Source organism: Bacillus sp. ISL-57 (assembly GCF_018613135.1).
GTDB lineage: Bacteria > Bacillota > Bacilli > Bacillales > DSM-1321 > Peribacillus > Peribacillus frigoritolerans.
In genome coordinates this window covers 70,313-185,655 of record NZ_JAGGQV010000004.1, presented here as the reverse complement: position 1 = coordinate 185,655, position 115,343 = coordinate 70,313, and the positions used below count along the sequence as shown (strand labels likewise).

Annotated in this window: 122 protein-coding genes, 5 pseudogenes, 4 riboswitches and 1 other annotated feature (2 of these 132 running past the window's edge); of the genes and pseudogenes, 33 read left to right on the top strand and 94 right to left on the bottom strand. The window is 41.3% G+C overall.

Annotated features, from left to right (window positions below; translation table 11 throughout):
* From J7I90_RS09325 to J7I90_RS09305, 5 genes are all read right to left on the bottom strand, one after another.
* On the bottom strand, window positions 1-180 hold the 5' portion of the coding sequence (locus tag J7I90_RS09325; RefSeq protein ID WP_214770839.1) for a tartrate dehydrogenase. Its footprint begins 903 nt before the window's first position; only the first 180 of its 1,083 coding nucleotides appear in the window; the start codon lies at window positions 178-180; its stop codon lies beyond the left edge, outside the window.
* 257 nt (window positions 181-437) lie between these two features.
* The gene (locus J7I90_RS09320) at window positions 438-749 is read right to left on the bottom strand and encodes a rhodanese-like domain-containing protein (RefSeq protein ID WP_034309364.1); all 312 of its coding nucleotides are present in this window, start codon (window positions 747-749) and stop codon (window positions 438-440) included.
* A 157-nt stretch (window positions 750-906) separates the two neighbouring features.
* Complete coding sequence (locus J7I90_RS09315; RefSeq protein ID WP_214771331.1) at window positions 907-1,935, bottom strand: NADH:flavin oxidoreductase/NADH oxidase; 1,029 nt, start codon at window positions 1,933-1,935, stop codon at window positions 907-909.
* A 163-nt stretch (window positions 1,936-2,098) separates the two neighbouring features.
* Window positions 2,099-2,941 carry an aldo/keto reductase gene (locus tag J7I90_RS09310; RefSeq protein ID WP_214770836.1) on the bottom strand — a complete coding sequence of 281 codons (843 nt, stop codon included), beginning with the start codon at window positions 2,939-2,941 and terminating at the stop codon, window positions 2,099-2,101.
* 179 nt (window positions 2,942-3,120) lie between these two features.
* Window positions 3,121-4,326: an MFS transporter gene (locus J7I90_RS09305; protein WP_053535995.1), complete on the bottom strand. Its 1,206-nt coding sequence runs from the start codon at window positions 4,324-4,326 to the stop codon at window positions 3,121-3,123.
* A gap of 187 nt (window positions 4,327-4,513) precedes the next feature.
* On the opposite strand from J7I90_RS09305, the gene J7I90_RS09300 reads away from it, so the two are divergent.
* The 3 genes from J7I90_RS09300 to J7I90_RS09290 all read left to right on the top strand — a co-directional run bounded on the left by J7I90_RS09300 (window position 4,514) and on the right by J7I90_RS09290 (window position 6,556).
* Complete coding sequence (locus tag J7I90_RS09300) at window positions 4,514-4,885, top strand: winged helix-turn-helix transcriptional regulator (RefSeq protein ID WP_106026053.1); 372 nt, start codon at window positions 4,514-4,516, stop codon at window positions 4,883-4,885.
* Window positions 4,886-5,068: 183 nt separating this feature from the next.
* On the top strand, window positions 5,069-5,374 hold the full coding sequence (locus J7I90_RS09295; protein ID WP_214770833.1) for a hypothetical protein: 306 nt from the start codon (window positions 5,069-5,071) through the stop codon (window positions 5,372-5,374).
* Between the two features lie 30 nt (window positions 5,375-5,404).
* Window positions 5,405-6,556 (top strand): CAP domain-containing protein, encoded by a 1,152-nt coding sequence (locus J7I90_RS09290; RefSeq protein WP_483861561.1) that lies wholly within the window; start codon window positions 5,405-5,407, stop codon window positions 6,554-6,556.
* Window positions 6,557-6,611: 55 nt separating this feature from the next.
* On the opposite strand, the gene J7I90_RS09285 is transcribed toward J7I90_RS09290, so the two are convergent.
* Window positions 6,612-7,805, bottom strand: a complete 1,194-nt coding sequence (locus tag J7I90_RS09285; protein WP_214771328.1) for a nucleoside transporter C-terminal domain-containing protein — start codon at window positions 7,803-7,805, stop codon at window positions 6,612-6,614.
* Window positions 7,806-7,981: 176 nt separating this feature from the next.
* Window positions 7,982-8,082: riboswitch (purine riboswitch) on the bottom strand.
* Window positions 8,083-8,295: 213 nt separating this feature from the next.
* Here J7I90_RS09285 and J7I90_RS09280 point away from each other — a divergent pair.
* Window positions 8,296-9,000: a DUF421 domain-containing protein gene (locus J7I90_RS09280; protein ID WP_214770825.1), complete on the top strand. Its 705-nt coding sequence runs from the start codon at window positions 8,296-8,298 to the stop codon at window positions 8,998-9,000.
* 98 nt (window positions 9,001-9,098) lie between these two features.
* Here the strand turns inward: J7I90_RS09280 and J7I90_RS09275 are convergent, their stop codons facing one another.
* The gene (locus tag J7I90_RS09275) at window positions 9,099-9,845 is read right to left on the bottom strand and encodes an alpha/beta hydrolase (RefSeq protein ID WP_202311598.1); all 747 of its coding nucleotides are present in this window, start codon (window positions 9,843-9,845) and stop codon (window positions 9,099-9,101) included.
* A gap of 310 nt (window positions 9,846-10,155) precedes the next feature.
* On the opposite strand from J7I90_RS09275, the gene J7I90_RS09270 reads away from it, so the two are divergent.
* Window positions 10,156-10,476, top strand: a complete 321-nt coding sequence (locus J7I90_RS09270) for a PadR family transcriptional regulator (RefSeq protein ID WP_214770824.1) — start codon at window positions 10,156-10,158, stop codon at window positions 10,474-10,476.
* A gap of 445 nt (window positions 10,477-10,921) precedes the next feature.
* On the opposite strand, the gene J7I90_RS09265 is transcribed toward J7I90_RS09270, so the two are convergent.
* On the bottom strand, window positions 10,922-11,068 hold the full coding sequence (locus J7I90_RS09265) for a hypothetical protein (protein WP_153246159.1): 147 nt from the start codon (window positions 11,066-11,068) through the stop codon (window positions 10,922-10,924).
* A gap of 21 nt (window positions 11,069-11,089) precedes the next feature.
* Window positions 11,090-11,632 (bottom strand): VUT family protein, encoded by a 543-nt coding sequence (locus J7I90_RS09260; protein WP_214770822.1) that lies wholly within the window; start codon window positions 11,630-11,632, stop codon window positions 11,090-11,092.
* 50 nt (window positions 11,633-11,682) lie between these two features.
* A riboswitch (PreQ1 riboswitch) is annotated at window positions 11,683-11,725 on the bottom strand.
* Window positions 11,726-11,760: 35 nt separating this feature from the next.
* Here J7I90_RS09260 and J7I90_RS09255 point away from each other — a divergent pair.
* The 5 genes from J7I90_RS09255 to J7I90_RS09235 all read left to right on the top strand — a co-directional run bounded on the left by J7I90_RS09255 (window position 11,761) and on the right by J7I90_RS09235 (window position 14,054).
* Entirely contained in the window at window positions 11,761-11,919 is a 159-nt protein-coding gene (locus J7I90_RS09255; protein ID WP_214770820.1) for a hypothetical protein, read from the top strand.
* 33 nt (window positions 11,920-11,952) lie between these two features.
* Window positions 11,953-12,438: an SRPBCC family protein gene (locus J7I90_RS09250; protein WP_214770818.1), complete on the top strand. Its 486-nt coding sequence runs from the start codon at window positions 11,953-11,955 to the stop codon at window positions 12,436-12,438.
* Window positions 12,439-12,466: 28 nt separating this feature from the next.
* Complete coding sequence (locus J7I90_RS09245; protein ID WP_214770816.1) at window positions 12,467-12,907, top strand: SRPBCC family protein; 441 nt, start codon at window positions 12,467-12,469, stop codon at window positions 12,905-12,907.
* A 178-nt stretch (window positions 12,908-13,085) separates the two neighbouring features.
* On the top strand, window positions 13,086-13,655 hold the full coding sequence (locus J7I90_RS09240) for a TetR/AcrR family transcriptional regulator (protein WP_214770814.1): 570 nt from the start codon (window positions 13,086-13,088) through the stop codon (window positions 13,653-13,655).
* Between the two features lie 51 nt (window positions 13,656-13,706).
* Complete coding sequence (locus tag J7I90_RS09235; RefSeq protein WP_214770812.1) at window positions 13,707-14,054, top strand: DUF4260 domain-containing protein; 348 nt, start codon at window positions 13,707-13,709, stop codon at window positions 14,052-14,054.
* 44 nt (window positions 14,055-14,098) lie between these two features.
* On the opposite strand, the gene queE is transcribed toward J7I90_RS09235, so the two are convergent.
* The 3 genes from queE to queC are packed head-to-tail and all read right to left on the bottom strand — an operon-like array spanning window position 14,099 to window position 15,958.
* Window positions 14,099-14,827 carry a 7-carboxy-7-deazaguanine synthase QueE gene (gene queE, locus J7I90_RS09230; RefSeq protein WP_095394246.1) on the bottom strand — a complete coding sequence of 243 codons (729 nt, stop codon included), beginning with the start codon at window positions 14,825-14,827 and terminating at the stop codon, window positions 14,099-14,101.
* Window positions 14,820-15,290, bottom strand: a complete 471-nt coding sequence (gene queD, locus J7I90_RS09225) for a 6-carboxytetrahydropterin synthase QueD (RefSeq protein WP_214770809.1) — start codon at window positions 15,288-15,290, stop codon at window positions 14,820-14,822. The genes queE and queD overlap by 8 nt, the downstream gene beginning before the upstream one ends.
* Window positions 15,290-15,958, bottom strand: coding sequence for a 7-cyano-7-deazaguanine synthase QueC (gene queC, locus J7I90_RS09220; protein WP_214770806.1), 669 nt, complete (start codon window positions 15,956-15,958; stop codon window positions 15,290-15,292). The genes queD and queC overlap by 1 nt, the downstream gene beginning before the upstream one ends.
* 55 nt (window positions 15,959-16,013) lie before the next feature.
* Window positions 16,014-16,056: riboswitch (PreQ1 riboswitch) on the bottom strand.
* Window positions 16,057-16,586: 530 nt separating this feature from the next.
* Here queC and J7I90_RS28125 point away from each other — a divergent pair.
* From J7I90_RS28125 to J7I90_RS09180, 9 genes and pseudogenes are all read left to right on the top strand, one after another.
* Window positions 16,587-16,982 (top strand): annotated as a pseudogene (locus J7I90_RS28125) (HAMP domain-containing protein); the annotation flags it as partial.
* The gene (locus J7I90_RS28120; protein ID WP_396020423.1) at window positions 16,974-17,921 is read left to right on the top strand and encodes a methyl-accepting chemotaxis protein; all 948 of its coding nucleotides are present in this window, start codon (window positions 16,974-16,976) and stop codon (window positions 17,919-17,921) included. The pseudogene J7I90_RS28125 and the gene J7I90_RS28120, both read left to right, overlap by 9 nt.
* Window positions 17,922-18,371: 450 nt before the next feature.
* Window positions 18,372-18,587, top strand: coding sequence for a hypothetical protein (locus J7I90_RS09210; RefSeq protein ID WP_214770800.1), 216 nt, complete (start codon window positions 18,372-18,374; stop codon window positions 18,585-18,587).
* 780 nt (window positions 18,588-19,367) lie between these two features.
* Window positions 19,368-20,549 (top strand): poly-gamma-glutamate synthase PgsB, encoded by a 1,182-nt coding sequence (gene pgsB, locus J7I90_RS09205; protein ID WP_034309408.1) that lies wholly within the window; start codon window positions 19,368-19,370, stop codon window positions 20,547-20,549.
* A 15-nt stretch (window positions 20,550-20,564) separates the two neighbouring features.
* Window positions 20,565-21,014, top strand: coding sequence for a poly-gamma-glutamate biosynthesis protein PgsC (gene pgsC / locus J7I90_RS09200; RefSeq protein ID WP_034309410.1), 450 nt, complete (start codon window positions 20,565-20,567; stop codon window positions 21,012-21,014).
* A gap of 10 nt (window positions 21,015-21,024) precedes the next feature.
* Window positions 21,025-22,308: a CapA family protein gene (locus J7I90_RS09195; RefSeq protein ID WP_214770797.1), complete on the top strand. Its 1,284-nt coding sequence runs from the start codon at window positions 21,025-21,027 to the stop codon at window positions 22,306-22,308.
* Between the two features lie 74 nt (window positions 22,309-22,382).
* A complete protein-coding gene (locus tag J7I90_RS09190; protein ID WP_214770795.1) occupies window positions 22,383-23,966 on the top strand; it encodes a gamma-glutamyltransferase family protein in 1,584 nt (527 codons plus the stop codon).
* Between the two features lie 69 nt (window positions 23,967-24,035).
* The gene (locus tag J7I90_RS09185; protein ID WP_214771367.1) at window positions 24,036-24,185 is read left to right on the top strand and encodes a CapE family protein; all 150 of its coding nucleotides are present in this window, start codon (window positions 24,036-24,038) and stop codon (window positions 24,183-24,185) included.
* Between the two features lie 84 nt (window positions 24,186-24,269).
* Window positions 24,270-24,899, top strand: coding sequence for a poly-gamma-glutamate hydrolase family protein (locus tag J7I90_RS09180; protein ID WP_214770793.1), 630 nt, complete (start codon window positions 24,270-24,272; stop codon window positions 24,897-24,899).
* 5 nt (window positions 24,900-24,904) lie between these two features.
* On the opposite strand, the gene J7I90_RS09175 is transcribed toward J7I90_RS09180, so the two are convergent.
* The 4 genes and pseudogenes from J7I90_RS09175 to J7I90_RS09165 all read right to left on the bottom strand — a co-directional run bounded on the left by J7I90_RS09175 (window position 24,905) and on the right by J7I90_RS09165 (window position 29,793).
* Window positions 24,905-26,107: a C40 family peptidase gene (locus J7I90_RS09175; protein WP_214770791.1), complete on the bottom strand. Its 1,203-nt coding sequence runs from the start codon at window positions 26,105-26,107 to the stop codon at window positions 24,905-24,907.
* A gap of 810 nt (window positions 26,108-26,917) precedes the next feature.
* A pseudogene (locus J7I90_RS28115) lies at window positions 26,918-27,547 on the bottom strand (methyl-accepting chemotaxis protein); the annotation flags it as partial.
* A 318-nt stretch (window positions 27,548-27,865) separates the two neighbouring features.
* Window positions 27,866-28,786: pseudogene (locus J7I90_RS28110) on the bottom strand (PDC sensor domain-containing protein); the annotation flags it as partial.
* 488 nt (window positions 28,787-29,274) lie between these two features.
* Window positions 29,275-29,793 carry a DJ-1/PfpI family protein gene (locus tag J7I90_RS09165; RefSeq protein ID WP_214770787.1) on the bottom strand — a complete coding sequence of 173 codons (519 nt, stop codon included), beginning with the start codon at window positions 29,791-29,793 and terminating at the stop codon, window positions 29,275-29,277.
* A 135-nt stretch (window positions 29,794-29,928) separates the two neighbouring features.
* Here J7I90_RS09165 and J7I90_RS09160 point away from each other — a divergent pair, with 135 nt between their 5' ends.
* On the top strand, window positions 29,929-30,324 hold the full coding sequence (locus J7I90_RS09160; RefSeq protein ID WP_214770785.1) for a winged helix-turn-helix transcriptional regulator: 396 nt from the start codon (window positions 29,929-29,931) through the stop codon (window positions 30,322-30,324).
* 534 nt (window positions 30,325-30,858) lie between these two features.
* Here the strand turns inward: J7I90_RS09160 and J7I90_RS09155 are convergent.
* From J7I90_RS09155 to J7I90_RS09130, 6 genes are all read right to left on the bottom strand, one after another.
* The gene (locus J7I90_RS09155; RefSeq protein ID WP_251025191.1) at window positions 30,859-31,092 is read right to left on the bottom strand and encodes a hypothetical protein; all 234 of its coding nucleotides are present in this window, start codon (window positions 31,090-31,092) and stop codon (window positions 30,859-30,861) included.
* Between the two features lie 76 nt (window positions 31,093-31,168).
* Complete coding sequence (locus tag J7I90_RS09150) at window positions 31,169-32,419, bottom strand: MFS transporter (RefSeq protein ID WP_214770783.1); 1,251 nt, start codon at window positions 32,417-32,419, stop codon at window positions 31,169-31,171.
* A 592-nt stretch (window positions 32,420-33,011) separates the two neighbouring features.
* Window positions 33,012-33,497, bottom strand: coding sequence for an SRPBCC family protein (locus tag J7I90_RS09145; RefSeq protein WP_214770781.1), 486 nt, complete (start codon window positions 33,495-33,497; stop codon window positions 33,012-33,014).
* Between the two features lie 22 nt (window positions 33,498-33,519).
* Complete coding sequence (locus J7I90_RS09140) at window positions 33,520-34,032, bottom strand: GNAT family N-acetyltransferase (protein WP_214770779.1); 513 nt, start codon at window positions 34,030-34,032, stop codon at window positions 33,520-33,522.
* A gap of 25 nt (window positions 34,033-34,057) precedes the next feature.
* Window positions 34,058-34,576: a YfiT family bacillithiol transferase gene (locus J7I90_RS09135; RefSeq protein ID WP_396020124.1), complete on the bottom strand. Its 519-nt coding sequence runs from the start codon at window positions 34,574-34,576 to the stop codon at window positions 34,058-34,060.
* Between the two features lie 91 nt (window positions 34,577-34,667).
* Window positions 34,668-34,832, bottom strand: a complete 165-nt coding sequence (locus J7I90_RS09130) for a hypothetical protein (protein WP_214770775.1) — start codon at window positions 34,830-34,832, stop codon at window positions 34,668-34,670.
* 312 nt (window positions 34,833-35,144) lie between these two features.
* On the opposite strand from J7I90_RS09130, the gene J7I90_RS09125 reads away from it, so the two are divergent.
* Complete coding sequence (locus tag J7I90_RS09125) at window positions 35,145-35,582, top strand: GNAT family N-acetyltransferase (RefSeq protein WP_214770773.1); 438 nt, start codon at window positions 35,145-35,147, stop codon at window positions 35,580-35,582.
* Between the two features lie 60 nt (window positions 35,583-35,642).
* Here J7I90_RS09125 and J7I90_RS09120 read toward each other — a convergent pair whose 3' ends face one another.
* Window positions 35,643-35,927, bottom strand: coding sequence for a transition state genes transcriptional regulator AbrB (locus tag J7I90_RS09120; protein ID WP_053536026.1), 285 nt, complete (start codon window positions 35,925-35,927; stop codon window positions 35,643-35,645).
* 491 nt (window positions 35,928-36,418) lie between these two features.
* Between J7I90_RS09120 and J7I90_RS09115 the strand changes: the two genes are divergently transcribed.
* Entirely contained in the window at window positions 36,419-37,390 is a 972-nt protein-coding gene (locus tag J7I90_RS09115) for a DMT family transporter (protein WP_063594489.1), read from the top strand.
* 65 nt (window positions 37,391-37,455) lie between these two features.
* On the opposite strand, the gene J7I90_RS27745 is transcribed toward J7I90_RS09115, so the two are convergent.
* Window positions 37,456-37,848, bottom strand: coding sequence for a response regulator transcription factor (locus tag J7I90_RS27745; RefSeq protein ID WP_311380994.1), 393 nt, complete (start codon window positions 37,846-37,848; stop codon window positions 37,456-37,458).
* Between the two features lie 495 nt (window positions 37,849-38,343).
* Window positions 38,344-38,444, top strand: a riboswitch (guanidine-I (ykkC/yxkD leader).
* A 72-nt stretch (window positions 38,445-38,516) separates the two neighbouring features.
* Here J7I90_RS27745 and J7I90_RS09105 point away from each other — a divergent pair.
* Both J7I90_RS09105 and J7I90_RS09100 read left to right on the top strand, forming a co-directional pair.
* Window positions 38,517-38,858, top strand: coding sequence for a DMT family transporter (locus tag J7I90_RS09105; RefSeq protein ID WP_063594494.1), 342 nt, complete (start codon window positions 38,517-38,519; stop codon window positions 38,856-38,858).
* Window positions 38,858-39,172, top strand: a complete 315-nt coding sequence (locus J7I90_RS09100) for a DMT family transporter (RefSeq protein WP_034309447.1) — start codon at window positions 38,858-38,860, stop codon at window positions 39,170-39,172. Before J7I90_RS09105 ends, J7I90_RS09100 begins: the two co-directional genes overlap by 1 nt.
* Before the next feature lie 80 nt (window positions 39,173-39,252).
* On the opposite strand, the gene J7I90_RS09095 is transcribed toward J7I90_RS09100, so the two are convergent.
* The 18 genes and pseudogenes from J7I90_RS09095 to pruA form a co-directional block, all read right to left on the bottom strand.
* On the bottom strand, window positions 39,253-40,044 hold the full coding sequence (locus tag J7I90_RS09095) for a DUF817 domain-containing protein (RefSeq protein ID WP_214771322.1): 792 nt from the start codon (window positions 40,042-40,044) through the stop codon (window positions 39,253-39,255).
* Between the two features lie 55 nt (window positions 40,045-40,099).
* On the bottom strand, window positions 40,100-40,321 hold the full coding sequence (locus J7I90_RS09090) for a helix-turn-helix domain-containing protein (RefSeq protein ID WP_034309451.1): 222 nt from the start codon (window positions 40,319-40,321) through the stop codon (window positions 40,100-40,102).
* 10 nt (window positions 40,322-40,331) lie between these two features.
* Window positions 40,332-40,814 carry a DUF2975 domain-containing protein gene (locus tag J7I90_RS09085; protein ID WP_214770768.1) on the bottom strand — a complete coding sequence of 161 codons (483 nt, stop codon included), beginning with the start codon at window positions 40,812-40,814 and terminating at the stop codon, window positions 40,332-40,334.
* 409 nt (window positions 40,815-41,223) lie between these two features.
* The gene (locus J7I90_RS09080; RefSeq protein WP_214770766.1) at window positions 41,224-44,433 is read right to left on the bottom strand and encodes a DEAD/DEAH box helicase; all 3,210 of its coding nucleotides are present in this window, start codon (window positions 44,431-44,433) and stop codon (window positions 41,224-41,226) included.
* Window positions 44,434-44,603: 170 nt separating this feature from the next.
* Window positions 44,604-44,837 carry a YczF family membrane protein gene (locus J7I90_RS09075; protein WP_057276811.1) on the bottom strand — a complete coding sequence of 78 codons (234 nt, stop codon included), beginning with the start codon at window positions 44,835-44,837 and terminating at the stop codon, window positions 44,604-44,606.
* 19 nt (window positions 44,838-44,856) lie between these two features.
* Window positions 44,857-45,975, bottom strand: coding sequence for a GerAB/ArcD/ProY family transporter (locus J7I90_RS09070; RefSeq protein WP_214770764.1), 1,119 nt, complete (start codon window positions 45,973-45,975; stop codon window positions 44,857-44,859).
* A gap of 21 nt (window positions 45,976-45,996) precedes the next feature.
* The gene (locus J7I90_RS09065) at window positions 45,997-47,220 is read right to left on the bottom strand and encodes a Ger(x)C family spore germination protein (protein WP_214770762.1); all 1,224 of its coding nucleotides are present in this window, start codon (window positions 47,218-47,220) and stop codon (window positions 45,997-45,999) included.
* Entirely contained in the window at window positions 47,210-48,847 is a 1,638-nt protein-coding gene (locus J7I90_RS09060; RefSeq protein WP_214770760.1) for a spore germination protein, read from the bottom strand. Before J7I90_RS09060 ends, J7I90_RS09065 begins: the two co-directional genes overlap by 11 nt.
* 177 nt (window positions 48,848-49,024) lie before the next feature.
* The gene (locus J7I90_RS09055) at window positions 49,025-49,636 is read right to left on the bottom strand and encodes a DedA family protein (protein ID WP_214770758.1); all 612 of its coding nucleotides are present in this window, start codon (window positions 49,634-49,636) and stop codon (window positions 49,025-49,027) included.
* Window positions 49,637-49,719: 83 nt separating this feature from the next.
* Window positions 49,720-50,370: a phosphatase PAP2 family protein gene (locus J7I90_RS09050; RefSeq protein ID WP_214770756.1), complete on the bottom strand. Its 651-nt coding sequence runs from the start codon at window positions 50,368-50,370 to the stop codon at window positions 49,720-49,722.
* A gap of 272 nt (window positions 50,371-50,642) precedes the next feature.
* Window positions 50,643-51,878, bottom strand: coding sequence for a cytochrome P450 (locus tag J7I90_RS09045; RefSeq protein ID WP_214771319.1), 1,236 nt, complete (start codon window positions 51,876-51,878; stop codon window positions 50,643-50,645).
* A gap of 754 nt (window positions 51,879-52,632) precedes the next feature.
* Window positions 52,633-52,812: a hypothetical protein gene (locus tag J7I90_RS09040; RefSeq protein ID WP_034309467.1), complete on the bottom strand. Its 180-nt coding sequence runs from the start codon at window positions 52,810-52,812 to the stop codon at window positions 52,633-52,635.
* Window positions 52,813-53,204: 392 nt separating this feature from the next.
* On the bottom strand, window positions 53,205-53,885 hold the full coding sequence (locus J7I90_RS09035; RefSeq protein ID WP_214770753.1) for a DUF975 family protein: 681 nt from the start codon (window positions 53,883-53,885) through the stop codon (window positions 53,205-53,207).
* 439 nt (window positions 53,886-54,324) lie between these two features.
* Window positions 54,325-54,482 (bottom strand): annotated as a pseudogene (locus J7I90_RS27310) (amidohydrolase); the annotation flags it as partial.
* A 109-nt stretch (window positions 54,483-54,591) separates the two neighbouring features.
* Window positions 54,592-54,846, bottom strand: coding sequence for a biotin/lipoyl attachment domain-containing protein (locus J7I90_RS09030; protein WP_095393313.1), 255 nt, complete (start codon window positions 54,844-54,846; stop codon window positions 54,592-54,594).
* A 37-nt stretch (window positions 54,847-54,883) separates the two neighbouring features.
* On the bottom strand, window positions 54,884-56,149 hold the full coding sequence (locus tag J7I90_RS09025; protein WP_251025189.1) for a Glu/Leu/Phe/Val family dehydrogenase: 1,266 nt from the start codon (window positions 56,147-56,149) through the stop codon (window positions 54,884-54,886).
* Window positions 56,150-56,171: 22 nt separating this feature from the next.
* Window positions 56,172-57,365, bottom strand: a complete 1,194-nt coding sequence (locus tag J7I90_RS09020) for an ornithine--oxo-acid transaminase (protein ID WP_034309472.1) — start codon at window positions 57,363-57,365, stop codon at window positions 56,172-56,174.
* A gap of 18 nt (window positions 57,366-57,383) precedes the next feature.
* Entirely contained in the window at window positions 57,384-58,931 is a 1,548-nt protein-coding gene (pruA, locus tag J7I90_RS09015; RefSeq protein WP_214770751.1) for an L-glutamate gamma-semialdehyde dehydrogenase, read from the bottom strand.
* A 381-nt stretch (window positions 58,932-59,312) separates the two neighbouring features.
* On the opposite strand from pruA, the gene J7I90_RS09010 reads away from it, so the two are divergent.
* Window positions 59,313-60,725, top strand: coding sequence for a sigma-54 interaction domain-containing protein (locus J7I90_RS09010; RefSeq protein WP_214770749.1), 1,413 nt, complete (start codon window positions 59,313-59,315; stop codon window positions 60,723-60,725).
* A 76-nt stretch (window positions 60,726-60,801) separates the two neighbouring features.
* Here J7I90_RS09010 and J7I90_RS09005 read toward each other — a convergent pair whose 3' ends face one another.
* The 25 genes and pseudogenes from J7I90_RS09005 to J7I90_RS08895 all read right to left on the bottom strand — a co-directional run bounded on the left by J7I90_RS09005 (window position 60,802) and on the right by J7I90_RS08895 (window position 85,430).
* Window positions 60,802-61,488: an FMN-dependent NADH-azoreductase gene (locus J7I90_RS09005; RefSeq protein WP_214770747.1), complete on the bottom strand. Its 687-nt coding sequence runs from the start codon at window positions 61,486-61,488 to the stop codon at window positions 60,802-60,804.
* A gap of 35 nt (window positions 61,489-61,523) precedes the next feature.
* Window positions 61,524-62,372, bottom strand: coding sequence for a VOC family protein (locus J7I90_RS09000; RefSeq protein WP_214770745.1), 849 nt, complete (start codon window positions 62,370-62,372; stop codon window positions 61,524-61,526).
* Between the two features lie 4 nt (window positions 62,373-62,376).
* Window positions 62,377-62,781, bottom strand: coding sequence for a DoxX family protein (locus tag J7I90_RS08995; RefSeq protein WP_214770743.1), 405 nt, complete (start codon window positions 62,779-62,781; stop codon window positions 62,377-62,379).
* 137 nt (window positions 62,782-62,918) lie between these two features.
* Window positions 62,919-63,737 (bottom strand): nicotianamine synthase family protein, encoded by an 819-nt coding sequence (locus J7I90_RS08990; protein WP_214770740.1) that lies wholly within the window; start codon window positions 63,735-63,737, stop codon window positions 62,919-62,921.
* Complete coding sequence (locus J7I90_RS27740; RefSeq protein WP_285289422.1) at window positions 63,715-63,837, bottom strand: hypothetical protein; 123 nt, start codon at window positions 63,835-63,837, stop codon at window positions 63,715-63,717. Before J7I90_RS27740 ends, J7I90_RS08990 begins: the two co-directional genes overlap by 23 nt.
* 77 nt (window positions 63,838-63,914) lie before the next feature.
* Entirely contained in the window at window positions 63,915-64,679 is a 765-nt protein-coding gene (locus J7I90_RS08985; RefSeq protein ID WP_214770737.1) for an ABC transporter ATP-binding protein, read from the bottom strand.
* Window positions 64,676-65,473, bottom strand: coding sequence for an ABC transporter ATP-binding protein (locus J7I90_RS08980; RefSeq protein ID WP_214770735.1), 798 nt, complete (start codon window positions 65,471-65,473; stop codon window positions 64,676-64,678). The genes J7I90_RS08985 and J7I90_RS08980 overlap by 4 nt, the downstream gene beginning before the upstream one ends.
* Window positions 65,470-66,309 carry a nickel transporter permease gene (gene nikC / locus J7I90_RS08975; RefSeq protein WP_214770733.1) on the bottom strand — a complete coding sequence of 280 codons (840 nt, stop codon included), beginning with the start codon at window positions 66,307-66,309 and terminating at the stop codon, window positions 65,470-65,472. Before nikC ends, J7I90_RS08980 begins: the two co-directional genes overlap by 4 nt.
* Window positions 66,300-67,253: a nickel ABC transporter permease gene (gene nikB, locus J7I90_RS08970; RefSeq protein WP_214770731.1), complete on the bottom strand. Its 954-nt coding sequence runs from the start codon at window positions 67,251-67,253 to the stop codon at window positions 66,300-66,302. The genes nikC and nikB overlap by 10 nt, the downstream gene beginning before the upstream one ends.
* Window position 67,254: 1 nt before the next feature.
* Window positions 67,255-68,784: a nickel ABC transporter substrate-binding protein gene (gene nikA, locus J7I90_RS08965; protein ID WP_214770729.1), complete on the bottom strand. Its 1,530-nt coding sequence runs from the start codon at window positions 68,782-68,784 to the stop codon at window positions 67,255-67,257.
* A gap of 790 nt (window positions 68,785-69,574) precedes the next feature.
* Complete coding sequence (locus J7I90_RS08960) at window positions 69,575-70,021, bottom strand: OsmC family protein (protein WP_214770727.1); 447 nt, start codon at window positions 70,019-70,021, stop codon at window positions 69,575-69,577.
* Window positions 70,022-70,050: 29 nt separating this feature from the next.
* On the bottom strand, window positions 70,051-70,788 hold the full coding sequence (locus J7I90_RS08955; RefSeq protein ID WP_214770725.1) for an amino acid ABC transporter ATP-binding protein: 738 nt from the start codon (window positions 70,786-70,788) through the stop codon (window positions 70,051-70,053).
* Window positions 70,789-70,803: 15 nt separating this feature from the next.
* On the bottom strand, window positions 70,804-71,448 hold the full coding sequence (locus tag J7I90_RS08950) for an amino acid ABC transporter permease (protein ID WP_214770723.1): 645 nt from the start codon (window positions 71,446-71,448) through the stop codon (window positions 70,804-70,806).
* A 33-nt stretch (window positions 71,449-71,481) separates the two neighbouring features.
* The gene (locus J7I90_RS08945) at window positions 71,482-72,312 is read right to left on the bottom strand and encodes a transporter substrate-binding domain-containing protein (protein ID WP_214770720.1); all 831 of its coding nucleotides are present in this window, start codon (window positions 72,310-72,312) and stop codon (window positions 71,482-71,484) included.
* Between the two features lie 17 nt (window positions 72,313-72,329).
* Window positions 72,330-72,632 (bottom strand): hypothetical protein, encoded by a 303-nt coding sequence (locus J7I90_RS27305; protein WP_251025188.1) that lies wholly within the window; start codon window positions 72,630-72,632, stop codon window positions 72,330-72,332.
* A gap of 150 nt (window positions 72,633-72,782) precedes the next feature.
* A pseudogene (locus tag J7I90_RS27735) lies at window positions 72,783-72,902 on the bottom strand (TetR/AcrR family transcriptional regulator); the annotation flags it as partial.
* A 266-nt stretch (window positions 72,903-73,168) separates the two neighbouring features.
* Window positions 73,169-74,314: a mannitol-1-phosphate 5-dehydrogenase gene (locus tag J7I90_RS08935; protein WP_214770717.1), complete on the bottom strand. Its 1,146-nt coding sequence runs from the start codon at window positions 74,312-74,314 to the stop codon at window positions 73,169-73,171.
* A gap of 5 nt (window positions 74,315-74,319) precedes the next feature.
* Window positions 74,320-76,410 (bottom strand): BglG family transcription antiterminator, encoded by a 2,091-nt coding sequence (locus J7I90_RS08930; RefSeq protein WP_214770713.1) that lies wholly within the window; start codon window positions 76,408-76,410, stop codon window positions 74,320-74,322.
* Between the two features lie 86 nt (window positions 76,411-76,496).
* Window positions 76,497-78,440, bottom strand: coding sequence for a PTS mannitol transporter subunit IICBA (locus J7I90_RS08925; protein WP_214770711.1), 1,944 nt, complete (start codon window positions 78,438-78,440; stop codon window positions 76,497-76,499).
* 202 nt (window positions 78,441-78,642) lie between these two features.
* Window positions 78,643-79,935, bottom strand: a complete 1,293-nt coding sequence (locus J7I90_RS08920; protein WP_214770708.1) for a CitMHS family transporter — start codon at window positions 79,933-79,935, stop codon at window positions 78,643-78,645.
* A 204-nt stretch (window positions 79,936-80,139) separates the two neighbouring features.
* Window positions 80,140-81,021 carry a helix-turn-helix transcriptional regulator gene (locus J7I90_RS08915; RefSeq protein WP_214770704.1) on the bottom strand — a complete coding sequence of 294 codons (882 nt, stop codon included), beginning with the start codon at window positions 81,019-81,021 and terminating at the stop codon, window positions 80,140-80,142.
* A 360-nt stretch (window positions 81,022-81,381) separates the two neighbouring features.
* Window positions 81,382-82,071: a response regulator gene (locus J7I90_RS08910; RefSeq protein WP_214770702.1), complete on the bottom strand. Its 690-nt coding sequence runs from the start codon at window positions 82,069-82,071 to the stop codon at window positions 81,382-81,384.
* Complete coding sequence (locus J7I90_RS08905; RefSeq protein WP_214770700.1) at window positions 82,065-83,660, bottom strand: ATP-binding protein; 1,596 nt, start codon at window positions 83,658-83,660, stop codon at window positions 82,065-82,067. The genes J7I90_RS08910 and J7I90_RS08905 overlap by 7 nt, the downstream gene beginning before the upstream one ends.
* A 282-nt stretch (window positions 83,661-83,942) precedes the next feature.
* On the bottom strand, window positions 83,943-84,356 hold the full coding sequence (locus J7I90_RS08900) for a collagen-like protein (protein ID WP_214770698.1): 414 nt from the start codon (window positions 84,354-84,356) through the stop codon (window positions 83,943-83,945).
* A 147-nt stretch (window positions 84,357-84,503) separates the two neighbouring features.
* A complete protein-coding gene (locus J7I90_RS08895; RefSeq protein WP_285289421.1) occupies window positions 84,504-85,430 on the bottom strand; it encodes a DNA-3-methyladenine glycosylase family protein in 927 nt (308 codons plus the stop codon).
* A 174-nt stretch (window positions 85,431-85,604) separates the two neighbouring features.
* Here J7I90_RS08895 and J7I90_RS08890 point away from each other — a divergent pair, with 174 nt between their 5' ends.
* Both J7I90_RS08890 and J7I90_RS08885 read left to right on the top strand, forming a co-directional pair.
* A complete protein-coding gene (locus tag J7I90_RS08890; RefSeq protein WP_214770697.1) occupies window positions 85,605-86,201 on the top strand; it encodes a bifunctional transcriptional activator/DNA repair enzyme AdaA in 597 nt (198 codons plus the stop codon).
* Window positions 86,191-86,733, top strand: a complete 543-nt coding sequence (locus J7I90_RS08885) for a methylated-DNA--[protein]-cysteine S-methyltransferase (RefSeq protein ID WP_214770694.1) — start codon at window positions 86,191-86,193, stop codon at window positions 86,731-86,733. The genes J7I90_RS08890 and J7I90_RS08885 overlap by 11 nt, the downstream gene beginning before the upstream one ends.
* Window positions 86,734-86,758: 25 nt before the next feature.
* Here J7I90_RS08885 and J7I90_RS08880 read toward each other — a convergent pair whose 3' ends face one another.
* Both J7I90_RS08880 and J7I90_RS08875 read right to left on the bottom strand, forming a co-directional pair.
* Window positions 86,759-87,202, bottom strand: coding sequence for a DUF2690 domain-containing protein (locus J7I90_RS08880; RefSeq protein WP_214771306.1), 444 nt, complete (start codon window positions 87,200-87,202; stop codon window positions 86,759-86,761).
* Window positions 87,203-87,286: 84 nt separating this feature from the next.
* Window positions 87,287-87,748 (bottom strand): DUF2690 domain-containing protein, encoded by a 462-nt coding sequence (locus J7I90_RS08875; protein ID WP_396020419.1) that lies wholly within the window; start codon window positions 87,746-87,748, stop codon window positions 87,287-87,289.
* 86 nt (window positions 87,749-87,834) lie between these two features.
* Here J7I90_RS08875 and J7I90_RS27730 point away from each other — a divergent pair, with 86 nt between their 5' ends.
* A complete protein-coding gene (locus J7I90_RS27730) occupies window positions 87,835-87,969 on the top strand; it encodes a hypothetical protein (RefSeq protein WP_285289420.1) in 135 nt (44 codons plus the stop codon).
* 151 nt (window positions 87,970-88,120) lie between these two features.
* On the opposite strand, the gene J7I90_RS08870 is transcribed toward J7I90_RS27730, so the two are convergent.
* Together J7I90_RS08870 and J7I90_RS08865 are read right to left on the bottom strand one after the other, a co-directional pair.
* Window positions 88,121-88,747 (bottom strand): NUDIX hydrolase, encoded by a 627-nt coding sequence (locus J7I90_RS08870; protein WP_214770691.1) that lies wholly within the window; start codon window positions 88,745-88,747, stop codon window positions 88,121-88,123.
* Window positions 88,748-88,786: 39 nt separating this feature from the next.
* Window positions 88,787-89,053, bottom strand: coding sequence for a transporter suffix domain-containing protein (locus tag J7I90_RS08865; protein ID WP_311315237.1), 267 nt, complete (start codon window positions 89,051-89,053; stop codon window positions 88,787-88,789).
* Window positions 89,054-89,257: 204 nt separating this feature from the next.
* On the opposite strand from J7I90_RS08865, the gene J7I90_RS08860 reads away from it, so the two are divergent.
* Window positions 89,258-89,962, top strand: coding sequence for a copper homeostasis protein CutC (locus tag J7I90_RS08860; RefSeq protein ID WP_251025187.1), 705 nt, complete (start codon window positions 89,258-89,260; stop codon window positions 89,960-89,962).
* 31 nt (window positions 89,963-89,993) lie between these two features.
* Here the strand turns inward: J7I90_RS08860 and J7I90_RS08855 are convergent, their stop codons facing one another.
* From J7I90_RS08855 to J7I90_RS08840, 4 genes are all read right to left on the bottom strand, one after another.
* On the bottom strand, window positions 89,994-90,416 hold the full coding sequence (locus tag J7I90_RS08855; RefSeq protein WP_214770688.1) for a UPF0715 family protein: 423 nt from the start codon (window positions 90,414-90,416) through the stop codon (window positions 89,994-89,996).
* Between the two features lie 128 nt (window positions 90,417-90,544).
* Window positions 90,545-91,339: a putative protein N(5)-glutamine methyltransferase gene (locus J7I90_RS08850; protein ID WP_396020422.1), complete on the bottom strand. Its 795-nt coding sequence runs from the start codon at window positions 91,337-91,339 to the stop codon at window positions 90,545-90,547.
* A gap of 199 nt (window positions 91,340-91,538) precedes the next feature.
* Window positions 91,539-92,276: a MerR family transcriptional regulator gene (locus J7I90_RS08845; RefSeq protein ID WP_214770685.1), complete on the bottom strand. Its 738-nt coding sequence runs from the start codon at window positions 92,274-92,276 to the stop codon at window positions 91,539-91,541.
* A 326-nt stretch (window positions 92,277-92,602) separates the two neighbouring features.
* On the bottom strand, window positions 92,603-93,445 hold the full coding sequence (locus J7I90_RS08840; protein ID WP_214770682.1) for a pentapeptide repeat-containing protein: 843 nt from the start codon (window positions 93,443-93,445) through the stop codon (window positions 92,603-92,605).
* 242 nt (window positions 93,446-93,687) lie between these two features.
* On the opposite strand from J7I90_RS08840, the gene yyaC reads away from it, so the two are divergent.
* Complete coding sequence (gene yyaC, locus J7I90_RS08835) at window positions 93,688-94,257, top strand: spore protease YyaC (RefSeq protein ID WP_214770680.1); 570 nt, start codon at window positions 93,688-93,690, stop codon at window positions 94,255-94,257.
* A gap of 75 nt (window positions 94,258-94,332) precedes the next feature.
* On the opposite strand, the gene J7I90_RS08830 is transcribed toward yyaC, so the two are convergent.
* The 6 genes from J7I90_RS08830 to J7I90_RS08805 all read right to left on the bottom strand — a co-directional run bounded on the left by J7I90_RS08830 (window position 94,333) and on the right by J7I90_RS08805 (window position 99,768).
* Window positions 94,333-94,479 carry a hypothetical protein gene (locus tag J7I90_RS08830; RefSeq protein ID WP_176474374.1) on the bottom strand — a complete coding sequence of 49 codons (147 nt, stop codon included), beginning with the start codon at window positions 94,477-94,479 and terminating at the stop codon, window positions 94,333-94,335.
* 65 nt (window positions 94,480-94,544) lie between these two features.
* A complete protein-coding gene (locus J7I90_RS08825) occupies window positions 94,545-95,855 on the bottom strand; it encodes a CitMHS family transporter (protein WP_214770678.1) in 1,311 nt (436 codons plus the stop codon).
* A gap of 342 nt (window positions 95,856-96,197) precedes the next feature.
* Entirely contained in the window at window positions 96,198-96,902 is a 705-nt protein-coding gene (locus J7I90_RS08820; protein ID WP_214770676.1) for a response regulator, read from the bottom strand.
* Between the two features lie 2 nt (window positions 96,903-96,904).
* Window positions 96,905-98,476, bottom strand: a complete 1,572-nt coding sequence (locus tag J7I90_RS08815; protein ID WP_251025186.1) for an ATP-binding protein — start codon at window positions 98,474-98,476, stop codon at window positions 96,905-96,907.
* Window positions 98,477-98,604: 128 nt separating this feature from the next.
* Window positions 98,605-99,063, bottom strand: coding sequence for a VOC family protein (locus J7I90_RS08810; RefSeq protein WP_214770673.1), 459 nt, complete (start codon window positions 99,061-99,063; stop codon window positions 98,605-98,607).
* Between the two features lie 195 nt (window positions 99,064-99,258).
* Window positions 99,259-99,768, bottom strand: coding sequence for a GNAT family N-acetyltransferase (locus J7I90_RS08805; protein ID WP_214770671.1), 510 nt, complete (start codon window positions 99,766-99,768; stop codon window positions 99,259-99,261).
* A 333-nt stretch (window positions 99,769-100,101) separates the two neighbouring features.
* Between J7I90_RS08805 and J7I90_RS08800 the strand changes: the two genes are divergently transcribed.
* The 3 genes from J7I90_RS08800 to J7I90_RS08790 all read left to right on the top strand — a co-directional run bounded on the left by J7I90_RS08800 (window position 100,102) and on the right by J7I90_RS08790 (window position 103,426).
* A complete protein-coding gene (locus tag J7I90_RS08800) occupies window positions 100,102-100,668 on the top strand; it encodes a sigma-70 family RNA polymerase sigma factor (protein ID WP_214770668.1) in 567 nt (188 codons plus the stop codon).
* The gene (locus J7I90_RS08795) at window positions 100,665-101,804 is read left to right on the top strand and encodes a DUF4179 domain-containing protein (protein WP_214770666.1); all 1,140 of its coding nucleotides are present in this window, start codon (window positions 100,665-100,667) and stop codon (window positions 101,802-101,804) included. The genes J7I90_RS08800 and J7I90_RS08795 overlap by 4 nt, the downstream gene beginning before the upstream one ends.
* A gap of 233 nt (window positions 101,805-102,037) precedes the next feature.
* Window positions 102,038-103,426, top strand: a complete 1,389-nt coding sequence (locus J7I90_RS08790; protein ID WP_214770664.1) for an L-cystine transporter — start codon at window positions 102,038-102,040, stop codon at window positions 103,424-103,426.
* 84 nt (window positions 103,427-103,510) lie between these two features.
* Here J7I90_RS08790 and J7I90_RS08785 read toward each other — a convergent pair whose 3' ends face one another.
* The 13 genes from J7I90_RS08785 to J7I90_RS08725 all read right to left on the bottom strand — a co-directional run.
* Window positions 103,511-104,272, bottom strand: a complete 762-nt coding sequence (locus tag J7I90_RS08785; protein WP_214770661.1) for an HAAS domain-containing protein — start codon at window positions 104,270-104,272, stop codon at window positions 103,511-103,513.
* 2 nt (window positions 104,273-104,274) lie between these two features.
* Window positions 104,275-104,604, bottom strand: a complete 330-nt coding sequence (locus J7I90_RS08780) for a PadR family transcriptional regulator (protein ID WP_214770658.1) — start codon at window positions 104,602-104,604, stop codon at window positions 104,275-104,277.
* A gap of 254 nt (window positions 104,605-104,858) precedes the next feature.
* On the bottom strand, window positions 104,859-106,064 hold the full coding sequence (locus J7I90_RS08775) for a hypothetical protein (protein WP_214770656.1): 1,206 nt from the start codon (window positions 106,062-106,064) through the stop codon (window positions 104,859-104,861).
* A 153-nt stretch (window positions 106,065-106,217) separates the two neighbouring features.
* A complete protein-coding gene (locus J7I90_RS08770; protein ID WP_214770654.1) occupies window positions 106,218-106,874 on the bottom strand; it encodes a phosphatase PAP2 family protein in 657 nt (218 codons plus the stop codon).
* Window positions 106,875-107,103: 229 nt separating this feature from the next.
* Entirely contained in the window at window positions 107,104-108,453 is a 1,350-nt protein-coding gene (locus tag J7I90_RS08765) for an amino acid permease (RefSeq protein WP_214770652.1), read from the bottom strand.
* A gap of 59 nt (window positions 108,454-108,512) precedes the next feature.
* Window positions 108,513-108,749 (bottom strand) — a binding site (T-box leader).
* 348 nt (window positions 108,750-109,097) lie between these two features.
* A complete protein-coding gene (locus J7I90_RS08760) occupies window positions 109,098-109,634 on the bottom strand; it encodes a hypothetical protein (protein WP_214770650.1) in 537 nt (178 codons plus the stop codon).
* A gap of 110 nt (window positions 109,635-109,744) precedes the next feature.
* Window positions 109,745-109,978, bottom strand: a complete 234-nt coding sequence (locus tag J7I90_RS08755; protein ID WP_214770649.1) for a hypothetical protein — start codon at window positions 109,976-109,978, stop codon at window positions 109,745-109,747.
* Between the two features lie 384 nt (window positions 109,979-110,362).
* A complete protein-coding gene (locus tag J7I90_RS08750; RefSeq protein WP_214770647.1) occupies window positions 110,363-111,058 on the bottom strand; it encodes a cupin-like domain-containing protein in 696 nt (231 codons plus the stop codon).
* Window positions 111,059-111,071: 13 nt separating this feature from the next.
* On the bottom strand, window positions 111,072-112,145 hold the full coding sequence (locus tag J7I90_RS08745; protein WP_214770644.1) for a TldD/PmbA family protein: 1,074 nt from the start codon (window positions 112,143-112,145) through the stop codon (window positions 111,072-111,074).
* On the bottom strand, window positions 112,142-113,380 hold the full coding sequence (locus J7I90_RS08740; RefSeq protein ID WP_214770641.1) for a peptide arginase family protein: 1,239 nt from the start codon (window positions 113,378-113,380) through the stop codon (window positions 112,142-112,144). The genes J7I90_RS08745 and J7I90_RS08740 overlap by 4 nt, the downstream gene beginning before the upstream one ends.
* On the bottom strand, window positions 113,370-114,164 hold the full coding sequence (locus J7I90_RS08735) for a hypothetical protein (RefSeq protein ID WP_214770638.1): 795 nt from the start codon (window positions 114,162-114,164) through the stop codon (window positions 113,370-113,372). The genes J7I90_RS08740 and J7I90_RS08735 overlap by 11 nt, the downstream gene beginning before the upstream one ends.
* Window positions 114,149-115,114 (bottom strand): multinuclear nonheme iron-dependent oxidase, encoded by a 966-nt coding sequence (locus J7I90_RS08730; protein WP_095393037.1) that lies wholly within the window; start codon window positions 115,112-115,114, stop codon window positions 114,149-114,151. Before J7I90_RS08730 ends, J7I90_RS08735 begins: the two co-directional genes overlap by 16 nt.
* A 26-nt stretch (window positions 115,115-115,140) precedes the next feature.
* Window positions 115,141-115,343, bottom strand: partial view of a B12-binding domain-containing radical SAM protein gene (locus J7I90_RS08725; RefSeq protein WP_214770635.1) — the 3' end only. 1,684 nt of this gene lie beyond the right edge of the window; 203 of the gene's 1,887 nt are visible here — the last part of the coding sequence; the start codon falls outside the window, past its right edge; the stop codon is at window positions 115,141-115,143.

Here is a 115,343-nt window from a genome sequence, read left to right as displayed (position 1 = left end):
ATCGTCGGGCAGCATTCTGCCGTGCTCAAGGTAATATTCACACCCCCATGGAAAATAGGTGAACTGGAAAGAAAAATCACCGGCAATGGCCGCCACCTCTTTAAGGACCTTTACACCCTCATTAATCACCTCAGGGCCAATTCCGTCACCCGCAATGACCGCAATTTTATGAACATTCATTTTTCAACTCTCCTTTTTCTGTATCTTCTGACTTCGGCACCCTAATTTTAACATATAACGTTTGCACCCCCGTAAGTGAGATTCATATAGAAAAAAGAGTCCTTTCATGATGAAAGGACTCTTTGTTTTCACGCCTTCAAATATGCACGACTTTCCGCATATTCACGGCATTGTGAACAAACCATAATCTTTTTTCTTATAAGCCGTCACATTCTTGGATTTACGCTTACAAAAGTAACAGGCCTTTTTGAAGAACTTCACTTAACGATGACTTCGCCGTCCCATTCAAGCATTCCGCCAACCATGTTTGCCACTTTATATCCTTGTTCCTGAAGATAATGGCATACATTTTCACTGCGGCGTCCTGAACGGCAGATAAAGATATATTCTTTTTCTTTATCAAAATAGTCAAGGTTGGCCGGGATATCATTCATGCGAATATGTTTCGCGCCTTCGATCATTCCCTCTTGCACTTCTTCGTCTTCACGAACATCGACAAGTTCCATCGCTTCTCCTGCCTCAAGCTTAGCTTCCACTTCTTCCGTTGTAATGATTTTGATTTCTTCCATAATTAGCACCTCGAATTATCGTTTGATTTATCTTTTTCATTATAGCAAAATTTCCAGTCAAACATCACGTAATGGATTCGCGTTTGCAAATCCCCTCATGCACTGAATGAAAAAACGCCGGCGAATATAATATTCGCTGGCGTTTTAAAAATCCGTATCAATGCTTGAATCCCAGTTGATATTGTTTAGGGATCTCCGTTTTTATATTCAAAGCTTTAGATGCTTCAAGTGCCCAATAAGGGTTTCGCAGCATTCCTCTGCCGACAGCGACCAAATCGGCTTCTTCATTGCCAATGATTGAATTTGCTAGAATCGGATCATCTAAACGACCTACAGCAATCACCGGAATATCCAATGCTTTTTTGATTTCCCTGGCCAACGGAGTTTGATAGCTGGCATGGGTACCAGGCCTTCCGTCCGCTCCAATCGGGCCTTCTCCTCCAGAGCTTACATGGAACATATCGACGCCTGCTTCTTTAAAGACTTGTGAAAATGCAATGCTTTCTTCAATGCCATATCCGCCTTCAACGTATTCTTTTGCAGAAATGCGCATGATTAAAGGCATGTCGGCAGGCATTTCGCTTTTCACTGCTTTAATGACTTCCACTCCGAATTTAGTCAGGTCTCTTCCATATTCGTCATCACGTTTATTCGTAAGCGGTGATGTGAATTGGTGGATTAAATACCCGTGTGCACCATGTAATTCGATTACATCAAATCCTGCTTGAACTGCCCTTCTGGCCGATGCCCGGAATTTATCGACCATTTCCTTCACTTCTTCGGTTTCTAAAGCTCTTGGTGTTTTGTACGTTTCATCAAATGCAATGGCTGAAGGTGCCACCGGCGGTTCCGCATCCTCCGCTTTACGGCCTGCATGGGCAATTTGTATCCCGATTTTTGCACCGTATTGATGAACTTCCTTAACGATGTTGGAGAAAGCCTCAATTTGATCGTCGGACCATAATCCAAGATCGCGATTAGAAATGCGCCCATCAGGCTCCACATCGGTCATTTCCACTATAATTAACCCCGTGCCGCCAACTGCCCTGCTTACATAATGCTGCTGGTGCCAGTTCGTTGGTATACCATCTTCCGCTTCGACGGAGTATTGGCACATCGGCGGCATGACGATCCTATTTTTAAGTTCAAGTTCTTTTATGCGATAAGGTGAAAATAAATCATTCATCATTCTTCATCTCCTTTTATATAATGCATGCACATGCATTTATATCATCCTGGTATTACTGTGTCAACTAATCGGATTCCCGAAGCTGTCAGTGTAAATTCCGATGCGAAATTCATAAAAAAAAGAGAAAGACGGATATCCCGTCCCTCTCCTTCATACTTAATTAAAAGTCGAAATTATCAGGATCTGGACCAACACGGTGATTCTGATTCAATCCATCAATTTCGTTCATTTCCTCTGCCGTCAATTCGAAATCGAATACAGTTGAGTTTTCGACAATACGATGTTCTTTAGTTGATTTTGGAATCGTTACAATCCCATTTTGTAAATCCCAGCGTAAAATGACTTGTGCAACTGATTTGCCATGCTTGGTTGCAATAGCTTGCAATACGTCATTATCAAGAAGTTCACCTTGCATCAAAGGAGACCATGCTTCAAGTTGTATTCCTTGTTCCTTGCAGAATGCCTGAATTTCTTTTTGAGTTAAACGCGGATGGCATTCCACTTGATTGACCATCGGCTTCACTTCTGCATCTTCCATCAAATCTTTTAGATGGTGAATCTGGAAATTGCTCACACCGATCGCCTTCACTTTTCCTTCTTTATATAGAGTTTCCAGCGCTCTCCAGGCCTCTTTATATTTTCCTTCCACTGGCCAATGGATAAGATATAAATCCAGGTACTCCAAGCCAAGTTTCTTTAAGCTTTCTTCGTAAGCTGCAATGGCCGATTCATAGCCTAAATCGGCATTCCAGACTTTGGATGTTACGAATAAGTCTTCCCTTGAGATTCCAGCTTCTTTCAATCCCTCACGGATCCCTTGTCCAACCCCTTCTTCGTTTTCATAAATGGCAGCCGTATCGATGCTGCGATAACCATGTTTAATGGCCACTTTAACTGCATTTACCAGCTCCGGTCCTTCTTCCACCTTAAATACGCCCAATCCGAACCATGGCATTTCAACGCCGTTATGCAATGTAGTTGTATCTTGTAAGTTTTTCACCATAATACTCTACCTCCAAATGATTGTTTTTATAGATTGTAATGCGCTATTAGTATCATTATCAGTATCATTACATCCCTTCAATGAACCTTCCATCATTCACTGAAGGGATGCAATGATACTTTTCATTGATACCCTATACGCATTGCATGCTTTTTCTAAGATGCATCACTTTTTTAATCCTATGCTATTTTGTCCGTTCCCTTGGTACGGTCCCTACTTTCCAGGGCCCGGCTCCAGCCTGTTAAAATCACTGCTGCAAACACCATGACTCCACCTATCCACGCTGTATGGATCAAGCCGATCGAATCCGTTATCACCCCTCCTAAGTAGGCACCAATGGCGATACCCGCATTGAAGGCGGCAATATTGATGGCTGACGCCACGTCCACTGCACTCGGCACGAAACGCTCCGCTAACATGACGACATACACTTGAAGCCCGGGAACATTCATGAATGCAAACAATCCCATTAAAATGATCGTGATTAAACCAGCTACCTTGAACGGTGCCGTGAAAGTCAATACCACAAGTACAATGGCCTGAATAAGAAACATATAGAATAGGGCATTAATAGGATTGCGATTGGCGAATTTCCCGCCAAGGGTATTTCCTATCGCTATGGCTACTCCATATATTAACAAAATCAAGGCCACAGTTCCTTCTTTAAACCCTGTCACTTCCTGAAGTAATGGCGACAGGTACGTGAAAACAACGAATGTACCGCCATACCCTAACGCTGTAATGATGAATACCAGCAGCAAACGCCCATTCGTCACCAATTTGATTTGGTCACGGAAAGTGGTCCGTGCCGCTTTTCTTAAATCTGATGGGACTAGGATTCCGTTTCCGATGAAAGCGATCAAGCCGATTGCCACAATGATGATGAAAGCGAATCTCCAGCCGAATTGCTGACCGATGAATGTTCCAAAAGGAACTCCGGTCACCGTTGCCACCGTCAGACCTGTAAACATGATGGCGATGGCACTCGCCCTGCGGTTTTCAGGGACCAAATCAGCGGCAATCGTAGCGCCGATCGACATGAAGATACCATGTGCAAGCGCTGAAATGACACGCGCGATCAATAATACACCGACCGTGGTCGCAGAAGCCGCTAATGCATTTCCGATAATGAACACGACCATTATCCAAAGCAATAAAGTCTTACGCGACATATTCGATGTCAGTGATGTCAGGATAGGTGCCCCGAACATGACCCCCAAGGCGTATAAGGACACCGTCAATCCCGCCGTCGTCACTGTAATGTGTAAATCTTTAGAAATGAGTGGTAATAATCCCACGCTGATGAACTCAGTTGTTCCAATCGCAAAGGCACTGATCGCTAAAGCCAGCAATGCCCATGTACTTCTATTTTTATTTGAAATCATATCCTCTTCTCCTTCTTGTCATTTTGTACTATCATTGAAATTGCCTGAGCAACTTTTTTTATAGTGGTACAGTGGAATTCGGTGTACAAATGTTATTATGAGATATAATACAAATAAAAAACAGTACGTACTTTAAAGTGATATAGGCACCTTTTAGTACCTATAAAAAAAGGAGAGTATGCAAATCATGCAAAAAAAGAAATACAATATATCCGTAGAAGCGACACTTGAAGTAATGGGCGGAAAATGGAAATGCGTGATCCTCTGCCATCTGACCCACGGGAAAAAGCGGACTAGTGAATTGAAGCGCCTTATGCCGAACATCACCCAAAAAATGTTGACCCAACAGTTGAGGGAGTTGGAAAAGGACGAAGTCATCAACCGGATCGTTTACAACCAAGTCCCCCCAAAAGTGGAATATGAACTTAGTGAGTATGGAAAAAGCCTGGAAAGCATCCTATCCGCACTATGTACATGGGGGGAAAACCACATAACAAGGGTGTATGGTGATAAGTTTTCCGTTCTCGAGGAAAGTGTCTTGAATGATCAATTAAAGTAACCCCCAATGAAAAAGATTAGCCCAATGGCTAATCTTTTTTGTTTATAAAGATCAATACTGAAAATTTCACCTTCGTAAGGTGTTTTATTCCCCTCTTTATTTTTGGTATAATATGTATGCCAAATCATTTTAATTTTTTATTTTGTAATCGACAAAGTATAATGGTCTAACCAAGGAGTGAATATGAAAGTTTTATTAGAATTGATACGCATCATATTAATGTTCGGGATAGCCGGAACAATCGTTTCGGCCATTGTAAACGGCATATATATAAACATAGGAGTGACTCAGTATGGCTGGCTAGGCTCGATTGCGATACTGCTTTTATTATTCGTCTGGTATAGAAATAAACTTCAGTTCAGTGGCTGGTATTCGGGAAAAGGGAAGGAAAAGCTTCCAAAAATGGTCTCGCAAATACTCATTATGTGTTCACTATTTTTGTTAGGTGCCCCACCTGTTTTAAGTGTGCTGCAGATGATCTTTCATTAATCGGGATTCTATATCCTGGATAGAGCAGGAGTGAACGATTTGGGTAAATTGTTTAATATTGTGGTCCTCATACTCCTACTCTCTGGATTATGGTATGGATATGGTAAAGATATTCAGGAGTCTGGATTCAAAGCGGGGGTTAGTGCCTTTGCTTCAGATGTTCGTTCATTTATAAACGGGCCCGAGGTTACGACAGCCTTGGAAAAACTGAGTACTGGAGTCAGCAGCCTGATTGGCTCGCTGACGGAAACATTGGATACCGCTTCTGAAAAAGAATCTCAGGAAACGGAAAAAGTGAAAAAACCGGCACTGGAAGCACCTGCTGATGCATCCTTTTCAGTCCGTAATATCGAAATCGGCGACACGAAGGATGATGTAGAAAAAATGGCTGGTGAAGCTAAGCGGAATACGCGGAATGAATATGGCGTGGACTGGTTTGCCTATCACGAAAATTATCAAAACTTCTTCATGGTTGCCTACGATAACAACAATAAAGTTGTTGGTTTATATACGAACCAAGATTTGATTTCCTCAAAGGAAGGCATTAAACGAGGTACACCCAAAGAAACCGTGACGGCGAAAATGGCGGAGCCTGTAACAAAATTGCTTAAAGGAAACGTCTATTACCAGATTCGAAGTGATGGCGGCGAATACGATATGTTCGAAATGGATAATAGCTATGTGACCATTTTTTATGACAAACATGAGAAAAATACAGTCACGGCAATCCAAATCATCGACGCAAAACTCGAAAAGCAAAAGAGCGCCTATTTTGCAGAAGCCGGCCCCGGATTAAAGAAGGGCTTTGAATATCAATTATTCGATTTGACCAATGCATCACGGGTCAATCATGATCTCTCCGTGCTAACATGGGATAAACGAGTGAAGGTCACCGCACAGGATCATAGTGCGGATATGGCCGTGAATCAATACTTCAACCATACAAACCTTGAAGGGGAATCACCTTTCGACCGGATGGAAGATGACAAAATCAATTTTCGAATGGCGGGGGAAAACCTGGCTGCCGGTCAAAATAGCAGTATCTTTGCCCATGAAGGCCTAATGAATTCCATTGGACACAGGGAAAACAAATTACAGAAAGATTTTGAATCCCTCGGTGTCGGAGTTGCCTTCGATAAAGAAAATAAACCATATTATACAGAGAACTATTTGGCGAAATAAGAAAAAGCTGTGCATGGAAAATCCTGCACAGCTTTTTTCAGATGCCCATTTTAAATCACCAAACGAATAATCCAACGACCATGGCACTTAACAGGGAAACAGCCATCCCGCTAACCAACAGCTTCCAAACATTCCTTCCGATAATGTTCGATTTCTCATCATTGAGGATGGAATTGAATGTTCCGTAGATCATGCCCACTGTACTGAAGTTGGCAAATGACGTCAAATAAGTGACAGCCACGGCGACTGTATGCGGAGGCAATGTACTGACTTTATCCTTTAAATCGAGCAAGGCAACGAACTCATTCGTGGCAAGCTTGATTCCCATCAATTGAGCGACATACATGGCATCATGTCCAGTTAATCCTAGCAGGAATGCAAATGGACTAAAAATGACAGAGAAAATCTTTTGAATGGTCAATCCATCCACGAAGAAGCCGAAAATGCCGTTTACGCTGGCCGTCAACGCCACATAGCCGATAACCATTGCCATGATGACGAAGACCATTTTGGCCCCAACCAACATACTGTTGGAAATGGTGGAAAAGAAATCTTTACGTTCCTCTTTAGAAGGTACATAAACGACGTCTTCTTCTTTACTGACATCGACGGGATTCAGCATATTAGCTATCAGCAAGGCATTTAAGCAGTTCAAAGGTATCGCTACAAAAACATAGGTTGCCGGCACCATGGACAGGTAGGCTCCAATGATTGAACCGCTGATGCTGCTCATGCTCATGATTCCAAATGTCAATAGACGCTGATCCTTAATTGCACTGAGTTGAACACGGAGTACGGCAAGTGCCTCGGTATTTCCGAGGAACATCATCTGAATCGAAAAGAAACTCTCAAGTTTCGGCAAACCGGATACTTTTGAGATGAGCCATCCCACTTTATCAATGATCCACGTAAGTATACCGAAATACGATAAAACATCAAAAAACGTGATAATGAAGATAATCGGCATCAATGCGCTGAAAAAGAAATCCACTTGTTCATTTGCCATAAGCGAAGGAAAGACAAAAGAAATCCCTTCATTCGCACATTCAATCAACCAGGTGAAGAATGAAGCGATCAGATTGATGACCCACGCCCCTATTTTTGTCGATAACATGAACCATGTGATAAGCAATTCAAGAACCAGCAAGGTAAGAATGGCTTTCCACTTAACGTTCCTTTTATTAGGTGAACAAAGGTAAACGATGCCCATTACAACTAGTACACCTAGTATATTCAATAAGAAATACATGCTTTCATCCCCTTTAGCTATATCATTTCCCATTCGTTTTTTTTATATAAAAAGCCCTCACCTTTTTACACCTTCAGCCGCAGCAAGAAAGTGTGAAAAAGTAAGAGCTTTCATCGAAGCATGTTTTTTAGGATCAAGCTTTTTTCAAGCGAACCAACATTAACCTGTTCATCTCTTCTATTTTCATACTTCCTTGTAGTCCGGCATTACGGCTGCCAGGTAGAAACTATCAGACCATTGTCACTGATATTATACAAGGATATTTTTTAAATAAATTTCTCAGGAAAGATATCATTTTAAATCAGTTTATTTTTAATTACAATACGTTTTAAAGTTGTTATATTAATATAAATTTTTCGAAAACAGTCTATAAAGTCTCCAAAGGGCCAATGTTGGGTAATACTTATGAAGGAGTTGGCTAAAACTATAAACTGTTCCTCTAAAGAGGCTCATTACATCTCCTTTATTGGAAATTGGGACGTGAATTTTTGTGGATTTTTTTAATAGCCAGGAAACTCTTACTGCAATCCAGTGGATCTTAAGAGCCATTATTTCCTACTTCTTTTTGCTTCTATCGGTTAAATTGATGGGGCAACGGTCCATTTCGCAATTAAGATTACTTGATTTCATAATGGCTTTAATTATCGGAAACATTCTTGCCCACCCTTTATCTGATGAACAATTAGGTTTGAAGGGCTCCATGATAACAACCAGTGTATTGGTCATTTTATACATAATTAGTGTGTTTGCAGGCCTTAAGTGGGGAAAACTCCGGAGGTTTTTTGACTCAGACCCCTTACCGCTTATCGAAAATGGACAAATCATTTACAAAAGCTTAACAAGGGCCAGAATCTCCATCGATGTTTTATTATCTGAATTAAGAAAGGAAAAAGTCGAAGATATTCAAAAAGTATCCCTCGCGCTCTGGGAACCGGATGGTACCATTTCATTGTTTTTAGTTCCCCAATATAAAGCAGTAACCCCAGCAGATATGCACCTGGCAACAAATGCCTTCACTTTTCCTAAAACCATTATTAAAGAGGGAAGGATTGATTATAAAGAATTGAACCGTGGCGGTAAAGACGAAGCATGGCTGAAAAACAGAATCAAAATAACATATAATGCCGACGTGAACGATATTTTATTGGCAACTCTTGATAATAACGATACCTTAAAGGTCTTTTTCTACAAATAGATTTGCAGCCAAAATAAAATCCCCTCAAGTATTGTGTAAAGCCTATTTACACTGTAGGCTTTTACACGTTCAACTTAAAGGGGATCAAATATCGCTTATTACTCCGACCAATTCAGTGTATTCAAGAACTTATACACATCTTCATACACCTGTTCACGTTCCTTGCCCAATGTGATAATATGGCCAGATTTTTCATACCATATCAAGTGTTTATGCTGCGTATCGACTTCATTGAAAATCGCTGTAGCACTCTCCGTATAGTCGGGATCATCCAAACGTCCTTGCAGAACAAGAGTTGGTGATGTGATTAAATCTAAATTTTCACCTGTCTCATTTATAATGTTCAACACATCTTTTAGTTGAGGCATAGGCTCTTCTTCAAGAAGCTTCACTTCTGCAGCAATTTGGTCTGCATCTTTGCCCTCAAACTTCTTATAAGCCTGTGCATAATTGAGCAAGCGGTTCTTTTGTCGATCGATACTTTTTCCTTGCGTCGGAGCGCACATTGAAACTACCCCTTTTACAGGCAATTCAATTCCCACTTTTAATGAGAACACTCCCCCTAAAGAAATTCCTACAACTGCAATTTCCTCATAGCCTTCTTCTTTCAGGAAATTATAGCCATTAACTACATCTTGCCACCATTCCTTTGGACCTGTTTTAGCAAGTTCCTCGGCTGATACCCCGTGCCCACTATAAAGAGGTCCGTGGCAAGTATAGTCGAGATCATTCAAGTACTTCCCTAATTTCTTCATATCTCCTGTACTTCCGGTAAACCCGTGAAGCAGAAGAACTGCTCTCTTTCCACCTATATATGTGAATGACTCAGGTGCTTTCACTTTCATCTATCTAGGACCTTCTTTCTATGCTCTTGTTGATAAATAGAATCTAAATGATTTTCGAAAAAAAATCAATTAATACCCCTTGAGTAGGGATTCTTCTATCCTATTCCGTATTTTCATCAAAACAATTAAATCATGTATATAGTATCCTTACCACACTCTTCACAACTCATCCGTTCCGAAGCACATTTTACTATGATTAAATTTATTTAGCAATCGTCATTTAACCATTTTTTTTAAGAAAAGTAAAATGCACCTTGTGATACGATGTACAACGTATTACACTTTAAAAATGAAAAGGAGGAGATTTTATATGGATAAAGAATTAATGAAGGGAAGCATTGACCTCCTTTTGCTTTCACTTCTTTCACAAAAACAGCTATACGGCTATGAAATCACGAAGATCCTAAAGCAAATGAGCATGGGCAACTATGAAATAAGTGAAGGCACCCTCTACCCCGCCCTTAAACGATTAGAAAAAAAAGAATTCATCAAAGGACATTGGAAAGAGTCCGAATCAGGCCGCAGGAAATATTATCATGTCACCGAAAATGGACAAACCGAACTTGAGCGGAAACGTGAATGCTTTTTCTTCCTGGAAAAATTAGTTCGAAAAAGCGCAGAGCAATTCTAAACCTAATAAAAAGCTTTTTTTGCTGTTTTTCTCTGGTTTGGACTGTTTACTCGTGAATTTTGCACGTTTACTCGTGAGTTCGGACTGTTTACTCGTTAGTTTGGACTGTTTACTCGTTAGTTTCGCACGTTTACTCGTGAGTTTGGACTGTTTACTCGTTTACTCGTGAATTTGCGCTGTTTACTCGTGAGTTTCGCACTTTTACTCGTGAGTTTTGCATGTTTACTCGTGAGTTTGCGCTGTTTACTCGTGAATTCGTAACTGAACACTTAGTTTTGCACGTTTACTCGTAAGTTCGCACTGTTTACTCGTGAATTTTGCACGTTTACTCGTAAGTTCGCACTGTTTACTCGTGAATTTTGCACGCCTACTCGTCAATTCGTACTTAACACTAGTTTGCACTGTTTACTCGTGAGTCAAGTCAATCACGCAAAAAAGGACCTAATCAGGTCCTTTTTTTGTCTATTCCTTTATGCTTGCGATAATTGGCGCAGGAGAGCTTCATGCATTCCCCTTGTACATGCGGTCCATATTTTTCACGAAAGGCCTCGAGGCAATAGCATTTTTCTTCTTCCTTTTTGGTTCCATCCATCGAGTGCATCCCTCCTAGCATTTAACTGGAGACTACACGTTTCTCCAGTTTTACGTTGATTCGTCCCAACAATACGGCACCAATGGACTGAATGATCGTTTTAACGATGATTTGGCCGATGACCGCAGCGGGTACTGCTTCCCATGGCAATATATTGGCACCCAAAGGACTTAGGCCTATCACGACAAATATCACTGAATCGAAAAATCCTCCAACGATTCCGCTGTAAAACACCCTCCAACTCATCGGGAGCTTTAAACGGGTATAAATTTCCGTATCCGCTGTTTCTGCGACCATGAAGGATAATGCGGAAGCAAAAACAATCAGTAACGTATCTCCTAATAAAAATGATACACATGCAGATAAAATAAGTGCAGTGACGATGCATATATAGGTCTTCGCACGGCCGAATTTATTCTGGACCAGATCTCGGAAGATGAATGTTCCCCCGATGAGCAATGTCCCCATCGGGATGATGAACATGCCAAAATGTAATGGCTCAAAAGCCGCTGTAACCACATTCGCCGTGATGATGGATACTAAATACAATAAAATTCTTAACATTTCTTAATTCTCCTTATACAGAAAAAACAGCACCCTAAGAAAGAGCCCTGTTCTCCTTAGTTTTTTTGAGAGGGTAGCTAGAACCTCTTCCGCCAGGGCGGATTATCATTTTCCTTATTCATCGTAGCTTGAAAGCGGTTGGAAATCAAGAAGTTTCCATACCGTCGATTTTGCGGATACCGATTGATTTAGCCATTTACTTCAATGGCCCTGTTTCCCCTTTTGCCGATTTCTGTCGCTTAAAACTGCTTGACCGGCTGTATATGATAGCCGAAAATCAAAGATAAAGTCACGTACCTTATTTGGCGAGGAGAAAAAGAATGATGAAAAAAACTGCGTTTGTCTATCCTATTTATATCGCAACCACACCAGAGAAGCTTTGGGAAGCCTTGACGAGTGGTGAAGTCACGAAGGAATACCACTTCGGATTACAAGTACAGTCTGTCTGGCAAGAAGGGTCAGCCGTTAAATATGTGCTGGAAGATGGGCGGATTACTGATCATGGGCATGTACTTAAATGCGAGCCGTTGCACCTGCTCTCGTTTACATGGATCATGGCAGGAGACGAAACACCTCGCGAGCAGCCAACACGGGTCACTTTTGAAATACAGAAAATGGACGATTCGACAGTGAAGTTAATTCTTAGGCATGAGGAGCTATTGGAGACAGATTTCGTATATGATGACAATACCTTTGAAGGCTTGAATAATGGATGGCCAGCCATTCTAAGTAACCTGAAGAGCTTGCTTGAAACTGGACGGACCCTGCCGCCCATATCAGTAGACTGGGATAGTGGAAAACAATAACAACAAATCGAAAGAGGGTCGAGTTAGTATGGATACCCAAATAACCACGAAATTCAAGATAATCAAGCCAACAAATGAAGTGTTTGAGGCCATTGTGAATCCTGAAGAAATCGGGAATTTCTGGTTCTCATCGAGTTCGGAAAGATGGGAAAAAGGCCGGACGCCTACATTGAGATACAACGAATACGATGCAGAAGTGGTCATTCATGTATTGGAAGCAGAGGAAAATAGGAAAATCGTGTTTACGTGGGGCGGAAATGATCAAGAAACGGTTGTTACCATAACACTAAAAGAGTTGGGCAAAACGAGTACGATCATTGAAGTGAACGAATCTGGATTGAGTGAAGACGACCCTGACATAATAAACAAAATGATCGGACAAAAAGAAGGTTGGGTATATACATTAACTTGTTTAAAGGGTTATTTAGAAAATGGCGTTACTACTTTGAGAGCATCATTAGTTTTTTAATAAATTGCATAAACCCTCAATAAACTGGGGGTTTATCCTTTGCAAAACTTGTGAACCAACAATGGCAAAATCCCACTTAAAATACAGTAATTTATAATTCGACCTAATAATTGACATTTGAAAATCAGTGAGCTATCATTCTAATTAACCAGTGGTCAATTAATAAGGAGGTGACAAAATGTCGCCAAGGAAATCGGCAGGTCAAGAATTGTCCAGGGACATGGTGTTGAATGAAGCTAGAAACCTTTTTGCAGCGTTAGGGTATTCGAATGTCTCGATGAGGCAATTGGCTAAATCATTGGATTGCAGCCATGGAGCCATTTATTATCATTTTAAAAACAAGGCGGAAATATTTTATAGTTTGGTGAAAACGGATTTTTCCGTTTTAAATTCTTTTATCGATGATATCATCCTGTCGGAATATGACCCTTCCGTAAAAATGGAAAAGATTTTATTATGCTTCTTGGAGTTCGGTTTAACCCAACAGAATCATTATTCCATCATGTTTTTATCGAAGGAAAAAGAAATTCAGCAGTTACTTCAATTCGATTCTAATAAAACATACGAAAAGCTAATCCAGTCCTTGACGGATCTAACGGACAACAAACTGAATCCTGCATCCATTTGGTCGATTTTTCTTTCTCTTCACGGATTCATAACTTTTTATATTAATTCTGAGCTATCTTATCAAGATGTAAAAGGTTTAGCCTATTTTCATGTAAAAAATATCACCAAGAACATCATATGATTTTTTTGAACATTATTGACCAATGGTCAATTAAAATTTGGAGGTTATGAAATGGTAAAGAAATTCCTTCATATTGAAGGACTTACGGTCCTTTTAGCGGTGAATTACATCTATTCGTTATATGAATTCAGCTGGTGGATTTTCCTTTTGTTGATTTTGTCCCCTGATGTTTCCATGCTGGCCTATCTGATCAATGATCGGATTGGAGCAAAGGTTTATAACGCATTCCATACTTATATCGTGTCCATCTTCATGATTTCGTTAGCCATATTCCTAAAGGAGGATGCATGGGTGATGATTGGTTTAATTTGGACCGCGCATATAGGAATGGATCGCTTATTTGGATATGGCCTTAAATACACATCATCCTTCAAAGCTACACACATGCAAAGGTTGTAATAAGCTTAAAAGGCAGTGTGATGTTTAATCACACTGCCTTTACTTTACACGCCCCGCTTGTTACCCCATATATAGGTATGCAGCTGGGGCAGGACTTTCACATCATTCAATTCATCATCTGCTATCACTTTATCAATTAACTCTTCGTACTTCTTCAATAGACCGCTGATCAATTGACGATCATCCGCCGTCCTGCTGTCGTCATTGCCGACCTGCAGATAAAAAGGAATATCCGGATAACGCCCATGTACATGTTTGGCATATTGATAATCTTCCTCGTTAAAGACGACGATTTTCAATGAAACATGGTTTTCTGGATTTCGATTGGCAAGATTCGAGATGATTTGATCAAGCACGGTAAAGTCCGTGTTCATACCAGAGCTCGGCGGCTTAGGTGAGATAGTCAATTCATCTATATCGAGAAACCAATCCTGCCATCGGCTCCCTTGTGTTTCTACACCTATTTTCATTTTATTTTCATGTAAGATCGCTATCAAGCCGTTTAGGTTTTTCAATAGAGCCGGGTTCCCCCCAGATATCGTCACGAAGGAAAAACCAGAACCCCCAATTCGCTTCAGCTCATCCCATATTTCATCGGCAGTCATCTGAACGGTATCTTCCTTACCTGTGCCATCCCAAGTAAATGCGGAATCACACCAGGAACATGAATAATCGCAGCCGGCAGTCCGAACGAACATGGTTTTTTGACCAATGACCATTCCCTCTCCTTGGATGGTCGGCCCGAAGATTTCCATTACCGGAAGTTTACTCACATTCCATCCACTCCCGTCTCGCTTCGGCATAGCTTGTCGGCGTTTCGTACAGTCGAACAAATTCGACTCTAGCACCCTCATATTCTTTTAAGGAAAGGGCTTCGGCCATTTTTTCATAAATCCAGACAACCATATTTTCAGCTGTTGTATTCATGAGCGGCAGGGTTTCATTCAAATAACGATGATCCAGGTGGATTTCGATTTCATTTTTCCATATATCCTTGATGTCACCAAAATCTATCATTAACCCTCGTGAATCCGTATACCCGCTCAATCCAAAAATGACTTTATACGTGTGGCCATGCAGGTTCTTGCATTTCCCTTCATAGTCATGCAGATGGTGCGCCGCGTCAAAGGTGAATTCCTTACTCACGAGAACCCTCTTGTTTGTATACTTCAATTGGCTGCGCTGAATATCTTCATCTATTTTTTGGAGTTTATCCACTATCTTAAAACCGTACATCATGATGAAAGCACCTTCCGTCTGCTTACGTAGTCATCCAGCCCTTTTTTCCGCAGATTACATGCCGGACAATCACCACAGCCATCGGAGATGATTCCGTTATAGCAAGTCAGTGTCTTTTCGCGGACAAAGTCGAACGCGCCAAGCTGGTCAGCAAGCTCCCATGTTTCCTCTTTATTAAGCCACATTAGCGGCGTATCAATCACGAATGACTGGTCCATCGATAAGTTTAAGGTCACATTCAACGATTTAATGAATACATCGCGGCAGTCAGGATATCCGCTGAAATCCGTTTCACAGACTCCTGTGACAATATGTTTAGCGCCAATCTGACTCGCCAGCACTCCGGCAAACGAAAGGAACAGCAAATTCCTCCCCGGAACGAACGTCGACGGCAGCTCCCCTTCTTCTCCGTCCGCCACTGCGATATCACTTCTCGTCAATGCATTCGGTGCCAATTGGTTCAGCAGCGACATGTCAAGGATATGATGATTCACGCCCAATTCCTTGGCAATGTTTTGAGCGCATTCGATTTCCAAGCTATGCCGCTGATTATAATCGAACGTCACCGCTTCCACTTCCTCAAATCTCTCCAATGCCCAAAACAGGCACGTCGTACTGTCCTGTCCCCCGCTAAACACAACCACTGCCTTTTCTTTCTTCTTCATTTCTATAAAACTCCTTTTTACGGAAAAAAACAGCACCCTAAGAATAGAGCACTGTTTCTCCTTAGTTTTTTTGAGAGGGTAGCTAGAACCTCTTCCGCCTTAACGCGGAATATTATATTTTTCCAAGTCAATAGTAACTTGAAAATGATAAGAAATCAAGATGTTTATATAAAGTGAACATTAGACCTGATGGAAAATTTGGTTAACTTTTCATTACTTGAAAATCACATTAAAAATCCGATAAAAAAGAGTGAATAGAATATCGATAAAGGGGTCCAATAATTTGAAAAGCATTAAAGCAAAGGTATTGGTGGCATTTTCACTACTCATATCTTTATGTGTCATCTTAGGAGCATTCAACATTTATAGCAGCAACAAGTCACTGGTATACTCCCAGAATATCATCGAAAGGGAACTTCCGCTTCTTATCCAAGACGAAAAGCTCCTATATAATCTAGCACAACGAACCGCATTTGTCCGGGCCTATATTCTATATGGCGACGAGAGTTATAAAGAAAGGTTCTTACAATATACCGAAGAAAGCCAGGTCATCCAGGAGGAACTCCTAGCCTTAAGCGATTCTGATAAAGCAAAGGAATTGATCGAGAAAAGCGTGGATTGGAGGACGATGATTGTAGAGCGGGTATTTATCCAGGAGGAAAAAGGAAATGAAGAACGCGCTAAAGAGATACTCAAAAATGAAGTGGCGCCAATCAGCAATGAAATAATGGAGGGTTTTAAGGAGCTTGCTTCGAAACGCGAGGAATTGATTGTCGCTTCAGGTGAAACCGTCATCGAAAGCGGGAAATCGGTCAAGACGACAAGTATCATCATGTCCATTGCAGCAGTCCTTATCGGCCTTGTACTGGCGCTTGTTACTGCCAACCTCATTACCACTCCCCTCCTTAAAATCAGGGACAGGATGAAAATGGTGGCTGACGGAGAGCTGAATCATGAACCCCTGGAGCAAAAGTCATATGATGAACTGGGCGAATTAACGGTCTCCGCCAACCAAATGCAGAAAAACCTTCGTGATGCGATCGAAAAAATGCTCGTTGTTTCGCAATCCGTTACCAACCAAAGCGAGGATCTGACTCAATCAGCAAATGAAGTGCAGCAGGGCAGCAAGCAAATAGCGTCTACGATGTATGAACTTTCGGAAGGTTCGGAGTCACAAGCCAGCCGGGCAGCTGAAATGGTTCGCATGATGGATGATTTCACCGGCAGGATCGAGTTGGCCCACCTGGAAGGAGCGGATGTGGCTAGAAGTTCAACCGAAATCCTTTCCTTGACCAAGGACGGCACCGCTTTAATGCGCAGTTCGGTCCAACAGATGCAAAGTATTGATGGGATTGTCAAAAATGCCGTAGAGCAAGTGAAAGGGCTCGATTCTCAATCACAGCAAATCTCACAGCTTGTGCAGGTCATCAAAGATATATCCAATCAAACCAATCTATTGGCGCTGAATGCAGCCATAGAGGCCGCTCGTGCTGGTGAACATGGTAAGGGCTTTGCCGTCGTCGCCGCTGAAGTGCGGAAACTCGCTGAAGAGGTCACACACTCCGTCGGGGATATCACCAATATTGTCTCCGCCATTCAAGCGGGTTCAAAAACAGTCGTCCACTCCCTGGAAGATGGTTATACTCAAGTGGATGAAGGCACGAAACAGATCACACTCACAGGCCGAACCTTTGAAACAATCAATTACTCTGTCGGGAATATGGAAATGAAAATACAGCATATTACCGAAGAATTGAACTATATCTCCACAAATAGCAAAAAAATCAATCAGGCTATCGAAGATATCGCAGCCGTTTCTGAAGAGTCCGCGGCAGGAATCGAACAAGTCTCCGCCTCCGCTCAGCAATCCAGCTCTTCGATGGATGAAATCACGAATCATGCCAGTGAACTTGTGTCTTCGGCAGAATTGCTGACTGCACAGGTTAAGAAATTCCAATTATGACACTAGCAAGTTCCCGATACTTGAATGCGGGAACTTGCTTTTTTTTCTCCTAATTTAAGCCTTGTTTCATTTTCATAAATTCGGGGAATATATAACTATACACAATAATGAACCATTAAAAAAGCAAATCTATCAAAAACGGCTGGAAGTGAATATTTTCCTTTGTTTTCAGAATATTTAGTGTATAATTAATGTAATAAAAGGAATATTTTAACGAAAATAATGATTACTTCCAATACCTGCAAATTCTGAACTTTCCTTTCAACACCATGCACGGGCCATATGCTTAGTAAAATATCGATTGCATGCTTTCTCTGGAATCAAACCATTCACAACTTTATTCACACAAAAACCTAATTTCCACTCCAAATTTGCAAAAAAAGGTTAAACTTCATCAACGATATGTTACTATTAAACTAAGACCTTTTAACCCCATAAGGAGGAATTCATATGAAACGTTTTTTCAAATTCATCGCAGACTTTAACGAAAGAAAAGCACTGGAACGGGAAACCGAAGAATTCTTTCGCAAAGAATACGAAAATTATATGAAGATGAATCCTGACAATCAAGGAAAGAGAAGGAGATTAGCTCCTAGACTTTATGTGATTGATGGCGGTAAAAAGGGCTCCAACCTTGAGATTTCTGACAGAAAGAAATCCAGTTAACCTGATTCCTTCCATTATCAGCTACCCATGCTGTAACTCAAGACCCACAAAATTATGATAACGGAGATCCGTGATCATTCCATTCATTTACAATATATAAGCCGAAAGCTCAGATATGCTTCTGGGCTTTTTTATTTTTCATTCTTCTATAAACACTATATCTATAGAAGAAACTAGGTATTTTTTAAAAGAAATGGGTTAACTTTAGTTTATTTCATGTTTTAGGAAAAAGGTCAATTATAGACCCATGGGTATTTACCAAGGAAAAACCGGAAAATACCAAAAAAAAGAGATGTGTTCTTTTACTCATCTTTATCCATATTCAAAAGAGTTCAACTAATTGAGTCGTTAGATGCAATATTTCACATTGAATGACAAATGCATAAAAATTGTAACGTTTATGTCGAACAATGGGTATAAACAATTAATAAACTGTAATAAACCTCACTTTTAAAAATTAATTATTATTCAAATATAGCCATTATGAATTAGGCTCAAATACTCATAAAACTATTTTACTTCTGACCATAATGGGTTTTTATTAAACCTTCCATAATTTAGTGTAAATAAAACCCCGATTCCCTCGATTTCCAGCCATATCTTTGTACTCATAAAACAATTTATCCCATTAGATACTATTACACCCTAATATACATATATTTGAAAAAGCTGATGATAACTATATTACGATAGAATAATTGACTCTTGCCTATTAAGTTTAAAATCATGTAGTGTGTATTCAGTAATTCAAATATTTGAAAAAAAGAGAGGTTAAAAAAAATGGCACCAATATTTATTTGTGCGATCTTTTTGCTTGGTTATGGCATTTTTGAACAAAAACGCCATCAGAAGCGTCTCGACTCCATCCCGGTACGTGTGAATGTGAATGGGATTCGAGGGAAATCAACTGTAACGCGTCTAATTACAGGTGTGATCCAGGAAGCTAAATACAAAACAGTAGGTAAAACAACCGGAACATCAGCAAGAATGATCTATTGGTTTACCGACAAGGAAAAACCGATTGTACGCCGCCCGGAAGGACCCAACATAGGAGAACAACGGCGTGTAGTTAAAGAAGTTGCCGACTTAGGCACGGAAGCACTGGTTTGTGAGTGCATGGCCGTACAGCCTGACTATCAACTAATCTTCCAAAACAAAATGATCCAGGCAAACATCGGGGTCATCGTGAATGTATTGGAAGACCATATGGATGTCATGGGACCGACTATGGATGAGGTTGCTGAAGCCTTCACTGCTACCATTCCCCATAATGGTCACTTAATAACCATCGAAAGTGAATATTTGGACTTTTTCAAACAAATCGCCAAAGAACGCAACACAAAAGTGATCGTTGCAGATAATTCAAGAATTTCCGAAGATTTCTTACGCGAATTCGACTATATGGTATTTCCGGATAACGCATCACTGGCCTTGGCCGTTGCGGAAGCTTTGGGAATTGATGAAAAAACGGCTTTCCGCGGCATGCTGAATGCACATCCAGATCCAGGGGCCATGCGGATCACCAAATTCGGAGATCGCATCCAGCCAACTTTCTTTGTCAATGGCTTTGCTGCAAACGACGCGGCATCGACGCTGAACATATGGGAACGTGTCAATACGTTCGGATACAGCACAGAACCTCCTATCGTCATCATGAACTGCCGTGCAGACCGTGTGGACCGTACCGAACAGTTTGCTAGAGATGTATTGCCGTACATAAAATCCGAAATCGTCATTGCCATTGGTGAAACTACATCACCAATCACGAAGGTATTCGAGCAAGGTAAATTGGATACTAAAGAATATTGGGATTTAGAAAACTGGTCAACTGAAGAAATCGTGGCCCGTCTCCGCCCATTGATGAAAAACCGAATCGTCTACGGTGTCGGGAATATTCACGGCGCAGCGGAACCATTAATTGAAGCATTCATGAAATCTAAAACAAAGCAAAAAGCAAGTTAAGTAGGAGGAACCTTAATGTTTGGATCGGATTTATATGTAGCCCTAGTACTGGGTGTAACGCTTAGCCTTATATTTTCAGAAAAGACGGGTGTCGTACCCGCAGGACTTATCGTGCCAGGTTATTTGGCATTAGTATTTGATCAATGGGAAATCATGCTGACCATTTTGATCATTAGTGTCGTAACTTATTTAATCGTCACCCACGGCCTTTCAAGATGGGTGATTTTATATGGAAGAAGAAAATTCGCCGCCATGATGGTGACCGGGATTTGCTTGAAACTCCTACTGGACTTAGTCTACCCCGTCATGCCCTTTGAAATATTCGAGTTTCGGGGAATCGGCATAATCGTACCTGGATTGATAGCGAATACCATACAAAGACAAGGAATGCCATTGACACTTGGCAGCACGCTTTTATTATCCGGCATAACATTCGGTTTAATGAACGTGTACTACCTATTCTGAGGTGCAAAAAATGAAACGGACTTTAAATGCAAAAGAAAAAACACTTATCTTTATTAAACGCACGAAGAAAAAGAATCTTAAATACACTGGAATCATACTACCTATATTACTAATCGCTTTAGTCATTACCACTTGGATGGGACGGGCTGAGGAAGTGAAAACAGTCGCAACAAAATCCGGTCAACCGTTGACGATGACAATGGTCGGTGATGTGATGATGGGACGTTATGTTGAAGAAGTGACGGAAAAACACGGGTATGAATACCTCTTCCGGTATATGAAGCCCTATTTCGCCAATTCGGATTATGTCAGTGGGAATTATGAACATACCGCTTTAAGAGAAGACGTATCCAACTACAAGGGAGCTGATACGCCCATCCGCTTAAACTCCAATACTAGCGGTGTGAAAGCCGTTAAGGATGCTGGCTTCTCTGTGGTGTCATTGGCAAATAACCATATGATGGACTATGAAGAACAAGGACTCCTTGACACGATTGATGAATTCAAAAGTGCGGATATGCACTATGTCGGTGTTGGATCGAACACTGCGGAAGCAAAAAACAGCATCGACTATACGGATGTTAATGGCGTTCGTGTCGCAACACTTGGCTTCACGGATGTTTACGGTAAGGATGCCGTTTCAAAAAATGATAAAGCCGGACTATTGAACTCCAATCCTGATTTATTATTTGAAATGATCGGCAAAGCAAAGGATGCCAAGCAAGGAAACGCAGACTTGGTTGTGGTAAATATGCACTGGGGACAAGAGTATTCAACATCAACAACCGATCGACAAAAAGACTTGGCGAAAGCTATCATAGATGCGGGGGCTGACATCATCATCGGTCATCACCCCCACGTGCTTCAATCGATCGATGTTTATAAAGATGGAATCATTTTCTATAGTCTGGGAAATTTCATTTTCGATCAAGGCTGGACACGCACAAAGGATTCAGCCATGGTTCAATACCATTTAGCGAATGATGGAAAAGCTACAATCGATGTCGTACCGCTGCAAATTGAAGAAGCAACACCAAGGCCAGCTACCTCTTCCATTGACAAATCACGTGTTTACCGACAGTTGACCAAGGAAACGAGTGAAAAAGTCCAGTGGTCTAAAAAAGAGGATCGCATCGAGATTACCTTGGATCACAAGAAGGTAATCGATCATAAGGCACAGCGTGAACAAGAGGAAAAGGCCGCAATGGAAAAGAAAGCTGCACTGGAGAAAAAAGCAGCACAAGAGAAAAAGGCCGTACAAGCTAAACAACCGGGAATACAACCCATTCAGTAAGGAACACTTTATCACTGCCATTTGAAGAATGAAGACACACAACTTAGAATCTCAACGAAAAGGGGGAACAACCGATGATTAACCGTATGACGGGAAAAGTGCTCATATCTCTAAGCTTGCTCATATATATTGCTGGATGTTCGAAGACACCCCCTATTTCTGACACGAATGATCCGATAAAGAATAAAACGGAACAATCATATGGGGTCAGTTCTTCAAATCCAATCGCAATAGATGTCGGTATGGATATATTGGAAAACGGCGGAACGGCGGCTGATGCCGCCATTGCGGTATCGTATGTATTAGGTGTAGTCGAACCTTATGGATCTGGCGTGGGCGGCGGCGGCGGTATGCTGATTGCCCCGGAATCCGGCGAACCCGAATTTATCGATTATCGTGAATCCTCTCCAGAAGACCCAAGTTCAAGACACGATACAGGGATTCCTGGCTTAGTGGCCGGAATGCAGGTCATCAGTGATAAGTATGGGAGCGTACCAATGGCAGACCTTCTTCAGCCGGCGATAGATTTGGCTGAAGAAGGATTTGAAGTCGACGAATCGTTATCATCACGCTTAGAAGCGGCTCAGCCAAGGATATCTTCGGATGCGACTTCACTTTTTTATCCTGACGATGATGCCATTGAACCAGGCAAAACCCTCGTCCAGGAAAGACTTGCTGAAACATTGAAGGAAATCCAGCAGGAAGGTCCTGATGGTTTTTATAAAGGGGAAATTGCGCGGGATATTAAAAAGAAATCAGATATCGACTTGGTGGATTTAAAGCGCTATGAGGTGAAAGAACGGAAACCGGTCCAAGGAACATTTGCCGGTTATGATGTTTTTACCGCGCCTCCGCCCTTTTCAGGTATTACCGTTCTTGAAATGTTAAAGCTAGCCGAGGAAATGAACCTAGGTGATTCTTCAAGCAAATCAGCTTATATGAAAGTCTTGGGGGGCATTACAGATACTGCTTATCAAGATCGGACCGTCCATGTTGGAGATGGAATAAGTCACTCCAAGGCGGAAAAATTGCTCTCCCCCATTCACTTGGATAATCTTAAAAATAAGATCAAAAGTGAAAAATGGGAAGATAAAGAATCGAATGGCACTGAAGAACATGAAAGTACGACACACTTTGTGATAATGGACAAAAATGGCACTATCGTTTCCACAACGAATACGCTCAGTAACTTTTTCGGATCTGGGGATTATACAAATGGATTTTTCCTTAACGATCAACTGAAAAATTTCAGGTCCGGGTTGAACTCACAAAAGGCATATAAACGATCAAGAACTTTCACCGCTCCGACCATTCTCAAGAAACCTGGGCGGGAATCGATTGGGATCGGCTCACCAGGCGGTGATAGGATTCCGCAAGTTTTGATGCAGGTTCTTTATTCTTATACAGAAAATGAAGGCTCATTGCAGAATGTCGTCAATCGTAATCGGTTCGTCTTTGATGGAAAGAAGATTTATACAGAATCCAGGCTTTCGGATGAAACCGTATCCGACTTGGAAGATTCAGGATATGAAGTCATTCAGAAGATTTCCCCCATGTATTATGGCGGGGTTCAAGCACTCGTTAAAAATGAGAAAAATGGACAAATATCCGGAGCTGGAGATAAAAGAAGAAACGGAAGCTGGAAAGCTCAGCAATAAACAGGCAATCCAGCCCCTCCTTTTCTAAATATCATATGAATTTTAGCGTTGTATAAGGGGATTTTGAATATGAATATCGTAAAAAAAATAACAAGCTGGGTAATACCTGTCATTCTTGTAGCAGCCCTGCTTGTGACAATGAATACGTTTAAACGGACAGAAACGTTAACACCCGACGAGCAAAAGAAAATAGAACAATATACGACAGTCGAAAAATGAAAAAGCTGGGGCATCCCCGCTTTTTTTATTTTTGCCGTCAACGGGTATGGAAGATTAGATACTCTACAGATATGGAGGATTACCATGATTGAAAATAGCTATACCGATTTTTTTGAACTGCAGGAAAATGAACGAGAATACCTTGATTACCGCATCATCGTTCATCACAGGAATCCTGATATTGCAGTTCTAGCCATTCATGGCGGGAATATCGAACCAGGTACGAGTGAAGTTGCAGCCGCACTTGGAGAGAGACTTTGTGCAAGCACCTACCTATTCGAAGGCCTAAAACCAAGGGGCAACCAGGTCCTCCATATAACATCCCGCTTATTCAATGAACCGTGCGGCGTTTCGATGGCAGTGAACGCTCAAACCACCCTTTCGATCCATGGCCACTACGACGTACATAATGCGCTGGTTTACATTGGCGGAAGGAACGAACCATATAAGAACCTTATTCAGCAATGCCTCAACAAAGCTGGATTTCAAACTGATCATGCACCGCAGCACCTTTCAGGCATGAATGGAAACAACATCACCAACACATCCAAAACGGGTGCAGGCGTGCAATTGGAACTTTCCACAAAGCTCAGGAAAAGCTTTTTCAAAGGTGATGACTTTACCAGTAAGAACAGGGTCAATCACTGTAATCCTCTTAAACGGTTCGTTACTGCCATTGAAAAAGCCACTCTTGAATATAAACAGGTTGAATGACCTTCTTAGTTGATGAGGCTTTCGGCTTGACCGAAGCTTTCGAATTTCTCGGCAAAATAACCTGACGAAAGGTTGGAGATATGAACGCCGGTATTATCCGTTGTATGGAGAAAACGTCCATCACCCAGATAAATACCTACATGGGTCACACCCAGCCTTGTTCCCGTGTCCCTAAAAAATACTAAATCCCCTGCCTTCGGATTATCGATTTTGGGCACCAATGAGAAGTAATCCTCTGCGGAATCTCTTTTTACCGAAAGGCCCTGCTCCTTCATGACCCAATAAATGAAGCCGCTGCAATCCATTCCGGTCATTGGATCTTCTCCCCCGAAAACATAGGTGAATCCGCGTAAAGTGTATGCATACTTGATGACATCATATGCTTTATCATATGCAGCCTCATGGTTTACATAAAACGGATATAACGGGGTGCTGTATAGTTGAAGGTACTGCCCCTGCATCAACTCATCGGTATTTAAAGCGTTACGGCTTTTGATCGCACTCATGGAAATGCTGTAATGCTCCGATATACTATTAAGCGTCTCTCCCATTTGGACGATATGCTCTCCTTTAGGCGTGTATGTTTTGTACGCCACTTGGTATTTTGCAAAGTAATCTTCTGTAGTGGACCTCACCTGAACCGTTTCTGCACCATATCCAGAATTGACAAATTGGTTTTCACCGACATAAATGCCCGCAGTCACGACTTTTAAGCTTTCTTTTTCCAGAAAGAATATTATATCCCCAGTTTTCGGAGTGGCTGTATCCATCCCTTGCTTATAAAAACCATCTACTGTCAAACGGTCGACCGGTACATTTTGCCTGGAAAGCACCCAATGAATCAATCCGCTCGAATCGAACCCTTTTTCAGGCGTCTCCTCTCCAGCTGCCTTTTTAAACCCTATGAAAGATTTCGCATATTCCGCAATTTTTTTTCCTCTCTCCGACCATTGATAGATGGAAGGAGTATAAGCCGTTTGAATGATTGTCAACTTTTGGCCCGAAAATAACTTATCATCCGGTAAACCATTCGTCTTCATCAATTGCTCAGCCGATATATCATATGCCTTGGCAATCGATTCCACCGTTTCACCAGAGATTACAGTATGCACAGGATCTGCAGCCTCGGCCTTTAAACCAGGTAAGAAAGTGAAACTAACCATGAATACCAATGTCAGTATCATACAGTTTATTTTCCCATTAAACATTTTAACCTTCCTTTATACGCGGAAATATTTTTATTTTTATGATGTTCAAGTAAATCCAAATCATATGAACCTTCTATCCTATCATCCACTTGATTGGATGAGACTTAATGCTCACGACAATTATATTATCGGTAAATCCAATGAAACCTTTAGCCTGTTTTTTTGAAATATCAACAGTCGGATTCAATTAAACACCATTAAAGCAAATCTATATTCCTATACCTCATCGATAAAAGTTGGAACTCGAAGAATTCCTGGAGGATTTTGTTTATATTGGCAGTAAGGGTAAAGGTAGATTAGAGAAATCCCGGTCATGATGAAGTCGGGCATATACGGCTTGCCCCATTTATGATGAGGATGGCGATATAGGAGTGAACACTTTGAAAGATATAGTTTTGGAGGGGAAACGTATTTGAGGTTTTGCATGTAAACAAACGTAAATTGATTACCAAGGCGATGGATTTTGATCTGGAACCCAAATCCATCGGGATCAACCATCATCTAGCAGAAGTAAATAAAGGGAAAGCTAGTGGCTTTCCCCTCTCGTTACTATGAATCTATCGCATATAAATTTGTGCCAGCTTCTAATATCCGTGCCGGCTTGTCCGATTCCTATATATTATTCCCCTTTGTAAAAAAAGCATGGATACTTGACCCGATCCTCTAAATTGTACTTTTGTACTTCCATTGATTACGTCCACCATAAAGGGATGTCCCAGCGATTCACCTTTTTAGAATGATGCAGTGGCAATCTAACAAAAAAAAGGAGACCACTGTAATGGCCTTCCTTTTTGCAACACTTGTTATTCCCTACTTCTCTATCTGGAATTCCCCTAGCGTCTGCTCCAAATCATTTATTAACTGTGTAAGCTGCTGTGTATATTGAGCAAGTTCATTGGAAGAAGCAGCTTGTTCCTCCATCGATGATGCAATTTCTTCTGATGAAGCTGCCGTTTGCTGTGATACGGCGGTGATTTCTTCTATCACTTTAATAACCGTTTCTTTTTGTTGATTGATGCTTTCAATGGATCGTGTTTCTTCCTGAATCGAATTGGATATTTTCCCGACGGAATCTTCCAGCTCCTTCATGGCTTCACTTACCGTGTTCACGGCATTCTTCTGATCCTTGCTGATTTGATTCGTTTCATTGGTCGTTTTCAACAATTCCTCTGTATCTGTCAGAATGCTTTGGATGATTGCTTGAATGTTTTTTGTAGCTTCTTTCGAATCATCAGCCAAGCTCCTTACTTCATTCGCCACGACAGCAAAACCTTTGCCGGACTCACCTGCCCTTGCAGCTTCTATAGATGCATTCAAAGATAGTAAATTGGTTTGTTCCGATATTTTCGAAATGGCATTCGTGACATCGGAAATGGTTTTTGATTTTTCCACAAGTCTTAAGCTCATGCTGGTGACTGCAGAAAACGCCACTTCTAATTTATGATATGACGCTTCCAAACCACTTACCTGTTGTTTCCCTGACTCTATTTTTTCAGATGCAAGTTCCAATACGGATTGGGTTTCCCTCGATTTTTTTGATAACCCATCGATTTCTCCACTAAGGACCTGGATCGTACCCGCACCATGCTCCACTTGTTCAGATTGACTCGAAGCACCCGTTGCAATCTCTTCTATCGCGCGTGAAACATCTGTAATGGCCGCACTATTTTCAGCAGCTATTTGGTTTAAGCCGGCATTGGCACTTGTCACGGATTCCGCATTGCCGTTTACCTTCTCAACCAATCTTCTTAATTTCCCTAGCATCGAGTTATAGCTTTTGCTTAAGTCACCAATTTCATCATTGGATTTAATGGCAAATTCGGTCACTAAATCCCCACTCGCCGTCTTTTCTATGACTTTTTGGAAATCGGCCATGATTTTCGTTAACTTTCCTGCTAGATAAAGAGCACAAACCATCCCGAATAAAAGACCTAAAATACCTGATACCAGTACGATTCTAGTAATGTCATCCAGCTTGGATTGCAGTATTTTGTCTGGAGTGAGCGCCAACACATTCCAGTTCACTTCAGGGACCTTACTCCATTCACCTGTATAATCCTCACCATCCAACGTCAAGGATTGGTTCGCCTTTGCGCCCCTATTATACATGTCGGCCACCCACTTGAACTCTGAACTGAATCGGTCAGTGTCCGCAATGAAATCCTCCACCCCTTCTACCATGCCACTTTTGTCAGGATTCATATTCTTCCCGTCCATATCCTTCATGAATGAACTCACGATAAACCCTTGTGAATCCAATATCACCAGATTGCTAGTGGAATCTTTTTCGATGGTTGACCTCATTTTCCCGATTGTCGCAAGGTCGATATCATAACCCAGGGCCCCTGCCATTTTCCCGTCCGATAAAACGGGCGTGACAACGGAAGTCATGATCATTCCCGAACCTCCATCTTTATACACATCCATCCATTTCGTTTCTGGTCTTTCGGTCAGCTGCGTATAAGTCTTAGTCTCCCTGGCATCCTGATCGAAATCCATTTGGGGCGAAGCATACAAGGAACCATCCGATCCATCCATATAATAAACGGAAATTAAATCCTCATTGTTCTTTTGAAAAGTCTCTAACGTTTTTTGGATATCCTTGATTGAATCACCATTCTTGATCTGGTTGGAAACCAGCTGTGATAATTGCTCTATCGAATCTTCATACGTGGCCATGCTCAAATTGATTTGTGCCGCTGCATTTTGGGCCGAGCTTTCGTTGTTGGACGTACTATCTTCTTTAAAAATGGAAGTCACCTTTACCCCCATTATCGAAACGGATACGACTATTGCGAGTAAAACGGATGTACATATAAATAGTAGCCATTTTATCCGGAGCGATATCCTTCTCTTCACTTTTTCTTTTTTGTCTATCGATGAACTTCTCATCAATACTTCCCCCTTTTATTTGACCTGCAAATGCTCTTATGTGTGAAAACAAAGATTCAATCTATGCTTAAAATGGATCCTTCCTAAATTACGATCATTTACTTTATTTTTCCACATAAACATACTATATACCTATCCATTCCTTGTCAATCACCAATATTGGATAAATTGATAGGTCTAAAGATCGCATTCTGTTTTCAAATAAAAAAACCCTTGGATTGTATAGAATCCAAGGGTTTCACATAGGGGATATTAAGTCAGCAATAAAACGCGATTTAGCGTAATGCTGCAGCTAAGCTTTCTCCGAATTCTTTTGCACCATCCGGACCATCACCCGTTATGATATCACCATGAGCAACGACATGCTGTTTTACATATTCAGCGGCATTGGCTTTCAATTCGTCAATTTGAATATCAACTGGGTAACAGGCAGCTTTACGTCCAGAAAGCAAACCCGTTTTCGCTACAGTGACAGAACCTGCACAAATTCCCGATACAAGAACCTTTTGTTCATGTGCTTGTTTCAAAAAACTTTGCAGTTCTTGGTTACCCCATAGATGATCATTCGTACCTGATCCCCCAATTACAGCGACTGCATCATAATCACTTGCTGAAACTTCTGAAAAGGTAACCTCTGCCAAAGCCTTGCCTTGATAGTCACCAGTTATTTCTCCTGCTTTCGTACTGGCTATCGTTACTGCCACTCCTGCATTTTCCAATACTTCCTTCGGCTGAAATAATTCATCTTCATTAAAACGTTCTGGTGGTATAATTAGTAATGCTTTTTTACTCATATATATTGCCTCCTGAATTGAATTGTCTATGACACTCAAATTGTAACGCTCTTAATCGGCGCTGTGAAGAATGCACTTTTATGTGCGGAGGTTACCTTAAGGTTACTGGTAAATTAAAAAAAGGAGCTAATGTCCATGGCAGAAACATTAAGAGATGAAATCAAAGAAAAGATCTTGAACGGCTATTATAATTGCGAAAAAGAACTTACTTTATCCATATTCAGCGGCAAATGGAAAATCGTCATTCTATGGCATTTAGGTGTAGAAGGCCCACACAGATTCAGTGAACTTCAAAGGCTCTTTCCGAAAATATCCCATAAAATCTTAACGAATCAGTTACGTGAACTAATGGAAGACGGCATCGTCCATCGGGAGGTATATCCCGAGATCCCTCCAAAAGTCGAATATTCCATGACTGAACTTGGAATGACCTTGCTGCCGATCGTTGAAATGATGTATGAATGGGGAAGAAACAGGATGAATGAAATTAAACAAGAAATGCATATCAGTGAAAATGATGTGAATAAATAATGCATTCGTGACCCGAAAAACACCATTGTAAAATGGAAATGTTGCCTCCAGGCACTCGCTTTCCGCGGGCGGTCGGGGAGCCTCCTCGGCTTTCGCCTGCGGGGTCTCCCCTAGACGCGCTTTTCCCGCAGGAACTCGTACCTTCCGTTCCAATCAACTGGATCTTCTTTTTTAAGAAACATTGTAGGGAAACTGGCTCTTTTTCTCCAATTCGTCTACAGTCCGGCGGTTCCATCAATTTTTCGGCAAAAGGAAGTTTCGAATTGCTGACCAAGATTTTAAAAGTAAACTAATTTATCCTTCATGTTTTTTTACTGCAACCCTTAATCGATTGAAGAAATTTGATAACTGGCTAGACGAGACACCGCAGACGCTTGCGTCGAGGAGGCTTGGCAGGCAGTCGGCGGAAAGGGAGCGGATTTCTGAAATCAACTGGAACATTTTTTAAATAAAAAACTAGACCGACATAGAATATCTCGGTCTAGTGAATTCGAAGCTGATTCTTATCATGAAAAGGAAAGGTGAAAACTCATTTTACTTTTTACCCGGCTTGGTGAATTGCTGACCAATTGCACCTATTATTAAAATGATGATCGAAATGAGACTGTAGTCCTTAAAAAAGGTCGTAAATGGAATTTCCAGAAATAAGAAAGCCATCGTAATCAATCGTCCTATAAGCAGAATCAAACCGACAACTACCATCCAATTAAATAATCTTCCCCAAAAACCCATCTTTTCCTCCTTAGCCAATCGAATGATGACTTTCATCGTTTCATCTTTCTACAAGAATAAATATCCGGCATGCTTAAAAATCCTTCAGCCTGACATGTCGTTCCTTGCCCCATTACTCGGAGGCATCTTTGGAGATAGGTTTTCCGGCTTCGATCAACACTTTGCTGCCCAGTAGGAAAAAACCTTGAATGAACAGCAATATACCAGTTCCTATAAGCAGCCATTCTATTTTAATGATGTCGGATACCGGTCCGAATACAAGCATTCCCAGGGGCATCATGGAAGTCGAGATCATTCCTAAAACACCAAATACCCTCCCAAGAAGATCACCCTCGATCTTCTCCTGTAACAGAACCATGGACGGCGTATTAAAAATGGGCATCGCCAAGCCCACTACCCCCATGATGATCAAGTACATCCAAAAAACGGGGATGATTCCAAGAGCGAAAGTACAGGCACCAATTATAAGGCTGGCAAGAGTCATCGTATGGATCTTGTTTTTAAAGCCTCCCCATGAAGCCATGAAAATCCCGCCTAGCATCATACCGATGGCAAAGGTGATTTCTATCGCAGTCAACCGCCAAACATCATTCCCGAAAGAGCGTGTGACCTGAAGCGGTGTAAGGAATGCAACAGGTGCGGCAAGCACGAAGAAAAATGCGAAAAACATAAAGAACTTCTTAAGAAAATCGTGATTCCTGATATAACTGAAGCCTTCTTGCAAATCGGTGAAATAGCTGGTAGTTTGCTTTTGTAATGCCTTCGCATGTGCTGGAATTTTCAAAAAGGCCAGCAATGTGAAGATGGCAATTGCAGCTGTAATCACATCAATGAAGAAAATGGTTTCGATTGAAGCTATCGTAAGCAGCGCGCCGCTCACCATGGGGGAAACGAGCATCACCAGCGCTTGAATGCTTCCATTTGTCCCGTTCACCTTCGTAAGCTTATCCTCTGGAACAAGTTGCGGGAGAATGGCCCCTACTGCCGGAGTCTGGATTCCAGTTCCGATCGCGCGGACAGCGGACATGACGAAAAGCAGCCAAAGCTCATCGTAGCCGATTAAAAACAAGATGGCCAATACGAGCGTTGATATGGCAATCAAAGAATCCGACAGAATGATCAGTATCTTCCGATTATAGCGGTCTGCCCATACCCCCGCGATTGGGGAGAGTATGAAGGTGGGCACGAAACCACAAACGATGGATATTGTCATCATGACACCCGACTGTGTATTCAATGTGATATACCACATGATGGCATACTGGACCAGGGACGAACCAAAGAGGGATATCGTCTGACTGCCTAGAAAAAGAGTGATATTCTTTTTCCACTTGTCCTTTACTTGATCATTTAATGATTTCATCTCTTAAACACCTCATTTTATTTTCAATGCCCTAAAAAAAACACAGGCTATCTGCCTGTGTTAGAGTAAATGGATCAGAACCTATCTAAAGAAACCTGAGAGGATGACTATTTTCACGATAAAAAATCAATCTCCCCCTGGCCTTCGGTTTGGTCAATTCAATGGAGAATCTTACACCTATCCCAAAATGACCCTTGGATAGACAAAGTAATTCTCCCTTAATCATTCTTCTATTTTAAAGTCAACTGGAATCGTGAAAACCTTTGATCACAAAGGTTGCCGCGGCTTCAGCCGGACAGCAAAAAAAAGAGGTTGAAATCGTCTCTTTTTACTTAAATGCGTAAAATGAAGGTTTCCTTAAAAATAGACAGACCATTCCCATTTACCCTGCGGACGGCAGAGCTCTTGAACGTATTCAATTAACGGTTCAAAGATTGGAAACGCAGTCTGATATATGTCACAAGGAAAACCTCCATTTCTTAAAAGTTACAGCCATCTTAACATGGCACCAACTGGAATATCAACAAAAAACTTCCTTAGCAGAGGCATTTCTTCGGTTTAAGACCATCTTATGTATACACCTGCATTCCATTCATCCATCCATTCGTTTGACGGCGGCCGTATATTCCTTATGCCATTTTTCCCATGCATCCATTGGGAAATCCTGATGGTGTCCATCAAGTAAATCACTAAACATATCAAGGCAAATATGCCAGCCTGCCAGATCTTTTGATGTATGATCATTAACTGGCGTGATGGATTCTTTCAATACCAATGAGCATCCATCCTTTTCAGGGGATACCTCGAAACGAACCCAGCCGTCCCCCCATTCAAAATCTAAAACGGAAGCTTCCCGGAAGTCCCTGATCTTCATATCAAAAGATTTCCCTGACCCATCATTGAAATTGAATTTTATCGTCCCATCTTTTCGGAGGTCCTTCATTTCCAGGTTGGACATCCACTTTTCCACCTTATCATTCTCCGTTAAAGCACCCCATACCTTTTCAACCGGATGATTGAGCAGGCGATCGAATCTTGCGATAATCCCATTACGTTCTTTTTCGATTACAGCTTGCACTTGGATTCCCCCATTCAATTCGTTATCCGAGATTATTTTTATAATAAAAAATGGTCGGTTGAAATTCACCATTTGCAGATTTCGCATAATCAGGAATCCTGCCTGCCTGAATATATCCCAATGAGGTATACAGGAGATTTGAAGGATCTCCTTCCCTCGTATCCAGGACCAATAATGTCCGTCCCTCCTGTTTGGCCTTCCTCTCAGCCTCTAGCATGAGTGAACGTCCTATGCCATTTCTTCTATAACCAGTATGTGTCATTAATTTTGCGATTTCCGCTCGATGGCCGCCATTTTGCTTTGAACATAAATGTAACTGTACACTCCCGACAATCTTACCCTGCAACTTAGCGACAAACAGAATCACATCACGATCCATGGCACTACCCCAGTAATCAACGGCCTCAGACTGTTTCATGGGTGGTAAAAAACCGATGGACGCACCATCATCCACCACTTGCACCAAAAGGTCGGAAAGTTCATTAAGATGGTATCCGGTTGAAGTTAATTGTTCGATTTTCACCTCGGCATTCACATAATCACACCTTTCATAGTCATATTCACCATCCCTGTCGCTTTGATAAAGAAGTAATGTGAGCCAGATGATGGCATCCGTGCCATGAATAAATTCCTATATTTTCACCGACTGTCACCTCTCCTGAATCAGGATGGATGAATGTTCTGCTCAGGTCATCCGCATCAAGATCCGATAAAAGTTTGCCCATGCGGATATGTATACCTTCGATTAATGATAGAGAAACCTCAATCGGCAAATCATAATCAGGCAGCTCTGCCCATCGCCCCTCCTCATACGGTTTAATGACAGGACTTTCTTCCGTAAGGGCCAATTTGAAGCGAATAAACGCGTTCATATGGCTATCAGCAACATGATGCACCACTTGGCGGACCGTCCATCCTCCAGGACGATAAACCGTATCAAGCTGTTCATCATCCATGTTTCCTACTGCTTCCCTCAGGATCCGAGGCAAGGCTTCAATCTCGTTGAGCCACCCTTCGGCTACACCACTAGTAATTTCCCCGTCAAACTGAAACTTCCCAATCGGGTATCTTAAATCCATCTTCATTCCCCCTTGATGTTCAATAAAAATAGCATCTATATATATTCTTTATCGATTAATACAAATCCTTTTTCCGGCATACTTGCTTTGCTCAACTCACGGTAAACGCTGATATCTCATGATTACTGCTGCACTGTAATGCTTCTTTTACGAGTAAATTGGCCAATTTCACGAGTATTTGCTTCAAACTCACGAGTAAATCGACTAAACTCACGAGTATTTGCTTCAAACTCACGAGTAAACGCTGATATCTCATGAGATTGCTGCTGAATTCTATGGATAAATGCTCCTTTCACGAGTAAATCGGCTAAACTCACGGGTATTTGCTTCAAACTCACGAGTAAATCGGCTTAATTCACGAGTATTTGCTTCAAACTCACGAGTAAACGCTGATATCTCATGAGATTGCTTCTACCTTGGGTTAATAGCCCTCTACATGAAAAAATCAGAATGGTGCCTTTTTGTGCTCCATCCTGATTTTTGGGGCTGGAAAATGCGATCCAAAATTTGGCGGATCGCATAGTTAAATGGTAAGTTTAGAGTATTCTAACATTTGGGGGGGCCATTTATGAGCATACGGAAGGCTACATTACATGAGCTGGAATCACTGACGGAACTTTTTGATTTATACAGGGTGTTTTATGAGCAAACCTCTGACCCTGGTCGTGCAAGGGAGTTTTTAAGGGAAAGGCTGACAAAAGGGGAGTCTGTGGTTTTTATGGCGTTTGATGAAGGAAATCCAATTGGTTTTGTACAATTGTACCCTTCTTTTTCGTCTGTGAGTATGATGCGGTCATGGGTATTGAATGATTTATTCGTGAAGGAGTCCGCCCGTAAAAAGGGATTTGGCGAGGATTTATTGAATGCGGCCATTGCTTTTGCACGCGAAACAGGTGCTAAAGGTGTTTCACTGGAGACAGGCAAGGATAATGTGAAAGCACAGAGACTTTATGAAAAGATTGGTTTCGCCCGTGAATCGAACCATTTTTATTATTTCACCATTTAATAAAAAAAAGTGTAGGGAGGAACCTCCCTACACTTGGATGCTATTTATCTAGTATATTAATTATTTAGCAGTTTCCATGCTGGCTTGAATTTCTTTAATTAGAAGTTCGGCACCTTCTGGGCTAAGTATTAATTTACCGTCAGCAAGTTTCATATTGTCATCGGAAACTTCACCTGTAACCTGACAAGTCATGTTTGGTTTATATTTTTGAAGGATGATGCGCTCTTGTTCTACATAAATCTCCAGAGCGTCTTTCTCATTAATTCCTAATGTTCGGCGCAGTTCAATCGGAATGACTACCCGCCCTAATTCGTCAACTTTACGTACAATACCTGTAGATTTCATTTAATTTACCCCACTAACTTTCTTGCGAATGTTGCATTTATACATTTCGTCACCATTCGACATTATTTGCACTTCTATTAAGATACCACTACCTACCATATTCGTCAATTCTCGTATCTTCATATACTATCTGCCTCTATATGATTTTTATATTAAATATTAGTAATTCCTTCATAACACGCGCCACGACAGCGTTTGTCGCTTCTTTCTTTGGTATATATTTCTAATTTTAATATGGAAAATGGAAACGCCTTCATTCAATTCCAACAAGCATTCTTTTCATTTCATGTCGAATCTTGAAGAATGAATTTCAGTAGATTAAAAGAATCTTATTGATTTTCCTTTGCTTTTGAAGGACAATTTAAACTGATCGCTTATAATAATTAGAAAATTCATTCTGCTTTCATTCCTGAAAATACTTTCAGAAAGCCGAAACGATTGCCATCCTTCCAGAGTCTTACTGACTCATAAAACAGATTGAGGTGAGTCAATTGCGTCCGATTATATTAGGTATTTGTTCTGCTTTCTTTTTTGCATTTACGTTTGTTTTGAATCAGGCCATGGAGCTGTCTGGCGGAAGTTGGATTTGGAGTGCTTCGCTGCGATATATCTTTATGGTGCCCTTTCTGTTGTGTATCGTATGGAGCAGGAAAAACCTGCGTCCCCTTTTACAAGTGATGAGAGAAAAGCCGGGTCCTTGGCTGCTTTGGAGTTTTGTCGGATTTGGGTTATTTTATGCTCCTTTATGCTTTGCGTCCGCCTACTCACCTGGCTGGCTGATCGCCGGCACCTGGCAAATCACGATCATTTCGGGTGCGCTGCTTGCGCCGCTGTTTTTTGAAAATGTCCAAACGAAAGATGGGATCGAAAGGCAAAGAGGAAAGGTTTCCGTGAAAGGCCTCCTCATGTCCATGATCATTCTGCTTGGGATCATCCTGATGCAACTGGAACATACCAAACACATTTCAATGGCCAATCTTTGGCTGGGAGTGATTCCAATCGTCATCGCCTCGTTTGCCTACCCTTTGGGAAATCGCAAAATGATGGAAGTATCCGAAGGGCGTCTGGATGCTTATCAGCGGGTTTTGGGAATGACTTTGGCAAGTCTTCCATTCTGGTTTTTGCTTTCCTTGTACGGTTTCTTTACAGTAGGTGCGCCGACGAAGATGCAGAGTTTCCAATCCCTTTTGGTGGCACTATTTTCTGGAGTCATCGCCACGGTCCTTTTTTTCATGGCGACCGATTTGGTACGCGGGAATATGCAGAAATTAGCTTCAGTTGAAGCAACACAATCGATGGAGGTTCTTTTTGCCCTGGCTGGCGAATTACTATTCCTATCTCTACCGATTCCTTCTCCGTTATCGTGGTTCGGCATCTTTATCGTCATCATGGGAATGATCCTGCATAGTTATGTATCACATAAAAAAGAAGGTCCATCCCCTAAACGGACAGTGAATGCCTAAATAGCAAGCCAAAAAAGCCCCGGATAAGATTTCGGGGCTTTTTTTGAGCTGAAAACAGAACCGGACTACGTTCTTTTTTTCCATTGGCAGGTCATGATGAATTGATGATTTTTCAGAGTGGCAAAAAGCTCACCATTCATTTTTTTCATTAAACTTTGGGCAATGGATAACCCTAGTCCCGTCCCTTTTTTATTTCTTGCAGTATCACCTATATAAAATCTATCAAAGATATGAGCATCTATTCTTGCCATTACTTCTTCAATATCAAATGGCTTCGTAATGAAATCATCTGCCCCAGCGCGCAATCCATTTATTTTCGTTTGCTGTTCTCCTTTTGCAGATATAATCAAAATAGGGACATGATGATGCTCCCTAATTTTACGAAGAACTTCCTCCACGTACAATATTGCTTCCGTCCCTGAAAATGCCGGCCGAGGGACATATCCACCTTTTTTCATCATATTGCAAAGCAATCCGCTAATGCTCGCCCCCAGGTGTCTCGTACCTTATGTTGCGTTATTTAAATAAAAGGCTGTTTTCACATACTTTGTTGCTATTTACCAGGTAGTGGGTTGTGGTTGATTTCCCCTCCAGATGCTCGCTTTCCGCGGGGCGGGCGGTGAGCCTCCTCGGCGTAAACGCCTGTGGGGTCTCACCTGTCCCGCTGCTCCCGCAGGAGTCTCGCACTTCCGCTCCAATCAACCTTAAATCGTTTCGTTTTAAAAACAACAATCTTTACGAAAAGAGCCAAATAACAAAACTATAGGAAAATTGGCTTTTTTCAAATTTGAATATAATCCGGAAAGTTCGAAATGGTCTCGCTGTATTCAGATGAAAGCTGCAAACGTTACGGGACATATGCAGATATTAGGGAAAAACCGGCATGGAATTTGGCAAAACTTTTACCTTGAGTAAGTTAAAAAAGAATGTATAATGGAAGGTAATTGTATATGTCAAAGGTTTTCTAGGGTTCCGCAGTGCGTCTCATTGCTGGTCTGGTCCGAGAGAGAACTCACAGCATGCTGTGTCACGGAAGGATAAAAGCCTGGGAGAAACTGTTTTAACAGTTATCTCTTGGGCTTTTTTGTTTTTTTGGTAAAGAATAAAATCGGAGGTGCGTTATTACATGAGCACAAACTGGATTAAAGTATTCATTGCAGCTTTTTTTGAAGTATTTTGGGTGATTGGCTTAAAACATGCAGATGACTTTTGGACTTGGACTGGAACGGTCATTTCGATCATCATCAGTTTTTACTTGATGATAATGGCTGGCAGGAAGCTTCCTGTCGGAACGGTATATGCCGTTTTTGTCGGTATGGGGACTGCCGGGACCGTTTTTTCCGAAATCCTTTTCTTTGGAGAATCCTTCAAGCTGAGCAAAACACTATTGATCCTCCTCTTATTATCAGGGGTGATCGGCTTGAAGCTAGTGACGGATGATAAGGCTGAGAAAGGAGATGAATCTTAATGGCTTGGGTCTCTTTAATCTTAGCGGGGCTTTTTGAGATGTTTGGGGTTGCGATGATCAATAAATTGCACAAAGACCGTAATTGGCAATCCTTGCTGCTGTTATTCATCGGATTTGGAGCAAGTTTCCTGTTTCTTGCTTATGCCATGAAAACCTTGCCGATGGGGACGGCTTACGCTATCTGGACAGGAATCGGCGCATCAGGCGGTGCGATAATCGGAATGCTCTTATACGGGGAATCCAAAGATTGGCGCAGGGTCGTTTTTATAGCCATGGTCCTTGGCGCAGCAGTGGGATTAAAACTTGTTTCATAGGAATGACATAAAGCATAGAAAATCAAAGACGACACAATGTGTCGTCTATACTTATTTTTATCTAACTTGAATGATTCATCTTATAAAAATCGACCCTCATCCATCACAGCGGAATCTTTCCCCTTAACCTGTTTTAGCGTCGCTACTATAAGAAAGCTGACAATCACCAGTAAGAGCCATGAGCTTACCTTTCCTAGATGAACGAGACTCCATGCATCGGTTTGGTTTGGATATTCCCAAGCTCCAAAGAACGTTGCGATATTTTCGGCTATCCATATGAAAAATCCGATGAGCACAAAAGAAAATGCGATTGGCATACGATAGCGGGTTCCACCAACTTCGTATGTGACCCATGCTCGCCAAAAGACGATGATGACAAGTCCAGATAGCCACCAACGAACATCCATCCAATAATGGTGGGTGAAAAAATTTAAATAAATCGCAAGCGCAAGAGAAACAACGACCAAAAATGGCGGCCACTTGACCAGTTCAACCTTTAACCTCCTCCACGCCTGGCAAAGATAACTCGCTACACTAGCGTACATGAATCCGCTATATAGAGGTACTCCAAAAATCTTGAAATATCCTTCCTCTGGATAAGTCCAGGAGCCCATATGTACCTTGAAAATTTCAAGGGCAAGACCAATAAGGTGGAACAAGGTGATGACCTTTAGTTCATCCCGTGTTTCAAGCCCGGAACGCAGCATCCACCACTGCATTATAAGGCAGATGATGAGCAGCCAGTCATACCGCGGCAGAAAGGGAAGCGAGATGAATTTTGTAATTGCCAAAGAGGCAAAAATAACGACAGGAAACAAGCATGATAGGGCCTGCTCCCAACCAAAACGAACGAGTTGTTTTAGTGCCCTCATGATTGGTGCCTCCATTTTTTTATCATCATTCATGAGTAACTCCCCTTTATAAATCTTAATCTTGGGTGCCTTCATCATTTCGGTATTCTAAAATATCCCCGGGTTGACATTCCAAAGCCTTACAAATCGCATCCAAAGTTGTTAATCGAATCGCTTTTGCCTTGCCATTTTTCAATATGGAAAGATTAGCCATCGTTATTCCAACCCTCTCGGAAAGTTCTGTAACACTCATTTTCCTTTTAGCCAACATCACATCAATATTGATTATAATTGCCAAGTTAATCACCTCAGACTATTAAGTCATTTTCTGATTTTATATCGATGGCTTCTTGTAAAAGCCTTTGAAGAACAGCAGCAAAGACTGCAATCACCATTGAAGCAAAAATAACGACCATTCCGATTAATATGATACCTGGGGCGTCGTCCTTTTCTGCGATGAGATAAAAGAGCGGCATGCCTGCCACATACAAGCTGCTTATTGTGATTGCACAATTTTTTATAGTCTTTAAAGCTCTTACAGATAATTCCGAGAAAGCTTTGTTCTTGTCAATATAGCTTAAAAGTTTAAAGGCTTGATATAGGGCAAAGTAAAAAGGTATCGCCGATGCATACAAATCGATTAAAACGAGATATTTCAAATAAGCCATATCCGGATATAATTCTGCTGCAAAATTCGCTATCCCAGGCACCAAGAAGATGCACAGAGCAAGAACTGGAATTCCAATAAGAATAACAGCCATCTTTAAAAAGAGTGTTGTTCCTAGTTTCATAAAAAGCACCTCACTTGTTTATTGTCCATTTAATTTAACATAAGTTTTATCGTTTTACAATAAAACATTGTTGTTTTTTATTATATTATTATTGTTAATGTAATATCCTATTCTTTTTAAAAATGGCTGTTTTCACATACTTTATAGATAGTGAGTTGTGGTTGCTTTCCACTCCAGTTGCTCTCTTTCCGCGGGGGGCGGGCGGTGAGCCTCCTTGGCGTAAACGCCTGTGGGGTCTCACCTGTCCAGCCGCTCCCGCAGGAGTCTCGCACTTCCGCTCCAATAACCTTAAATCGTTTCGTTTTAAAAACAACAATCTTTACGAAAAGTGCCTTAAAAATAAAAAAGCATTCCTTTGTAAGAGGAATGCACCATGATTGACTATAATTTATTACATTCATCTGAACCCTTATATCATGAGAATTTCCCTGATATCCTCTTCTGTAAGTGCAGATGACGACTTGTCTCCAGGATCGATGATTTCTTCAATAAGATGTCTCTTTTTCTCTTGGAGTTCATTCATTTTTTCTTCGATTGTCCCACGGGCAATAAGCTTGATGACTTGAACCTCATTTTTTTGCCCCATTCGATGGGCACGGTCCGCGGCTTGTTCTTCAACGGCCGGATTCCACCAAAGGTCATATAGAATGACTGTATCGGCACCCGTCAGGTTGAGACCCGTACCGCCCGCTTTCAATGAAATGAGGAATATATCCCGTTCTCCTGCATTAAACCGATTGCAGATTTCCACACGTTCCTTTGATGGGGTTTGTCCATCCAGGTAGAAAAAGGGTTGTCCTTTCATGGCCAAATCCCTGCCGATGATTGTAAGCATTTTTGTAAATTGCGAGAAAATCAGCACCCGTCTTCCAGAATGCTTCGATTCCTCGACAATTTGCATCAGTTGCTCATATTTAGCTGAACTGCCTTTATATCCGTCCACAAACAAGGCGGGGTGACAGCATATTTGCCGAAGCCGGGTCAAGCCAGCAAGGATCCTGATCCGATTTTTGCGGAGGGTGTCCTTATCCAAGTGTTTCAGCGTATCATGCCGCAGCTTGGCAAGATAGGCACCGTACAGTTTCTTCTGATCGGGAAGCAATTCCACCGATTCCAGCGACTCGATTTTTTCCGGTAATTCCGCTAGTACGTCCTCTTTCATTCTCCGCAGCAAAAACGGACGGATCCTGCGGGAAATCTGCTTCCTAGAGAGGTTGCTATACTCCTTTAACCCCATGAATAGTTCAGGGAATACGACGTGGAAAAGGGACCAGAGTTCTTCCAGTGAATTCTCGATGGGCGTACCTGTCAATGCGAAGCGATGTGCCGCTTTTATCTTCTTGGCCGCTCGTGCCGTTTGTGTCACCGGGTTCTTGAAGGCCTGTGCCTCATCGAAAAACACCGTATGGAAATCCTCTTTTTCAAACGACTTGATGTCTTTCCGAAGCAATGGATAAGAGGTGATCACTACATCCACGTCCTTCATTTCTTTAAGCAGTTTCGACCTTTCCGGCTTGTCTCCATCCACGACGACGGCTTGAATTTCAGGAGCGAATTTAGTGAATTCACTCAGCCAATTGTAGGTCAATGATGATGGGCAGACAATAAGCGCCGGAACCCTTTTCTTACGGATGTCAGGTAGCTCGGATAAAATGAACGTGATGCTTTGCAATGTTTTTCCCAGACCCATATCATCAGCAAGAATCCCGCCAAAGCCGTATTGGGCAAGGATTTTCATCCATTTGTAGCCGTTTTTTTGATAATCGCGCAAAATCGGGTCCAGACTATTTGGCACCGTGAACTCCAAGGCGCCCGGATTCCTGATGTTATCCAAAAACTGCCGGAATGAATCTTCCATCGTGAATGTCTGGCCATCATAAACGGAGTCGAGGAGCTGGAGCCCTTTTACAATTGGCATGTTCAGCGTGCTTTCCAGATCTTCATCCTGTATGGGCAGTGCATTCAGAAAACGATTGATTTCCTCGTATTCCCTTGTCTCAAGGGAAAGCAGCGATCCATTCCTTAATCGATAGTATTTCCTTTTTTCTTCAAGCGCTGCTAAGATCTCACGTATTTGTTTATCTGGGATATCATCCATTTCAAATTTGAATTCGAGCCAATTTGTACGCTCTTTTTTAATTTTCACCCTAATGCGCGGTGCAGCATTTCCACGGGAAATCCGGTTCCTTACAGCGGTCGTGGCATAGATTTGCACCAGCCTCTGGAGTTTAGGTACGATGTGGTACAAGAACTCATACTCCAACTCTTCGTTATGCAGGAAATAGCCTCCGTCCGTCTTGGCAAACTGGCTATCCTCCATCAGCTTTATTATCTCCGCCTCTTTCTCAACATCCCTCATAACCTTTGATTCCTGTTTTTCCAAAGGGTTGATCACGATATTTTCATAATGGAATTCCAGCCCGGCGAGCAGCCTGTTTTTCACTCGATCCAAGTATAGCTTTGCAACCAGCGGTGTCTTCAAAAACAATTCGGTGATGGACCTTGCTATATGGACTTCACCAAGTCTTTTCAAGCCTGGTACCACCTTGTCCAGGAATAATTCCAGCTGGTCATGATGGATTGGAATTTGATTCATCCCCGAATCCTCCATCATTTGCTTTAACTCTGAAAGGCGTTTGAAATCCTCACCTTCGAGCTGAACCAACTTCCCCTCAAATAAGACCAATGTGTATGCATTCATGATGATCATCTCTTGCAGCCTTTTAATATACAATTGATAACCTTTGTCCCCGCTTTCGGTAAAGTCAAACCGTAAAGGAAGCGGTCCGTTTGTTACACGAAAGCCATTGAATGTAAGGCCGCCATAGGCAAGCTTCACCATTGGCGCCGCTTCAAGGATGGGGACAAGCCTTCGAAAAGAAGATGGGGGCAGAAGTAATAAGTGATGGTCCAATTTATATTCGGATTTATCCGTCAGGGCGTCCACATAGACTTTTTCATCCGATATCACTGTAATGAGCTCCTGAAGCACGGAATCATTTTCATTCTGAAAACAATGCAGTGACGGGTCATATATAAATGAAGGAGACATTTGGGCAGGCTTTCCTTCTTTAACTCGCTTCAGGAAATCCCTGACATTCGAGACATTGAGTGAACCGATTTTCACTTCCAGTCCTAACATATATTTGTCCATGCCCATCCAAACTGGTTTGCACGTAAACTCCACTTCAAGCATCGTTCTATTTTCAAAGTGGCGCTGATGAACGCTTTTGCGTACCGGCTGATTATTGAAAAGGGTCAGCAAGCCCTCTGATAACATCTTATTGGCTGTAGCATCAGAACCGGCTGCTTGCAGGCCTTCAGGAATCGTTCCATCCCGCTTATGGTCGTATACCGACAGCAGGACGGCTGCAATATGCTGGCAATCCCTAGGGAAGGAAGCTAGCGAAGGACAGCTGCATTCCGTCTGAAATCCGCCGGCTGCATCCACTTCAATCGTGACCTGGAAGTCTTCCTTGCCTCTAACCGATGCTTCACAACCATCATGACGATAGCTTTCAAATGTCACTTTATTGGCACGATGAAAAGCTTCCCCTCTTTTGAAAGAGACGGCCCCGCACATGTCTTTTATGATTTTTCGATTCAATTTGATATCCAAATTGCCGTCCTCCTCCCGGGGTTTTTTGGTTGAGTGATTTTACATTCCGCTGAAACATAAGCTCATTTTATCATCATACTATGAAATCGGTTTACAAGGTTGTAAAAAAGCAAAAAGACAAACTCCCCCATTCGGAGTTTATCTCTATTTCAGCAACGGCAATTGCAACATCATTGTTGTCCTTTGCCCTTGTTCTTTTTCTTTTTTTTTCGATAAAAGAAGCTGAATACAAGGAATGCAAGAAGAATAAAAAAAAGGATAAGTTCAGCGGGGTCCTTCACCAAAAATGGGTTAAAGGCATGCTTGATCGAATTATCCAGATCAAATCCCATTAGAATATCCATACCTAAAGATATGACCACTAAAGGGAACAGAAGCAAAAGCGTAATACCGAAGAATTTCATTTTTGATCAACTCCGCCTTTCAGGAACTTTTTTTGGTGCTTGTCTTCCCTTTTTTTCGATTCTTAATAAAGGCAATGATCAAGAGAAGCAATGGAATGATCACCTGAAATGGCAGATGGATGTAATTTGGTACGGCATCCAGCCCTTCATGGATATGTTCCGTATAGCTGCTTGAAATAATAATCGAAATCAATAAAATGACAATGCCAACAGGGTATGCAAGTCTGGAGGGCTGTTTAACATTGAAAACATTCGCCGTACCGGTTACCGCTACATAAGTAAATACACAAATCTTGATGAACCCGCCAATCATCAACAAAAACAAGAAGTACACATCGAGACGTTCAAGAAAGCCAGCAACCTCTATTGACTGAATGAGGGTAAGAAGAGGGTATTGCGAACGCGTCGTAAGATCCACACCAAGTACAGAAATATTCACAGCCATTATTACAGCGAGAAAAATACCGCTTGTAGCCAAGCTCCCTATCCCAATTTTTTTCAATCGCTTAGGTTCATTCAAATAAGGAAAAATCATTAAAAACACTATGATCTCACCAAATGGAAAGAATACGGTTTTAGTGAAAGCCATTTTCACCATCTCTGTCCCGCTCATTTCAATAACGGGTTTTAAGTTGTTTAAATGGATCATGCCTGAAGCGATAATCAGAAGAAAGAAGGTCATTAAAAGTAAATTCTCCAAGACAAAGAATAGTTCCCCCGTCCTCGTCACTACTTCTATCCCCTTACGGACCGTATACACCACGACTAAAATGAATGCAGCATTCGCGACAAATAACGGAATATGAGGATAGGCAAAAGTAAGCAGCGTATCTCCGAAATCCCTCAGCACCCTTGCAGAAAGATAGATGAAATAAAGGATATATAGAAAAGCTACGATCCTGCCTAGGAAATTCCCCAATATATTTCGTATAAATTCCGTTAACAGCTGATCTGGGTAGTATTGAAAAAGGCCATAATAAATGAAAAATAATATAAATCCGCCGATCATCGCAATAAGGATGACCAGCCAGGCAGCTTGCTTGGCTTCACCTGCAAGCGGAACCAAAAGTGCACTGCCCATTTCAAACAGGAAAATAAGGACGAACAGCTGGTACCCGCTGATATTTGCCTTTTCCATGAGGATGCCACTTCCTTTCCATTATTGATCTTTCTTTTTTAAATTTGAAAGAAATGGCTTATTACGTAATCCGGTACGGCGAATGAAAGTTTCTACCTGCACATCAACTTCCAGTTTAGGAAAAGTATCGTCGTCCCAGTTTTTCTCTAGTTTCTTCCATTCTTTCGGATGGGATTCATGCATGAGCTCCCCAAAGCCAAAAATATCGGATTTATTTTTTTGTGCCCGAACGATTGCGTCTTCCATCTCCTTCTTCAAGTCTTTCGCTAACTTCTTTTCAATATCTATCAGAACATGCATATCGGTTAGATTCAAAGGAACATTCGCTTCCCGGATATCTCCCTCTGCACGGACCTTTATCGATATTTTCGGTTTGCCATTTACTATTTTTGTCCCGATATTGGTTTTTTGCCGAATGACTGAATAGGTGACTGCGTTTTTTTCACCCTCCCAATCAAGGTATAAATGGACATTTTCGATTCTATCCAATACCCACATTGATCCTTTTGCCTTATCACCATCCAGCCAATCAATCAATTTTCCATCTTTAAAAACACCTATCCCTGCTGCATTAGGGTTCGCCTCAATATCCGAGGACATGGTATTCTCCATTTTATCTTCCTTACCCTTGTTTCCTCTCACGGTAAAACCGCTTATTATCGGTTCTTTTCCTGTACTAAGCAGATTCTTGATCACCTCTTGGAGATTGATGCTAATACTTTTCCCCTGGGTTTTTTCAGTGATTTCAATCGTCCTAATGACTTTCTCGGCTGATACCTTATCGATTGCGGTTAACGTTTCGACAATATCCCTTGCTTTCACACCCCGGGCAATCACGATCCTCGTAGTTGCCCTGAATTCCGGTGAGCGCTCAAATGCATCGAAAATATCGTTGAGACCCTCTTCTTTTGCTAGTTCCTCACCGATGACAACCAGGTTGGCATGGGCAAAATACATATCTCGGGAGATTTTCGTTGAAGCGATACTATCCAATTCAAGCACATTATGTCCCGTGGCCCTATAAATGGATATCGGTGGATTCGATCCGCCGCCGCCCTGAAGAGCTCCCGCTACATTGCTTGGATTAATGATTTGGAAAGTTCCCTCTAACTTTCCTTCTTTATTTCTATCGAGTCCAACTGCCGAGACGATGGCCATTTCGTTTAACTCTGTTTTATCCCAACAGCCGGAGGTGAATGTAGTAGAGATCAACATCAAGAACAGAATTAGCTTTTTACGACTCATTGCCTTCACCTTTTTTCCCGTCAGAAGTTTTCATTCCACGCGATTCAGGAGGCAGCGGTCTTTGGTTATTGCCTTCCCTGATCAGATTATTTTCATTGGTCAAATATTGCGGCCTTTCCTTGAATGCCCATATAGGTCTTCTGAAGAATGTGTCGCCCAGCCCTTTTGGATTCAGAGGGGCGAGTGGTGTCATATAAGGAACTCCAAGTGAACGCAGGCTGCATAAATGGACAATAAGGATGATAAAGGCTAAAATCATCCCATAAAAACCTAACATGCCGGCACAAATGATGAATCCGAACCGCACTATGCGGGCAGAAATCGCTATGGCATAAGAAGGGGTTGCAAAACTGGCAATCGCCGTGATCGAGACGATGATGACCATTGCCGGCGATACGATACCAGCCTGCACGGCCGCCTGCCCGATGACCAATGCCCCGACAATGGACATCGTCGAACCGACAGCCTTTGGCATCCGAAGACTTGCTTCCCTTAATATTTCAAAGGTCATTTCCATGAGAAGCGCTTCAACGACGGCAGGCAAAGGAACCGTTTCCCTTTGGGCCGCTACAATGACCAGCAGCTTCGTTGGGATCATTTCCTGATGAAAAGTCGTGGCCGCAACATAGACAGCCGGTCCGACTATGGAAATAATGAAAACGATGATCCGTAAAAAACGTGTGGCAGAAGCAATGTCGAAGCGATTATAGTAGTCTTCGACAGATTGGAAAAACTGTACGAACAATGCTGGGGCGATCAAGACAAAAGGCGTTCCATTTACGAATATCGCCACTCTTCCTTCCAGCAGGTTTCCTGCGACCATATCCGGTCTTTCTGTATGGTTAAGGGTTGGGAATGGGGTCATGACCTGGTCTTCTATCAATTGTTCAATATATCCTGATTCAAGAATGCTATCGATGTTAATTCGATTTAAGCGCTTCTTGACCTCCTCGACAATTCCTTCCTTGACAATTCCATTTATATACATGATGGATACGTCCGTTTTTGTCACCGTGCCTATTTTCATCGACTCTATCCATAAATCCGGGGTATTGATGATGCGGCGTAACATGGCGATGTTCGTTCCATTCGATTCCGTAAACCCTTCCCTAGATCCCCGGACAGTCAAATGCGTGCTCGGCTCCTGAATCGAGCGCTTCTCTCCCCCTCTTGTACTGGCAACCAGGGCGACGTTTACTCCATCAATAAAAATGATGGTGTCCCCTGATAATAATGTCAAAAATAGCTTTTCCCAGTCCGTGACCCTTTCTACGCCACCGAGGGAAACCACGTCCTCAGAGATAATTTCCATTGCTTCCAGTGGAAGTATGTTTTTTGACAGGTGGGGATTTTTCATGATTGATTCAATTATAAAATCCGTAACGCTAGGATTATCAATCAGACCCTGCACATACAAAATAGTTGTTTTTATCTCTGGGTTTAGTCCGATTTTCAACGCGCGGATAATGATGTCGGGACTTTTTCCCGTCTTTTTCTTCACGATTTCCAGATTGGCAGAAAGGGAACTTTCAATATAATCAGGCGTTTTGCTTTTGGATTGACTTTCATCTTCCTTTTTCTTTTCACGTTGCTTCACTTGTCTCTTTTGTTTGAAAAAAGAAGCCATAGCACCGAACCTCATTCCTTTTTCGTTTCACTCATTTTGTCCAAAGCAGTCCCCCTTTATTCCGGTTACAGCCTTCTTCCTTCCATAAGAAAAAGGCTGTCGCGATGACAGCCTTTGATGGTCATATTCGGTTAGGGAATGAACGCCGATGTAACAGCCCAATCAATTAAACTGAGATTATACTTTGCCTTTATTCCTTCTAAAAATCAAAACAACGAAAGCGATCAATAGCAAAGCCAATATTGCATATACGATGTTTGAATAAATGTCCATGTACCCTACAATATCTTCCCACGAAGAGCCAACAGCTGCCCCGATATTCACCAAGATGATGTTCCAAATTAATGTTCCGGATGTTGTGTAAAGCAGGAAGAGCCAAAAACTCATATGGGACATCCCCGCAGGAATCGAGATCAAGCTTCTGATCAGCGGAACCAGCCTGCAGAAAAACACGGTCCATGCCCCGTACTTATCAAACCAAGAATTCGCCTTATGGACGTCTGACACCGTTAACCGAAAAATATGGCCCCATCTTTCCACGAACTTTTCAATGACCTTAACATCAAGAAGTAAACCAATTCCATATAGGACGACTGCCCCTGCCACAGACCCTAGAGTCGCAGCGATCACGACACCCATAATCGTCATATCCGCTGTTGTCGTCATGAAACCGCCAAAAGTAAGAATGACTTCAGACGGGATCGGCGGGAAGATATTTTCCAATGCTATTAATAGAAAGATTCCTATATACCCAAAATCATTCATGAATTCCGTAATCCAGTTTTCCATTTAATACGCTCCTAACTTTCTTGAATCAACCGCCGGCTTGTTACCTGCCGGCTGTTTATCTTGCAATATCCTTGCTCCCTTTATTAACGATCTTTGTTATTCCGCCGCTCTTGATACCTTTGGAAAAACCAGATGGAAATCGCAATCCAACAACCGCCCGCCAAATATCCGGCAATGATATCACTAGGATAATGGACCCCCAAGTATATTCGGCTAATACCAATCGAGAGGATCATCAACATGCTGAACAGAATCAATAGGATCCTTGCCCACCTAGCCGTAATGTGACGCCAAAGCAGGAATGTAAGAATACCGTATAAAGAGAATGCATTCATGGCATGTCCACTAGGGAAACTGTATCCCCCTATATCGATGAGCCGATGTAAATCGGGCCGGGCGCGTTGAAAGAATAGCTTAACCATCAAATTGAGAAGAGGTGAACCCACGATGACTGCAGTGAATAAGACTAGTTCCAAACGATGCTTCAAAACCCTATATAAGAAAAACAAAATGACCAAGGAAAGGATGATCAGGAAAGCGGTTGAACCTATGTAAGTAAAGAACTTCATGATGTCCGTCAGCAGAGGGGACTCCCATCCCTGCACCAGGGAAATCACATCTTCATCAAATTTCAGGTATTCATTTGCACTTATGGTAAATGCCATGAAACTGAACCCGATTAAAGAAAGTACACTTATTATAAAGGCACTGGTTAATTGCTGCTTTAATTTCATAATAACATCCTTTCACTTCTTAAAACTGTTTCATTTGGAAATTTCTATTTTATCATATCTTCTTCATTGCATGGTGGGTGTAATTGCTTCATCGCCGCCAACCTAATTCGGGGAACATGCCTGGGCACAAAATTTTCTACTTTATCATACTACTCTATTCGTCATTGTCACCTCAACTTCAGGTTACTATAAGATTTCCAGTCGAACGTTTCAAGGAGTGGCAGGAACATAAAAAAACCTTATGCAGGTTAGGGCACAAGGTTTTTCGTTTTTTACATGCGGCTTGCCTTAAGGGGCAGTGATATCAAAGTTTGCCCGGTCGCTGAATCGGTAAGATTCTCTTCTAACTGGAACGATGGCATCGCTTCAATATGCTGGAATTTCTTCAGGAATGCAGTAAGCGCAATCTTCGCTTCCAGCCTGGCTAGCGGCGCTCCCAGGCAGAAATGCGGGCCATTTCCGAATGTGAGATGTTTCTTATTATTAGGGCGGTGGATATTAAGGGTGAAGGGGTCTTCAAACATCTCTTCATCCATATTAGCTGCACTCATCCAAACAACCACGCTATCCCCTTCTTTCAACTCCACTCCCAATAAATCGTTATCTTCCTTTACGGTTCGATCCAATTTAATAAGATTGAATCGGAAACGGAGCATTTCTTCGACCGCCTGCGGAACTAAATCCAGGTTTTCATGTAACTCTTGATAAACTTCTTTGTCATCATATAGCAGGGAATAAAAGCTATTGGCCAATAAATGACTTGTGGTCTCGACTCCCGCCCCTAAAATCAGCATGGTCGTCCGGACAACCTCATCATCCGTAAACATTTCCCCATCCACTTCTGACTTCAATAGATCTGAGATGATATCATCCGCCGGGTTCAATCGTTTTTGCACAACAATCGGATACAAATACTGATAGTATTCTTTTGCGGCCACTTGCTTCAATTTATCTACTTCTTCTTGTTTTTCTCTATCAAAAGGAAGAAATAAGGTATCCACCCATTTCTTAAACAATAAACGATCTTTCGAAGGAACTCCCATCAAATCTGCCATGACAATGATCGGAAGCGGACTTGCCAATGAAGCCACAATATCGATTTCCGTTTCCTCGTCCATTTGTCCAATCAATTCATCTGCAATTTCCTGAATGCGAGGTTCCCAGTTTTGAAGACTTCTAGGTGTGAATGCTGCTGCCAGCAGTGACCGGCGTTTTCTATGATCAGGTGGATCCGATTCAGTGATTTGGATCTTTTCAGGCACAGAACCTTCCTCACTATCCGTTCCAACCGATATCGTCGTCCGTTTCCGAACACTTGAAAAATGTTTGTAATCACTGAGAACCCGCTTCACATCTTCATATTTAAAGACATTCCACGTATCCGTTCCTTCGTGATAACTCACAGGGTCATTTTCTAACATCCTTTTACACCAAGCGTACGGGCTAAATTCCTCCGTCCTTGTTTTAAACCTAGTAATTTCTTTTACTGCAATAACTTCTTTCATGATACCGACTCCTCCCACTTCTCAAAAGTACCTAACAAAAGGACCGAATGTTAAGCATTCTCCATCTCCGTCGATTTGTTATAGGGTCGAGCATTCCTGATAGACTTTTTCATCAAATCCTTAAATACACATCTATTCCATTATAGGGTAAAAGACCGCAACAAACCATGCATCTTCCATACCAGCGGCCTTACGTGAAATTTGCCCCACAACCCCGACACGCCTATGTAAAACTGCTTATTTTTGACAATTCCCTTTCTTTTTCTATTTTTTTATGTCTCTCAATTGATGCTAAAATCCAATCCTCATATTTCAAATTTGGAGACAGTGCTTTCCACTAAGTTATTTCAGTATAAATTATTTTATAATTGCCGGAGTTTGTTGATCACGTTGCTTTCCACTCCAGGCACTCGCTTTCCGCGGGCGGTCCGGGAGCCTCCTCGGCGCTCTTGGCGCCTGTGGGGTCTCCCTTGGACACGCTTTTCCCGCAGGAGTCTCGTACCTTCCGTTCAAATCAACTGGAAAGTTTTTCAATTAATAAAAACTGCGACAACATAGGGTTCGAAATGGTTTCCTGCCGAATGCCCATCAAGCTATCACAGGTGATAACCATGATTTAAAATAAGGCTAGACTTTTTCACACTTTTATATAGGATTAAATTATTTCTGAAATCAAGCTGTTTAAATAAAAAAACTGCAGGCCAACTCGCTTTTCTTCGAGTTTACCTGCAGCTTGAACGCCTGCACGATGCCGTCGTCAATTTTTGCCCCTTTTAATCAGTTCATGCAAATCATCCATTTTCTTTTCCATGATATCCAGTCTGGTTTTACGGTGCTTGATGGAACGGAAAAGGGATACGGTCCCGACGATGATCAGGATTAGAAATAAAAGGCAAAACAATTGGTATACCAGATCCGCAATATTATACCCACTCACTATGTAATCCCCCTAAATGGCATTCTCAATATTCTATTATACACCAGGCAAAATGAACAATTTAACCTTTTTAAGGAGAATCGGGAATAAAAAACCGATAGCCATATGCTACCGATTGCAGACTTTAGACAAAATCGATGAAAATCAAGTTTGTTTCAGTTTTTATGAGGATTTATAAAACCTCGAACGTCGATTTCCACTCCAGGCACTCGCTTTCCGCGGGCGGTCCGGGAGCCTCCTCGGCGCCTTGCGCCTGCGGGGTCTCCCCTCGACGCGCTTTTCCCGCAGGAGTCTCGCACCTTCCGTTCCAATCAACTATGTTTTGAAATTTTAGGTAAAACCACTTTTGTCTATAAATTTAAACCGATAGCCAAATGCTATCGGTTTATCTTTTACCCCTCTATTTGTTGATCATCGTCAATATCCTCTTGAGGCACAATCAATTCTTCATAGAATGCAGCCGTTGTTGTTCCTGCATAAGGAATCAACCATAGTAAACCAATTCCCAGCGTGAACATGCAAAGGATGCCCCACCCGATGAAGCTTAGGTGCATAAGGAAATACTTCCATTTCAAGCCCTTCATCCTTTTTTTGCTCTCTGAAATGGCTTCAAGCACCGTGTATTCAGGATGATCCTTCAATAAGAAAAACTGCTGCGAATAAGCGATGGCCTTGACGATACCCGGAATGATTAATAATAATGACCATAAAAAAATGAAAATTGCTTGTAAGATGGATGCCCCAATAAGCTTGAAAGAGGTCTTTCCATCTTTATAGATTGCGAACACTTCAGGAATGCCAGGGTTTCCTTGCCTAACTAAATTCAGGTAGAACCAAGTGGTTGAAATGGTAAGCGGAACTAAGGCAATGGAAAAGACCATGCTGAAGATATCAGACCATAACGGTGTTTCTTCCTGCATGAGCCATTCTGAAAACCCACCGCTTCCGATCACTTCGACAATTAAAGGAAAAACGAGGTTGATCAAAAACAACAGCAACATAAGCGAAACAGTTACTCCCCATTTCCCCCCCAACGACTGAAGGGCTTTCCTCTTTAATTCTGAGATTCTCATATTCTGATTTAACTCCCCTCTTTTAAACGGCGGAATTCTGAATGTAAATATGGTTAGATTCAGAAAAACCACTATTTATTTGATGTATAAATCTCAATTGGTATTTAACATACTGACTTCCAGTCGTGGGCTTAAATTCCTAGAAAGCGCACACGGGTAGAGTCAACCGGTTTCGAGCAACCATGATCCACTCCTTTCTTGCCTTGGTACTGGCTTGTAAAAGTTTATGAAAGGGAATAAGACAATATGCCCTTCCAAATCAAAAATACCTTCGCGGAACCATCCCCTGTTAAGACGTATGGCCAGCGAAGGCGGATGTATTCATCTCGGTTAAAAGTCCTTATGTTAATCTAGTTCTTTGTTCCTTTTCCCAGGTAGACCGGATCGGGCCACTCATATAATCCATCCCAAATCCTTTCGAAAGGATTGGATAGAAATGTTAACACCCGTATTCCATGGCAACTTCGTCAATAGTAAACCGTGGATGATGGTGGGGATAGGTTATCCCTTTTCCTCATTCCCAGCTCCTATCAAGAAATAATTGCTAGGTGCTATCTATTGGAAAGCCGAAAAGTCCTCATCGCCATCGTTTTTTCTTTACAAACTTTTTCCTGGCTTTGTCATCAGCTTATAAATGATCACAACAAAAAAAGAGCATCCCAAAGCAGAAATCGCTTCCGCCTTTGGAACACCCTCTTTCCTATAATCAATCAGAGCCAGTTATAATAAAATCGTCTTGGAGCAAAGCTAAAGGAAGCTTTCTATTAATAGGATCCCCTGCCGAAACATTAATTTCAGTAATGTGACCACTGGCACCTATTGAAACATCAATCAATTTCCCATCTTCCGTCTTCACTAAAAAGAGCCTTTCCCATTCATAAACATAGGAATCCTTTTGAACGTAAACTTGCTCGACGGTCCCATCTTGAGCACACTCGATGGTATGAATCGGTTTTAACACGGAATCACTCCTCCACTCCCCATTATTAGACTATAGCTTATACCCAGCCGCGGAATATCGAGGCTTCTGCCATTTTTCTGACACCCACCATATACGCTGCCAGCCTCATATCCACTTTTCTCGTCTCGGACATTTCATAGATTTGATTAAATGAGTTGACCAATAACGCTTTTAATTTGGTTTGGACCTCTTCATCTTCCCAATAATAACCTTGATTATTTTGAACCCATTCGAAGTAAGAAACTGTCACACCGCCTGAACTTGCCAATACATCAGGTACGAGAAGCACATTGCGTTCCGTCAAGATCTTGGTTGCCTCCAATGTGGTAGGTCCATTCGCGGCCTCTACGACAATTTGGGCTTTGATAAGATGGGCATTTTCTTTGGTGATTTGATTGGAAATGGCAGCAGGCACTAAAATATCACACTCCTGTTCCAGGAGCTCCTGGTTGGTGATTGTATGATCGAATAGTGTCGTTACCGTTCCAAAGCTATCCCTTTTATCAAGTAAGTAATCGATATCCAGACCCTCAGGTTTATAGATGGCACCATATGCGTCCGATATGCCAATCACTTTCGCACCTGCATCATGCATGAATTTGGCCAAAAAGCTTCCTGCATTCCCAAACCCTTGGACGATGATGCGTGCACCTTTCAATTCTATGCCCTTACGCTTAGCCGCTTCCTCGATACAGATGGTGACACCTTGTGCAGTCGCCTTTTCCCTGCCGTGTGAACCGCCCAGTACCAGTGGCTTACCTGTAATGAAACCAGGAGAATCGTGTTCTCTTATTCTACTGTACTCATCCATCATCCATGCCATGATTTGTGAATTCGTATAAACATCCGGGGCCGGGATATCTTTAGTCGGCCCCACTATTTGGCTGATTGCCCGAACGTATCCACGGCTAAGCCTTTCCAATTCACCGATTGACATTTGGCGCGGATCACAGATGATGCCGCCTTTTCCTCCGCCATATGGCAGATTCACGATTCCGCATTTCAAACTCATCCACATTGATAGTGCCTTGACTTCTTCCTCATCGACTTCAGGATGAAAACGGATTCCGCCTTTCGTCGGACCGACAGCATCGTTGTGCTGGGCACGGTATCCAGTGAAAATCTTCGTCGAATTGTCATCCATCTTAATTGGGATCCGGACGGTCAGCATCCGCAGAGGTTCCTTCAAAAGCTCGAACACTTCTTCAGAATAGCCAAGCTTATCCAGTGCCTCCTTGATTACGACCTGTGTTGAATCAAGCAAGCTGGCAGTTTCTTTTTCTTCTTTGATTGTTGTACTCAATGGAATTCACCTCATAGGTATATTAGGATAAAACTTTTTTAATGCGTTCGATTGCCCAATCCAAGTCTTCTTTAGTAATCACTAACGGCGGAGCAAAACGGATAACTGTATCATGTGTTTCTTTACATAGCAGTTTTTCTTCTTTAAGCTGCTCACAATAAGGTCTTGCTGCTTCTGTTAGTTCGACTCCGATGAATAAGCCTCGGCCGCGGATGTCTTTAATCATCGGATTCTTGATTTCTTTTAAACTATCCATAAAGTATTGTCCAAGCTCCAAAGAACGTTCCGCAAGCTTTTCTTCTTCAAGGACTTCCAATGAAGCGATGGAAACCGCACATGCCAATGGATTGCCGCCGAATGTAGAACCATGGGAACCAGGATTGAATACGCCAAGGATTTCACGGTTCGCAGCTACGCAAGAGATTGGGAAAACCCCGCCGCCCAGCGCTTTACCTAAAATGTACATATCGGGAACTACTCCATCCCAGTCAGAGGCGAACATTTTTCCTGAACGTCCAAGTCCTGACTGAATTTCATCAGAAACGAATAGGACATTATTTTCTTTACATAAGTCGTAAGCTTCTTTTAAGAATCCTTGTGGCGGAATGATGATTCCGGCTTCACCTTGAATCGGTTCGATTAAAAATCCAGCCGTTTGCGGTGTAATCGCTTCTTTCAATGCATCAAGATCGCCGTAAGGGATAAGCTTGATCCCTGGCAGCATCGGTCCAAAGCCCCTTCTATATTCATCATCGGATGACAAGGACACGGCTGCCATCGTACGGCCATGGAAGTTCCCGATACAAGCAATGATTTCAGCTTGGTTTTCTGCGATCCCCTTAACATCATAGCCCCAGCGTCTAACAGCTTTGATGGCTGTTTCAACAGCTTCAGCACCAGTATTCATAGGCAGTGCCATGTCTTTTTGCGTAATGCGTGAAACCATTTCATACCATGGTCCTAATTTATCACTATGGAATGCACGGGATGTCAATGTTACGCGATCAGCTTGTTTTTTTAATTCGTCAATGATTTTCGGATGCCTGTGGCCTTGGTTCACTGCTGAATAGGCACTAAGCATATCCATATATTTGTTGCCTTCAGGATCTTCCACCCAAACTCCTTCTGCCTTCGAAATGACGATTGGAAGTGGATTATAATTGTTTGCACCATATTGTTCTGTTTGCTCGATTAATTTTTCCGTTAAAGTTGTCATGTTGATTCCCCCTAAAATTTATAGCGTTTCAGATGTTGTTTTACCTTGAAGATGAAGAACTAAATAATCAGGACCGCCCGCTTTTGAATCCGTGCCTGACATATTGAATCCGCCAAATGGCTGGTATCCTACAATGGCACCAGTACAGCCGCGATTGAAGTACAAGTTACCTACGTGGAAATCCTCACGCGCTTGTTCGATATGTTCAATGTTGTTAGAGATGACTGCACCCGTTAATCCATAATCCGTGTTATTGGCAATCTCGATTGCATGATTGAAATCTTTTGCCTTACAGAATGCAACCACCGGTCCGAAAATCTCTTCTTTCATGACACGTGCGTTTTCATCCACATCGGCAATGATGGTTGGCTGGATGAAGAAACCTTTTGAATTGTCTCCTTCTCCCCCTGTAACAATTTTCCCTTCTTCTTTACCGATTTCAACGTAGCTCATGACTTTATCGAAAGCTGCTTGATCGATGACCGGACCCATGAAGCTGTTTAGATCTGTTGGTTCCCCGATCGTTTTTTCTTTCGTTAATTCAATGGCACGATTCAAGACTTGGTCATATACATCTTCCACTATGACAGCGCGTGAACAAGCAGAACATTTTTGACCTGAGAATCCGAATGCAGAAGCGACGATTGATTGTGCCGCCAATTCCAGATCAGCCTCTTTATCAACTACGATCGTATCTTTACCGCCCATTTCAGCGATGACACGTTTTAACCAGATCTGGCCTTCATGTACTTTTGCGGCACGCTCATAAATACGGATACCGACATCACGAGATCCGGTAAAGCTGATGAAACGTGTACGAGGATGATCTACCAAATAATCGCCTACTTCGGCACCGCTTCCTGGAATGAAGTTCACGACTCCTGCAGGCATGCCCGCTTCTTCCAGCACTTCCATGAATTTAGCTGCAATGACCGGTGTTGTACTGGCCGGTTTCAATAAGACCGTATTACCTGAAACAAGAGCAGCCGTCGTCATGCCTGCCATGATCGCAAACGGGAAGTTCCAAGGTGAGATGATGACACCCACACCAAGCGGAATATAATTGAAAGCATTGTGTTCAATCGGACGGCTTTCCACTGGCATGCCGTCTTTAAGCTTCAGCATTTGACGTGCATAGTATTCCATGAAATCGATCGCTTCCGCTGTATCTGCATCCGCCTCATTCCAAGGCTTCCCTGCTTCTTTAACCAATAGAGCCGAGAAATAGTGTTTTCTTCTGCGAACGATCGCTGCAGCCCTGAATAAAATGTTTGCACGCACTTCCGCTTTCGTTTTTCTCCAAGTTTGGAATGTCTTATCTGCCGCTTGCATCGCTTGCTCAGCAAGATCTTTATTCGCTTTGGATACGGTTCCGATAACTTCTTCTTTATTTGCTGGGTTTACAGAGGTAATGACTTCATCAGTAAACACTTTTTCACCATTAATGATCAGCGGATATTTCTTCCCTAGATCATTAGCTACATCATTCAATGCCGCTTGAAAAGCTTTATTGTTTTCTTCGATTTTAAAATTAGTAAATGGTTCGTGTTTATATGTTTGGACCATTATGTCTCATCTCCCTAAGTTTATGTTTTTACTTCTCGCTTATTAAACAAGCAAGTTCCGTGCCAACTTTTCATTTTTTTGAAAAAATAATGTTTTTTCTTGAAAAATGCAATGAAATTTAGCACTTTAAGGGCAAAACTGGCATAGTATGCCATTATTTTTTGCTCTAATCCCTATTTTTGTCGCTTAAACCTTACACTTTTTATTAATGCAACTTTCATGCCAACTAGAAAAACCATAAAAAACAGCGCTTTTTCACTTTTTCCGCAAAATATTTTTGCACTTCAATGCAAAATAATCTTGCTGTGCAAATTTTATTTGCGCCTTTACTTCAATTCATCTACAATAGCTCTAAGAAAAGAAGAAAAACGGGAGGCATTCATGAATTTAGATCAAATCATTAAAATAGATGGTTTCCAATCCATCCTCTATTCGCTTGTGGATGTAATCGATACAGGGATACATATAATCGATATAAAAGGGCGGACGATTGTATATAACAAGAAAATGGCAGAAATCGAAGGAATGGATTCAGAAGAAGTGTTAGGGAAGAAGATTCACGAAATCTTTAAATTCAAGGAAGAAACCGAGAGTACATTAATAAGGGCACTTCATTCGGGGAAGACAACCGAGAACTCGAAGCAGACCTACTTCAATAATCTTGGTCAGGAAATTACAACGATCAATAATACGTTTCCGATTTTGGATCAAAAGCAAAATATCATCGGGGCCATTGAAGTGGCAAAGGATATAACGAATCTGGAAAGAATCATTAAAGATAATATATTGAATAAGGGCGATACCAAATATACGTTTGACAGCATCATCGGAACGAGTGAAAATTTCCTGGAAGTCATAGAAAAGAGCAAGCGCTCGACCAGAACGGCATCCTCCATCCTCATCGTTGGGGAAACGGGCACCGGAAAAGAGCTCTTCGCCCAAAGCATCCATAATGGCAGCAGCCGTTCGACACAACCTTTCATCAGCCAAAACTGTGCTGCCCTGCCAGACAGTCTAATTGAAGGAATACTCTTCGGCACAAAGAAAGGCGCCTTCACCGGATCGATCGAAAGGCCTGGATTATTCGAACAGGCACAGGGCGGTACCATCCTGCTAGATGAAATCAACTCATTAAATCCGAACATGCAAGCGAAATTATTACGGGCCCTTCAAGAAAGGACGATTCGCCGTGTTGGGGATACTAAGGATAAAAAAATTGACGTCAGGGTCATTGCAACGATAAATGAAGATCCGATAGATGCCATTTCAAATGACCATTTACGAAAGGATTTATACTACCGATTAAGTGTCGTTTCGTTATTCATCCCGCCTCTTCGTGAACGGAAAGAGGATATTCCTTTGCTGGCGCAATCCTTCATCGAGAAATTCAATGCGCTGTTCGAATTGAATATAGAAGGGATCAGCGAAGAAGTCTACTCGCTTTTTTATGATTACGACTGGCCCGGAAACGTAAGGGAACTTGAACATATCATTGAGGGAGCCATGAATTTAATGGAACCTGGCGATACAAAGATTGCCATCACCCACCTTCCGGCTCTATTTAGGAAGAAAGCCCATTTGGAAGACATTCATCCCGGAAGAAAAGAGACTCATGCAAATGGAAATTTACAGGATTCGACCTTATCTCTTGATGATTATATCGCCAATACTGAAAAGCAATACTTGGAGAAGATATTGAAGGAACATGGCATGAATATCTCCCAAGCAGCCAAGGCCCTGAATATTAGCCGCCAAAGCCTTCAATACCGTTTGAAAAAGTATCAGGTCAAATAAAACATCATCCCTGCACAAAGAAGGCCTCCATTGATATGGAGGCCTTTCTTTGCCTGCTATTCTTTTCACTTTGCAATCAGAATGCTTCTGCCGCTTTTGCAACGTTTTCCAAACCATCCGCGATTATTTTTTGTGACCGATCCGGATACTGATTATGGCCTTCAATGACCACGGTCTCCGGATTGTTGATTCCCCATAGCCCAATGATATTTTTCACTAAATTAACGGCCATTTCAGCGGAAGCCATTCCTTCTAATGCATAATCAGAACCGCGGGCATTCAATAGCATGACTTTTTTATCTCCAGCATACCCGACAGGACCTTCCGCCGTATAATTGAACATTTTACCGGCTTGTGCCAAATAAGATAGATATGTGATTAACGGTGCAGGAACCGTTGAGTTCCATAGAGGGAAAGCGAATATCACTTTATCCATGGCCATGAATTGATTTAAATATTGGTCAACCAGTTTGGCGGCATTTTCCTCTTCAGCTGTCAGTTCAATACCTTGGTTGCGTTTATATAGTCCGGTAATCGCCGTATTTCCATAGTAAGGAAGATTTTCTTTAAATAAATCCAGCTCGATCACTTCATCCGCACGGTGCGTCTCTTTATATGTTTGTAAGAATGTGTCGTACATTTTCGTGCTGATTGCCTGATCTGAAGGACGATCATTCACTTTTACGAATAATACTTTTGTCATTTTTCCATTCTCCCCTGCCGCGGTTTCTTTATTTCCAAATAATCTGCTTAAGAATCCCATTATCCTCTCACCATTGCTTTCTATATTATTATCATTTAAACGACTAAATGAATCTCATTGCCTGATGGATCTGTTACAGCGAAAAACCCTTCTTTTTCCGTGACGACAGCCCCGATTCCTTCCAGTTGCTCCGTTACTTTGATTCTCGCTTCCTCGTCTGCATAAACGAGTGTATACCAGTTTAGACCCACACTATTTTCCTTCGGGGCAGGGGCGCCAACGCCATTCCATGTGTTCAATCCGATATGATGATGATATCCGCCGGTTGAAGTGAAGAGCGCTCCTCCATATCGATTCACGACGCTAAACCCAAGACCTTGCATGTAAAACTCCTCCGTTTTACGTAAATCCGCTACATGCAGATGTATATGCCCCATCAAGGTACCTGCAGGCAGTTTGCTCCACTCACCATCGCTTTCTTCCAGCAGGTCATTCCCATCCAGCGGATCCGTGCCCATTTCGACCTCTCCACCGGCCCATCTCCAATTAGTGGATGGCCGGTCAGAGTATACTTCGATGCCATTTCCATCCGGATCGGTAATGTACAGCGCTTCACTCACTTCATGATCCGCCGCTCCAAATGGATATTTCGTTTGAAGTAAATGGCGTAAAAAAATCGATAAGTCGGCACGGGTTGGCAGCAACAGGGCAAAGTGATATAAGCCCGTCGTCCTTCCTTCTTTCGGAATCACATCCACGGGCTGCTCAAGTGTCAGCAACGGGGTTTTTCCGTCTGACGTCAAAACAGCTTTCCGGTCGGTTTTCTTCAATACTTGGAGACCGATGATTTCTTGATAAAACAGAATGGCCTTATTTAAATCCAATACATTTATACTGACCTCGCCAACAAAGGTAATTGGTTTTTGATGAAACTTTTTATCCATATTGTCACTTCCCTTTTTTATTGAAAATCACATGATCCAAAGAAAGAACCGTGCGGTTTGCACACGCTAGATAGACAGACATCGCAAGCAGTGCCAAGTCCAGTTCGTAACCCGCCGCTTGCCCGTTTCCAAGAAAACCGGCAGGTAATTTAGCCGTGAAAATCGCCCCCGCCATAATGACCGCAAATAGGACGGAAACGATTCGTGTTCCCAAACCCAGTATAACCGCAAGTCCTCCAATCAATTCGATTCCTGCAACGATGTATGCCATGAAGCCAGGAATGCCAAGGCTATCGAAAAATCCCGCCGTATTTCCTATGCCCCCTTGAAACTTTGAAACGCCGTGAATGAAAAAAGTAAGACCTAATATCACCCTTAAAAAAACGTGGGCTGCATCATTTTTATTCATGTATGAATTCTCCTTTTGTCGGTTACTTTATGTAAGTAATTATATTTTCATAAGCTTATAATGTCAAGTAAGTTTATTGGAATTTCTTTTTCCCTAAATAAAAACGAATTGCCGCAGCAACTCGTTCCATGGTGCCACTATTTAAATGTGTAATAAACGGTTGAATTGATGATGAAGGAATCCGCAACGGTTCTCCCGACTTCCTCACATGCCACCTTACTGAATTTTGTTGCATCAACGGGCTCATATAATAATTGATGAATGCCGTCCACCGACCGTATTGCGACGGTTGCATCAGGGTTTGTCCGATATATCCGTTCCAGTATTTCTTCTTTATTAGGAACCAGGCTGGCAATCCACACCAGGTCGAACCCCGTGTAGTCATGAAGGGCGCCATCATTCAAAATATATTCTGAATCCCCTTCTTTATCCAGTTCTTGGACGATTCGCCGGCCAAGTGAATGGGCTTGTTCATCTATATCGAGACATGTCATTTTCGCACCCAACTCCCGTTGAAGCAGCAAAGGACTTAATGGCAGAGGCCCCGTCCCTACAAAAGCAAATGATCGAATATCACTTTTCACCTTATTCAATTCATTGATTTCCGTTTGAATCAGTTCTTTGTAGTTATCCCAATAAATGAAAGAACGGAAGTCATCCAGGGAGTTCACTCTGCCAACAAATAATTTAGCATAATGATTCTCCATCAATGTTTCAGCAATCGTCAGCTTTTCAAGCATGGTATCCCGAATCGATCGGATTTCATCATGATTAAGAATTTCTTGTGCAACATGCAGGTCCAACGGTTTCGAAATAATCGAAACCAGTTCAGTTAAAACGCGATTGATGATTTCGTTATTTGGTGATAAATCATCTTCTTCTAGTAAAATTTTATAAGTATCCAAATATGTATGAATGATTATTTCCTGGTTTCTAGACCATTTGATCGTTTTCAAGGCACACACTCCTATTTGGTTCCACCGCGCCTATCAATGGCGTCGTTATCGTCGATATGGTCAGAGGAATGGCCAAGGCCAAATATGATCGATGGTTCACCTTACTTCCTCCTTAAGTATCAAGCTCCCATTTAATCGAAATCATTACGATTTAAAATTCAAATAAATACAACTTCATTATTCAAACATCGAGATCAGTTCTTTTGTGTATGAATGGCGATCGCTGCAAAAAAGCTGTTCTTTTTCGAAAGAATCCACAATAACACCCCCTTTCATCACCATGATCCGTTGGCTCATCTCCTGTACAGCCGATAAATCATGAGAAATGAAAAGGTAGGAAGTGTCCAAAGTCTCCTGCAGCCCGCCTAACAATTTCAGCACCGCCGCTTGGGACAGCACGTCCAGGCTTGAAGCCGGTTCATCCAATATAATGAGGGCCGGTTCGATGCTGATGGCACGTGCAATGGTCACTCGCTGCTTTTGTCCGCCGCTTAGCTCATGCGGGTAACGTTCAGCAAAACTCCTTGGAAGCTCCACCGCTTCCAGGAGCTGTCCGATAAAGTTTGCTTCACTTGTATACGTAAAATATTTCAAATTGATCTGGCTGCCAAATTGAAGATATGGATCCAGCAGTGAATCCTTTATCCTTAGTTTTGGATTCAAAGCCGATGCAGGATTTTGCAAAACGGCCTGGATGTTCTTGCGATACGCCTTTAAACTGCGTTCGCTTTTGTTTTGCAGCTCGGTTCCTTCAAATAGGATGCTGCCCTTGTCAATAGATTCAATCTGAAGGATGAGTCTTGCCAGTGTGCTTTTTCCGCAGCCGCTCTCCCCCACCAACCCGAGGCATTCCTTCCTTTCGATGCTGAAATTCACGTTCCTTAGTATTTCCACTCCGTTATCATAGCTTTTATGGACATTTCGCACGTCTAATAAACTCATCCTGACACTCCTTCAAGCTTAAATGGTATTCTCCTCAATGATGGCGATGATTGAATCAGTTCATTCGTATAAGCATGCTGCGGATGGTTCAATACCTGATTTTTGTCACCGGTCTCAATGATGGTCCCGTCTTTCATGACCGCAATGCGATCCGCGTACTTCCTGACATGACGTAAATCATGGGTAATGAACAAGATTGCACATCCGGTTTCTTTTTGGAGCTTTGATAACAACTGTAAGACCTTAAAGGAAGATACACTGTCCAAGGCTGTGGTCGGTTCATCCGCTATCAAGATATCCGGTTCAAGCAGCAAGGCTATTGATATGGATACGCGTTGAAGCTGCCCGCCGCTTAATTGAAAAGGATATCTGCCGTAGATATCTTCATTCAGGCCCACCGATATGAGCGCATCGACCGCTTGCTGCCTCCTTGCCTTTTTGGAAAGGTTCAAATGTGTTCGCTGATATTCGTCAAAATGCTGACCGATGGTAAGGAATGGGGTGAATGAACCCTGGTAATCTTGAAAAATATAAGCCAGGCGCTTTCCGCGAAACTTCCTGATTTCTGAAGAGGATAGGGTTAATAAATTCTTTTCCCCGTACCATATTTCCCCCTTCGCTTGAAGATTGGGTGCAAGCAGCTGACATATTGCCATGGCCGTCATGCTTTTGCCGCTGCCGCTTTGTCCGACAAGTGCGAACCACTCACCCTCCTGCACATCTAATGAAAGATCCTTGACGATATGATTTTGCTTCCCCATGATATGCAGCTGCCTCACGGATAAAATGCTCATGATCCCACCTCCTTTTTGACATCGAATGCATCGCGTAGATAATCACCGAGCATGTTGGATAGAAGGACGACAAATACGATGGCGAGCCCTGGGTAAATCATCAGCAACATATTGGATTGAAAGTATGGACGGGCATCATTCAGCATGGCTCCCCACTCCGGTGCCGGCGGCTGCGCACCGAGCCCGATATATGATAAGGAAGATATGAGCAAAATGATTTTTCCTAAATCGAGGCTAGAAAGGACAAGCACATTCCCGATAAGGTGCGGAAATAGATGCTTCCGCATGATCCCAAATGAACTTAATCCATTGATTTTAGCAACTGTGACATATTCCTTCTGACGTTCGGTGATCACCGTACTTCGCACAAGCCGGGCATAATTCACCCATTTCACCAGAACGATCGCCAACAGGAGATTTTCGATTCCCGGTCCTAATAAACCACTAAGAACAATGGCAACGATCGTATCTGGGAAGGCGAGAAACGCGTCGGCAATGCGCATGAAGAACCGATCGATCAGACCTCCTTTAAAACCGGCAATCATCCCGAACGGGACGCCGATGATAACTGCGGCAAACAAAGATAAGAGGCCGTAGCCAACCGTCAGCTGTGCACCAAGCAGAAGGCGTGTCAATACATCACGCCCTAGATGATCCGTCCCTAACGGGTGTTCCATGCTCGCCGGCCATAGCCTTTCTTCCAGATTGACCAGTGCAGGATCATGTTTCAGAATAAGAAAGGTGTAAGCCGCAACCGCAAGGACTGTCGCCATCACCGTAAAAAGGACGGTCCTTCTCCAGCGCCTTTTGGATTTTTCTTTGATAACTAACTCCATTTTCCATGCTTCCTTTCCTTCAGTCTTAGCTCCGGATTTAAATAGCGATAAGATAAATCCACGGCACTATTAACCATGAATACAATGATGGCCATCACCAGCAGGTACCCTTGGATGACTGGATAATCCCGCGACCGAATCGAGTCCACGACCATCTTACCTATGCCTGGATAGGCAAAAATCACTTCGATCACGACTACACCGCCGATCAGGCTGCCAAGGCTGACCCCGAAAACGGTAATGATCGGGGGCAAGCTATAACGAAATGCATGGGCAAAGAATATCCGCATTTCTGAAATCCCCCTAGATCGGGCAGCCCTGATGAAATCATGACTGAGGGAATCTATCAAACTCGAACGCAGCAAACGGACGTACACACTTGTGATGGCCAGCCCCAGCGTGACCGACGGCAGAATCAAAGAACGAAACCCGTCCCTGCCCATCGTTGGAAGGGCTCCCCATCTTACCGCAAATAAATCTATCAAAAGAAGCCCCAGCCAAAAGCTAGGAATGGCTGCCCCCAATAAAGAAACGGCCCGGCTGAATTGATCGATCCAGCTCCCCCTGTACAAGGCAGCAAGCGAACCTAACGGAATGGCTATACCAAGCATGACAAGCAACGCGCCAACCGCCAGCTCAAGTGTTGCAGGCAGCCCGCTCATGATCATTTCCATCACAGGCTGATTCGTCAGATAGGAATGCCCGAAATCCAATAGGATAAAGTCCGCAAACCAATTGCCATACTGCACGAACAGCGGATCATTGAACCCTAATTCTTCACGAAGTTCATTCACTTGCTCGTTTGTGACCGAAACATCATCCACTTGAAGTATCGAGAGAACCGGGTCGCCAGGAGCAAGCCGAACAAAAAGGAAAGAAATGAATGTAATCACAAGAACAAAAATCGCGACCTCAATGAACCGGCGGAATAAGATGCGAAACATTTCACTTCACATCCAATTCATTCGTCAGCATGTAGTATTCGCTTCTCGAAGTGATCCAGTTTTTAACTTTATCGGCATCATAAGCAACAAGTGTATTCGGATGTAAAATGAATGAATTATACACCTGTTCATCCACATACATCGCAATCTCCTCAGCTAAATCCGAGCGCTCCTCCTGCCCGACCGTCACGTTCAGTTCATCAATCAGGGACGTCAGGCGATCATCATCAGCCCCACTGAAGTTCAAGGCACCCTTTGAATGATAAGTAGCATTTAAATAATAACCGGCATCCCCTCTCGGAGCCGTTAAATTACTGTAGGTCGTTAAATCCCAATCGCGGTTGGAAGCCATATACTCTTCAGGGATTTCTATTTGCTTGATTTTCACATCAATCCCCAACTGACCGGCATCCGATTGGAAAACTTGGGCAATTAACGGCAGGTCGGCACGTGAACTGTATGTAAGCAGTGTAAACGTTAACGGTTTACCGTCTTTTTGCATGACACCATCCACTTTCTTATATCCTGCCTGATCAAGAAACGCCTTAGCGGCTTCCATTCCATTCGCTTTTTCCGGATAATCCGGAGCAAAAGAGAAAGTGGATGGGAATGGCCCCGTCGCCACTTCTGCATGACCATGTAAAATCGTTTTCGCAATGGATGGACGATCGATCAAGGCATCAACCGCCTTTCGGACGTGTATGTCCTGCAATGCTTTACGTTCCAAATTCATCGTCATTTGATGTACGCGGAAAGTCGATGTCGATTCAACCTTCACACCATCTATCGCCTCTAAATTTTCCAGGCTTTCCACTTCCGGACGGAAAACAATATCGGCGTCTCCCGATTCCAGGGCAAGAGACCGTGCATTGGCATCTTCATTAAACGAAAACCTGGCTCTCTCAAGCTTTGCGGCTCCATCCCAGTAAGACTCATACCTCATTAAATCAACAGCCGTACCTGGTATGAATTTCGAAACGGCAAATGGCCCGGTTCCTATCGGCTTGTTTATATAGTCACTTTCCTTCACATCAATAATCGATGTATTTGGATGAACCAATTCAGAAGGAAACTCAGGAAAAGGAACCTCCGTCTTAATGGTCAGCGCATTCCCGTCCGCTTCAATCGACTCAATGCGCAAAGCATTCTTGATCGCCGGACTATCTTTCATCGCCCTCTCCAAGGAAGCCTTCACCGCTTTGCCATCCATCGGCTTTCCATTCTGAAACGTCACCCCCTCCCTTAACTTAAAGTTCCACAATTGACCATCCTTGCTATCCCAGCTCTTCGCCAGCCAAGGCTCGATGGTCAAATCCTCATCATTGAGATGCACCAATGTCTCAGTGATGCCAGCCCTTAGCGACACATAACTAGTATCAACATTCGGATCAAGCGAGCTAGTCGCAAAATTAAAAAGCAAGTTCACTTCCTCCTTCCCACCCGCTTGATCCTTCGCAGACTCAGTGGAACAGGCAGCTAAAAGAAAGACTGATAAACATACAATAAAAATCAATTTACATTTTCTGAACACGATATATTTCCTCCATTACCTCAACTATTTTTATTGGCTGTTTCAAAATCGTATTGATTACGATTTAGATTGCAGTTTACCATCATGACAAACGACGTAAACATCGCCGAATGCTTATCCGAAATCAAACTATGTAATCCTCCATTCACGAGTATTTACTCTAATTTCACGAGTATTTGCTCCAAATTCAAGAGTATTTACTCCAAACTCAAGAGTATTTGCTCCAAATTCACGAGTATTTGCTCTAAACTCACGAGTATTTGCTCCAAACTCACGAGTATTTACTCCAAACTCACTTATTTACTCCAAATTCAAGAGTATTTGCTCCAAATTCACGAGTATTTGCTCCAAACTCACGAGTATTTGCTCCAAACTCACGAGTTTGCTCCAAACTCACGAGTATTTACTCCAAATTCACGAGTATTTGCTCCAAATTCAAGAGTATTTGCTCCAAATTCAAGAGTATTTGCTCTAATTTCGTGAATAACAGCCTATATCTCTTGAATTAGTACCAAATTATTAAAAAATGCACCAAATTCTCTATTTATTGCACGAACCCTCCTTTCTCAATCCATTCTTTCAGTGCTTTCCGTCTAATAAATCAAAATGATTACGATTTATACTTCAAAACACTCTCTCTTGTCTTGACTGTCTTCCATTATAAAACGTAATGATTACTGTTTACAAGGTTTTTTTAATTTGCTGAAATTTATTCGTTCCCATTTTTTCCTTAAAAACTACAAAAGCACAGTAGAGATTTCTCTACAGCGCTTTTGAAAGGTTAAAAATATTATTCTTCTTCGTTCTGACCAGTTACCACTTTCGTTTGCTCTTCTCCATTTAAAATAAGCCGGAATGAGATATTGGCTTTCAAGGAATCTGATACTGCACAGTATTTCTCTTTTCCTAGATCTATTGCTCTCCAGATTCGTTTACTGTCCACTTGTCCATCAATTATGAAAGTCACAACAATGGATGTGAATCCTTTTGGCAATTCTTCTTTTCTCGTACCATCTGTTTCAATTTCAAGCTTACCCACAGATGACAAATAAGGTTTCAGTATCATCGTGACATCTATTCCAATGCATCCAGCTAGGGAAGCTAAAAGCATTTCTGTTGGTGTACACCCTTTACCTTCGCCTCCATATGCAGGTGTTGCGTCCATATTGACTTCATAACCTGAATCTCCAACAGCTGTGAAAGCACGCTGGCCATTCCATTTTGTTACCACTTTCATGATAATTCCTCCCGCATTCCTTATATTATCTACATTTTCTTCAAAAATTTCTTGGCTCGATCAGTTTGTGGTTGTGAAAAGAATTCCTCTGGTGGACTTTCTTCAACGATGACACCATCTGACATGAAGACGATTCGATCAGCGACATCCTGAGCAAATGTCATCTCATGAGTAACAATGGCCATGGTCATTCCATCATGAGCGAGTTCTTTAATTACAGCCAACACCTCATCTACCAACTCTGGATCTAATGCCGACGTTGGTTCATCGAACAATAAGATATCCGGCTCCATTGCAAGTGCTCTGGCAATCGCGACCCTTTGTTGCTGACCTCCAGATAATCGCGAAGGATACACATCTTTTTTATCAATCAAACCTACTCTTTTTAACAGCGTTTCCCCTTTTATCACTGCATCATTTTTCGACCACTTTTTCACAATTAACAGTGCTTCGATAACATTTTCCAATACCGTTTTATGCGGGTATAAATTAAATTGTTGAAAAACCATTCCCGTATGTAGACGGACCTTTTTAATTTGTTTATTGCGCACTTTATGACTTTTTTTCGCATCAACGATAATGTTGCTCACTTCAATAGTTCCACTCGTCAATTCTTCCAGTCCATTTATACATCGAAGCAATGTACTTTTACCTGAACCACTCGGCCCAAGAATCACAACAACTTCGCCGCTGTTCACTTGTAAATTAATATCTTTCAACACTTCTAAGGTTGAAAAACTCTTCGATAGGTTACTGATGTTTATCATTCTACCTCTCCATACTTAGTCATATATTGATAACCTTTTTTCAATTCTTTCCAATACAAAGGAAAATCCTGTACTCATGATCCAATACATTAGCGCAATCGCTAAATAAAATGGCATGTACACATAGTATTGGGCAATTAATAATTGAGCAGATCGCAATAATTCGGTAACCGTTATAACGGAGACAAGCGATGTTTCTTTCAACATCCCAATGAATGTATTGCCAGCTGGCGGGATGGCTACCCTAATCGCTTGCGGAAAAACAATTCTTCGCATCGTTTGATATGGTGTCATTCCAGATGCATATGCCGCTTCATATTGCCCTTTAGGGATGGATTGAATCGCCCCGCGCAATGTTTCAGAAAGGTAGGCCCCGATGCTGATACTTAACGCAATATAAGCCGCTGTTAGTGGTTGAAGATTAAAGCCGTAATCAGCCAGTCCATAATACACAATAATAATTTGGACCAAAGTGGGCGTACCTCTTATGATGGAAACATATGCACGAGCCATCCATCTAATAAATTTATTACCTTTTAATCTTGCTACCGCCACAATCACAGCAATAATCGATCCAAAAAACATTGAAATAATGGTGATAAGGAGCGTATAGTATGCTCCCTTCAATAAAAATGGCAGGTTAATCCAAATAACATCCATAACTTTGCTTGTATCCTTTCTACTACTATAGGTTTATTCTTGTGGCTCTTCCCCAAACCATTTCACAAAAATCTCTTTATATGTGCCGTCTTCTTTCATATCAGCTAGATGTTTGTTCAATTCTTTCAATAATGATTCATTGCCTTTACGAATCGCGATTCCTGCTTTATCAGATTTAACCGGATTACCAACAGCCTTGATCTTAAATCCATTACTCTCTACAACTGGTTTCAACGCATACATATTATTGATGGTTGCATCGATTCTTCCAGAGTCCAAATCCTTTAATGATGTAATCACGTCATCATATGTTTTAATCGTAAAGTCTCCCACTTCCGGAAGCAGCTCTGTACGAAGATATGTTTCATCATTAGTTCCTAGCCCCACTCCAATGTTTTTGCCTTTGAAATCTTTTACAGACTTAACCGTATTATTATCTTCTTGAACGATTACCTTCACATTGTTTGTGATATATGGTTCTGTAAAATCCATTTGTTTTTTGCGTTCATCAGTAATGGTCATTTGACTGATAACTGCATCAAATTTTTTAGTTTGTAATCCTGCTACCATACCTGAAAATTCTTGGGAAACAAATTCAACATCCACTCCAAGTCGCTTGGCCAATTCCTTCGCGATATCAGCATCAAATCCATCCATCTCTTTTTTTTCATTCAAGAAATTGTATGGCTGATATGTACCCATAAGCCCTACTTTAAGGGTTCCGCGATCTTTGATTTGTTGTAATAAATCTGCACTGCTTTCTTTATTTTCGCTTGTCTTATCGTCTTTCGTACCACATGCGCTTAATATCAAAGTAAATGCTACTAATAAAACTAATGTAATGTATGAATATTTTTTCTTCATAATAATCTGCCTCCTTTTTATGTTCCTAATAATCCAAAAAATTCGAATCTAACCATTTCTTTAGCCAGCTCAGCCGTTGTTCTGCTTCGGATATGCGAACCATCTGAGACCGGCCCGAATAACCACCTAGATAGGATTCCTTCAAATAAACTCATTAATATTGCAGCTTGTAAACCAGAATCCCTTTCCGGCAGAATGTTTAGCTCCATTGCTCTTTTAATATTATTCTCAAAAGCTTCTTCCACCTTCAATCGAGTATCAATGATCGCCTGTTTAAGTGACTCTTCACCATCAATTCCCTTGAATATCATCTCCATCATATATCGATGAGATTCCGAAAAATCAAACAACTCCACAAATAACTTTTCAGAGGAATTCAAAACATCCTGAACTGTTCCAGGAGATTTTCGATGTCCGTGTGCTACTACTTCCAGAAGTCCGATCCGCCCTTGTTGAATAATTTCTAAAGCAATAGCTTCTTTACTTTTAAAATGCCAATAAAAAGTACCCTGTGCAATGCCCGCCTCTCGAACGATGTCAGAAATCTTCGTTTTATGATAACCAAGAGACGCAAAAAGTTGTTGTGATATCTCTAATATTTGCTCTCTTCTATCCGGCTTTTCTTGAGTAGAAATTCTTTCTCACCTCCCGATTGATTAGTCAGTCAGTATTATCATATAAAATTCCTGCAATGTAGTCAATTATCTTTAGTGGTTTAGTTGGTATTGCATTATTTCCTTCTGAGCATTGTAAACCGCATTCGATCACGATAGTAAGCACAATAAGCCCTTTTAACAATTTCCCTATGTTTAAAAGCTCCTGAAAATTCATTTCAGGAGCTTTTAACTTAAATTATTTATTTTTTCAACGCATTGTAATGATTGACAACCTCTTTTGTTATTTCACTGCTTTCGTCCAATCCACTAACTTCCTTAAGAACGGCAGCTACACCCTTTTCTTTGATCATTGCTTGGAGCTTAAGTGCTTCTTCATCTTCGTTAAAATCAAAGAGTAAAGCGGCCGCTATCGCTTTCGCCAGATTAGTATAGGAAAGGCCGGCTTTCTTTGCTTCTACGGCAGGGCGCACGAGACGGTCGTTTGGCCCGAGTTTGCGCAGCGGTGAACGTCCGACTCTATTCACCGAGTCATTCAGGTAGGAGTTTTTAAAACGATTAATGATTTTTTCGATATACTGCTGATGCTCACCTGCATCCAAACCGTATTGCTTTATTAAATAGGCGCCCGTTTCCCCTAGGGTTTTCTTGACTTGCTCCACAATGCCTGCGTCTTCCAATGACTGGTCTATGGTTGATTTTTTATTTTTGAGATAACCGAGGTAAGCAATGACGGCATGTCCTGTATTAACGGTAAACAGTTTTCTCTCAATGAATGGGGCGAGTTCTTTTACAATGGTCATCCCTTCAACGGCAGGGATGCTTTCCTTCGTTTCAACAACCCATTCATAATAAGGTTCCACCAGAACATCGAGTGATCCTTCGTTATTTTGGATAGGAACGATGCGATCGACTGCTGAGTTGAAGAAGTAGACTTTATCGGCTAGTTTTTCCTTTGTAGCTTGATCCAGATTTTCCAGAACGTAGCCTTCTAAAAGGTCTGTTGCCGATATTTGGTTTTCGCAAGCGATCACATATAGTTTTTCATCGGTTTCCTTCACTCTTGCTGCTAATCCTTTTGCAATTAAAGGAGCGATATGAGGCAAAATATTGGGACCGATGGCAGTGGTGAGGTAGGTTGCTTCGGAAATTGCTTTTATGATTTCCTCTTCCTGCTTTAAACTATTTAAACCCGAAACATTTTTCACAGTGACTGATTCTTGTTGATCAGTGGCCAGTTTGACTTGATATTGCTTTTTATCGTTTAACTGATCGATGATTTGATCAGCTATATCTACAAATGTCACATGATATCCGGATTGTGAAAAAAGTGCTCCGATAAATCCTCTTCCAATGTTTCCTGCACCGAAATGTACTGCTTGTTTCATTACAATCATCCCTTTATCAAGTTAGTATATAAATAATCCAAAAATATGGCTTCCAGCCTTCTTCTAATCATTTCTTCGTCCGAAGATGAAAAAATCATGATGGATTCATTGCTTTCAATTAAGCTTGAACTTATTAAGCTGACGATTTCCTGCTGCTTCACACTTAATTCTTCAGGTGCCAGCATCAGCAGTAAATTTTTCATATGGACGTCATTGCCATCCATACCTTTGACCAGACGATATTCTTCGAGATGGGCCACCTGGAATATCAGTTCTTTAACATTCTTATGCCTCGTATGGAAAAGGCCCATTCCCGTGCCCGGAATGCCTAAACCGCCCTTTTTTTCCCGTTCCTTCAAGGATCTGACCACATCATCCGCACCCATCAGCAGTTCTTCCGTTTCAGCCATCCTCACCAGTTCTTCGATGATCTCTGGATGTCCTTTCCGATGCGGCAGCCGATAAAACCGGAAATTATCCATGATCGACTCGATGCTCTGCTGGGCATCTTTCAATTCCTGCAGCACTTCTTTCAGTTCGCCATCCTCTTTTTTGGTCACGGGATCCTTATTGGCCGACTGAATGCCATAACGCTTATTCTTTGTGAAGTTTTCGATATTCTTCCTTAAATAATTCCTGATGTTCAAAATATTCTCTTCACTCAAAAGAGGGGATACAAGGATATAATCGCTATCGATATACGGAAGCCGGACGGTAGAAATGATCACATCATAGTTTTTCAGACTGCCCTGCTGCTGGATGTCTTTGATTGTCTTGATTTCTACAGTCTCGATTTCGATGATTTCCTTTTTGATCCGGCTTGCAAGCATCTTCGACGTACCGATACCTGTCGGGCAGACGATAAGTGCCCTTATTGATATTTCTTCCTCCCGCAGCACTAATGCAGATCCGAAATGAAGGACGATGAAGGCTATTTCATCTTCAGGGAATTCTTTTATTTCTTTGAACCCCTTTTCCAGACTGGCCTTCACTGCCAAAAAGAGAACCGGGTACTTTCGCTTAATATCTTCGGTTAAGGGGTTGTACAATCCCATTTCCTGTTTGATTCGGAAAAGCGATGGTTCCATATGGGCAAGGAGCCCCTGATACAATGGGAAATCCTTGGTCAAATCGATTTGCAATTGTGCCGAAACATCTTTTATCAGGCTTCTTATCAGCTGGCCAAGCAATACACTGTCATAGGGAACGGCATCCGCCGCATGAAGCTTGGAGCCTTTAAGGATGGCTGCAAGATAGCTTATATCATCGATGGTAAAGGAAACTTCCAGCATGGTGCTGAGTTCCTTGCCTATTTTATTCATGAGATTATTCTCATCGGAAAGTTCGCTTATTTTATTGAAGTCCTTCTCCAAAAAATAATGGCTTTCATTCCTTTGCAGGGTTACATAAATATGTACAATTAACCCTATATACCCGCTATCCGCCAATCGGGAATGGGCGCTGTCAAAAGTGGAAAACAGCACCCCGTCGATAGCCAGAAGATATTCGGGATCGAAATAGTCAAGGATTTTCGCTTCTGGGAATTTTCCTTCTTGCAGCAAAAATAAACTTTCAATCAGCTCTTCATTAAAAAAGTGCAAGAAATAGGCTGCCTGGGCTTTTCGTTTATTTTCTTCGGTGCCGGCTAGCTCTATTCCGACTCCCCTTTTTCTGGTAATCACGATATTGAAATTCTTTAACCATTCGGTCAGTTCGTCCAAATAGGTTGTAAGAGTCGTAATGCTTATACCGAGATCCCCCGCAAGAACTTGAGTTTTATATGATTCTTCCTGCAGTAAAGCTAAAAGAAGATGCAATTTTCTTTCTTGTGGCGTTTGATCGATCGGATGATTGCCCATCAGGTGCTGTACAAGCCGAAAGACTTGTTCATTCTTCCCGTCAATGGACAGTCCCTCATGTGTATTGCGTGTTAAATGCAACTCGAATGATTGCAGGATTTTTTCTATGGACTTCAGATCGCGTTGAACCGTCCTGACACTAACATTCAATTGTGTCGCAATGGATAAGGCTGTATGTTTTCCTGAAGTTTTTATGATCAATTCTATGATTGATTTTTCCCTTGAAGTAATATACATGCTACCAACTCATTTCAGGTGGAGTAACACGAGAAAATACTGAATAGAAAAGCGTAAAACGCTTTTCTATTCTTGGTTAAGAGTATTTAATTATTTTCTACAGTTATGATATCCATCAATTCCCTGGCTGATGTGGCTTTAACCATCTTTTCAATATTCTCCATGTCAGAGCATGTAACTGCAATGCCAGATAGAATTTCAAGATGTGTCCCGTCCTTGCCGGCAATGCCGAATATCAATCGTGCCTTTTGGCCGTCAAAGTCGACACCATCAGGAATTTGTAAAACGGTAAATCCAGATTTAAGGACATCTTTCTTAGCTTCCTCGGTTCCGTGCGGAATGGCTACATCATTCCCCATATAGGTTGAAGTCAATTCATCCCGGGCAATCATCGCTTCAATATAGCTTTCCTTAACGTAACCTGCATTGACCAAAGCTCTTCCTGCAAAGCGGATCGCTTCATCCTTATTGGCGAATTGTTGATTAAGGAAAACATTTTCTTCACGAAGCAATTCATTACCTTCCTGCTCATCCCCGTCGATGCCAGGCTCTATTGAATGTTCACGAACACCGGGAACCTTCTCTTCAGCATCTTCGACGATTTCATGCAGCTCATCGGTACCGTGATCCTGAAGCCGTGCAAGCAATGAATCGTATTCAGGGCTCGATAGGAAATTATCGACGGATACATGATAAGCATTCGGCACTTTATTCTGTGCCCTAGGAGTTAACTCTTCCTGTGTAATGACGATTTGCGCATCAGCAGGTATGTTTGAGATCGCCGTATTTGTAACATTGATATTCAATCCGGCTTCCTTCACCTTCTTGCGAAGCAGCGAAGCCCCCATCGCACTTGATCCCATCCCTGCATCGCAGGCAAATATTATTTTGCTGACGTTTGTTGGCATCGTTCCGGGATCTGAAGCGAATACATCGGCAACAGAGCTTTTCTTGCCTTTCATTTCTTGCATTTTTTTCGCTGCATCTTCAATATTCTCTTCGGATTGCTTTCCTGTTTTCAGGATGAATGCACCGACGATGAATGAAACAAGGGCTGCTACGATGACGCCTGCAAAGTTAGCAATATATGCACCTGCATTATGCGGAGTTACCGCTGTAATGGCAAGAATGCTGCCTGGGGATGCTGGAGCGAACAATCCTCCGCCTAACAGGACCAAGGTGAAAACTCCACTCATGCCTCCAAGAATGACGGCTAAGAATAACATCGGCTTCATCAGGATATAAGGGAAATAAATTTCATGGATCCCGCCGAAGAAATGAATGATGGCAGCTCCTGGCGCCGATTTCTTCGCCGTTCCCTTTCCAAAAAAGCAATAAGCAAGCAGTACGCCGATACCTGGTCCTGGATTCGATTCCAGAAGGAACAGGATGGAAGCCCCTGTTTGTTTAACTTGCTCTACACCAATTGGCGATAGTACACCATGATTGATGGCGTTGTTCAAGAACAAGACCTTGGCAGGCTCGATCAGGATACTTGTCAACGGCAGTAAACCTGTACCGACAAGCCAATCGACTCCTGCTACAAGCCAGCCTGTAAATACGTCAACAGCAGGCCCGATGGCCAGGAAGGATAGAATGGACAATAGGCCGCCAATAATCCCCGCCGAGAAATTATTAACAAGCATTTCAAAACCGGCTTTTATTTTCCCTTCAATCAATTGATCGAATTTCTTGATGACATAACCGCCGAACGGTCCCATTATCATGGCTCCAAGGAACATCGGGATGTCAGATCCGACGATGACGCCCATTGTCGCAATGGCACCTACTACGCCGCCGCGGTGGTCATGGATTAGCTTACCGCCCGTATATCCAATTAAAAGCGGCAATAAAAACGTAACCATCGGTGTAACCATTTTGGCAAGGCTTTCATTTGGCAGGAAACCCGATGGGATGAATAGGGCAGTGATTAGCCCCCATGCTATGAAAGCTGATATATTCGGCATGACCATTGAACTTAGAAAGTTACCGAACTTTTGAACGGCAACTTTTATATTAAAGTGAGTCATTTTTGCTCTCTTCCCTTCTTATTAATATAGTTTCTTTTAATCTTAAGGTACGTACAACCCTCATTCAATAAAAGAAAAAGCTAACTTTGTCGCGAAAGAGAAGACAAACATAATGTATCTCACTTTTCCAGATTTATTCAGCGCTTGATGCAGACAGAAAAGAGTCCCGTTCGCATCGTGACGAACGGGACTCTTTAGAGCTTTATAGCGGGATGATTCCCAATAGAACGCAAACCACTATCATGACAAGCGTCGATCCGCATGCCCATTTCAGGAAAGTGTGCTGTAAGGCACCGAAATCTTCCCCTACCATTCCGACCAATAGATAGGTAGATGGAACAAGCGGGCTTAATAGATGGACAGGAAGCCCCAATAGTGAAGCTCTGCCGATCAGGGCAGGGTCAATTCCATAAGCAGCTCCCGCTTTAGCAAGTAATGGGAGCACACCATAATAAAATGCGTCATTAGACATGAAGAACGTAAAAGGTGCTGAGATGATGGCTGTGATGACAGCAAAATGTGCGCCCATTTGATCTGGAATATGCTGAATCAAAGAGTTTGCCATGGCATCGACCATCTCCGTGCCGGCAAGGATCCCAGTGAAAACACCTGCTGCAAAAATCATCGAAATGACGGATAAAGCATTGTCCGCATAGTTTGCTACACGTTCTTTCTGATCACTGAGTTTCGGATAGTTAACCGTAATGGCAATCGCGAAACCTACCATGAACAGAACCGCTGAAGGCATAAGTTCCATGATCAGCGCAACCAGCAGTGTAAGAGTCAATGCGTAATTGAATATGATCAATTTAGGTCGTTTAATATAAGCATCTTCCGTTGCAGCCGCGTGCTGTGCCACAGCATGATAATCGACTTCAATGATCCCGATTCTCTTTCTTTCTTTTTTACCCAGGCAATATGCCATGAAAAGGACGAATAGGACTCCGCCAATCATAGCTGGAATGACAGGTGTGAACACATCGGACATTTCAAGTTTTAAAGCGGTCATCACCCGTGCTGTAGGGCCTCCCCAAGGAAGAAGGTTCATGACTCCAGATGACGAAACGGCAATGCCTGCCAATACTAGCGGTCTCATTCCAATCCGTTTATATAGCGGAAGCATGGCTGAAATCGTTATCATATATGTAGTCGTTCCATCTCCATCCAAGGAAATCAGCAAGGCCAGGACTGCCGTGCCGATGGCAATTTTCACCGGATCTCCTTTTACAACCTTAAGAATCGTATTGATGATCGGATCAAAAACCCCAGCATCAATCAAAATGCCAAAGAAAAGGATCGCAAATAAAATCATGATTCCCGTTGGCGCCACGTCTTTGATACCTTCCAGCGCCATCTCACCCATCTTGCCGCCAAACCCGCCAATAAGTGCAAAGGCACTTGGTACTGCAATCAAAGCTATCATGGCTGTAAGTCGCCCTGTCATAATTAAAATCATAAACACTAAAATCATCAAGTATCCTAATAAAGCGAGCATATCTATCACTCCTATCTTCTAATAAGATAAAGTGTATATGAAACCGCTTCATTTGTAAGCGTTCTCAATTTATTGTGTTTTAAAACTATTTTGTCAATTGTGTTCATTGTGTTCACGGAAGCGATTTTACGAGGATGAACCGAACGCCACTCCCCGGGTTGAATGGCGCGTTCTTTAAGGAATTCAGCGATTAATTAAGCGCATTCATTCTTCAAATGATAAATTTGCCGGTCCGTCCAAAAGGTCACAGCCGTAATCTATATTGGTCGTTGGTGTATCGATACTGACTTCCTCGAATTCCAGTTCATCGATCCATACCTGGCCGCGCCCTGAAAGCAGGACCCCGAATGAAATGATGGCACTGTTTTCGGGTACATCGAGGACAATATAATAATGGTTCCATTCCGTATCGTTAACAATGGGCCGATTCCCCATATTGTCGAATTGCAAAACATCCTGAAGCGCATTATCCACCCTCATCCATAAACCACAAAATCCATCAACATCTTTTGATTTTAAAAAACCCGACAGTTTCATTCTTTTACCAAGGTAATTTTCCGCCTTGAATTGCTGCATCATCGTAGCAAATTCCTCCTTGGATTCTGCAGTGACGGATTTCAGGAATCCTGATGCCTGGCCTTTATGGAATGTCTCCCGGTCAATTCCCATTTGATAATTGAATGGATGACTCCCGCTTAAATTCCAGCCTTTTAATAATTGTTCGTTTTTCATCGTCATTTCCTCCTTTTGCAAGGTTAGTTTACTTACGAGTTTCCGATATTGCCCTGGCGGCAGGTCATAATATTTCTTGAATGAACGAGTAAAGGATTCCTGTGTTTCAAACCGGTAATATAAAGCAATATCGATTATTTTTTCATCGGTATAAAGCAGCATGTTTGCTGCATTGGCAATTCTTCGATATCGAATATATTCTGATACGGTCACGCCAACCTCCTTGTGAAAAATCCGATGATAATGGAACTTCGAAAAACCTGCGAACCGTGCGATGTTCTCCAAGGATAATTCGTCTTGTAAGCTATTCTCTATATGTTCAATCGTTTTTTGGATGATGGGGCTATATCTCATTTCCGAACCTCCTTAAAAAAAGGATAACAGATTAACCTATCGTTTTTTTGACATATATTGCTTTTTTCATAATCTTTCAAACCATGCATCTTAAAAAAAGGCTCTTTTCGTAAAGATTGTTGTTTTTAAAACGAAACGATTTAAAGTTGATTGGAGCGGAAGTGCGAGACTCCTGCGGGAGCAGCGGGACAGGTGAGACCCCACAGGCTTTTACGCCGAGGAGGCTCATCGCCCGCACCAAGGAAAGCGAGCATCTGGAGGGGAATCAACCACAACTCACTACCTGGTTAATAGCAACAAAGTATGTGAAAAAAGCCTAAAAAAGACACCTTCAATCTTGAAGGTGTCTCTCACATAATTCTATTGAATTTTATAATATCTTCGCTCAGGTCTCCCCACTACCCCATATACGACTTCCGCTTTACATTTCTTAACGGATATCAAGTATTCCAGGTAGCGTCTCGCCGTTGTCCTGGAAGCACCGATCTGTCCGCTCACTTGCTCAGCCGACAAACCGATATCGCTTGCTTCGAGTACCTCGATTACCTTCGCCAACGTGATTTCGTCGACCCCTTTCGGCAGGGCCTGCCCATCGTTCGATTCCGAAACGGATGAACCCTTTTTCAAAATGAGATCCACAAAATCCTGGTCTATCTCTTGTTTGGATTTCATCAGATGGACTTTCTTCAGATACTCTTCGATAACTTGGTTGAAGCGTTTCATCTCCACTGGTTTAATTAAATAATTCTCCACACCATAGTGAAGCGCCTTTTCCAGTTGTTCTTTATCCGTTGCCGCGGTAATCATGATGATATCCACATTCGGGAATTTTTTCCTTATGTCCGGAAGGAGGTCTGTACCAAGCTGATCTGGCATATAAACATCAAGCAAAAGCAGATCCGGGCTTTTTTGTTCCAAAATCCGAAGCGTCTTTTTGGCATTGACAGCTTTTCCGACCACTTCTATTTCATCAAAGTTTTTCAGGAATTTTTCATGGATATCCGCTACACGAAAATCATCCTCTGCAATGACTGCTCTTATCTTCAGCATTCTTTCCCTCCTCGCTGTTCTTTAGGAAGATAAACGGTGAATATGGTGTTCCCATCCCCGCTTTGAACTTCGATGATGCCGCCCAGCTCTTTTACGACATGATCAGCATTCGAAAGTCCATAACCACTCGGACTTCCGCTGTTTTTCGAAGTGAAACCCCGATCGAAAATATGGGCGATGGCATCCTCAGGTATTCCTTTTCCGTTATCACTCACTTCAAATACCATATCATTTCCGATATCTGTGGCGAAAAATTTCACCAGCGGCTCCTCCATGCTTGAAACCGCTTCAAGTGCATTATCGATAATGTTGCCTAGAATCAATGTTAGTTGTGACAGTTTTATATGATCCGGCAGTTTCTCCAGGTAGCTTTGTGCATCTATTTCAAAGATGATCTTCTTCTCCGATGCTTTCCCGATCTTGCCAAGTAACAGGGCTTGTACCTTTGTATCCTTTATCTGTTCGAACACGACACGGTTCAGGGAATGCAATTCTGATGTTTCGCTTTGAATCATATCGATTGCTTCATCGTATTCCCCTAATTGTATCAAACCTGAAAGGACGTATAGTTTATTGGTAAATTCATGGGTTTGTGCCCTTAAATCCTCTGAATGCATCTTCACTTCCGATAATGTGTTGACCATTTCCTCAATTTCCGTTCGATCACGGAATGAAGCGACAACACCGCTTACCCCTTCACTATCGAAAATTGGCGTACAATTGACGATAACGGATTTGTCTTCCCATGAAATCTCCTTATCCATTTGCGGTTCACCGGACTTCAGCACCTCGAATAAATATTTTGAAGGAAAAAGGCCATCGACGTTCAAATGGCGAACGGACTCTTTAATATCCAGCAATTTTTTTGCCGGCTGATTCATCGAGGTAATCAGCCCATTTTGATCAATGGCCAGAATCCCTTCTTTCACCGATTGAAGCACTGCATTTTTTTCTTTATATAAATTGGCGATTTCAAATGGTTCCAGCCCCAGTGTATCTTTACGTATGCTTCTTGCCAGCATATAACTGCCAATGATCGAGATCATGATGGCCACTAAAGATACAATCATCTCCTTGGACAAATCCTTGAAAATTTGGGCGCGCACATCGTCCACCAAAAAACCGACGGAGACGATCCCAATTATTTTTCCATCCTCATTGAATACCGGTGACTTCCCCCGAATGGAAAGGCCGAGTGATCCTGCCGCTTCGGAGACATAATACTCGCCTTCCCGAATGGCCCTGCTATTATCCCCGCCTTCCATCCGCTTCCCAATTTCGGAAGCCAGCGGATGGGAATAGCGAATTCCCTCTGCATTCCCTACAACGATGAACTCAGCACCTGTTTCCCTGCGGATCTTTTCGGCAATCGGCTGGATGATGCCAGCGGGATCATCCGTCTCAAAGGCCTCTGTAACAGTTGGCATGAAGCTAATCGTCTTTGAAAGCTCCAACGCCAATTGAGCTTTATCCTTCGCTATTTGCCTTCCTTCCATATAGGAAAAAGTAGTCGTCAATAACAGGATCAAAAAAAGGCTCAACGATAGAACTAACCCTAGAATCTTGGTCTCCAGCGATACTTTCCTCATATTCAACAGCATCCCTCTATTTTCATTTTCATTCACTAATTTTTATAGGAGCATAATGATTTTACCATTTCTATTAAATATTGAACATTGTTGACCGACTATTTCTCAGTATCCTATTTAAGTAAGATGGACACCCCGATGATGGTGCGAAGTTCAAGGTGCAGTTGTTTTCCACCTTGTAATCTTAATGATGTTTTCTTTGGACAATACTGCTTCTGTCTAGAAAGCAAAACAATCTGAAAAATAAAATGCTCAAAGGAAACATTTCCTTTGAGCATTTTTTCAAAAACAGGTAAATGAATTGATTTGTCTTGTATCTATGCCAAAAACCGTCCAGAACCTGCCATTCCACCTGAAGCCGGCAACAGAACGCGGACCGACGAAGATGGGGTAAAACCAGAAACGCGCACCATTGTTTAGCCATATAAAAGTATTCCTGAACAGACAAAACGAAATCGCACCCGGATCTATCGCAAATACTGAAGCCGATTGCTGTTGGGGGATAAACGCTGGCGGAGGGGCAGTAGGTGCTTGCGAACCCGGCGGCAGTCCCGGTTGACCTGGAAATTGGGGTAAACCAGGGATGCCCGGTTGACCTGGAAATTGAGGTGAACTAGGGATGCCTGGAAAGCCGGGTAGACCGGGAAACTGCCGTTCAAGATAAGCTTGATCTTCATACTGATACGTTGGGTACATATAGTCATTCACCTCTATAAGATTGAATGTAATAAGTTATGAAATATGGACCCAACGTGTTTGGGCTGGAAAGGCATTTATATTAGAAAATAATATATCTCCGAATATGGGGATATATCGACGTTACTTGCAGGTTTATCCCGGGAATCAATATAGCATTCTCCATAAATAGAAGGTTGCATAGGATTCCCAACCGGCCCACGCTTCCGATAGTTTCAGGATTTCCGCTTTCGTTGGTTTTGCTTCTGTTTGCATGAGAAGTTTCATGGAATTATGCAGCCCGACGTCATCGATGGGAAAGGCTGCTGGAAAACGCAAACAGCGCATCAAGACATAGTTCGCTGTCCACGGACCGATTCCCCGTATGTTGGTCAGCATTTTTTCAGCCTCTTTTACATCCTTTGCATTCAATAGCTTTTCTTTAGTAAGTTCCCCTTCTGCAATCAGTTGGGCAACACCTATTAAATATTCACACTTCTTTACCGTCATCCTCAAATCGACAAAATCTTCGACAGTCAATTTCGCGATCGCATCAGGTGTCGGAAACAGCCAATATTGCGTTCCCTCGAATTCAACATGTTCACCAAATCCCTCCACAAGTCTCCGTTTCAAGGTATAGGCATAAGTCAAGTTAATCTGCTGACCAAGTATTCCCCAGGCAATCGCTTCAAATAAATCAGGGATGCCCATATTTCTCAGGCCGAAGAATTGGCTTACCGGCTTTTGCAATAAAGGGTCCTTTTGGGCCAATTCATAAAAAGGAAGCAGATTTGTCTCAAGATCGAACCAGTGACGAACGTATTGGCAAACAGCATCCTTTACCTGATTTTCCATCGGTGCTGTTCGTCCTGGGAAACGGACGGTCAGCTCCGTTTCATTCATCGCACTGATTTCTATTAAAAATGTCTCGTTTTCGACAATAAGTGCTCGATAAACTTTTTGATCAACAATATCGAACAGACATTCATTGGAGGATCTTGATAAGTATTTAAGATTTTCCGAAAAACTAAACTCCTTTGGTGCATGAATCCTCAATTCCATCATGCCTTCATCATTTGATAATGTCTCTTTCATCCTGCTCCCTCCTTTAGCTTTATTCTAATGACAAACCGATACGTTATCTTGCTCTTTCTTTGAACTCCCTAATTTTAGCAAAACTTATTGAACAATTACGTTATCTTGCTTTTATATTCTCAAAATGTTTGTATATCAACCATTTCTTGTATACTAAATGGAGAGGTGAATGTAGTGAATCCGAAAAAAGCAGATTTCCCGAATGAATATTGGAAAGCTATTATAGATTGTGATGCAGCATATGATGATCAATTTTTATACGGAGTAATTACGACGGGCATCTTTTGCAGGCCCTCCTGTAAATCCAGGGTGCCCAATAAGGAAAACGTGAAGATCTTCAAAAATGCCATGATGGCTTTGGAAGAGGAATTCCGGCCTTGTAAACGATGTAAACCGGAAGGACTGAATGTGCCGACAGAAGAATGGGTTGAACAAATAGCCGAATGGATCGACTCCCATTACAGCGAACACCTCACTTTGAACAAATTGGCGGATATTTCCCACGGCAGCCCGTATCATTTACAACGAACATTCAAGCGTGTGAAGGGGATATCGCCCAGTGAATACATCCAGCGGCTTCGCCTTGAAAAAGCGACGAGGCTGCTGGAAACCTCCGAACTGCCGATAATTGAAATAGGCTTCGCTGCCGGTTTCTCCAGTACACCCTATTTCATGACGTTATTCAAAAGGAAAATGGGGAATACCCCTTCAGGATATAGGAATGCTTATCTCAAAACTCAAGCATTGGAGCGTGAAGAAAATGAAGAATGATAAAGAACAAACCATTGACTGGGCCATATTGCATTATGATAAGTGGCAATTATATGTGGCCAGGACGGAAAAAGGGCTTTGCTATGTAGGCTCTCCCGGTCAAACCTATGAAGAGCTGAAGTCCTTGATGCAAAAACGCTTTCCAAATGCGAACCTTGTTGAAAATGAAAAAGCATTAAATCCCTATCTAAAAGAACTACAAGAATATTTCGAAGGAACCAGGCAGACTTTCTCTCTTCCTGCAGATATAAAAGGCACGCCCTTTCAACAAGAAATTTGGGCAGCGCTGAATCAAATACCCTATGGACAAACCTGTTCCTATTCCGATATTGCCCAAATCATCCAAAGACCTGCAGCTGTTCGGGCGGTTGGTACGGCCATTGGCGCCAACCCAATTCTGATCACGGTGCCATGTCACCGGGTTATCGGAAAAAACGGGGCCATTACCGGCTACCGTGGAGGTGCGGAGATGAAACGATATTTACTTCAATTGGAAGCACAATCTGAGCGCAAAAAAAGCATCCGGCTATAAGGATGCTTTTTTACGTTTTTGTTTTTTAGTACCAAATAGTCACCGCTTTATTATAGGCATCACTATTTGGAATCGCATGTATCCCTTGGGCCTGTGCTTTGCGCGGGTCATAATCATATACCATTGGTGTATAGCATGAGGTCTGCCCGATATTCACGACACCATTGCCCCCGGAACTTGAGCATGTATAGGCCTTACCATCAGTACTTCGGACGATTCTGGCATCCGCTTCATGATTGTATACGGCAGGGCGTGTTACGGTCACTTTTGCCCAGGCGGTTTTACACACAGTGCTGTATTTCAATTCTACGTACGAATTGGAATCGATCCATTTTTTATCCTTCGTTACCGCCGAATCTGCACAACTATTATAGTAAGGACTTTTTCCATCATAGGTGTGTGTTTCGGCCAGTGCTTGATTTTTTCCAAATCCAAAGTCGACAATAAACATCGACAGTGTCATCACCATGGATAAACCTATCATTTTAAGCTTTTTATTCAATTCATTCATCCTTTCTTTGCAAAAATATAGATGAAGGTTTTTCTTTTTTCATTAATACCAGTCGGTTTCACCTGCTGTATATGGCCAAAAGGCTACCGCTTTCGCTTTTCGCGGATCTAAATCATATACCATCGGTGTATAGCATGACGTTTGACCTTTATTTATTTCACCATTTCCTCCAGGAGATGCACAGCTGAATTGTTTATTATCAGTATTTCGAACAACCAATGCCGTTGCCTCACCATCCGCTATAGCCGGTCTGCTTAGAGTGATCTTCGCCCAGGCGGTTTTACAGACAGTGCTGAATTTCAACTCCAAATTGGCAGAACCGCCATTGGCATAAATTTTCACCGACTTCTTCGTGACAGCGCTGTTCGCACAACTATTATAGTAAGGACTTTTTCCATCATAGGTGTGTGTTTCTGCTGACGCTTTGCTTGCAAAAGAATCAAGGGAGCCAAAAAGGACTAAAGAAGCTACAAAAAATGAAATGCATAAAACCATTTTTTTCATTATTTCACTCATCCCCTTAACAAAATTCATACACTGTTCATCTTACAATTTTGTAATATTCTTACAAGTGATAAATTCCCTAGTTCATGAAAAACGACATCCCAGCCTTTACGGTGCAGCCAGGCATCATCATTACAGTCTGGTATGTCTCGCTATATCAGCTGAATCATCACAGAGACAAAGTCATTATCCCTATGAGCCATTCAGGACAAATAAGGTAACAACTAAGAACTTATGCGTATCAAGCTGGAATAAAACGAGCCAATAGACTGCCGTTGATCGGAAAAGATACAGGTCGATATACTTAATGTTTTTTTCAAGAAAAAAGAAAAGCCCCGACAAAACTCGAATCGTTTTGCCAGGGCTTTATTTTCATTTAGCGAGGTTTTCTCTGATCAATCTAATGATGCTATCATAATAGGAACGATCATGTGGAACGAACTCATTCCGTCCAACAAATCGATCGACCATCATCCTCAGGCCTTCGTGATTCATTTCAAATCCCTTAATATTCACTTTGTCCTTCGCTTCGGTCCAAAGCTCTTCGAAGTCAGTCAGCACAACCTTCACCATCCCGGAAACCTCTTCTGGCTGCAGCGTGAAATCATCGAAGCTATGTGCACGTTCATATAGAAAGACGTTTGCCAGTTCTTTGTCGATGAAACCTTCTTTCGTTTGATGGTATTCAATAATCCCTAATGGAACCAACTCGTCAAAGGAAACGTCAATGCCCAGCTCTTCTTTAATCTCCCTTACTCCGTCGTATACCGTTTCATGAGCCAGTAAATGGCCGGCAGCCGTAATATCCCATAGATTCGGATAATCTTTTTTCATCGCACAACGATGCTGAAGATATAGGTAATCCACGCCATCTTCCGAACTTGCGAACCAGCAATGGAAAACCTCATGCCAATGTCCCAATCTATGTACTTCCTCTCGCGAAGCCACGCCGGTTTGAATGCGATTGGAATCGAAAACTTTCAACAACTCCGTTTCCATTTGAGCTTCACTCCCAGCCCTTTTTTATAAAAAACAGCTTCAGCCTTTTTCTTTTCTCCAATTTTTCGGGTTTAAATAGCCCTTATATTTAGCGGCCACTTCTTTACCGACCAAAAGCGCGCCTGCCCAAAACATCACTTCCGCAAAGACAATCGCACCTGTGATGACCCCAGCCTTAACCGCAGCCGAAAATGGCGTAAAAGGAGCTGCGACAGGAATGATCCAAGTGAGAAGGGAAATGATAAGGAATCCCATCCCTACTTTGTAAAACCTCGATTTCTTTATTTCCTTGCTTTCTTTATCCAATTAAATAACCTCCGTCATGATGATTTTCATTGAATTACCCTGCCGAACATTCCACTTTCAAATATACCATTGAATATATTCTTTTTTTATACGTTTGAATGTTCATTTCGTTTCATAAATTTGAGAAATAAAGATTTCCATTTGTGGAAAACTATTAATGAATTGACTTTACGATTTTTAATGGATTTAATATTCATATAACACTTGCATGCAGGAAAGGAAAATCCAATGTACATTGAATTCATTGCCACAACAATAGAAGATGCCCTCATAATCGAAGAATCGGGCGCAGACCGAATCGAGCTTGTCAGTTCTTTAGCCGAGGGGGGATTAACTCCAAGCCACGGCCTGATAGAAGCTGTCGTCAATTCAGTGAAGATACCGGTCAACGTGATGGTAAGGCCTCATAGCCAATCTTTTTGCTATACGCGAAAGGATTTGGAAATCATGAAAAAAGATATCCAAATCATTCGATCACTGGGAGCGAACGGGGTCGTATTAGGTGCATTAAATGAAGAAAATGAAATCAATCGACCATACCTCGAAGAACTATTGACCGTATGTGAAGGTTTGGAGATTACATTCCACCGAGCCATCGATGATACGCACGACCCTGTCATTTCAGCTGAAATGCTAGCAAAATATCCAGAAATCACTACGATATTGACCTCAGGTGGGCACGGGGATTTCCCTAGCCGCATGAAAACGATTCAACAAATGAAAAGAGTCTGCGGCGACATAGCCCTACTGGTCGGAAGCGGCTTGAATAAGGATAATATCCTTTCTATCCATTCCGAACTGCATACCGGTCACTATCATTTCGGTACGGCTGTTCGAAAAAACAACAGTATCATTGAAGGAGTTACAATAGAAAAAGCTAAAGAAATCGTAAACTTGCTAAAGAAATAATGTTGGAAGGGACCATTAAACCGGTCCCTTTTTATGATGCAGAGCTATTTTTTTGTAAAAAGACCGAATCCCAAAACCAAAAAAACAGTGCCGCTAAAAGGCTGATTGCATAGTAATTCTTTGTAGTTAAAATATCCATGCTTAAGTCAAAATTAAGCACCGACCTATAAATGAATACGGCCGGCAAAGAGAAAAAAATATAAAGACAAAAATAGTTTAAACTGAATTTTTTAGGATGTTTATTGAAAAGGACCTGTACCGGAACAGCAAATAATAAATATGGGATAACGACATAAAAAGAATTCACGATAATGCCAATCATCCCCCAGGTATCCAGGCTGAATGCAACCATCACCGTGGAAAGCGACAGACAGGAAGAAACTAGACTAAAAAAATAATAAGGAATCACATCGCTTAGTTCCGAAACCTTTTGACTGATTTTCCAAAGTACCATGTAAACCGACACCTCAAGATGACTTGGATTTTTTCATTGCTCGATTGCCTTATTTTGTTGCATAAATTTGATTTTTGAAGGTCATGTTTTTTCCCTAGTCATAACTTAACAAATGCCCAAACATTTCTTTAGAGTGCGGGCCTGGTTCCAATTACGACAGTGGCATCCAATTCTTCACACTTTACCATTTGTGGCATCATTCCGTATCCAGCAAAGATTTCAACGGTCTGCATCGCTTGCCGCTCACTCGTCTCGACTAACAAATGGGATCCAGGTGCCAACCAAAGTGTTGCCGAGGCCGCCACCCTTCGCTGGACATCAAGCCCGTCCGCACCGCCGTCCAATGCCACCCTCGCCTCATGCATGCGCGCTTCATGGGGTAATAGACCGATTCCCTCAGTGGGGACGTATGGTGCGTTTGCGACCAGGACGTCAACACGCCCCCGTAAATTTGCTGGAAGCGGTTCATAGAGGTCACCTTCGTATACTTGACCATTGATTGAAGTGACGTTACGACGGGCGCATCGCACCGCGGCTGGGTCAATGTCGACTGCGTACAACTCGATACCTTCGAGAACATCGCCAACCGCGGAGCCAACCGCGCCCGGGCCGCAGCACAAGTCCACTACGACTGCTCCTGGCATAGCGAGTGATGTCGCTTGGCGGACCAAAAACTCGGTCCGTCGGCGGGGTACGAAAACTCCAAGATCAACCTCTATCCGGATACCGCAGAATTCCGCCCAGCCGATGACGTGTTCAAGGGGCAACCCCGCTATCCGTCTATCCACCATCCCAGCAAGCTCGGCCGTTGTCCGTGCCTCGTTGATAAGCAGCCGGGCCTCTTCCTCGGCAAAAACGCAACCTGCGTCCCTAAGTTTAGTGACGATGCTTGTATAAATGGTATCTTCATTAATAGCCTCCACTTTACTTCCGTCAACATCATTGATTTTCCCGAGGTTAAAGAAGTCATGCCTAAATTCCATAAGTTTCCCCCTATTCTCTTCGATTCTAAATATTCCCATAATCATAGTATACAACTTCTTAAACTGACCGTCCCTTCCGCTCCAAAATAAAAAGGTTGCCGCAGCAACCTTCCATCATGAAATTTCTCAATCTTGGGATTTATTTTTTGTTAGCATCTGCAAAATGCGCCATCGCATCACACATGAATTTTGCCAATCCTTCACCGTATTGGTCAATATTTTTGGTGAAGCGTTGATCGTCCACGTACATTTGACCTAATCCTTTGAAAGCATCCAGCGAGTATGTGCCGAAGTTATTGTTCAAACAATCATACCATTCTTTAATGGCTTCCTGTGCCTCCTCCGACTTAGGCGAAGCATCTCGGATTGCCGCAAGTTTTAAATAGATCTCCGATACGACTTTCTGTGCATCGTTGGACATGCCCGCCACTTTAGCCTTCGACTCATCGACAGCTTTATCCCCCCAAAGCTTGCGGGCCTCTTCTTCATATGGATTCTGACTGAAGTCAAATCCTTCAAATTTCTCTTTATTCGTCATCTGAATTTCCCCTTTCATATGCTTGATCGATTTTTCGACCGTCTTAATTAATTTATCGAGCTGACTGCGTTTCTCCAGTAACTTTTTTTGATGCTGCTTTAACGCATCTTGTTTATCAAACGAAGAGCTGTTCACCATTTGTTTTATTTCCTTTAATGGCATGCCAAGTTCCCTGAAAAACAGGATTTGCTGCAACATCTCAAGATTATCATTCGAATAAAGGCGATAACCTGCATCGGTTATTTCCTCCGGCGATAATAACCCGATTTCATCATAATAATGCAGTGTCCGCACACTAATGCCAACCAAATCGGCTAGCTCCTTCACTTTCATCGCCACTGCTTCTTACCTCCTTTCGATAACATTTACATTAAGGTATCACGCAACGTCAGAGTCAAAGGAAAAAATGAAAATTTCCCGCCCAAATTTAAAAGACGACCCTTCCTAATGAAGAATCGCATGTTAGTAGAGTTCACTCTTTGTAAAAGCTTCGGATTAAAGCCAAATTTGATGTTCAGCACTATGTAGTAAATTTCCCATTACTCGCGAGTTTCGCGCTTTTACTCGTGAGTTTGGCAGCTTTACTCGCGAATTGCACGCTTTTACTCGTGAATTCTGAACTTTTACTCATGAGTTTGGGCTTTACTCATGAATTGAACATCCTTCTACCTCCAATGATCGGGAATCCTTAATGCGTGCGGTAATTTTGTCTTCGTGTCGCCTTTAGCCGAGTTAATCTGTGCTTGTGTGATGAAGAAGCTTCCGGTAAGATCGGCACCGCTTAAATCGGCGTCCCTAAAGTCTGCACCGATCAGGTCCGTCACTCTCATGTCGGCTTCCCTGAGGTCAGATGCAATAAGCAAAGCCCCCCTTAAGTTCGCTCCCCTAAGGTCTGCACCTCTCAATTTTGCACCGATCAGGTCACTTCCCCTGCCTATTTTGTTCGGCTTTTTCTTATTTTTCTTAAATGGAACCTTTGCACGCACCATTTCACTTGTGCGCAGGAGTAAATCATTAACGATCGTTCTATGAGCTGGTACATTCAGGTCCATGATAGACTCTGGACTTTGTTTAGTGAGGTATTCCGTGTCTTCAAAAGCGGCCTGCAATTCTCGGTGAAGAGGTTGCGCATCTTCTAAACTCAGTGCTTCATTTAAGTAGCAAAGCATTTCATGGAGTTGTTGCATAATAGGAAACACTTCGAACATTTCCTTTGCTGATGCTGGGTTGTCCCTCCAATCGTTTCCATCATAGGTGAGCTGGGATACCTTTTGACCGGCACCAAAGCATTCATATACCGTGCAGCCTTTATACCCTTTTGCTCTGAGACTTTCATGGATGCCGCAACGATAATCGGATTGAAGATTTGAACATGGTGTACCTCCATCTTTATCAAATGCAAAATCAGCAGATTTTGCATAAGGCAAAGCTACACAGCACAAACCAAAACAATTCTCACAGTCTGCACGTAATTGATTATGGATGCTATCGTTATTCGTTAATTGCATTCTTACACTTCCTTCTATAAAACACTGGCTCTGCCTTTCTAAAAACAAAGGTTTCATACAGTATTTTTTTCTTTTCATTTTATTTAAAAACCCAATTAATCTATATATTAACAAAATATATATAAACAAGAAATGGTATTCCACTTGATATGGCGGCTGAAATTAATCATTAGAGGGGAGCAAGTGATTTCCATAATCATGTTATAATTTATTCAAAATCACCGTACTCTAGGGGGGGAGCCATGTATCCTTTTGATGGCAGGAAAAATGGGAAGACAAAAAAAGAAATACAGGATTGCAGCTACACGTTGGATACAGAAGGAGAAATTGACGAAATGTCTTTTCGGATTGCAGGAGTTCTTCCGTCAACGACCAAAGAGATCATCTTTTTATGTATTGGCTCAGATCGATCCACAGGAGATTCATTCGGGCCTTTAGTAGGGACGATGCTTAGAGAAAACCAAGTCCCTTATCATGTCTTCGGAACACTCGCAGAACCTGTACACGCCCTTAATTTGAAAAGTATTTTGAAACAAATAAAAAAGCGATTTAAAAATCCCTTTATTTTTGGTATCGATGCTTGTTTAGGCGGTTATCATCAAATCGGTTCTATTATTCTGACAAAAGGTCCTTTTAGCCCTGGTGAAGCGATGAATAAATCCTTACCTGAATTGGGTGATTATCACCTAAAAGCCGTCGTAAATTATTTAGATCCCCTTTTGCCCAAACAGTCTCTAAATGAAACAAGACTGGATACTGTCATGAATCTGGCGAAGATTACCACAAGAATCATTGTTAAAAGTCTAAAATAATAGGAAAACCCCAATAAAGCCTAAGCTTTACAGGGGAAACAATTAAATGCATAGTCTTGAAGGACATTGCTATCATCATGCTAAACCTGGGTCATTAAAGTAAATAACTTCTGAAAGAATCTTATTGCCCTGAATATTACAGAAAACGTCCCTTGCTGCTTGTTCTGTTTCAAATTCATACATTACAATATCTCTACTTTCATAGAGTGTGATGATCCACATTGAAAATCCTCCATTTATTAAATATCGATTTGCCGATCTGCAAGATAGAGTAACCAACCCTTTTACTAAATGACTCCCAAGATTATCGCCGCTATTGTCATGACAGTGACAGTCCCTAATGCCCATTTCACGGCAAACCGCTGTAAATCCCCGAAGTCAGTGCCAACTAAACCTATTAGCAAATGTGCTGCAGCTACCAAAGGACTCAATACGTGTATCGGCTGCCCTATTAATGAGGCGCGCCCTATTTCTGCCGCGCTAATCCCATAAGCATCAGCGGCTTGTGCGATAATGGGAAGTACGCCAAAATAGAATGCATTGTTTGACATAAAGAAAGTAAAAGGGGCACTGACATACGCAACAATAACCGGTAAAAATGGTCCAAAAGATTCCGGGATTAAAGAGACCAACGTAATGGCCATTGCATCAATCATTTTCGTTCCAGACATGATGCCGGTAAAAATCCCGGCTGCTATGACAATTGAAACGACGGCCAATGCATTTTTCGAATGAACAGCGATCCTATCCTGCTGATCTTTCAAATCAGGATAATTGACCAATAACGCGATGGCGAAGGCAATCATGAATAAAATGGTCAACGACATAAAATCAATGATTAATGATGCCATCAGCACAATCGTTAAAATGAAGTTGAACCAGACCAATTTCGGCCTGCGATAATCACGGGAAACCGTTGTGGCCGCTAACTCGGAATTGGCCTTTGAGTTCATTTCATTTGTGTGGTTATGCTGGATCTCCACTACGCCCAATCTCTTTCGTTCCCCTTTTCCCAATATAAAAGCCACGACAAGAACCCAAATTAGGCCAAATCCCATGACAGGAATCATTGGCAAGAACAATTCCGATGCGTCAAGGTTCAACGATGCCATCGCCATAGCGGAAGCTCCCCCCCACGGTGTCATATTCATTACACCCATGGATAGCATCGCTACAGTGGCTAATATTATTTTGTTCATGCCCAGACGCTTATAAAGGGGTAAAAGCGCTGAGACAGTAATGATGTAAGTAGTTGTCCCATCCCCATCTAATGCGACGGTCATTGAGAGAATAGCGGTTCCTACAACTATTTTTAAAGGATCTCCTTTTACTACTTTCAATATTTTAGAAATGAGCGGATCAAATAAACCGGAATCTATCATTATTCCAAAATATAAAATCGCAAATAAAATCATTATGGCAGTTGAAGCTATCCCTTCAACACCATCCTGCATCATGGGCCCCAGCTCTGTAAAAAATCCCCCAATCACTCCAAATATGATGGGAACGAGCATAATGGCCACTAGTGCCGATAGTCGCTTCGACATAATTAAATACATGAATACTGCAATCATCGAAAATCCTAAAATGGATAACATCTTCAAGCTCCCTTCCGTTTATCACCATCTTGTTTTGATAGCGCTTTCTTTAGAGACTATCATCCATTAAACCTTATTCACATATAAAGAAAGTAATAAGAGTTTTTTTCATTTTTTTCACGCCTGAAAAAGAAAGGCTGTTTTCGCATTCTTTGTTGCTATTTACGAAGTAGTGCAGTGTGGTTGATTTCCCCTCCAGGTGCTCGCTTTCCNNGCTCCCACAGGAGTCTCGCACTTCCGCTCCAATCAATCTAAAATAGTTTCGTTTTAAAACAACAATCTTTACGAAAAGAGCCAAAAGAAAAAACCCCATTGATGAAAATGAATTTCATCAACTGGGATTTACATGTGTTTTATTTTATATTTTCTTTCAGGCCTTCCAATACTTCCATACAAAACCTCAACTTCCATTTCATCGCAGGAAACTAAATACTCCAGGTATCTGCGCATGGTTGAATAACTAATTCCAACAAGCTGACCTAGTTCATCCGCGTTTAAACTGCCATTGATGTTTTGAATCTTGCTTCTGACCATTTTCAGGGTATGTTTGTCTATCCCCTTGGGAAGAGAATTTATTTGGACATCATTTGCTGTATTTGTATTACTTATCGTCCGAAAAAGAGTATCCACTTTATCTTGATTTACTAAATTGCTATTATGAAGCTGCCGTCTCGTCATGTCGTATTGGTTGAGAGTCGCAAGAAGCTTATCGATAATGATCGGTTTTATAAGGTAACCAAAAGCCCCTCCCCTAATCGCTTCACTGACTGTTTCGGTATCATTCGCGGCGGTGATCAGAATTACATCAATCCCCCGGTATTCCCTCCTAATTTCCCGAAGAAGGTCAATTCCATTCATATCAGGTAAAAAGATATCCAATAAAATTAAGTCCGGTTGTGCGGCATGCAGTATATTCAGCGCTTGCTTGCCTGTGCTAGCTGTAGCAATGACAGTAAATTGATCTAGTTGATTCGTAAATTGTTTATATATATTCACTGCATTCTCGTCATCTTCAACAATGACAACTGTAATCGGTCCTTTGGACATTCTCACGCCTCCTTTTCTGCTTTTATATCCTTCGGGAAGACGAGTGTAAATCTTGCTCCCCCCAAATAACTGCGATCAATATAAATTTCACCGCTTAAAAGACCAATGGAGTTTTTCACAATGGCCAAACCAATCCCATGATTTTCCCCATTTTTAGTCGTATAACCATCTGTAAAAATAATATCCTCCATTGCATGAGGGATACCAGGACCGTTATCCTCGATATCAAATATGATTTCGTTTCCTAAATCCGTAAACGAAACTTTGACCTTTCCCTTCTTTTTGTTCTTTTGCCTTGCTGCCTCTATCGCATTATCGATGACATTACCAATAACGGAAACCAAGTGATGGGAATCCTCAGGTTTTAATGAACTGTTTAAATTGCTTTCCTGCTCAATTTCTAAGATAACCTGCAATTCTTTTGAACGGTTTATCTTTCCAAGTAAACAGGCAGCGATTAAAGGATCTTTTACCGATGACATAAGAAACGAAATGATATCTTGCCTCTCTCTCACTTCAGAAGAGATGATGTTCATTGCCCTATCATACTGTTTTAAACTAAGTAATCCATAAATGGTATTTAATTTATTTAAAAACTCATGATTTTGTGCTCTCATATTTTCTGAAAAGGCCTTGATTTCTGAAAATTCATCCGTTAATTGTTCAATTTCGGATACTGTTCTTATTGTTAAAACGATGCCCCTGACGTCCTTATGATTTAAGATAGGGGATAAATCCAAAATGTATAGCTGTTGGCCTAAGAGTAACTTACGATTGAACTGTCCCTCTTTTGTGCTGATTACGATTTTGATTAGTTTTTCTAAATGTCCATTTACAATCCGCTTTCCCACCATTAGCTGATGATCATGAAACAATTCACGTGCTCTTTTATTCATGGAAGTAACCTGTTTTTCAATATTAATCGTAATGGTAGCATATCGGATGGCATCAAGTGTCGCTTCCCTTTCTTGAAAAAGAAAAGAAATTTCCTCAGGCTCCAGACCCAAAATTAGCTTTTTTAAGCGTCGCGCTATAAATATTGCCCACACGATACCTACACTGATTGGGATAAGTGACAAATGAATAATCTTCATTTTATAATTGGATAGCTGATCTTGCACATTCTCTACCAAAAACCCAACAGATGAAACACCGATAACTTCCCCTTTATCATTCCAGATAGGCGCCTTAGCTTTAATCGCTGGTCCCGATATCCCATTTCCTTGATAAATAATTGCTTTGTGTTCATTGAGTACTGCATCATTACTAGTAGCCGTGGGCTTTCCGATATATTCTGGATTGGGATGAGAGTATCGCAGTCCTTTATCGTCCGCAATGGTTACATAATCGGCACCTGTTGTTTGACGAATCAGTTCTGATGCGGGTTGAATCACCTTTGAGGGCTGTTCATCGTTAAACCCTTGGATGATCGTTGGATTTTGAGCTGCTAATTTGGCTACCGTCATTGCTTGCTTACCCATATGGTTTTCGACGATGTCTTCCAGCAGTGTAGAGAATAGAATGCTCACAAGTAAGATACTGATGAAAACAACGAATATGATAAGCAATGTCATTTGAGTTAATAAGTTCACTCTAATTTTAAACATCTACATTTATGCCTTAACCTTTCCGTATTGATTGCTCATACTTGTATAGTAAATTAATGATTGAGACTGGGCGGGAAACTTTTCATTTACAAAGTTCACCTGGTTAAAAGTTCTTCCCATTCTTCAAGTGAAAGTTTTTCGGTCATATGCCTATATGCATCAGGGACTTTTATCGAACACATAAGTTCGAGACTATTGCCATCGGGATCGTTGAAATAGACGGAAGCGTTTCCTTGGTTCGGACGAACAAATGGTTCAATCGTTGTCCTTTTTCCAAAGGGGACGACTTCAATTTGCAAGGATTTGAGCCAAGTTAATGCATTTTTCATATTATCATAAGTTACCCGAAAGGCGATATGCCTTAGTGAAGGGTGGTATGGGGTTTGATATTCCTTCCCTTCCCATAAGCCGACCCAGCTTTTGTTTTCCTCGATCCAAAAGAAGGCAGTATCTTCATCCCTCCAAGCTAGTTTCAAGCCTATTTTCTTATAAAAATCCATAGAGATGTCCAGGTTCTTGACTGGTAAATGGGCTTCATATAAACCTTCTATCATATTAGATTCTCCTTCTCCTTTTAAGTAAACGTACTCTTTTGCCGGGAAATATCTCGCAATTAAGTCCTTTGCGACCATCAAGCGGTCTATCCTCGGTTAGTATACAGGGAAGGTGCTTTCTGTGACAGCCGCTACCTCCCCCTCTTTTCACAATTGAAAAATGGAATGCGTTCTATTATATAGAAGAAAATGGATTCAAAGGTTCCTACTATAATGGAAGGATGTTAGCTTTTGACCCGAATCCGCACTAATTTCCTCCTTAATCGAAATCCGTTCAAAACCGTTTTTCACCAAAACCTTTTGGGAGGCGATATTGTCACTTGTCGTTTTGGCATGCATTTGCGTCACATTCAAATCCGGCGCCAGCTTCACCAAAAGCTTTAAAGCTTCATTCGCAATCCCTTTTTGCGTAAACGCTTCACCGATTCTATAACCGACATGAGCCGTACCGTTGATGGGGTCGATATCCACAAGATTAATCCTGCCGACGATTATGCCAGAACCAATCTTAATCAAATAAAAAGAGGAGATGGCCTCTTCTTGTTCTTTTAATAATTCTTTATGCCTGATCCCAAACGTTCCAAAGCTATAATAATCATCACCCCGTCCTGGGACCGTTTGTTCGAAAAACCTCCTATTATTGCATTCAAATGCAAATAACGCTTGTGCATCCCGTTCATTAAGCCTGTCAATGTATATATCCATCATTCTTTCATCCTTTCAAAAAAACGCTAAGCATATATCATTCAAGAAAACAAAGGGCTTATCCTTCCTGATAAATAATATAGAATAATCTTTCATTCAACAGTTTTTAGCAGCAATCAAGTGTTTTGTTAAAGAATCTATTTTTAGCCGCTAATATGGATAACACTGTCGCATACTGACAAAATTTGATACCCTCAATACCATATCGTTCCAAGTGCAAATGGACCCATCATACCTACTCTTCGAAAAATCCAAAATTATTGAGAACAAATCTTTTTACACACGTTGTATTAAATGTAAAAGCTTTTACAAAAAAACAAGGGGAATCATGTCATGAAGTCTACTGATAAAAATTTTATCGAGCGGTTGCAACGCCAAGAAGAAGACGCATTGGAATTTATAGTGGATACCTATTTGCCACTAATCAAGGGGGTCACATATAAGGTTCTCTCTCCTCTTAGGAACGACGGTGTCCTGGAAGAATGTATCAATGATATTTTTCTCTCAATTTGGAACCATTCGAAAAAGTTCCATGGGGATACAACAGATTTCAGAAAATGGATTTGTGCAATCGCTAAGTTTAAGGCGATTGATTACTACCGAAAAACCGTGAAGAAAATGGAGTATACGTCAAGTTATACCGAGATAGATTCAGAAAAATCAGCAGAAGATGAATTGATTATATCGGAAGACAGAAAAGAACTGCTTCAGTTAATCGATCTTTTAGAGCCTGTAGATCGGGATATTTTCATCATGAAGTACTTTCTTGGTTTAAAAAATGAAGATATATCGATAAAACTCGGGTTGACCAAAGCATCAATCGATAATCGAATTTATAGGGGCAAAAAGAAGCTAAGTCAAAAAGCTACGAATCTTAAGTTAGGAGGCAGTGTCGTATGAAGGATATTTATGAATTATTAAATGATATAGACATAGACGAAACTGAATTTAATGAAATGAAAGTCACCGAACTAGAAAAAGCGAAAGTCAAAAAAAACCTAAAAAAATCAATAAGCAAGAAGAAAAAAATGAAACGTTGGCAAAAGAATGTTCTCGCTGCTTCGATCATATTCGGGTTATCCACCGCAACGATTGGATTCTCGTTTACCGCTTCTGCTAAAAGCATTCCTTTGATAGGAGATATTTTCAGCTATTTTAGTAATGAAAACTCAGGTCTTCCCGATGATATCAAGAATAATGGAAAGGGGCTTTATAGTGATTATAAGGCCTACTCTAACGAAATGGGCTTTAGCGAAGAAAGCAATGGCCTTACTTTCACGATAAATGACGCCATTTATGACGGAAAAACGGTAACCATCACTTATACTATTGAAAGCGAAGAAGATTTGGGTAACGGATCATTCTACATTCCCAGCCCGAATATAAAAGAAATGAAAGCCCAAGGAGGATCGGATGGAATTTCAAAAGTAGCTGATAAAAAATATGTAGGCTTATTAACGGTTAGTAACTTGGAAGATCTTAAAGTGGATAAGGTAAATATAGACTGGAATATAAACAGCATTAGTATTACCGACATGGATAAAGAGATAAAAGGAAATTGGAATTTTGCTTTCTCTCTAGAGGCAACTGAAAGCAACGAGAAGGTCATCAATAAAAATGTCAATCAACATGGAGTAAAAGTATCCGTCGAAAAACTATCGATCTCACCAATGTCCTTTGTGGTTGATTATCATCAAGAAGTGTCCGACTCAGTCAAAAACAAATGGGATGAAGCCTATGTGGAGTTGACGATTAAAGATGACTTAGGGAATGAATACGATGGTCAAGGTAACGGAGGAAGCGGTATTGATTCTTATAATATGAACTTCAGCAAAACATTTCAAAAAATCGATCCAAACGCTACAAAACTGATTGCGACACCACATGTAACATTACGTAATTTCACTTCAGAGAATCACGGAGAAGTAACCATAACGGAAGATGGTGAAGAAAAGGTGTCATCTTTCCCAACAAAGCCGAGTAGTGCTCCAAAAGAGTTGGTATTGGATGATATCGTGATTGATTTGAAGAAATAACAATTTTACCTACAAGAGGTATACTGAACCCTAGATCCCAGAGTGGAGAAAGGTTCATGTATATCTCTTTTTTGTGACTTCTTATTCAGTCCATGAATATGGATACATACATGAATTACTGGAAAAGTCAAAAATAAATTATTTTCTTCTGGTAAAAAATCAACGGATGATGTATCATAGGCTTCAGATATTTATTATTCTCATTTGGTTAATCGGAATTAGGAGGAATATATATGATTGGTTATGTGTTTTTAAATCTTGCCATAATGCTCGTTCTTTTAGGCGTTTTATTTTACATGAATAAGAAGCATATTTCCTTTACAAAAAGGGTCTTTACTGGCCTTGGTTTAGGGATTGTATTCGGACTTCTTTTGCAGTATTTCTATGAACCTCAGTCAGATGCGATCGTTAAATCGGTCGATTGGTTTAACATTGTAGGTTCCGGCTATGTCAAGTTCCTGCAAATGATCGTCATGCCGCTTGTCTTCATTTCAATCTTATCCGCATTCACAAGATTGAAACTGACTAGCAATATCGGAAAGATCAGTGTCCTGATCATCGGAATCCTGCTTGGAACGACTGCGATTGCAGCTGCTGTCGGGATCACCTCGGCAACTGTATTCAATTTGGAAGCCGTTCAAATTGAGCAAGGGGAAGCGGAGTTAAGCCGCGGAGATCAAATATCGGAAACATACGGTACGATTCAGGATAAAACGATGCCACAGCAAATTCTTGAATTGATTCCGTCCAACCCGTTCCTTGATTTAACGGGTGCACGTCCGACATCAACCATTTCCGTTGTAATTTTTGCTGCATTTCTTGGGATTGCCTATTTAGGAGTCAAAAGGAAACAGCCTGAACATGCTGAATTTTTTGCTAAAATAGTAGATACATTGCACAGCATCATCATGCGCGTAGTAACATTGATCCTGCGCTTAACGCCTTACGGGATCTTGGCGATCATGACGAAGACTGTTGCTACAAGTGATTTGGATGCCATCCTGAAATTAGGGAAATTCGTAGGTGCCTCATATGTGGCCCTGATTGTCATGTTCCTCATCCATTTGCTATTGCTGATGCTTGCAGGATTGAATCCAATCGTATATTTGAGAAAAGCTTTCCCGGTATTATCGTTTGCCTTCACTTCAAGAACAAGTGCTGGCGCCCTGCCATTGAACATCCAAACACAGAAACAACTAGGGGTGTCCGAAGGTATTGCCAACTTTGCCGGATCCTTCGGCTTGTCGATCGGTCAAAACGGCTGTGCCGGAATCTATCCGGCCATGTTAGCGGTCATGATCGCTCCAACGGTTGGGATCAACCCGCTAGACCCTTCCTTTATCGCCATGTTGATTGCCATCGTGGCCATTAGTTCTTTCGGGGTTGCAGGTGTAGGCGGAGGAGCAACATTCGCTGCCATCCTTGTATTATCTGCAATGAACCTGCCAATCGCCTTGGCCGGCCTGTTGATTTCCGTCGAGCCATTGATCGATATGGGAAGAACGGCCGTGAATGTCAGCGGAAGCATGACTTCCGGTATTCTGACTAGTAAAATAACGGGTGACCTGGATAAAGAACAGTTCAGCGAAGACTCATCTTTGAAAATTGAAGCTGAAATGTAAAAGAAAAAAGCATCGGACTTCCTGTCATGGGAGGTTCGATGCTTTTTTCTTTGCCTATACATTGGAACCTGCAGGTAAAACACTTCAACTGCTTTTGGTTTTCCTGATCGTATATCCACAATAAAGGAGGATACCCAGCATCGTTATTAAACTGCTCAGTATCAAATTAACGTCCTCTTGGTAATGGGTCTGTTTCAATACAACTTCAGGTGCAAAAAGGAGTATCGGAATGATGATGGAAACCCAGGATTTGCTCCATAAGGATATGAGGATGAATATTGAAATGGCTAGTATTACAGCAACAATAGTACCTGTGTTTTCAAGTTTTATAAAAGTTGTGCTATGAATTCCACTAAAAATAATTAAACCTGCAAACAATGCTATCGAAATCATGCCTAGGGCAAATAGGAGTACACCTTGCTTTAACATGGATAATTTATGCCTCGCCATATACCTGAAAGATATCATATAAACTAATATTGAAAGGATTCCAGCCATAGGATAACCGATGATCTCCAAAAACGAAAATTTAATTCCACCATTTAAAGCCTTATCAATAATCAAATAGGAAAATGCCCCAAATAAAATCATCAATATATATTTAAACCATCCCTTAAAATCAACTGACATTTCATCAGAAAGAAGTTTCATGTATTCTTTTGGACTACTGCCTATGATATGTTCTACACTTTTTTCATCACACTCCGCTTCAAAAAGATGGACCTCTAACTCTTCAATGATATCCTCAATTGCATCGGTTTTCTTCCCACTCGAAAAAAGGTATAATCTGAGGTCTTCTAAAAAGGTTTGACTCTCCTTGGATAACGTTTTGTTAACATCAAGCACCGCTACATTCCCCCTTTGTTTTTCACTATTTTATTTACATTTGAACTTAGCTTATCCCAGCGGTCGATGAAGACTTCCAGTTCACTCTCGCCTTTTTCAGATAACGAGTAATACTTCCTGCTAGGACCCGCTGTTGATTTCTTTAAAGTGGTATTGACTAATTTTTCTTTCTGCATGCGTATTAATAATGGATAAATGGTACCTTCACTTAAGGAATCAAACCCATATTCCCCAAGCTTCTCGGCTAATTCGTACCCATAAACTTCCCCTTCTTTAATGATCGCTAACAGACAACCTTCCAAAATCCCTTTAAGCATTTGAGTTGATGACATGGATATTGAATCACTTCTTCCTTTGTCTTGTATAACAAGGTATTGGCCCAAAAATATTTACCTTGCAAAGCAAGTTATATTTTATTTTACATTTTACTACCTGGTATTGCAAGTCATTAATTCCTTATTATTCCTGTAGTGAGATTTACTCTTTTTTTCCTTTGTTAAAATTTTGGACGATTTAACAAAAAGGGACAATCCCGAAAAGATTTCATATAAAAAATGATAGTTTAATAAGAAATGGAGGATACATTTTAATCAATAAGTACATGCCAGATATTTTCTTGTTTCTTATATCTTCCCTTTATTTCTCCAACGCCATCAATGGTTAGCGAATCATTGGTTTCAAAGGGTTCATTCCCTACTATCAGATGTAATTTATTTATGTTTTGAATTCCATGATCAACATGGGCAATAACCGGTTGTTGAATAAGAAAATCTTCATTGTTCATTCTTACTCTTATAAAGCTCTTATGTAAAAGTCTATCTCCTGATGGGATCATATTCATTGGGTCAAAGGATTTAGCCATTATTTCCCCAACAATATATAAATGAATGCCTGCTTGTTTATTAAACTCTTCAAATGCTTTCATTCTCTTTTCCATAGCTAAATTAATGACTTCCTCTGTTTCAGAACTTATCTTCACATCAGCCATTGAATGCTCCATATAGTCACCGGACTGCTGTTTTAAAAGGTCATATAATGTTTCTTCTCTATCAAAAAAACTTTCCATCCAGCCTGGTGAAAGCTCCTCCAGTAACAAACACATACACAACCCGGAGCTATAACAACTACTTCTAATACTAGAAGTGGATTCATACTTGTTTATTAGTTGTTGTGCATACTTTTTTAATACTGAACCGTAATCAAACCGGCTTTTTTCCGAGTAAGCCTTCAATTCGACATACCACGCAGGTCCCTCAATGGTTTCAATCAATTTTTCGTATGTCAGGTATTCTTCAATCATGTCTGCTCTTTTTTCCCTTAGGGCAATGAAAGCATTAAGGTATTGTTTCTTCTTCATTATGTTATTTTCCAATAACGCATGATAAAGATTTGTCCGTTCCTGATTTCGCAATTCCACATTTTCTTTTGACAGCGGATATGTGATTCCCATCATTTCATCGGGAAACCGTTTTTCATCCTTTATGTATTGATAGCCGTGAAACAATTCATGAACCGCTATTGAAAACAAATCTTCATATTCCTTATAGTGATCCATATTAACAATTGCAGTGGGATATTCTTCATACATCATGATTGTGTCAGCAGTAAATTCGGTATCCCACTTTAAAATATGATATGTACATTTTGGATTGTTACTGAATTTAGGATGATTGAATAGATAAACATTACTCTTGTCATATATGGCATAAGCAACAAGTTCAAAACCCGGCCAATAATTTTCCAACTTTGCTTTAACCAAGTCTTCAGCCATTCGATCAAGATGATGAGGCATTCTTTTCCTCCCTCCACTGTTTCGATTCGATTAAAAACATAATATCATATATAATTTACATAAATGTCCAATTAATTTCAATAAAAAACAAAAAGCCACTGTAACATATCAACTCATGGGAGTGAATATTCTTACAGTGGCTTTTTCCTGTGGTCACTTTTTAATTTGCCTCGCTGCGTAATGATTGGCCTGAAAACCAGGTAGCGCATGGAAGGTATACTGGACGGCTGCATATACTCCGCATGCAAGGAGGATTCCTGCGAGTGCATCCAATACAGCATGCTGTTTCGTAAAGAGCGTGGAGAGGATGATCAGTGTTCCGAATGCAGTGACACTGGCATACTCCCATTTATGCTCTTCTTTCCGCTTATGGGCGACGATCATCATGATGAATGTGGTCAGTACATGTATGCTGGGAAGGCAGTTGACAGGTTGATCATGACTATAGATGAGCCGCATTAACTGGGCAAAGATATCGTTGCCCACGACTTCTGGACGCGGAACTGTCGTTTGCCAAAGGCAATATACAAGAAAACAGAGAAGTTTCCCCGATATCAAACTGCCTAATCCGACGAAATAGTGCTTTCGGTCAACAAAGCAATAGTAAATCAGCAATCCATAAATATACGGATACCAAAGTAAATAAGGAACGGCAAATTCTTTAATAAAGGGAATCTCCCTATCTATTATAGTCGTAACATCAACAGCATGACCTGAAGATTGATTGATGATTGAGTAGATGGAACTAGTAATCACCAAAAGTAATAAATAATATAACGGGTGAAAGGATAGTATGGAATTGTTTTTCATAGCTCGCTCCGGCTTTCAATATATATTGGTTTTTTTCCAAAGATTATTATACTACATTTTTCACTAGATTAACTCTTTAATCGCTAAAGTTAATGATTCCCTTGAACTAGTAAAATGGATATCTCTTACTTTTAATCCGACTAAGAATACATAACGAAAGCCATGGCATATACCACGGCTTGATATGAAACTTATATGCGGGAAGGCAAAAGTGATCACTCCGGCTTTTCTAGATATTGTTATGGCGTTTTTTCCATACATACGTTAAAGAAATGAAGATGTAGATGCAAAGTGTAATGATCGTAACGACTATGGATGTCGTGAAAATGATTCCGATCAGGATCGTTATTAAAGCGATGATCGCAGCCCAAGTCGTATACGGGAACCATTTCACCGAATAGGCACTTGTTTTTCCGGACTGTTGTTTACGTGATTTCAAATGGGCGAAAGCAATGATCAACCAGATGAATAATACGGTATATCCAAGCGAACCCATTAGGAAATCGAAGGTCTTGCTTCCAGCAAACAAGGAAATCAATACACCGCCATATAAAGCCGAAGTACACATTAATATTGCGGGAACAGGTACTTTCTTCTTGGATAAACGGGAAAAGACTTTCGGAACGCGACCATCCACGGCTTGTGTAAAGAGAACGCGGGATGAACCATATAACCCGGAGTTCATCGATGATATGATCGCTAATAGAACAACAGCGTTCATGATATGGTCGGCACCTGGAATCCCGATCATTTGAAAGACCATTACAAACGGACTTTCCTTCACCCCGTTCACTTCGTTCCAAGGAATTAAGCTAACGATGATGAAAAAAGGAATGATATAGAAAGAAATGATCCTGACCAATGTACTGCGAACCGCCTTTGGAACCACTTTTTCAGGATTTTTCGTTTCAGCTAATGTGACCCCGATGATTTCCGTACCGCCATATGAATAGATAACCACCAGCATCGCCGTGATCAAACCTGTCGATCCATTCGGGAAGAACCCGCCATGTTCGGTCAAGTTAGAAAAACCGACCGCGGTATGATCACCAAAAGTAACGAGCAGCAACAATAATCCAGCCATGATGAACACAATGATGACCGTAATCTTAATTAAAGCAAGCCAGTACTCCGTTTCTGCAAAAACCTTCACCGACAGCAAGTTAACCGCAGTAACTAAAACCGAAACAGCTAACGCCAGTATCCAGATTGGATATCCGGGCAGCCAATATTGAAGGAAAATCGCCGCAACCACTGATTCGGCCGCGATATTCAACACCCACATTTTCCAATAAATCCAATCCAGGAAATAGGCAGGATACTTTCCTAAGATCGATTGGACCAAATCCCTGAATGTTCGTGCACCGCTATTGCGGACCGCCATTTCAGCTAAACCTTGCATGATGAATAATAGGATGATTCCTCCTATCAAGTACGCAATGATTACGGAAGGGCCTGCCATATCAATGGCTGAACTGCTTCCTTTAAATAAACCTGCCCCGATGGCACCGCCTAATGCCATCATCGTAATATGCCTTGAAGTCATTGTCCTCTGTAAATTCCGTTTGTCCGTTTCCATATCCTAACCTCCCAAAAATCAAAAAAAGCATATCGTCTCTTCCTTCATAATCAAATGAAGAAAGAGACGATATGCCTTAAGCTTACCGCGGTACCACTCTTATTGGCTCTTTAAAGAACCCTGCTTTAAAAACCTTGTAACGAAGGTTAATCGTTAAAACAAAAGAATGGAATCATTCCTATCTTTCGCTTTACCACTCCCAGGCAAGTTCAAAGTATCATTGGACTGCGTCGCACCAACCCGCAGCTCTCTTCACCGAATAATAAGCTTTTACTACTCCTGTTCATTGCGTTTGAAAAATTATATCTGAATATTTTTAATAATATCCCATACTATACGGACTCAAGGTGAATTTGTCAATAACTTTCTTAGGATAATATTTTCAACGAAATAAATTAGGGGAAATCGTAAAAGCCCTTGATTCAATTATAGGATACTGGTGGACAAATCATATACAAATTCATTAGCACTTAAGAAACATCCTGCGGCTGCAGAATCAGGGGGTAGACGGCATTAAAAGATGAAAATGAAGAACCCCTGATGTGTGAAGCGTATTTGCAAGGTTTACTAAAGACAAAGAGTGCCCTTTTTGAATACCCTCAATTTACCAGTAGTTTCGTAAATTCAACAAATGTTCTTATGACTTATTTAGCAGGTTCTATATAGAAATAAATCCCACTTTCCTTGTCTATTGCAGGGCTTACTTCACTAGTTTGTGATTTAACGATAGGACTTTGATCTTCACTTAATCCAGTGTAAATTGTAAAACTCTTTCCTGATTGTGTTGTTGTTCCCCAACTGATCTGGGAGGAATACTTTTTGACTTTATCGTTTTTAACAAGAACATCTTGATCAGGGTCATACCAAGCAAACTTTCCTTCCTGCTCACTTATACTTGATACCCCTACTCCCAAGCCTTCTTCTAATTGTTTCTTATAAACAACAAATGTTTCTCCGTTTTCACTAACTTCTCCAATGATGTCTTCTTTTTTCATCTTTTCTTCTTTAATGCCATGATTAACCGTTTCTTCTTTGGTTTTATACCATTTCAATTCACCGGTTCCATTATCAGCCACTGCAGAACACCCTGTAAGTGCAATCATGGCTATTACAAAAGGCAGCACCACTTTCACTTTAAAAATCCCCCTTTTTAGAAAAGATGCAATACTTAAATCATGCATTCGAAAGCAAATGAAATTACAATATATAGAAAAAACCTTTTCCCTATCCATCATCAATAATCCCCACTGGTCACCTAATCAAACCAATATATTCATAAAAGCCCAGACGTTTAAAACTCGATCCCTAACCAAGATGCAGCCACCATCAGAGCCCCAACGACAATCACTATAAACGGTCCTACAACAACTAATCCAAATAGCAGTGAGCCTACTGCGTCCAGGAAGATTCGAAATGGTCCTGCTTTTTCCTTTTTATTCTGTTGCTGCGTTAATAAATCTTCAAGATGACTGACTTTTTGATTCAATTGCTGCAACTCTTGAAACACTTTTGTGTCCTGATCCATGAATTACCACCCTCTCCAATTAACAATAAGTGTTAATTCTATCATTTACATCCATTTCCAAACAGTGAAATTGACTATTTTCGGGCACTGACACCAGAGTAAAGAGGATCTTCTACAAAATCTCATTTTTCTGAGATGATTCACATTAGAACTTTGACCTGTAAGCGTACAAGAAGAATCGATAAATTCGTATAGAGGTTTTTTAAGAAGCAGGCGATGTATGAGGGGGCAAAAGGGATTCAGAAGGTAAAAAGAAAAACAGCCCTATGGCTGATTTCCCGATTTCATTAAGTATGTCGGCACCACTAAAATCCACAGAATGTTTGTAAGCCGCAAATTTAGTAATTACGAGTTTTTAACCTGTCCACTTAAAGGGATAAAGGATTATTCCTTTTCATCTTTATACCAAAAATTCTCACTAACCGAGAAAGAAGTTTTGATATTTCGAACGGTATGCCACCAATTTTTAGGGGTGTACATTAATTCTCCAGAAAACTGTTCCACAATGTAGGGCGTGGTAGATTTGAAATTTGGATCCTCCTTTAAATCCAAATCGAATAAATCATGCTTGAATTCTTTCACATACTCCGTATCATCAGGACTGAAAAAAATCCATTTTTTTTGGCCAAATACTACTGCATTCCAATTATGTGATTTCTCAAAATCCTGGTGTATTGGGGTTCCTGTTCCACCCGAACCAAGGAAAATCCATTTTAATTTCTTTTTGTTTTTTGTCTTGATTGTATTATGGTTGAATAGGGATGGGGTTTCGAAATAACCCTCTAAATCCTCATTGCCCATGATGGAAAAAGGCCAGTCACAATAAAATTTTTCTGGGTTATCATTTAATATACCGATGAATTTGCCCAGTTTTGATTTGTAAAATTTTTTTTCTTGATCATATCCTGATTTCCTTATGATTATTTCCCTTTCTCCATAATTAGACTGTAGATAGTCTGTATCCCAGTCCCTGGAAGGCCATGAATCTACTAATCCAGTTATTATCAGTGGCTTTTTACCCGCATAATTTTCTTCAAAATCCGTTAGTGATAATTGTTTATAGTGTATTTTTTCGATCAATTCGCTCATCCTTTCAGAGTACGGGATAAAGTGTTAGATTTTCAAAATGAATATGAGGTGACCCTTGGGTGACACTAAGATTATTTTCACCATTCTTATTACAACCGAAAACCGGATTAAAGAAAAGCAGTTCATTGCTAAGGGACTTAATGGCTTTAGCTGAATCCAGTTTGTTTCCTTTAATATCAAATCTTCTAAGTATTTTATTGGTTACTTTCCCATTTTTAATGACCAAACCATATGATGGACGGATTACAAAATTCAAACCAAGTGATCCCCCGCCCCAGGCACCTCTGCAATAAATACCATTGTCGATTCCTGAAATTATCTCCTGTACTTCCATATTGCCTGAATCCAAATAAGTTGTTGACATTCTGGGCATCGTAAGTGAAGATATGCCAACGCTTCTTGCATTACAGGAAGATTGTAAGCCCAGGAGCTTACGAGTCTTTGCATTATGCATCAAACCTACGTTTATCCCGTCCTTTATTAAGTGGGTCCTAAATGTTTCATTCTGTTCCGCATCCAATAAATAACTACCATTTTGCCCAGGAATGGTCGGGTCATCGAATACGTTAATTTTATATTCTGACCATTTGTATCCCATCGTTATTCCATTTGGCTTTAAATACTCCAGGTAATTATCTGCTTCTAATGTATGACCAAAACATTCGTGTACATAATGAGAACCAGTCCAGGGCTCAAGCACAATTTGTGTTTCAATCTTGCGTTCAAGTTGCTGACCGTATATAGCAGCTTCTACTTCCGCTATAATCACTTCAAAATGATCCATTAATTCAGAACATGGTGACTTTTTAGTTCTTGTTTGCCATAATACTGGAATAATAGATGTTGAACTCTCTATGAAGATCATTATAAGAATGGAATACTTTAATTCATAACTGCTTAATCCTATACGAAGCTTAAAAGACTTCCAATGTCTTGAGTGATCATAGCGATCACGTTCAATGAATTTTAAACAATGATTTAATTCTTCTTGAAGAAACTTATTCTTTTCATTATCGCAGCTTGGTGAAACAACCCCTTCAACATTCGAATCATATGATAGTAAATATTCATTGTTCATGGCTTCGTTTCAGCTCGGCTAATTACTAATTGCGAAGGATCATGCTGAATCTTGCCATCAAAATCCACAAATGTCATTCCCAGTTTTGCTGCGAATGCTTCACCCAATATATAACCCTCTATTCTCATAGGTAATAATTCGATGCACTCTTTTGATAAATCATATCCTTTTTGATACAGCTCCAAACGAAGGCAACAAATCAAACGTAATATTAAGCCATGCGCCTCGATGGTATCCACTATATTTCCAGTTTTACTAAACCAACTTAAAGCCTCTTCATAATTACCATCCTTGAAAAAGTGAATGCCTAAAACATAGGCAGCCCAATATGAATCATCACCCGTTTTAGTCGCTATTTGATAGCAACTCTTAGCAAGTTCAATTTCACCAGACCGGGTATAGAGAATCGATTTCAATTTCCACCCTATTGCTCCCAATGGCCTCAATTCAAAGTTTAATTCATCTATTTCTGCTAGACTCAACTTTTTATTTGATGAAATTTTCTCCATCGTTACCTTCGGGGAAATCTTATCTTCCTTGGAATATACAATCTCCCTCCCCAGTTGCCCGGCTATATATTCCCCCATCCACCTGAAACTTTCAGGCAGAAACCCGCTTTTGATTGAATAGGTCATTGTTTTCACTTGATTAAAGAGGCCTAAATTTTTCAATACATTTAAGGTTTCGTCTATATCATTGGATAAATCATTAGTCTTGGGATCATAAAAGTAATCCAAATCGATATCTACAATAACCTGTTCATTAATTAGGAATTCTCCCAGAGATTCAATGGTTGTGACATGTAACTCAATATTATTTAATTGTACAGAAGCAGAATTTTTACCGTTTCTAAAGCTTGCCATGAATTCTTTTCCATGGTTGGGTACAAGGGATAAAAGCCCCCAAAGTAATTCACTAAACCCTTTTTCTCCTAACATACGAGGGTATACCCATATAATTTTCCGAAAAAGACCCTCTTGTATGGCGGCGTACAAAAAGTCATCAATCCCATAAGAATATCTTCCATCTTCCCTACAAGGAATATCTTTTTTCAATTCATCAATACACAGACCCTCTTTAATGAACTGACTGATTCTTTTCATTTTTGAATTTTCTATGAACTTTAAATCCAAGTGTTGATCAAAATAAACCAAGGTACTATTCCTGGGAGTTTTATTGACCCAATATGAAAATACTTCACTATGTTCCTCATATACATATATTTTATCCATCATTCTTAATTAACCCTAAGTTTAGAATCCAATTTATCTGGTCTTGATTGAACTTTTGTTGGCGGTTTATTTCCCTTGAACCTCCTATTTCCACCATTTCTAATACACTTGGGTGAATGGGTCCCCTAATTAAATTTTTTTCGGTTGCTGCATATAGCCATATAACCTTTTCGGAATCGCTAGCTACTTTTTTTCCACTTAGTGCCTCGGCTATTTCTTTAGAATAGGCTTGGTACGCATAGTGAATATGACCATTATTTTTAACCAGGTCACTATCTATCCTGAAAAATGGGTGTTTATTGACTGTTAGTATAGATAAAATGGCATTTAAAAATTCGTGTTTTAATAGTAAATGATTATTATCAGCCGCATGGATAAACTCTTCGTTTTCAGACAAATAATTGTAAAACGCTTCCTCGATACATGTCCCTTCCCCTGCATAGGGCAATTCCATATAACACTCGAAATGTTTGGACGCCAGGAACTTATGCATTAGCAGCGTTATATCGGTATCAAGGAGTTCCAAAGCCTGAAAAACACCAGGAAAAGATGTTCTTAAACCACCTTCATGTTCAATGTTTCCACTCATTAAATTTCTTACAATCGTTGTAGCCGTTGCTACAAGCTCTTCTTTATCTATTGTTTTTATGTGATTTAAATGATCAGCTGATAAATTCAATTCATCGAATTCATCATTTAAAAAGTAATTTCTATATTGGTAATCATATAATAAATTGTAAAGCAACTCGTCAAGTGAATAGTTCTTCGGTTTTAAATCATTTGCCATTTTTCAACTGCCTCCTTCATTCTTTGATAATTTTTCTGTGACTTCGGAATTAATATTCCTTCATCCGTATATTTAGGGTCTTCATATGTAATCGCTTTTAAATTAGGGCATAAAGGAAGCAAGTAATCTAAAAGCTGGATTTGTTCATCCATTAATACTCCATGATGCAGATCTCTGAATTTCCCTTTAATAATTTGACAACCTGAAAGATGCAATTCAAAACAGTTTTCAAAAGGCAATTTTTCTAAACCATTGAACATCTTTTCATTCATATTCCCTAACAACCATTGATAACTAAGGATATGACCAATATCTATAGTGATAGGGGAGTTTGTCTCCTCGACCAATGTTCTGAAATAATCAAATCCATTTATTTCCCCAATAAAGAAGTTAGTACCTTCAGTGAATCCAGGAAACTCAACTGAAACTGGAACGGCCAGTTCAGATTGGTATTCGTTGATGTTCTTTATACAAGCTTCCAATCCCGCTGGTGTCATATATGGTGGTAAAGGGAAAGGGACGGTTTTCCCTTTTATTGACCACAGGCCAAGATCTTCTACAATCCATCTTATGTCATATCTTTCTATAATCTTATTTGTGAATTCTATGATTTCCGTTTTTTTGTAATACTCGGTAGCCCCCATATTTAAAATCGTTTGATGGAATGCTCTCGCCTTTAGATGTGGATTGGCTTCAAATAATCTATCATAGGCATCAAAGTAGTCCTCGGCTTTTAACACACTTCTATTTTTCGGTTGAAAAGCAAAGAAAATATAATTAAACTCGTCTTTATAATTTTGAAAAAAGCCTTTCATCTTAGGCGTTATGTCGTCATGGTCCCCTTTGCTGGAAAAACCTATATCTTCCCCCCAAGGTAAATCCATGCCTAAACCAAGTCCAAGCTTTTCCTTTACATTTGGAAATTTAATTGTCTGATGAACTGTGCTCATTAGTCATTCCTCCCCATAAGTTATTTTCATTCAAGGTTGATCACACCTTTTTCGACAAAATACTCTAGGTACTTTTTATCATCTGCCTTGCTCATTATCAGTGCGTTTCCGAATACTTCTAAGGACTCTGGCACCAAGAAGATTCTTTGCCATACAAAATCCATGATATACGTTTTATCTAACTTAATGATTTTAGTCCAAGGGTTTATGAATAAGGTATTTGAAGTGA

Excerpts from the sequence above, each read along its gene's own strand:
- J7I90_RS09320 (WP_034309364.1), bottom strand. The coding sequence starts at position 749 with ATGGAAGAAATCAAAATCATTACAACGGAAGAAGTGGAAGCTAAGCTT.
- J7I90_RS09315 (WP_214771331.1), bottom strand. The coding sequence starts at position 1,935 with ATGAATGATTTATTTTCACCTTATCGCATAAAAGAACTTGAACTTAAA.
- J7I90_RS09310 (WP_214770836.1), bottom strand. The coding sequence starts at position 2,941 with ATGGTGAAAAACTTACAAGATACAACTACATTGCATAACGGCGTTGAA.
- J7I90_RS09305 (WP_053535995.1), bottom strand. The coding sequence starts at position 4,326 with ATGATTTCAAATAAAAATAGAAGTACATGGGCATTGCTGGCTTTAGCG.
- J7I90_RS09300 (WP_106026053.1), top strand. The coding sequence starts at position 4,514 with ATGCAAAAAAAGAAATACAATATATCCGTAGAAGCGACACTTGAAGTA.
- J7I90_RS09295 (WP_214770833.1), top strand. The coding sequence starts at position 5,069 with ATGAAAGTTTTATTAGAATTGATACGCATCATATTAATGTTCGGGATA.
- J7I90_RS09285 (WP_214771328.1), bottom strand. The coding sequence starts at position 7,805 with ATGTATTTCTTATTGAATATACTAGGTGTACTAGTTGTAATGGGCATC.
- J7I90_RS09275 (WP_202311598.1), bottom strand. The coding sequence starts at position 9,845 with ATGAAAGTGAAAGCACCTGAGTCATTCACATATATAGGTGGAAAGAGA.
- J7I90_RS09270 (WP_214770824.1), top strand. The coding sequence starts at position 10,156 with ATGGATAAAGAATTAATGAAGGGAAGCATTGACCTCCTTTTGCTTTCA.
- J7I90_RS09265 (WP_153246159.1), bottom strand. The coding sequence starts at position 11,068 with ATGGATGGAACCAAAAAGGAAGAAGAAAAATGCTATTGCCTCGAGGCC.
- J7I90_RS09260 (WP_214770822.1), bottom strand. The coding sequence starts at position 11,632 with ATGTTAAGAATTTTATTGTATTTAGTATCCATCATCACGGCGAATGTG.
- J7I90_RS09250 (WP_214770818.1), top strand. The coding sequence starts at position 11,953 with ATGATGAAAAAAACTGCGTTTGTCTATCCTATTTATATCGCAACCACA.
- J7I90_RS09245 (WP_214770816.1), top strand. The coding sequence starts at position 12,467 with ATGGATACCCAAATAACCACGAAATTCAAGATAATCAAGCCAACAAAT.
- J7I90_RS09240 (WP_214770814.1), top strand. The coding sequence starts at position 13,086 with ATGTCGCCAAGGAAATCGGCAGGTCAAGAATTGTCCAGGGACATGGTG.
- J7I90_RS09235 (WP_214770812.1), top strand. The coding sequence starts at position 13,707 with ATGGTAAAGAAATTCCTTCATATTGAAGGACTTACGGTCCTTTTAGCG.
- queD (WP_214770809.1), bottom strand. The coding sequence starts at position 15,290 with ATGTACGGTTTTAAGATAGTGGATAAACTCCAAAAAATAGATGAAGAT.
- queC (WP_214770806.1), bottom strand. The coding sequence starts at position 15,958 with ATGAAGAAGAAAGAAAAGGCAGTGGTTGTGTTTAGCGGGGGACAGGAC.
- J7I90_RS28120 (WP_396020423.1), top strand. The coding sequence starts at position 16,974 with ATGCAGAAAAACCTTCGTGATGCGATCGAAAAAATGCTCGTTGTTTCG.
- J7I90_RS09210 (WP_214770800.1), top strand. The coding sequence starts at position 18,372 with ATGAAACGTTTTTTCAAATTCATCGCAGACTTTAACGAAAGAAAAGCA.
- pgsB (WP_034309408.1), top strand. The coding sequence starts at position 19,368 with ATGGCACCAATATTTATTTGTGCGATCTTTTTGCTTGGTTATGGCATT.
- pgsC (WP_034309410.1), top strand. The coding sequence starts at position 20,565 with ATGTTTGGATCGGATTTATATGTAGCCCTAGTACTGGGTGTAACGCTT.
- J7I90_RS09195 (WP_214770797.1), top strand. The coding sequence starts at position 21,025 with ATGAAACGGACTTTAAATGCAAAAGAAAAAACACTTATCTTTATTAAA.
- J7I90_RS09190 (WP_214770795.1), top strand. The coding sequence starts at position 22,383 with ATGATTAACCGTATGACGGGAAAAGTGCTCATATCTCTAAGCTTGCTC.
- J7I90_RS09185 (WP_214771367.1), top strand. The coding sequence starts at position 24,036 with ATGAATATCGTAAAAAAAATAACAAGCTGGGTAATACCTGTCATTCTT.
- J7I90_RS09180 (WP_214770793.1), top strand. The coding sequence starts at position 24,270 with ATGATTGAAAATAGCTATACCGATTTTTTTGAACTGCAGGAAAATGAA.
- J7I90_RS09175 (WP_214770791.1), bottom strand. The coding sequence starts at position 26,107 with ATGTTTAATGGGAAAATAAACTGTATGATACTGACATTGGTATTCATG.
- J7I90_RS09165 (WP_214770787.1), bottom strand. The coding sequence starts at position 29,793 with ATGAGTAAAAAAGCATTACTAATTATACCACCAGAACGTTTTAATGAA.
- J7I90_RS09160 (WP_214770785.1), top strand. The coding sequence starts at position 29,929 with ATGGCAGAAACATTAAGAGATGAAATCAAAGAAAAGATCTTGAACGGC.
- J7I90_RS09155 (WP_251025191.1), bottom strand. The coding sequence starts at position 31,092 with ATGAAAGTCATCATTCGATTGGCTAAGGAGGAAAAGATGGGTTTTTGG.
- J7I90_RS09150 (WP_214770783.1), bottom strand. The coding sequence starts at position 32,419 with ATGAAATCATTAAATGATCAAGTAAAGGACAAGTGGAAAAAGAATATC.
- J7I90_RS09135 (WP_396020124.1), bottom strand. The coding sequence starts at position 34,576 with ATGGATTTAAGATACCCGATTGGGAAGTTTCAGTTTGACGGGGAAATT.
- J7I90_RS09130 (WP_214770775.1), bottom strand. The coding sequence starts at position 34,832 with ATGAGATATCAGCGTTTACTCGTGAGTTTGAAGCAAATACTCGTGAGT.
- J7I90_RS09125 (WP_214770773.1), top strand. The coding sequence starts at position 35,145 with ATGAGCATACGGAAGGCTACATTACATGAGCTGGAATCACTGACGGAA.
- J7I90_RS09120 (WP_053536026.1), bottom strand. The coding sequence starts at position 35,927 with ATGAAATCTACAGGTATTGTACGTAAAGTTGACGAATTAGGGCGGGTA.
- J7I90_RS27745 (WP_311380994.1), bottom strand. The coding sequence starts at position 37,848 with ATGAAAAAAGGTGGATATGTCCCTCGGCCGGCATTTTCAGGGACGGAA.
- J7I90_RS09105 (WP_063594494.1), top strand. The coding sequence starts at position 38,517 with ATGAGCACAAACTGGATTAAAGTATTCATTGCAGCTTTTTTTGAAGTA.
- J7I90_RS09100 (WP_034309447.1), top strand. The coding sequence starts at position 38,858 with ATGGCTTGGGTCTCTTTAATCTTAGCGGGGCTTTTTGAGATGTTTGGG.
- J7I90_RS09095 (WP_214771322.1), bottom strand. The coding sequence starts at position 40,044 with ATGAGGGCACTAAAACAACTCGTTCGTTTTGGTTGGGAGCAGGCCCTA.
- J7I90_RS09085 (WP_214770768.1), bottom strand. The coding sequence starts at position 40,814 with ATGAAACTAGGAACAACACTCTTTTTAAAGATGGCTGTTATTCTTATT.
- J7I90_RS09075 (WP_057276811.1), bottom strand. The coding sequence starts at position 44,837 with ATGAAATTCTTCGGTATTACGCTTTTGCTTCTGTTCCCTTTAGTGGTC.
- J7I90_RS09070 (WP_214770764.1), bottom strand. The coding sequence starts at position 45,975 with ATGGAAAAGGCAAATATCAGCGGGTACCAGCTGTTCGTCCTTATTTTC.
- J7I90_RS09065 (WP_214770762.1), bottom strand. The coding sequence starts at position 47,220 with ATGAGTCGTAAAAAGCTAATTCTGTTCTTGATGTTGATCTCTACTACA.
- J7I90_RS09060 (WP_214770760.1), bottom strand. The coding sequence starts at position 48,847 with ATGGCTTCTTTTTTCAAACAAAAGAGACAAGTGAAGCAACGTGAAAAG.
- J7I90_RS09055 (WP_214770758.1), bottom strand. The coding sequence starts at position 49,636 with ATGGAAAACTGGATTACGGAATTCATGAATGATTTTGGGTATATAGGA.
- J7I90_RS09050 (WP_214770756.1), bottom strand. The coding sequence starts at position 50,370 with ATGAAATTAAAGCAGCAATTAACCAGTGCCTTTATAATAAGTGTACTT.
- J7I90_RS09035 (WP_214770753.1), bottom strand. The coding sequence starts at position 53,885 with ATGAGAATCTCAGAATTAAAGAGGAAAGCCCTTCAGTCGTTGGGGGGG.
- J7I90_RS09020 (WP_034309472.1), bottom strand. The coding sequence starts at position 57,365 with ATGACAACTTTAACGGAAAAATTAATCGAGCAAACAGAACAATATGGT.
- pruA (WP_214770751.1), bottom strand. The coding sequence starts at position 58,931 with ATGGTCCAAACATATAAACACGAACCATTTACTAATTTTAAAATCGAA.
- J7I90_RS09010 (WP_214770749.1), top strand. The coding sequence starts at position 59,313 with ATGAATTTAGATCAAATCATTAAAATAGATGGTTTCCAATCCATCCTC.
- J7I90_RS09005 (WP_214770747.1), bottom strand. The coding sequence starts at position 61,488 with ATGGGATTCTTAAGCAGATTATTTGGAAATAAAGAAACCGCGGCAGGG.
- J7I90_RS09000 (WP_214770745.1), bottom strand. The coding sequence starts at position 62,372 with ATGGATAAAAAGTTTCATCAAAAACCAATTACCTTTGTTGGCGAGGTC.
- J7I90_RS08995 (WP_214770743.1), bottom strand. The coding sequence starts at position 62,781 with ATGAATAAAAATGATGCAGCCCACGTTTTTTTAAGGGTGATATTAGGT.
- J7I90_RS08985 (WP_214770737.1), bottom strand. The coding sequence starts at position 64,679 with ATGAGTTTATTAGACGTGCGAAATGTCCATAAAAGCTATGATAACGGA.
- J7I90_RS08980 (WP_214770735.1), bottom strand. The coding sequence starts at position 65,473 with ATGAGCATTTTATCCGTGAGGCAGCTGCATATCATGGGGAAGCAAAAT.
- nikC (WP_214770733.1), bottom strand. The coding sequence starts at position 66,309 with ATGGAGTTAGTTATCAAAGAAAAATCCAAAAGGCGCTGGAGAAGGACC.
- nikB (WP_214770731.1), bottom strand. The coding sequence starts at position 67,253 with ATGTTTCGCATCTTATTCCGCCGGTTCATTGAGGTCGCGATTTTTGTT.
- J7I90_RS08960 (WP_214770727.1), bottom strand. The coding sequence starts at position 70,021 with ATGAAAGTGGTAACAAAATGGAATGGCCAGCGTGCTTTCACAGCTGTT.
- J7I90_RS08955 (WP_214770725.1), bottom strand. The coding sequence starts at position 70,788 with ATGATAAACATCAGTAACCTATCGAAGAGTTTTTCAACCTTAGAAGTG.
- J7I90_RS08950 (WP_214770723.1), bottom strand. The coding sequence starts at position 71,448 with ATGGATGTTATTTGGATTAACCTGCCATTTTTATTGAAGGGAGCATAC.
- J7I90_RS08945 (WP_214770720.1), bottom strand. The coding sequence starts at position 72,312 with ATGAAGAAAAAATATTCATACATTACATTAGTTTTATTAGTAGCATTT.
- J7I90_RS27305 (WP_251025188.1), bottom strand. The coding sequence starts at position 72,632 with ATGATGGAGATGATATTCAAGGGAATTGATGGTGAAGAGTCACTTAAA.
- J7I90_RS08935 (WP_214770717.1), bottom strand. The coding sequence starts at position 74,314 with ATGAAACAAGCAGTACATTTCGGTGCAGGAAACATTGGAAGAGGATTT.
- J7I90_RS08930 (WP_214770713.1), bottom strand. The coding sequence starts at position 76,410 with ATGTATATTACTTCAAGGGAAAAATCAATCATAGAATTGATCATAAAA.
- J7I90_RS08925 (WP_214770711.1), bottom strand. The coding sequence starts at position 78,440 with ATGACTCACTTTAATATAAAAGTTGCCGTTCAAAAGTTCGGTAACTTT.
- J7I90_RS08920 (WP_214770708.1), bottom strand. The coding sequence starts at position 79,935 with ATGCTCGCTTTATTAGGATACTTGATGATTTTAGTGTTTATGATTTTA.
- J7I90_RS08915 (WP_214770704.1), bottom strand. The coding sequence starts at position 81,021 with ATGAGATATAGCCCCATCATCCAAAAAACGATTGAACATATAGAGAAT.
- J7I90_RS08910 (WP_214770702.1), bottom strand. The coding sequence starts at position 82,071 with ATGCTGAAGATAAGAGCAGTCATTGCAGAGGATGATTTTCGTGTAGCG.
- J7I90_RS08905 (WP_214770700.1), bottom strand. The coding sequence starts at position 83,660 with ATGAGGAAAGTATCGCTGGAGACCAAGATTCTAGGGTTAGTTCTATCG.
- J7I90_RS08900 (WP_214770698.1), bottom strand. The coding sequence starts at position 84,356 with ATGTACCCAACGTATCAGTATGAAGATCAAGCTTATCTTGAACGGCAG.
- J7I90_RS08895 (WP_285289421.1), bottom strand. The coding sequence starts at position 85,430 with ATGAAAGAGACATTATCAAATGATGAAGGCATGATGGAATTGAGGATT.
- J7I90_RS08885 (WP_214770694.1), top strand. The coding sequence starts at position 86,191 with ATGAAGAATGATAAAGAACAAACCATTGACTGGGCCATATTGCATTAT.
- J7I90_RS08880 (WP_214771306.1), bottom strand. The coding sequence starts at position 87,202 with ATGGTGATGACACTGTCGATGTTTATTGTCGACTTTGGATTTGGAAAA.
- J7I90_RS08875 (WP_396020419.1), bottom strand. The coding sequence starts at position 87,748 with ATGAAAAAAATGGTTTTATGCATTTCATTTTTTGTAGCTTCTTTAGTC.
- J7I90_RS27730 (WP_285289420.1), top strand. The coding sequence starts at position 87,835 with ATGAAAAACGACATCCCAGCCTTTACGGTGCAGCCAGGCATCATCATT.
- J7I90_RS08870 (WP_214770691.1), bottom strand. The coding sequence starts at position 88,747 with ATGGAAACGGAGTTGTTGAAAGTTTTCGATTCCAATCGCATTCAAACC.
- J7I90_RS08855 (WP_214770688.1), bottom strand. The coding sequence starts at position 90,416 with ATGGTACTTTGGAAAATCAGTCAAAAGGTTTCGGAACTAAGCGATGTG.
- J7I90_RS08840 (WP_214770682.1), bottom strand. The coding sequence starts at position 93,445 with ATGCAATTAACGAATAACGATAGCATCCATAATCAATTACGTGCAGAC.
- yyaC (WP_214770680.1), top strand. The coding sequence starts at position 93,688 with ATGTATCCTTTTGATGGCAGGAAAAATGGGAAGACAAAAAAAGAAATA.
- J7I90_RS08830 (WP_176474374.1), bottom strand. The coding sequence starts at position 94,479 with ATGTGGATCATCACACTCTATGAAAGTAGAGATATTGTAATGTATGAA.
- J7I90_RS08825 (WP_214770678.1), bottom strand. The coding sequence starts at position 95,855 with ATGTTATCCATTTTAGGATTTTCGATGATTGCAGTATTCATGTATTTA.
- J7I90_RS08820 (WP_214770676.1), bottom strand. The coding sequence starts at position 96,902 with ATGTCCAAAGGACCGATTACAGTTGTCATTGTTGAAGATGACGAGAAT.
- J7I90_RS08815 (WP_251025186.1), bottom strand. The coding sequence starts at position 98,476 with ATGACATTGCTTATCATATTCGTTGTTTTCATCAGTATCTTACTTGTG.
- J7I90_RS08810 (WP_214770673.1), bottom strand. The coding sequence starts at position 99,063 with ATGATAGAAGGTTTATATGAAGCCCATTTACCAGTCAAGAACCTGGAC.
- J7I90_RS08805 (WP_214770671.1), bottom strand. The coding sequence starts at position 99,768 with ATGGATATATACATTGACAGGCTTAATGAACGGGATGCACAAGCGTTA.
- J7I90_RS08800 (WP_214770668.1), top strand. The coding sequence starts at position 100,102 with ATGAAGTCTACTGATAAAAATTTTATCGAGCGGTTGCAACGCCAAGAA.
- J7I90_RS08795 (WP_214770666.1), top strand. The coding sequence starts at position 100,665 with ATGAAGGATATTTATGAATTATTAAATGATATAGACATAGACGAAACT.
- J7I90_RS08790 (WP_214770664.1), top strand. The coding sequence starts at position 102,038 with ATGATTGGTTATGTGTTTTTAAATCTTGCCATAATGCTCGTTCTTTTA.
- J7I90_RS08780 (WP_214770658.1), bottom strand. The coding sequence starts at position 104,604 with ATGTCATCAACTCAAATGCTTAAAGGGATTTTGGAAGGTTGTCTGTTA.
- J7I90_RS08775 (WP_214770656.1), bottom strand. The coding sequence starts at position 106,064 with ATGCCTCATCATCTTGATCGAATGGCTGAAGACTTGGTTAAAGCAAAG.
- J7I90_RS08770 (WP_214770654.1), bottom strand. The coding sequence starts at position 106,874 with ATGAAAAACAATTCCATACTATCCTTTCACCCGTTATATTATTTATTA.
- J7I90_RS08765 (WP_214770652.1), bottom strand. The coding sequence starts at position 108,453 with ATGGAAACGGACAAACGGAATTTACAGAGGACAATGACTTCAAGGCAT.
- J7I90_RS08760 (WP_214770650.1), bottom strand. The coding sequence starts at position 109,634 with ATGCATGATTTAAGTATTGCATCTTTTCTAAAAAGGGGGATTTTTAAA.
- J7I90_RS08755 (WP_214770649.1), bottom strand. The coding sequence starts at position 109,978 with ATGGATCAGGACACAAAAGTGTTTCAAGAGTTGCAGCAATTGAATCAA.
- J7I90_RS08745 (WP_214770644.1), bottom strand. The coding sequence starts at position 112,145 with ATGAACAATGAATATTTACTATCATATGATTCGAATGTTGAAGGGGTT.
- J7I90_RS08740 (WP_214770641.1), bottom strand. The coding sequence starts at position 113,380 with ATGATGGATAAAATATATGTATATGAGGAACATAGTGAAGTATTTTCA.
- J7I90_RS08735 (WP_214770638.1), bottom strand. The coding sequence starts at position 114,164 with ATGGCAAATGATTTAAAACCGAAGAACTATTCACTTGACGAGTTGCTT.
- J7I90_RS08730 (WP_095393037.1), bottom strand. The coding sequence starts at position 115,114 with ATGAGCACAGTTCATCAGACAATTAAATTTCCAAATGTAAAGGAAAAG.